This window comes from Stenotrophomonas bentonitica, from assembly GCF_002887735.1.
In the GTDB taxonomy this organism is placed as follows: Bacteria; Pseudomonadota; Gammaproteobacteria; order Xanthomonadales; family Xanthomonadaceae; genus Stenotrophomonas; species Stenotrophomonas bentonitica_A.
Map to the genome: position 1 here is coordinate 229578 of NZ_PKQP01000004.1, position 112267 is coordinate 341844.

The 112267-nt window shown below is 67.4% G+C and carries 105 protein-coding genes, 1 tRNA gene and 1 riboswitch (1 of these 107 running past the window's edge); of the genes, 74 read left to right on the plus strand and 32 right to left on the minus strand.

Translation table 11 applies throughout. The annotated features are described in order from the left end of the window. A protein-coding gene (locus C0R07_RS10105; protein WP_102788810.1) for a uroporphyrinogen-III C-methyltransferase crosses the window boundary here: on the minus strand, window positions 1–271 show its 5' end (the start). It extends 707 nt beyond the left edge of the window; the window shows 271 of its 978 coding nt (coding positions 1–271); the start codon lies at window positions 269–271; its stop codon lies beyond the left edge, outside the window. 109 nt (window positions 272–380) lie between these two features. Next, on the minus strand, window positions 381–1157 hold the full coding sequence (locus C0R07_RS10110) for a uroporphyrinogen-III synthase (RefSeq protein WP_102788811.1): 777 nt from the start codon (window positions 1155–1157) through the stop codon (window positions 381–383). 43 nt (window positions 1158–1200) lie between these two features. On the opposite strand from C0R07_RS10110, the gene C0R07_RS10115 reads away from it, so the two are divergent. From C0R07_RS10115 to C0R07_RS10135, 5 genes are all read left to right on the plus strand, one after another. Then, window positions 1201–1671 (plus strand): YiiD C-terminal domain-containing protein, encoded by a 471-nt coding sequence (locus tag C0R07_RS10115; RefSeq protein ID WP_026070058.1) that lies wholly within the window; start codon window positions 1201–1203, stop codon window positions 1669–1671. Window positions 1672–1701: 30 nt separating this feature from the next. Next, a complete protein-coding gene (locus C0R07_RS10120; RefSeq protein WP_019184893.1) occupies window positions 1702–2136 on the plus strand; it encodes a hypothetical protein in 435 nt (144 codons plus the stop codon). 78 nt (window positions 2137–2214) lie between these two features. Beyond that, entirely contained in the window at window positions 2215–2652 is a 438-nt protein-coding gene (locus tag C0R07_RS10125; RefSeq protein WP_019184892.1) for a rhodanese-like domain-containing protein, read from the plus strand. Window positions 2653–2757: 105 nt separating this feature from the next. Further along, window positions 2758–3273, plus strand: coding sequence for a protein-export chaperone SecB (secB, locus tag C0R07_RS10130; protein WP_019184891.1), 516 nt, complete (start codon window positions 2758–2760; stop codon window positions 3271–3273). Window positions 3274–3293: 20 nt separating this feature from the next. Next, the gene (locus tag C0R07_RS10135; protein WP_019184890.1) at window positions 3294–4319 is read left to right on the plus strand and encodes an NAD(P)H-dependent glycerol-3-phosphate dehydrogenase; all 1026 of its coding nucleotides are present in this window, start codon (window positions 3294–3296) and stop codon (window positions 4317–4319) included. Between the two features lie 311 nt (window positions 4320–4630). On the opposite strand, the gene C0R07_RS10140 is transcribed toward C0R07_RS10135, so the two are convergent. Together C0R07_RS10140 and C0R07_RS10145 are read right to left on the minus strand one after the other, a co-directional pair. Continuing rightward, window positions 4631–5203 carry an Ax21 family protein gene (locus C0R07_RS10140; protein ID WP_019184889.1) on the minus strand — a complete coding sequence of 191 codons (573 nt, stop codon included), beginning with the start codon at window positions 5201–5203 and terminating at the stop codon, window positions 4631–4633. A gap of 288 nt (window positions 5204–5491) precedes the next feature. Next, the gene (locus C0R07_RS10145; protein WP_019184888.1) at window positions 5492–6130 is read right to left on the minus strand and encodes a response regulator transcription factor; all 639 of its coding nucleotides are present in this window, start codon (window positions 6128–6130) and stop codon (window positions 5492–5494) included. Between the two features lie 74 nt (window positions 6131–6204). Here C0R07_RS10145 and C0R07_RS10150 point away from each other — a divergent pair, with 74 nt between their 5' ends. Next, window positions 6205–9777: an ATP-binding protein gene (locus C0R07_RS10150; protein WP_102788812.1), complete on the plus strand. Its 3573-nt coding sequence runs from the start codon at window positions 6205–6207 to the stop codon at window positions 9775–9777. Between the two features lie 14 nt (window positions 9778–9791). On the opposite strand, the gene C0R07_RS10155 is transcribed toward C0R07_RS10150, so the two are convergent. Next, window positions 9792–10181, minus strand: coding sequence for a c-type cytochrome (locus tag C0R07_RS10155; protein WP_070474236.1), 390 nt, complete (start codon window positions 10179–10181; stop codon window positions 9792–9794). Window positions 10182–10279: 98 nt separating this feature from the next. Continuing rightward, the gene (locus C0R07_RS10160) at window positions 10280–11956 is read right to left on the minus strand and encodes an electron transfer flavoprotein-ubiquinone oxidoreductase (RefSeq protein ID WP_070474241.1); all 1677 of its coding nucleotides are present in this window, start codon (window positions 11954–11956) and stop codon (window positions 10280–10282) included. A gap of 273 nt (window positions 11957–12229) precedes the next feature. Between C0R07_RS10160 and C0R07_RS10165 the strand changes: the two genes are divergently transcribed. Then, entirely contained in the window at window positions 12230–13393 is a 1164-nt protein-coding gene (locus C0R07_RS10165) for an acyl-CoA dehydrogenase family protein (protein ID WP_070474244.1), read from the plus strand. 104 nt (window positions 13394–13497) lie between these two features. On the opposite strand, the gene trmL is transcribed toward C0R07_RS10165, so the two are convergent. Further along, complete coding sequence (gene trmL / locus C0R07_RS10170; protein ID WP_019184882.1) at window positions 13498–13977, minus strand: tRNA (uridine(34)/cytosine(34)/5-carboxymethylaminomethyluridine(34)-2'-O)-methyltransferase TrmL; 480 nt, start codon at window positions 13975–13977, stop codon at window positions 13498–13500. Between the two features lie 43 nt (window positions 13978–14020). Continuing rightward, window positions 14021–14500, minus strand: a complete 480-nt coding sequence (locus C0R07_RS10175; RefSeq protein WP_102788813.1) for a hypothetical protein — start codon at window positions 14498–14500, stop codon at window positions 14021–14023. 394 nt (window positions 14501–14894) lie between these two features. Here C0R07_RS10175 and C0R07_RS10180 point away from each other — a divergent pair, with 394 nt between their 5' ends. The 4 genes from C0R07_RS10180 to C0R07_RS10195 all read left to right on the plus strand — a co-directional run bounded on the left by C0R07_RS10180 (window position 14895) and on the right by C0R07_RS10195 (window position 20349). Beyond that, window positions 14895–17777 (plus strand): M16 family metallopeptidase, encoded by a 2883-nt coding sequence (locus C0R07_RS10180; RefSeq protein WP_102788814.1) that lies wholly within the window; start codon window positions 14895–14897, stop codon window positions 17775–17777. Between the two features lie 127 nt (window positions 17778–17904). Next, complete coding sequence (locus tag C0R07_RS10185; RefSeq protein WP_046272272.1) at window positions 17905–18222, plus strand: DUF4156 domain-containing protein; 318 nt, start codon at window positions 17905–17907, stop codon at window positions 18220–18222. A gap of 112 nt (window positions 18223–18334) precedes the next feature. Next, complete coding sequence (locus C0R07_RS10190; protein WP_019184878.1) at window positions 18335–19351, plus strand: 3-oxoacyl-ACP synthase III; 1017 nt, start codon at window positions 18335–18337, stop codon at window positions 19349–19351. Window positions 19352–19458: 107 nt separating this feature from the next. Then, window positions 19459–20349: an alpha/beta fold hydrolase gene (locus tag C0R07_RS10195; RefSeq protein WP_070474251.1), complete on the plus strand. Its 891-nt coding sequence runs from the start codon at window positions 19459–19461 to the stop codon at window positions 20347–20349. A gap of 129 nt (window positions 20350–20478) precedes the next feature. Here the strand turns inward: C0R07_RS10195 and C0R07_RS10200 are convergent, their stop codons facing one another. Continuing rightward, entirely contained in the window at window positions 20479–20904 is a 426-nt protein-coding gene (locus C0R07_RS10200; protein ID WP_019184876.1) for a YkgJ family cysteine cluster protein, read from the minus strand. A gap of 103 nt (window positions 20905–21007) precedes the next feature. Between C0R07_RS10200 and oleC the strand changes: the two genes are divergently transcribed. From oleC to C0R07_RS10215, 3 genes are all read left to right on the plus strand, one after another. Then, window positions 21008–22663: an olefin beta-lactone synthetase gene (oleC, locus tag C0R07_RS10205; RefSeq protein ID WP_102788815.1), complete on the plus strand. Its 1656-nt coding sequence runs from the start codon at window positions 21008–21010 to the stop codon at window positions 22661–22663. Continuing rightward, window positions 22660–23670 carry a 2-alkyl-3-oxoalkanoate reductase gene (gene oleD, locus C0R07_RS10210; RefSeq protein WP_102788816.1) on the plus strand — a complete coding sequence of 337 codons (1011 nt, stop codon included), beginning with the start codon at window positions 22660–22662 and terminating at the stop codon, window positions 23668–23670. The genes oleC and oleD overlap by 4 nt, the downstream gene beginning before the upstream one ends. 63 nt (window positions 23671–23733) lie before the next feature. Next, window positions 23734–23889 carry a DUF1328 domain-containing protein gene (locus tag C0R07_RS10215; protein ID WP_019184873.1) on the plus strand — a complete coding sequence of 52 codons (156 nt, stop codon included), beginning with the start codon at window positions 23734–23736 and terminating at the stop codon, window positions 23887–23889. Window positions 23890–23970: 81 nt separating this feature from the next. Here the strand turns inward: C0R07_RS10215 and ddlA are convergent, their stop codons facing one another. Continuing rightward, on the minus strand, window positions 23971–25077 hold the full coding sequence (gene ddlA, locus C0R07_RS10220; protein WP_102788817.1) for a D-alanine--D-alanine ligase: 1107 nt from the start codon (window positions 25075–25077) through the stop codon (window positions 23971–23973). A 162-nt stretch (window positions 25078–25239) separates the two neighbouring features. Between ddlA and C0R07_RS10225 the strand changes: the two genes are divergently transcribed. From C0R07_RS10225 to C0R07_RS10235, 3 genes are read left to right on the plus strand one after another with little or no spacing between them, the layout of a single operon-like run. Next, entirely contained in the window at window positions 25240–25881 is a 642-nt protein-coding gene (locus C0R07_RS10225; RefSeq protein ID WP_019184871.1) for a ubiquinone biosynthesis accessory factor UbiJ, read from the plus strand. Beyond that, window positions 25878–27536, plus strand: a complete 1659-nt coding sequence (gene ubiB / locus C0R07_RS10230) for a ubiquinone biosynthesis regulatory protein kinase UbiB (RefSeq protein ID WP_102788818.1) — start codon at window positions 25878–25880, stop codon at window positions 27534–27536. The genes C0R07_RS10225 and ubiB overlap by 4 nt, the downstream gene beginning before the upstream one ends. Beyond that, window positions 27533–28279 (plus strand): pseudouridine synthase, encoded by a 747-nt coding sequence (locus tag C0R07_RS10235; protein ID WP_046272360.1) that lies wholly within the window; start codon window positions 27533–27535, stop codon window positions 28277–28279. Before ubiB ends, C0R07_RS10235 begins: the two co-directional genes overlap by 4 nt. Before the next feature lie 24 nt (window positions 28280–28303). Here the strand turns inward: C0R07_RS10235 and C0R07_RS10240 are convergent, their stop codons facing one another. Further along, complete coding sequence (locus C0R07_RS10240; protein ID WP_102788819.1) at window positions 28304–28840, minus strand: DUF2059 domain-containing protein; 537 nt, start codon at window positions 28838–28840, stop codon at window positions 28304–28306. A gap of 138 nt (window positions 28841–28978) precedes the next feature. Here C0R07_RS10240 and arfB point away from each other — a divergent pair, with 138 nt between their 5' ends. From arfB to dcp, 3 genes are all read left to right on the plus strand, one after another. Next, entirely contained in the window at window positions 28979–29410 is a 432-nt protein-coding gene (arfB, locus tag C0R07_RS10245) for an alternative ribosome rescue aminoacyl-tRNA hydrolase ArfB (protein ID WP_019184867.1), read from the plus strand. 46 nt (window positions 29411–29456) lie between these two features. Further along, window positions 29457–30017, plus strand: coding sequence for a lysophospholipid acyltransferase family protein (locus tag C0R07_RS10250; RefSeq protein ID WP_235318846.1), 561 nt, complete (start codon window positions 29457–29459; stop codon window positions 30015–30017). Between the two features lie 146 nt (window positions 30018–30163). Then, window positions 30164–32320, plus strand: a complete 2157-nt coding sequence (gene dcp, locus C0R07_RS10255) for a peptidyl-dipeptidase Dcp (RefSeq protein WP_019184865.1) — start codon at window positions 30164–30166, stop codon at window positions 32318–32320. A 255-nt stretch (window positions 32321–32575) separates the two neighbouring features. On the opposite strand, the gene C0R07_RS10260 is transcribed toward dcp, so the two are convergent. Continuing rightward, window positions 32576–33025: a 3-dehydroquinate dehydratase gene (locus C0R07_RS10260; protein WP_102788820.1), complete on the minus strand. Its 450-nt coding sequence runs from the start codon at window positions 33023–33025 to the stop codon at window positions 32576–32578. Window positions 33026–33028: 3 nt separating this feature from the next. Further along, window positions 33029–33439, minus strand: coding sequence for a hypothetical protein (locus tag C0R07_RS10265; RefSeq protein WP_046272279.1), 411 nt, complete (start codon window positions 33437–33439; stop codon window positions 33029–33031). A gap of 178 nt (window positions 33440–33617) precedes the next feature. On the opposite strand from C0R07_RS10265, the gene lepB reads away from it, so the two are divergent. Continuing rightward, window positions 33618–34247: a signal peptidase I gene (gene lepB, locus C0R07_RS10270; RefSeq protein ID WP_070474267.1), complete on the plus strand. Its 630-nt coding sequence runs from the start codon at window positions 33618–33620 to the stop codon at window positions 34245–34247. 132 nt (window positions 34248–34379) lie between these two features. Next, window positions 34380–35657: an MFS transporter gene (locus C0R07_RS10275; RefSeq protein WP_046272283.1), complete on the plus strand. Its 1278-nt coding sequence runs from the start codon at window positions 34380–34382 to the stop codon at window positions 35655–35657. Here the strand turns inward: C0R07_RS10275 and C0R07_RS10280 are convergent. Next, window positions 35647–36549, minus strand: coding sequence for a LysR substrate-binding domain-containing protein (locus tag C0R07_RS10280; protein WP_102788821.1), 903 nt, complete (start codon window positions 36547–36549; stop codon window positions 35647–35649). The two genes, C0R07_RS10275 and C0R07_RS10280, sit on opposite strands and share 11 nt — an antisense overlap. Window positions 36550–37128: 579 nt before the next feature. Here C0R07_RS10280 and C0R07_RS19710 point away from each other — a divergent pair. Both C0R07_RS19710 and C0R07_RS10285 read left to right on the plus strand, forming a co-directional pair. Further along, a complete protein-coding gene (locus C0R07_RS19710) occupies window positions 37129–37545 on the plus strand; it encodes a hypothetical protein (RefSeq protein ID WP_146027595.1) in 417 nt (138 codons plus the stop codon). Window positions 37546–37550: 5 nt separating this feature from the next. Beyond that, entirely contained in the window at window positions 37551–37832 is a 282-nt protein-coding gene (locus C0R07_RS10285; protein WP_167390352.1) for a hypothetical protein, read from the plus strand. A 555-nt stretch (window positions 37833–38387) separates the two neighbouring features. On the opposite strand, the gene C0R07_RS10290 is transcribed toward C0R07_RS10285, so the two are convergent. Then, entirely contained in the window at window positions 38388–39353 is a 966-nt protein-coding gene (locus tag C0R07_RS10290; protein ID WP_102788823.1) for a LysR family transcriptional regulator, read from the minus strand. Window positions 39354–39461: 108 nt separating this feature from the next. Between C0R07_RS10290 and aceB the strand changes: the two genes are divergently transcribed. From aceB to C0R07_RS10310, 4 genes are all read left to right on the plus strand, one after another. Continuing rightward, window positions 39462–41108, plus strand: a complete 1647-nt coding sequence (gene aceB / locus C0R07_RS10295; protein WP_102788824.1) for a malate synthase A — start codon at window positions 39462–39464, stop codon at window positions 41106–41108. Window positions 41109–41191: 83 nt separating this feature from the next. Beyond that, window positions 41192–42484 carry an isocitrate lyase gene (gene aceA, locus C0R07_RS10300; protein ID WP_102788825.1) on the plus strand — a complete coding sequence of 431 codons (1293 nt, stop codon included), beginning with the start codon at window positions 41192–41194 and terminating at the stop codon, window positions 42482–42484. 222 nt (window positions 42485–42706) lie between these two features. Further along, window positions 42707–43753 (plus strand): GGDEF domain-containing protein, encoded by a 1047-nt coding sequence (locus C0R07_RS10305; protein WP_102788826.1) that lies wholly within the window; start codon window positions 42707–42709, stop codon window positions 43751–43753. 13 nt (window positions 43754–43766) lie between these two features. Then, window positions 43767–46256 (plus strand): putative peptide modification system cyclase, encoded by a 2490-nt coding sequence (locus tag C0R07_RS10310; RefSeq protein WP_102788827.1) that lies wholly within the window; start codon window positions 43767–43769, stop codon window positions 46254–46256. 10 nt (window positions 46257–46266) lie between these two features. Here C0R07_RS10310 and C0R07_RS10315 read toward each other — a convergent pair whose 3' ends face one another. Then, entirely contained in the window at window positions 46267–46575 is a 309-nt protein-coding gene (locus C0R07_RS10315) for an NHLP-related RiPP peptide (protein WP_167390353.1), read from the minus strand. A 112-nt stretch (window positions 46576–46687) separates the two neighbouring features. Between C0R07_RS10315 and C0R07_RS10320 the strand changes: the two genes are divergently transcribed. Beyond that, window positions 46688–47956, plus strand: coding sequence for a putative peptide maturation dehydrogenase (locus C0R07_RS10320; protein WP_341987012.1), 1269 nt, complete (start codon window positions 46688–46690; stop codon window positions 47954–47956). 1 nt (window position 47957) lies between these two features. Here the strand turns inward: C0R07_RS10320 and C0R07_RS10325 are convergent, their stop codons facing one another. Genes C0R07_RS10325 through C0R07_RS10335 form a run of 3 tightly spaced genes read right to left on the minus strand, consistent with a single transcriptional unit; the run spans window position 47958 to window position 52786 of the window. Continuing rightward, complete coding sequence (locus tag C0R07_RS10325) at window positions 47958–49946, minus strand: acetyl/propionyl/methylcrotonyl-CoA carboxylase subunit alpha (protein WP_102788894.1); 1989 nt, start codon at window positions 49944–49946, stop codon at window positions 47958–47960. A 55-nt stretch (window positions 49947–50001) separates the two neighbouring features. Further along, window positions 50002–51612, minus strand: a complete 1611-nt coding sequence (locus C0R07_RS10330; protein ID WP_070426393.1) for a carboxyl transferase domain-containing protein — start codon at window positions 51610–51612, stop codon at window positions 50002–50004. A gap of 10 nt (window positions 51613–51622) precedes the next feature. Beyond that, a complete protein-coding gene (locus tag C0R07_RS10335) occupies window positions 51623–52786 on the minus strand; it encodes an isovaleryl-CoA dehydrogenase (RefSeq protein ID WP_102788830.1) in 1164 nt (387 codons plus the stop codon). A 146-nt stretch (window positions 52787–52932) separates the two neighbouring features. On the opposite strand from C0R07_RS10335, the gene C0R07_RS10340 reads away from it, so the two are divergent. The 3 genes from C0R07_RS10340 to C0R07_RS10350 all read left to right on the plus strand — a co-directional run bounded on the left by C0R07_RS10340 (window position 52933) and on the right by C0R07_RS10350 (window position 55711). After that, on the plus strand, window positions 52933–53538 hold the full coding sequence (locus C0R07_RS10340; RefSeq protein WP_046272289.1) for a TetR/AcrR family transcriptional regulator: 606 nt from the start codon (window positions 52933–52935) through the stop codon (window positions 53536–53538). 114 nt (window positions 53539–53652) lie between these two features. Then, complete coding sequence (locus C0R07_RS10345) at window positions 53653–54171, plus strand: c-type cytochrome (RefSeq protein WP_046272290.1); 519 nt, start codon at window positions 53653–53655, stop codon at window positions 54169–54171. A 94-nt stretch (window positions 54172–54265) separates the two neighbouring features. Further along, window positions 54266–55711 carry an ExeM/NucH family extracellular endonuclease gene (locus C0R07_RS10350; protein WP_102788831.1) on the plus strand — a complete coding sequence of 482 codons (1446 nt, stop codon included), beginning with the start codon at window positions 54266–54268 and terminating at the stop codon, window positions 55709–55711. A gap of 15 nt (window positions 55712–55726) precedes the next feature. Here C0R07_RS10350 and C0R07_RS20295 read toward each other — a convergent pair whose 3' ends face one another. Beyond that, entirely contained in the window at window positions 55727–56101 is a 375-nt protein-coding gene (locus C0R07_RS20295; protein WP_428991900.1) for a DUF3011 domain-containing protein, read from the minus strand. A gap of 147 nt (window positions 56102–56248) precedes the next feature. Beyond that, the gene (locus C0R07_RS10360) at window positions 56249–57115 is read right to left on the minus strand and encodes an EamA family transporter (RefSeq protein ID WP_102788833.1); all 867 of its coding nucleotides are present in this window, start codon (window positions 57113–57115) and stop codon (window positions 56249–56251) included. Between the two features lie 56 nt (window positions 57116–57171). On the opposite strand from C0R07_RS10360, the gene C0R07_RS10365 reads away from it, so the two are divergent. Beyond that, complete coding sequence (locus C0R07_RS10365; protein WP_070474322.1) at window positions 57172–57858, plus strand: alpha/beta hydrolase; 687 nt, start codon at window positions 57172–57174, stop codon at window positions 57856–57858. Beyond that, window positions 57855–58955 (plus strand): cell division protein ZapE, encoded by a 1101-nt coding sequence (zapE, locus tag C0R07_RS10370; protein ID WP_102788834.1) that lies wholly within the window; start codon window positions 57855–57857, stop codon window positions 58953–58955. Before C0R07_RS10365 ends, zapE begins: the two co-directional genes overlap by 4 nt. Before the next feature lie 57 nt (window positions 58956–59012). Here the strand turns inward: zapE and C0R07_RS10375 are convergent, their stop codons facing one another. After that, the gene (locus C0R07_RS10375; RefSeq protein ID WP_254427814.1) at window positions 59013–59834 is read right to left on the minus strand and encodes a DUF2884 family protein; all 822 of its coding nucleotides are present in this window, start codon (window positions 59832–59834) and stop codon (window positions 59013–59015) included. 578 nt (window positions 59835–60412) lie between these two features. Between C0R07_RS10375 and C0R07_RS10380 the strand changes: the two genes are divergently transcribed. The 5 genes from C0R07_RS10380 (at window position 60413) to C0R07_RS10400 (ending at window position 66586) form a co-directional block, all read left to right on the plus strand. Beyond that, the gene (locus C0R07_RS10380; RefSeq protein ID WP_102788835.1) at window positions 60413–62797 is read left to right on the plus strand and encodes a ribonucleoside-diphosphate reductase subunit alpha; all 2385 of its coding nucleotides are present in this window, start codon (window positions 60413–60415) and stop codon (window positions 62795–62797) included. Window positions 62798–62944: 147 nt separating this feature from the next. Continuing rightward, window positions 62945–63964 (plus strand): ribonucleotide-diphosphate reductase subunit beta, encoded by a 1020-nt coding sequence (locus C0R07_RS10385; RefSeq protein WP_019184840.1) that lies wholly within the window; start codon window positions 62945–62947, stop codon window positions 63962–63964. Between the two features lie 128 nt (window positions 63965–64092). Beyond that, the gene (locus tag C0R07_RS10390; protein WP_019184839.1) at window positions 64093–64506 is read left to right on the plus strand and encodes an acyl-CoA thioesterase; all 414 of its coding nucleotides are present in this window, start codon (window positions 64093–64095) and stop codon (window positions 64504–64506) included. A gap of 54 nt (window positions 64507–64560) precedes the next feature. Beyond that, entirely contained in the window at window positions 64561–65379 is an 819-nt protein-coding gene (locus tag C0R07_RS10395; protein WP_102788836.1) for an NAD-dependent protein deacetylase, read from the plus strand. A gap of 58 nt (window positions 65380–65437) precedes the next feature. Next, window positions 65438–66586 (plus strand): NADH:flavin oxidoreductase/NADH oxidase, encoded by a 1149-nt coding sequence (locus C0R07_RS10400; protein WP_102788837.1) that lies wholly within the window; start codon window positions 65438–65440, stop codon window positions 66584–66586. A gap of 51 nt (window positions 66587–66637) precedes the next feature. Here the strand turns inward: C0R07_RS10400 and C0R07_RS10405 are convergent, their stop codons facing one another. Further along, entirely contained in the window at window positions 66638–67570 is a 933-nt protein-coding gene (locus C0R07_RS10405; protein WP_167390355.1) for a LysR substrate-binding domain-containing protein, read from the minus strand. A 224-nt stretch (window positions 67571–67794) separates the two neighbouring features. Here C0R07_RS10405 and aceE point away from each other — a divergent pair, with 224 nt between their 5' ends. Next, window positions 67795–70467 (plus strand): pyruvate dehydrogenase (acetyl-transferring), homodimeric type, encoded by a 2673-nt coding sequence (gene aceE, locus C0R07_RS10410; protein ID WP_019184835.1) that lies wholly within the window; start codon window positions 67795–67797, stop codon window positions 70465–70467. Window positions 70468–70542: 75 nt separating this feature from the next. After that, window positions 70543–71394, plus strand: coding sequence for a formyltetrahydrofolate deformylase (gene purU, locus C0R07_RS10415; protein ID WP_102788839.1), 852 nt, complete (start codon window positions 70543–70545; stop codon window positions 71392–71394). Window positions 71395–71452: 58 nt separating this feature from the next. Here the strand turns inward: purU and pncA are convergent, their stop codons facing one another. The 3 genes from pncA to metE all read right to left on the minus strand — a co-directional run bounded on the left by pncA (window position 71453) and on the right by metE (window position 75189). Next, window positions 71453–72079: a bifunctional nicotinamidase/pyrazinamidase gene (gene pncA, locus C0R07_RS10420; RefSeq protein WP_046272299.1), complete on the minus strand. Its 627-nt coding sequence runs from the start codon at window positions 72077–72079 to the stop codon at window positions 71453–71455. Window positions 72080–72131: 52 nt separating this feature from the next. Further along, window positions 72132–72821, minus strand: a complete 690-nt coding sequence (locus tag C0R07_RS10425; RefSeq protein WP_070426404.1) for an epoxyqueuosine reductase QueH — start codon at window positions 72819–72821, stop codon at window positions 72132–72134. 70 nt (window positions 72822–72891) lie between these two features. Continuing rightward, window positions 72892–75189 (minus strand): 5-methyltetrahydropteroyltriglutamate--homocysteine S-methyltransferase, encoded by a 2298-nt coding sequence (gene metE / locus C0R07_RS10430; RefSeq protein ID WP_102788840.1) that lies wholly within the window; start codon window positions 75187–75189, stop codon window positions 72892–72894. A gap of 214 nt (window positions 75190–75403) precedes the next feature. Beyond that, a riboswitch (cobalamin riboswitch) is annotated at window positions 75404–75637 on the minus strand. A 102-nt stretch (window positions 75638–75739) separates the two neighbouring features. Here metE and C0R07_RS10435 point away from each other — a divergent pair. The 12 genes from C0R07_RS10435 to C0R07_RS10490 all read left to right on the plus strand — a co-directional run bounded on the left by C0R07_RS10435 (window position 75740) and on the right by C0R07_RS10490 (window position 87315). Next, window positions 75740–76522 carry a hypothetical protein gene (locus C0R07_RS10435; protein WP_080341449.1) on the plus strand — a complete coding sequence of 261 codons (783 nt, stop codon included), beginning with the start codon at window positions 75740–75742 and terminating at the stop codon, window positions 76520–76522. Between the two features lie 70 nt (window positions 76523–76592). Further along, window positions 76593–77162, plus strand: a complete 570-nt coding sequence (locus tag C0R07_RS10440) for a sigma-70 family RNA polymerase sigma factor (RefSeq protein ID WP_102788841.1) — start codon at window positions 76593–76595, stop codon at window positions 77160–77162. Continuing rightward, window positions 77159–77944, plus strand: a complete 786-nt coding sequence (locus C0R07_RS10445) for an anti-sigma factor (protein WP_102788842.1) — start codon at window positions 77159–77161, stop codon at window positions 77942–77944. The genes C0R07_RS10440 and C0R07_RS10445 overlap by 4 nt, the downstream gene beginning before the upstream one ends. A 90-nt stretch (window positions 77945–78034) precedes the next feature. Beyond that, on the plus strand, window positions 78035–78994 hold the full coding sequence (locus tag C0R07_RS10450; protein WP_102788843.1) for an acyl-CoA desaturase: 960 nt from the start codon (window positions 78035–78037) through the stop codon (window positions 78992–78994). 1 nt (window position 78995) lies between these two features. Next, window positions 78996–80276 carry an NAD(P)/FAD-dependent oxidoreductase gene (locus C0R07_RS10455; protein ID WP_102788844.1) on the plus strand — a complete coding sequence of 427 codons (1281 nt, stop codon included), beginning with the start codon at window positions 78996–78998 and terminating at the stop codon, window positions 80274–80276. Beyond that, complete coding sequence (locus C0R07_RS10460; RefSeq protein ID WP_070474354.1) at window positions 80273–81040, plus strand: DUF1365 domain-containing protein; 768 nt, start codon at window positions 80273–80275, stop codon at window positions 81038–81040. The genes C0R07_RS10455 and C0R07_RS10460 overlap by 4 nt, the downstream gene beginning before the upstream one ends. After that, window positions 81037–82293 carry an SAM-dependent methyltransferase gene (locus C0R07_RS10465; RefSeq protein ID WP_070474357.1) on the plus strand — a complete coding sequence of 419 codons (1257 nt, stop codon included), beginning with the start codon at window positions 81037–81039 and terminating at the stop codon, window positions 82291–82293. Before C0R07_RS10460 ends, C0R07_RS10465 begins: the two co-directional genes overlap by 4 nt. 1 nt (window position 82294) lies before the next feature. Then, complete coding sequence (locus tag C0R07_RS10470) at window positions 82295–82852, plus strand: DUF2878 domain-containing protein (RefSeq protein ID WP_070474363.1); 558 nt, start codon at window positions 82295–82297, stop codon at window positions 82850–82852. Beyond that, a complete protein-coding gene (locus C0R07_RS10475; RefSeq protein WP_102788845.1) occupies window positions 82849–83646 on the plus strand; it encodes a DUF1295 domain-containing protein in 798 nt (265 codons plus the stop codon). The genes C0R07_RS10470 and C0R07_RS10475 overlap by 4 nt, the downstream gene beginning before the upstream one ends. After that, window positions 83643–84716, plus strand: a complete 1074-nt coding sequence (locus C0R07_RS10480; RefSeq protein WP_102788846.1) for a class I SAM-dependent methyltransferase — start codon at window positions 83643–83645, stop codon at window positions 84714–84716. Before C0R07_RS10475 ends, C0R07_RS10480 begins: the two co-directional genes overlap by 4 nt. Window positions 84717–84744: 28 nt before the next feature. After that, window positions 84745–85281 (plus strand): lipocalin family protein, encoded by a 537-nt coding sequence (locus C0R07_RS10485; protein ID WP_102788847.1) that lies wholly within the window; start codon window positions 84745–84747, stop codon window positions 85279–85281. Window positions 85282–85425: 144 nt separating this feature from the next. Further along, entirely contained in the window at window positions 85426–87315 is a 1890-nt protein-coding gene (locus C0R07_RS10490; protein WP_102788848.1) for a patatin-like phospholipase family protein, read from the plus strand. A 154-nt stretch (window positions 87316–87469) separates the two neighbouring features. Here the strand turns inward: C0R07_RS10490 and C0R07_RS10495 are convergent, their stop codons facing one another. Beyond that, on the minus strand, window positions 87470–88840 hold the full coding sequence (locus tag C0R07_RS10495; RefSeq protein ID WP_254427815.1) for a helix-turn-helix domain-containing protein: 1371 nt from the start codon (window positions 88838–88840) through the stop codon (window positions 87470–87472). 111 nt (window positions 88841–88951) lie between these two features. Here C0R07_RS10495 and C0R07_RS10500 point away from each other — a divergent pair, with 111 nt between their 5' ends. The 5 genes from C0R07_RS10500 to mmsB are packed head-to-tail and all read left to right on the plus strand — an operon-like array spanning window position 88952 to window position 94502. Beyond that, on the plus strand, window positions 88952–90457 hold the full coding sequence (locus C0R07_RS10500) for a CoA-acylating methylmalonate-semialdehyde dehydrogenase (protein WP_070474373.1): 1506 nt from the start codon (window positions 88952–88954) through the stop codon (window positions 90455–90457). 25 nt (window positions 90458–90482) lie between these two features. Next, a complete protein-coding gene (locus C0R07_RS10505) occupies window positions 90483–91649 on the plus strand; it encodes an acyl-CoA dehydrogenase family protein (RefSeq protein WP_102788850.1) in 1167 nt (388 codons plus the stop codon). Continuing rightward, a complete protein-coding gene (locus tag C0R07_RS10510; RefSeq protein WP_102788851.1) occupies window positions 91646–92443 on the plus strand; it encodes an enoyl-CoA hydratase in 798 nt (265 codons plus the stop codon). Before C0R07_RS10505 ends, C0R07_RS10510 begins: the two co-directional genes overlap by 4 nt. Further along, window positions 92440–93615 carry an enoyl-CoA hydratase/isomerase family protein gene (locus C0R07_RS10515; protein WP_102788852.1) on the plus strand — a complete coding sequence of 392 codons (1176 nt, stop codon included), beginning with the start codon at window positions 92440–92442 and terminating at the stop codon, window positions 93613–93615. The genes C0R07_RS10510 and C0R07_RS10515 overlap by 4 nt, the downstream gene beginning before the upstream one ends. Continuing rightward, window positions 93612–94502, plus strand: coding sequence for a 3-hydroxyisobutyrate dehydrogenase (gene mmsB / locus C0R07_RS10520; protein WP_046272315.1), 891 nt, complete (start codon window positions 93612–93614; stop codon window positions 94500–94502). Before C0R07_RS10515 ends, mmsB begins: the two co-directional genes overlap by 4 nt. A 186-nt stretch (window positions 94503–94688) precedes the next feature. Here mmsB and C0R07_RS10525 read toward each other — a convergent pair whose 3' ends face one another. Beyond that, entirely contained in the window at window positions 94689–95114 is a 426-nt protein-coding gene (locus tag C0R07_RS10525) for an organic hydroperoxide resistance protein (RefSeq protein WP_070474379.1), read from the minus strand. Window positions 95115–95225: 111 nt separating this feature from the next. On the opposite strand from C0R07_RS10525, the gene C0R07_RS10530 reads away from it, so the two are divergent. Next, window positions 95226–96062 carry an AraC family transcriptional regulator gene (locus C0R07_RS10530; RefSeq protein ID WP_102788853.1) on the plus strand — a complete coding sequence of 279 codons (837 nt, stop codon included), beginning with the start codon at window positions 95226–95228 and terminating at the stop codon, window positions 96060–96062. A 21-nt stretch (window positions 96063–96083) separates the two neighbouring features. On the opposite strand, the gene C0R07_RS10535 is transcribed toward C0R07_RS10530, so the two are convergent. Further along, window positions 96084–97040 (minus strand): cation diffusion facilitator family transporter, encoded by a 957-nt coding sequence (locus C0R07_RS10535; RefSeq protein WP_102788854.1) that lies wholly within the window; start codon window positions 97038–97040, stop codon window positions 96084–96086. Between the two features lie 169 nt (window positions 97041–97209). Between C0R07_RS10535 and dusA the strand changes: the two genes are divergently transcribed. From dusA to C0R07_RS10555, 4 genes are all read left to right on the plus strand, one after another. After that, window positions 97210–98226, plus strand: a complete 1017-nt coding sequence (gene dusA / locus C0R07_RS10540) for a tRNA dihydrouridine(20/20a) synthase DusA (protein WP_102788855.1) — start codon at window positions 97210–97212, stop codon at window positions 98224–98226. A gap of 212 nt (window positions 98227–98438) precedes the next feature. After that, window positions 98439–98807, plus strand: coding sequence for a hypothetical protein (locus C0R07_RS10545; RefSeq protein ID WP_046272358.1), 369 nt, complete (start codon window positions 98439–98441; stop codon window positions 98805–98807). A 77-nt stretch (window positions 98808–98884) separates the two neighbouring features. Next, entirely contained in the window at window positions 98885–99568 is a 684-nt protein-coding gene (locus C0R07_RS10550; RefSeq protein ID WP_019185514.1) for a response regulator transcription factor, read from the plus strand. Window positions 99569–99588: 20 nt separating this feature from the next. Next, on the plus strand, window positions 99589–101013 hold the full coding sequence (locus tag C0R07_RS10555; protein ID WP_019185515.1) for an ATP-binding protein: 1425 nt from the start codon (window positions 99589–99591) through the stop codon (window positions 101011–101013). A 116-nt stretch (window positions 101014–101129) separates the two neighbouring features. Here C0R07_RS10555 and C0R07_RS10560 read toward each other — a convergent pair whose 3' ends face one another. Both C0R07_RS10560 and C0R07_RS10565 read right to left on the minus strand, forming a co-directional pair. Beyond that, window positions 101130–101915 carry a zinc-dependent peptidase gene (locus C0R07_RS10560; RefSeq protein WP_019185516.1) on the minus strand — a complete coding sequence of 262 codons (786 nt, stop codon included), beginning with the start codon at window positions 101913–101915 and terminating at the stop codon, window positions 101130–101132. Next, on the minus strand, window positions 101882–102157 hold the full coding sequence (locus C0R07_RS10565) for a hypothetical protein (protein WP_102788896.1): 276 nt from the start codon (window positions 102155–102157) through the stop codon (window positions 101882–101884). Before C0R07_RS10565 ends, C0R07_RS10560 begins: the two co-directional genes overlap by 34 nt. Before the next feature lie 129 nt (window positions 102158–102286). On the opposite strand from C0R07_RS10565, the gene birA reads away from it, so the two are divergent. The 7 genes from birA (at window position 102287) to C0R07_RS10600 (ending at window position 106726) form a co-directional block, all read left to right on the plus strand. Then, window positions 102287–103252, plus strand: coding sequence for a bifunctional biotin--[acetyl-CoA-carboxylase] ligase/biotin operon repressor BirA (birA, locus tag C0R07_RS10570; protein WP_167390356.1), 966 nt, complete (start codon window positions 102287–102289; stop codon window positions 103250–103252). Continuing rightward, a complete protein-coding gene (locus C0R07_RS10575; protein ID WP_102788857.1) occupies window positions 103249–103986 on the plus strand; it encodes a type III pantothenate kinase in 738 nt (245 codons plus the stop codon). Before birA ends, C0R07_RS10575 begins: the two co-directional genes overlap by 4 nt. Before the next feature lie 9 nt (window positions 103987–103995). After that, the gene (locus tag C0R07_RS10580) at window positions 103996–104844 is read left to right on the plus strand and encodes an SPOR domain-containing protein (protein ID WP_102788858.1); all 849 of its coding nucleotides are present in this window, start codon (window positions 103996–103998) and stop codon (window positions 104842–104844) included. 40 nt (window positions 104845–104884) lie between these two features. Then, window positions 104885–104960, plus strand: a tRNA-Thr gene (locus C0R07_RS10585). 93 nt (window positions 104961–105053) lie between these two features. Continuing rightward, window positions 105054–105974 carry an arginase gene (rocF, locus tag C0R07_RS10590; protein ID WP_102788859.1) on the plus strand — a complete coding sequence of 307 codons (921 nt, stop codon included), beginning with the start codon at window positions 105054–105056 and terminating at the stop codon, window positions 105972–105974. Window positions 105975–106165: 191 nt separating this feature from the next. Next, the gene (locus tag C0R07_RS10595) at window positions 106166–106303 is read left to right on the plus strand and encodes an entericidin A/B family lipoprotein (protein ID WP_019185522.1); all 138 of its coding nucleotides are present in this window, start codon (window positions 106166–106168) and stop codon (window positions 106301–106303) included. A gap of 201 nt (window positions 106304–106504) precedes the next feature. After that, entirely contained in the window at window positions 106505–106726 is a 222-nt protein-coding gene (locus tag C0R07_RS10600; RefSeq protein ID WP_019185523.1) for a CsbD family protein, read from the plus strand. Window positions 106727–106816: 90 nt separating this feature from the next. On the opposite strand, the gene C0R07_RS10605 is transcribed toward C0R07_RS10600, so the two are convergent. Then, window positions 106817–107617, minus strand: coding sequence for a hypothetical protein (locus tag C0R07_RS10605; protein ID WP_102788860.1), 801 nt, complete (start codon window positions 107615–107617; stop codon window positions 106817–106819). 107 nt (window positions 107618–107724) lie between these two features. On the opposite strand from C0R07_RS10605, the gene C0R07_RS10610 reads away from it, so the two are divergent. The 4 genes from C0R07_RS10610 (at window position 107725) to C0R07_RS10625 (ending at window position 112210) form a co-directional block, all read left to right on the plus strand. Continuing rightward, window positions 107725–109014, plus strand: a complete 1290-nt coding sequence (locus C0R07_RS10610) for a tryptophan--tRNA ligase (RefSeq protein WP_102788861.1) — start codon at window positions 107725–107727, stop codon at window positions 109012–109014. Window positions 109015–109183: 169 nt separating this feature from the next. Beyond that, the gene (locus tag C0R07_RS10615) at window positions 109184–109513 is read left to right on the plus strand and encodes a hypothetical protein (RefSeq protein WP_019185526.1); all 330 of its coding nucleotides are present in this window, start codon (window positions 109184–109186) and stop codon (window positions 109511–109513) included. Window positions 109514–109553: 40 nt separating this feature from the next. Further along, window positions 109554–110486, plus strand: coding sequence for an MBL fold metallo-hydrolase (locus C0R07_RS10620; protein WP_102788862.1), 933 nt, complete (start codon window positions 109554–109556; stop codon window positions 110484–110486). Window positions 110487–110557: 71 nt separating this feature from the next. Further along, a complete protein-coding gene (locus C0R07_RS10625) occupies window positions 110558–112210 on the plus strand; it encodes a M28 family metallopeptidase (RefSeq protein ID WP_102788863.1) in 1653 nt (550 codons plus the stop codon). Window positions 112211–112267: the final 57 nt, after the last annotated feature.

The following is a 112267-nucleotide window of genomic DNA, read 5'->3' on the forward strand; positions in this document are numbered from 1 at the left end:
GCATTTCATCGCGCAGCACGCGGTTGGTGGCGGCGGCGTCCTGCACGCGCTGGGAGGTCGAACGCTGGTCGCGGCGCAGTGCTTCCACGCTGTCCAGCAGGCCCTGCACCTGCAGCTGGTCGTTCTCTTCCCGCAGTCGTTCCTGCGCCTGTCGCGATTGCCACTGCGTCCAGCCCCAGGCGCCGCCGGCGGCCAACACGACAAGCGCCGTGATCGGCACGATCCAGCGCAGGGGGCGGCTCGGAGAGGGGGGCGAAACAGGGTCATTCATACGGGCATCCTTGTCGCGCGCGCCGGGCAATCCGCTTGGCTGGCGAGCGACGTGGCACACAGCATCGCCCGCCGCCCAAGGCCCCTGCAAGACCGCCCCGGCTCCCTGTTCAGGAAGATGCGGGCGGGATGAGCGCGGCGTGTGCAGCCGCAACCAGCTGTGCCGGCATCGGCCCGGCGGCGACCCGCACCTGCCCGAAGCCTGCGGCGCGCGCCTGTGCGGCCAGCCGCTCGCTGGCGGCCACCACGGTGGCCGCGCGCAGCGGTGCCTGCAGATCGTCGGGCAACTGCGCCAGCAACAGCGCCAGGGCCTCGCCGCTGCTCAGCGCCAGCACCCAGGGCATGGCCGCACGGCGCAGGCGCTGCAGGGTGCGCGGGGCTAGCGGCAGCGGCTGGCGCGCATAGACGTTGGCGCGCAGCAGTTGGGCACCACGTTGCTCAAGGGTCTGGGCGATCACCCCGCGGCCGCCGGGGGCGGTGACCAGGCCCGCGCGCAGGCCGCGCAGGTCAGCCAATGCCGGCAACGCAAGCAGGCCCTCGCTGTCCATCCGTGCCGGTGCGGCGATGTCCTGCGCGCCCTGGCGGTGCAGCGCCGCCGCCGTGCCGGCGCCCACGGCAAGCCACTGCCCCGGGTGGGGTGCGGCCAGATCCACCAGGCGCGCGGCGGCCTCCACCGCGGCGGGACTGCTGAAGACCACCCGCTCGGCCGCCAGCGCGGCGGTGAGGTCGGCGTGGGCGGCAGTATCGCGCTGGGCCTGCAGCGCCCACGGCGACAGCGCGATGAGGTGGGCACCCGCCGCCTTCGCCGCACGCCGCAGCGGCGCATGCTGGCCACGCGGGCGCAGCGAGATCAGGGTCCAGGGCGCGACTTTCGTTTCGGTGTTCATTGCGGGCATTATGCGAGCCCTTCGATGTGACGTGATCAACCAGATGTCCGCAACCGATTCCCTGCCGGCGCAGTTGTCCGCGCTGCAGCATGTCCTGGATGCCATGCCGCCGGTGGCGGCCATGCAGATCCGTGTCCACGACTATCGCGACGGCGTCCTGCACATCCATGCCCCGCTGGCGGCCAACGTCAATGACAAGGGCAACGCCTTCGGTGGCAGCCTGGCCTCGGCCCTGACCCTGTCCGGCTGGGCCCTGGTGACGCTGCGGCTGCGCCTGGCCGGGTTCGATGCCGATGTCTACGTGGCCGACAGCCACATCCGCTACCTGGCGCCGGTCTACGGCGATCTGCATGCGCAGGCCCAGGCCGATGCGGAAACCGACTGGGACAGCTTCCTGGCCACCTTCGCCCAGCGTGGCAAGGCCCGCATCAGCCTCACCGCCCGGCAGCCGGGCGAGGGCGACAAGGCCGCCGCTGAACTGAGCGGCCGTTTCGTGGCCTTCGCCAGGCGGTAGGATGGGCGCCTTGCCTATTGGGGAATTCGCATGCGTCGTACGCTTCAGATCCTGCTGCTGGCATTGCTCGCGCTGACCAGCGTGAGTGCCCTGGCCGCCGAGCAGAAAACCACCCGGAAGCAGCGCAAGGATCTGGAGGAAACCCAGATCAAGTACGACGCCACGATGCGCTGGGGCACCGTTGAAGACGCGTTGCCGTACCTGGACCCGGAATACACCCGGGTCCACCCGCTGACCGACCTGGAACTGCGCCGCTTCGAGCAGGTGAAGATCTCCAGCTATCGCGCCAGCGACAACGTGCCCATGCCCGATGGCCGGGTGGGGCGCACCGCCGAGGTGCGGGTGATCAACAACAACACCCAGGCCGAGCGCACGGTGCGGGTGCGGGAGATCTGGCGCTGGGACGCCGAAGACAAGCGCTGGCTCCAGGCCAACGGGCTGCCCGACCTCTGGCAGGACCGCTGACGCCCGCCCACACGGGGCTGGACGCCGATTCGCCCGCATGTGCGACAATCGGCGCCCGCTTATCGACCCGTGATCTTAGTGAATTACGAAGAGTTGCTGGCCTTTGCCGGCCGAAACCCGATGTTGTCGATGGCCTTGGTCGGCCTGACCGTGGCCATCATCGTGACCGAAGTCCGCCGTCTGTTCCGTGGCTTCAAATCGCTCAAGCCGGCGGAACTGACCCAGCTGATGAACGCCGGTGGCGCCATCGTGGTCGATCTGTCCTCGAGCAGCGATTTCGAGAAGGGCCATATCGCCGGCAGCCGCAATGTGCAGCCGAGCCAGTTCGGTCCGGAGCACAAACTGGTCGCCAAGGCCCAGCAGAGCCCGGTCGTGCTGGTCTGCCGCAGCGGCAACGCCTCCGAGACGGCCGCCAAGGCCCTGAAGAAGGCGGGTTTCACCCAGGTCAACGTGCTCGATGGCGGCATCCCGGCGTGGCAGCAGGCCGAGCTGCCGCTGGTCAAGGGCCGCAACTGATCCCCGTCGGATTGCAGCGCACGCCTTGTACGCGGCGCACAGCGCCCCCATCGCAGGGCATGTAACAATCCGTTTTTACAGCATTCATTTTTGGAGCAACAGGAAATGTCCGAAGAGAACACCAACGGCGCCGTCGCGCCGGTCGACGCCGCCACCGGTCCCTCGTTCACCGTCGAGAAGATCTACGTCAAGGACGTTTCGTTCGAATCGCCGAACGCTCCGGCCGTCTTCAACGACGCCGTGCAGCCGGAACTGCAGCTCAACCTGAACCAGCGCGTGCAGCGCCTGGGCGAGAGCGCCTTCGAAGTCGTGCTGGCCGTGACCCTGACCTGCAAGGCCGGCGAGAAGACCGCCTATGTGGCCGAAGTGCAGCAGGCCGGCGTGTTCGGCCTGGTGGGCCTGGACCCGCAGTCGATCGACGTGTTGCTCGGCACCCAGTGCCCGAACATCCTGTTCCCGTACGTGCGTTCGCTGGTGAGCGAGCTGATCCAGGCCGGTGGCTTCCCGCCGTTCTTCCTGCAGCCGATCAACTTCGAAGGCCTCTACGCCGAAACCCTGCGCCAGCGCCAGGAACAGGGCGAGACCTCGCTCGCCGATTCCGAGCCGGCCGGCAACGCCTGATCGGCGCTGCAGTCGTACGGATGAGCAAGCACGCAGACAAAATCGCGGTTCTCGGCGCCGGCTCCTGGGGCACTGCCCTGGCCAGCCTGCTCGCGCGGCACGGTCACCCGACCGTGCTGTGGGGGCGCGATGCGGCGATGGTCGAGGCCATCGACCAGCGCCACGAGAACACCCGTTATCTGCCGGGTATTCCGCTGCCCGAGTCGCTGCGCGCGACCACCGACCTGGCCGCTGCCGTCAAGGACGCCGCCTGGATCCTGGTGGTGGTGCCGTCGCACGCCTTCGGTGAAACCGTGCGTGCACTGGCGCCGCTGCGCCCGGCTGATGCCGGCGTGGCGTGGGCGACCAAGGGCTTCGAACCCGGCTCCGGTCGGTTCCTGCACGAAGTGGCGCGTGAGGTCCTCGGGCCGGACGTGCCGCTGGCGGTGGTGACCGGCCCGTCGTTCGCCAAGGAAGTCACCCAGGGTCTGCCGACCGCGATCACCGTCCACGGTGACGCGCCGGACTTCGCCCAGCAGGTGGCCGATGCCATGCACGGCCCGGCGTTCCGCGCCTACACCGGCGATGACATGGTCGGTGCCGAGCTCGGCGGCGCGATGAAGAACGTGCTGGCCGTGGCCACCGGCGTTGCCGATGGCATGCAGCTGGGCCTCAACGCCCGTGCCGGCCTGATCACCCGTGGCCTCAACGAAATGCTGCGGCTCGCCGCGGCGATCGGTGCCAAGCCGGAAACCCTGATGGGGCTGGCCGGCTTGGGCGATCTGGTGCTGACCTGCACCGGCGACCTCTCGCGCAACCGTCGGCTGGGCCTGGCCCTGGGCCGTGGGCAGACGCTGCAGGATGCGGTGCGCGAGATCGGCCAGGTGGTGGAATCGGTGCAGACCGCCGATGAAGTGATGCGCCAGGCGCGGCGTCATGGCATCGACCTGCCCATCTCCGACCGGGTGCGCGCCGTGCTGCACGGTGAGCAGACCCCCGAAGAAGGATTGCGTGCGTTGTTGGCACGCGAGCAGAAGCCGGAGTATCCGGACACGCTGTTCAAGTGAGGCACCCAAAACCCCGGCAGATGCCGGGGTTTTTTTGGGGTCTTCGTCCATTCTTTTGAGGCGCGACGGCGGATGGGTCGGGCGCTGGGCCACGCCAGAACGAAACAACCCGGCACGTGGCCGGGTTGTTTCGTGGCGTACCGACGAGGGTGTGGCCATGCCAACCGCAAAAAAACCGCGACGGCCGTGCAGGTAGAGCCGACCGTTGGTCGCCTGCTGTAAAAGTGAAGCCCGGCGTGAGCCGGGCTTCATGGCGCAGGGGAGAGAGACCGCGCCATCCAACAACGTACCGCGGTATTGCGTATCGCGTATTACCAGGTGAAGCGCGGACCGACGAACCATTCCTTGTCGCCGCCCTTGGCCAGCTTCACTTCGCCGGCCAGGCCCCAGTTCTGGTTGAGCTTGGCCTGGGCGCCGACGCGGCCGTAGAACTCGCCGTCCGGATTGATGCCGTGCTTCTTGCTGTAATCCTCGTAACCGGCCATCACGTAGCCTTCGAAGTTCGGGGTGAACGCGCTGCGCACGCCGACTTCGGTGGAGTAGCCGTTGAAGTCCGGGCCGTGCTTCGGGTCGAACTTCTGGTAAGCAACGCGGGCGACCAGATCGGTGGTCGGGGCGATGCCGTAGTTGTAGCCCACACCGACGCGCCACTGGTCGACGTCGTTGCTGCCGCGCTTGGTTTCCTGCGCGTTGTAGTCACCGAAGACATGGAAGTTCGGCGCCACGGCGACCGAGCCCTTCACCGCCCAACCATCGGCGTCGCCGCCCTTGGCATCGGTGTTCACGTAGCCGCCTTCGACGTAGTTGTACGACAGGCCGTCGGTTGCCGACGCAGCGAACGGCAGTGCAGCGAGCAGACCCAGAGCAAGCAGGGAAGTCTTCATTTTCGGGAACACCTTTTTATTTTTTGGTTTTGTCCGCCAGCAGAGGAAGGGGGAATCGCTGCTGGCGACAGGTGTGAATTATCCGTTAGTCACCCGAATTAGCCCTGAATATCAAACTGAGCAGTACATAAATGAAGCGGCGATATTGGGAACTCTTCGTTCGCTATCTGCTACGCACGCGCACTCCGTCTCATGCGTAAAGCGCGCACACGACAGGACACCATCGCGATGACGTGCATCGCATGGGTATCGAAGAAAAAAGAGCGCGCGTCCGCAGGCGGACCGGGATCAGCGTTCGCCGTCGCGCAGGTAGTCGAACAGCTCGGCGTCGCCTTTCAGCCCGAGCTTCAACATCGCATCGCCTTTCTGGCGGCTGATGGTGCTGACGCTCTTGTGCAGATGGAGGGCGATCTCCTTGACCGTCATGCCGCTGCCAAGCAGCCGCAGCACTTCCACTTCGCGTGGCGACAAAGGACGGGCTCCGCCTTCCTCGACACTCTCCGTGCCGATTGCGTCAATGCGTTCCTTCAGCGACAGGCTGACGTAGGGCACGCCGCGCTGCACGGTCTGGATCGCCAGCGGCAGCTCATCCATCGAGGAGGTCTTGTCGACCAGGCCAAGCACGCCGGTCGCGACCACCATGCGCAGGATCGCCAGGTTGTTGGACACGCTGAGCATCAGCACCGGCAGCTCGGGAAAACGCCGGCGTATCATGGCGATCATCGCGAAGCCATCGGCCTGCGCGCCGCCGGGCATGGAGTAATCGGTGACCAGAACATCGCACTCGTGGTCGCCCAGTACGGTCATCAGCTCGGCCACGGTACTGGCCTCGGCCACCACCTGGCCAACGCCGCTGGACTCGATCACGGCCTTCGTGCCGATCCGTACGACCGGATGGTCATCGGCGATGATAATGCGCAGGGTCATGGACTAGTATTGCCTGTGAGGCAGCCGTCGGGCCGTGCCGGGATGGGGATGTCATTCTACGGAGATCAGGCAGCATGCGTACCCACGTCATTCGCTGGCTGGTTCTGTTCGTGCTCGCGATGGCGACGGGCATGCAGGTATCCGCGGCTGCGTCGCCTCCCTTGCCCCCCCACCAGAGCGAGTGGCTTGGCAGGCACCCTACCATCATCCTGGGCATGTACGACAGCGGTTGGCCGCCGTTCGAGTCCATGCAGAACGGCAAGCCGGTCGGCCTCGGCTACGACTACCTCAGCCTGCTGACCCGGCAGCTGGGGGTGCAGGTGCAGGTGCGGATGTATCGCGACTGGACCGAGGTTTTGGAGGCGGCATGCCGGGGTGAAGTCGATGTGGTGATGAACATCACGCTCACCGCCGATCGCACGCGCTGCATGGTCTACACCCGCCCCTACGCCCGGGCGCCACTGGCGCTGGTGGGTCGCCCCGGCGAAACCCGCGCATCGTCTGATCCTGACCTGCGCGGCCTGCGCGTGGTCACCGAGCGTGAGTTCGTCACCAGCGACGAAGTACGCTCGCGCTTTCCCGGCGCCCGGCGCGTGACCGCGGCCAGCACCACCGCCGCATTGGCCATGGTCGGCAGCGGCGAGGCCGACGTCTACATCGGCAACGCGTATGTGGCCACGACCCTGATCGCCGAGCGACGGCTGACCGATGTCAGCCTGCTGCGCCCCAGCGACCTGCCACCGGAGCGGTTGCACTTCGGTGTGCCCAACGCCAAGCAGCCCTTGGCTGAAGCGCTGGACATGGGCCTGGCCGCGCTCGCCGAGACCGAGCGCGAGCGCCTGGAACGGCGCTGGCTCCCGACCCCGCGATGGTCGGTGCAGTCGCAGGTGATCCTGGGCAATGCGGAGAGGCGTGTCCTGGCCACCCCCCTGCGCCTGGCCTTCGCGCCGAACGCGGCACCGCTGGCCTTCATCGACAGTGCCGACCGGCCCAGCGGTGTCTCGGCCGAGTACCTGCGCCTGCTGCGCACGGTAGGGGCGCAGCTCACGCGGGTGCCGGCGCACGACTGGTTCGATGTGCGCGAGCAGCTGCGCCGCGGCGAGGTCGACGCGATCATGGGCATCCCCAACGATTCGAACTACCTGGGCGACGGCTGGGTGTTCAGCCAGCCCTTCATCACCGTTCCCAACGTCGTGGTGACGGCCAGTGGCAGTGCGTCGGTGCTGGGCGTGCCCGATCTGGATGGCCGCAGCATCCTGCTGTCCGATCCGGAACGGTTGCGCGGGTATGTCCTGCAGCAGGCCCCCAATGCGCGCATCGTGCCCGCGCGCAGCGCCGAACTGGCGCTGGCACGGCTGGCCAAGGGAGACGCCGATGCCTACATCGGCAACCTGGCCGTCATCGATCGCATCGTGCGTGATCACTATCCCGCGCAGCTGCACGTGGCAGCGCCGGCGGGATTCAGCGATCGCCTGTCGTTGGCGGTCAAACGCCAGTACGCGCCGCTGGCCACCACGTTCGACCGCCTGCTGTTGAACATGAGCGCGCGCGAGCACGAAGCGATCCGCAGCGACTGGTTGTCGGCCGAGTACCGCAGCGATCTGGACTGGCGCAGGATCGCGCGCTGGGCGGTGCCGCTGGCCCTGGTGCTGCTGACCGCACTGCTCGTCCATGGGTGGGGGCACTGGCGCCTGCGCAGTGAGGTAGCGATGCGCCGCCGTGCCGAGCAGCGCTTGGCCGACGTCACCGACAACCTGCCGGCGATCGTCTACCAGGGCCGTCGCGAACGGGATGGCCGGCTGTCGCTGCCGTATATCGCCGGTGACACCGAAGCGCTGTTCGGGCTCACCGCGGCCGAGGCGATGGCCGATGAAAGCGCGCTGATGGCGCGCATCGACGAGCGTGATCGCGCCAGTGTGCGCCAGGCCATGGAAAGCGCCGCGCGTGACTTCGCCCCGTTGGACATGGAATTCCGTACCCGCCCAAGTGGCATGCTGCGCTGGGTGCGTTCGCGCGCGCTGCCCTATGACGCCGAGGACGGGGTGCTGCTGTGGAGCGGCTACTGGATCGATGTGACCGAGGCGCGCGCACAGGCCGACGCGCTGGCGCTGGCCAAGGCGGCCGCAGAGCGCGCCACCGCCGCCAAATCCGAATTCCTGGCCACGATGAGCCACGAGATCCGCACACCGATGTCCGGCGTGCTGGGCATGGTGGAGGTGCTCTCGCACACCTCGCTGGATGGCGAGCAGCGCCGCATCATCAGCGTGATCGAGGACTCGGCGCAGATGCTGCGGCAGATCCTTGATGACCTGCTGGACTACTCCAAGATCGAGGCCGGCGCGCTGTCCCTGCAACCGCATCCGGTCGCGCTGCGCGCATTGCTTGGCAACGTGCAGCAGCTGCTTGCCCCGCAGGCGGTGGCCAAGGGGCTGGAGCTGCAGATCCAGATCGACGACGCGCTCGCGGCCATGCACCTGGTCGATGGCATGCGCCTGCGGCAGATCGCATTCAACCTGCTCAGCAATGCCATCAAGTTCACGCGCGCCGGCGAGGTCGGCATCGCGCTGGAGGTGCTCGACGGTGATGCCGACGGCGCGCAGCAGCTGCGCCTGACCGTTCGCGATACAGGCATCGGCATCTCGCCCGAGCAACGCGAACGGCTGTTCGCGCCGTTTGTACAGGCCGACGCGGCGACCAGCCGCCAGTACGGTGGCACGGGGCTGGGGCTGAGCATCTGCCAGCGCCTGGTGGCGATGATGCACGGCACGCTGACGCTGCACAGCGTCCCCGGCGAGGGCACGCGCGTGGAGGTGCTGCTGACCGTACCGGTGGTGCCGGTGGACGAACAGCCCAGTGCCGCCGAAGAACACACGCAGGCGGTGCCGTTGCCGGCCGCATTGCAGCAGCGGCGCATCCTGATCGTGGAGGACCATCCCACCAACCAGGCGCTGATGGGGTGGCGCATGCAACAGCTGGGCTTGCCACACGTGCTGGCCGAGAACGGGGAACAGGCACTGGCGCTGCTGGCGCGCACCCGATTCGACCTGGTGCTGACCGACTGCCGGATGCCGGTCATGGACGGCTATGCCATGACCCGCCGCATCCGCGAGCAGGAGCGTGACCGCGGCGGTGCCCGGCTGCCGGTGATCGCGCTGACCGCCAGCGCGATGGAGGACGATCTGCAGCGCTGCCGCGAGGCCGGCATGGACGATCTGCTGGCCAAGCCGGTCGCACTGGGCGCCTTGCGCCAGGCACTGCTGCAGTGGCTGCCGGACGGGGATGGCCCCTTGTCCGGCGCGGAGCAGGCACCGGGTGCGGATGACGTGCCGCCGGACCGGGCCGCGCTGGTGCGCCGGTTTGGTTCGGAGCACGTGGCCGGCGTGCTGATCGAGAGCCTGTGCACGGCCTCGGCCGAGGATCTGGTGAAGCTGCAGGCAGCCCTGGATGCGCAGGCCGGGCCCGCACTGGTGAATGTGCTGCACCGGCTGGCGGGGGGGCTGGCAACGCTGGGGGCCGACGCGCTGGCGCTGCAGGCGCGCAGCCTGATGGAACGCGTCGACGACGAAGGCGTGGCGGCGCACGCCGAGGCGGTCAGCGCATTCGATGCGGCGTTGCGCGCTTATCTGGTGCAGCTGCAGGCGTCCTGACCGGCGCCTGCCGGTCATCGCTGCTGCTGCAGATACTCGATCACCTGCCGCCGGCGCTCCGGGTCAGCAGTGGAGTTGACCATGCGCGTGCCCGGCACCGCCTGCGTGGGCGAGCGCAGGAACGCATCGAGGGTCTGTTCGTTCCAGGTCAGCCCTGCATCGCGCATCGCGTTGGAATACGGATAGCCGGCGACACTGCCGGCACGCCGGCCGATCACGCCATGCAGGTTCGGGCCGAACCGATGCACGCCACCCGGGCTGACGGTGTGGCAACCGGCACAGATCGCAAAGGCGCGCTGCAGGTCCTGCTGATGGGCCTGCTCCGGCGTCTGCGGGGTGCGCGAACACGCCGCCAGCAGCAGGCAGGCCAGTAACGGCAACGTCGATCGGAAAGCAGGGGCCATGGCGCCACGGTCACGTCCAACAGGACGCTCAGGATAGCCAGCGCGGCGGTGCCTGCCGCGCCTGATGGCCTGCGACCGGTGGTCGCAGGCCATGCCGATCACATCCCCGAGTAGTTCGGGCCGCCGCCGCCCTGGGGGGTCACCCACACGATGTTCTGGGTAGGGTCCTTGATGTCGCAGGTCTTGCAGTGCACGCAGTTCTGCGCGTTGATCTGCAGCTGTTCGTGCCCATCGCTGCCGACGAACTCGTACACGCCGGCCGGGCAGTAGCGCGCTTCGGGACCGGCGTACTCGGCCAGGTTGATCCGCACCGGCACGCTGGCGTCCTTGAGGGTCAGGTGGCTGGGCTGGTCTTCGGCGTGGTTGGTGCTGCTCAGGAACACCGAGCTGAGCCGGTCGAAGGTGAGCACGCCATCCGGCTTGGGATAGTTGATCTTCGCATGCTTGGAGGCCGGCTCCAGGCAGGCATGGTCCGGGGTGCTGTGGCGCAGCGTCCACGGCGGATTGCGGATGCCCAGCTTGGGCAGCAGCCACTGCTCGATGCCGGTCATCAACGTGGCCACGGTCTGGCCCTTCTTGAACCACTGCTTGAAGTTCTTGGCCTGCTGCAGTTCGGCATGCAGCCAGCTGGTCTCGAACGCCTGTGGATAGGCGCTCAATTCATCGTGCTGGCGATCGGCCACCAGCGCATCGAAGGCGGCATCGGCGGCGAGCATGCCGGTCTTGATCGCGGCATGGCTGCCCTTGATCCGGCTGACGTTGAGATAGCCGGCCTCGCAGCCGACCAGCGCGCCACCGGGGAACACCGTCCTGGGCAGCGACATCAGCCCACCGGCGGTGATCGCGCGCGCGCCGTAGCCGATGCGCTTGCCCCCTTCCAGGTGCTTGCGGATGTCCGGGTGTGTCTTGAAGCGCTGGAACTCTTCGAACGGGCTCAGCCACGGGTTCTTGTAATCCAAGCCGACCACATAACCGATCGAGACCTTGCCGCCCTCGGCGTGATACAGGAACGCGCCGCCGTAGGTGTCGTTGTCCAGCGGCCAGCCGGCGGCGTGCACCACCAGGCCCGGCTCATGCTTGGCCGGATCGATCTGCCACAGCTCCTTGATGCCGATGCCATAGGCCTGCGGATCCTTGCCGGCATCAAGCTGGAAGCGTGCGATCAACTGGCGGCCGAGATGCCCGCGCGAGCCTTCGGCGAAGATCGTGTACTTGGCGTGCAGCGCCATGCCGCGCTCGAACGCGGGGCCGGGCTGACCGTTCTTTTCGATGCCCATGTCGCCGGTGGCCACGCCGATCACCGCACCGTCCTCGCTGTACAGCACCTCCGCCGCGGGGAAGCCGGGGAAGATCGCCACTTCCAGCGCCTCGGCCTGCTGCGCCAGCCAGCGGGTGACCTCGCCGAGGCTGACGATGTAGTTGCCTTCGTTGTGGAAGCACTCCGGCAGCAGCGCGTTGGGCGTGCTGCGCGAGCCGGTTTCATTGAGGAACAGGAATTCGTCGCGGGTGACCTTCTGCTTCAGCGGTGCGCCGCGCTCGGCCCAGTCCGGGAACAGTTCGGTCAACGCGCGTGGGTCCATCACCGCGCCGGACAGGATGTGCGCGCCGGGTTCGGAGCCCTTCTCCAGGATGCAGACCGACAGCTCGCGGCCAGCCTCGATGGCGCGCTGGCGCAGCCGGATCGCCGTGGCCAGGCCAGCAGGGCCGCCACCGACGATCACCACATCGAATTCCATCACTTCACGCGGGGGCAGGACGTTGATTTCTTCGCTCATGGGGCTGCGTAACTCTTGGGTAGTGCCGCGGGTTGAACGGCGGCGGTTGCCTGGGAATCGCGCGTGTCACACCACGGCGAAACGGTGGATCAGTGCGCCAGAGTACCGGCACGGCGCATTTAAGCCTAGATCGCCGACGATGACAGCGGTGTCGCCGCGTGTTCGATACCAGGATGCTGCGGCGCAGCAACCGCGCTGCCCCGCCGTCCCTTGGCCGCTTCGCGCACAACGACCACAATGGGAGCCTGTTCCACCGCCACCTGCCGGGATGCCATGTCACTGAATCCGTTCGATCTGTTCGATATCCGTTCGCTGCTGAGCGAAGAGGAGCGCGCGGTGCAGGCGACGGTGGCGCGCTTCACCGATACGCGGGTGCTGCCGATCATCGGCGATGCCTTCGACGACGGGCGTTTCCCGGACGAATTGATTCCCGAGATTGCCGCGCTGGGCCTGCTCGGCTCCAGCCTGCCCGAGCAGTACGGCGGCGGCGGGCTCAATGCGGTGAGCTACGGCTTGATCTGCCAGGAGCTGGAGCGCGGCGATTCGGGCCTGCGCAGCTTCGTTTCGGTGCAGAGCTCGCTGTGCATGTACCCCATCCATGCTTACGGCAGCGAAGAACAGCGGCTGCGCTGGTTGCCGGACATGGCCACCGGCAAGGTGATCGGCTGCTTCGGGCTGACCGAGGCGCATGGCGGCTCCGATCCGGCGGCGATGAAGACCCGCGCGGTGCGCGATGGCGGTGACTGGCTGATCAACGGCAGCAAGATGTGGATCACCAGCGGACCGGTGGCCGACATCGCGATCGTGTGGGCGCATACCGACGATGGCATCCAGGGCTTCGTGCTGGAAAAGTGCATGGCCGGGTTCACCACGCAGGAGATCAAGCACAAGATGAGCCTGCGCGCCTCGCTGACCGGTGCGCTGTTCTTCGACAACGTGCGCGTGCCCGACCGCAACCGCCTGCCGAACGTGCAGGGGCTGAAGGGGCCGCTGGGCTGCTTGAACCAGGCGCGCTACGGGATCAGCTGGGGTCCGATCGGCGCTGCGGTGGCCTGCCTGGATGAAGCCCTGGGCTACACCAAGCAACGGGTGCTGTTCGGCCGGCCGGTGGCGGCCACGCAGAGTGCGCAGATCAAGCTGGCCGACATGGCGCGGCGGATCACCACCGCGCAGCTGCTGGCCCTGCAGCTGGGGCGCCTGAAGGATGCCGGCCACCTGCAGCCGCAGCAGGTCAGCCTGGCCAAGTGGAACAACTGCCGCATGGCCATCGACATCGCGCGCGAATGTCGCGACCTGCTCGGCGGCGCGGGCATCACCACCGAGCACGTGGCGATCCGGCATGCACTCAATCTGGAATCGGTGATCACCTACGAGGGCACCGAGACCGTGCACCAGCTGGTGATCGGCCGCGAGCTGACCGGGATCAATGCGTTCTGAGGTCACCTGACCAACGGTCAGGTGCTACACAATGGTCAGGTGCTACACCAACGGTCAGGTGCCTGTGTCACCGGTAGGTGCCGACCGTTGGTCGGCACGGCATCTTATTCCCCGCCGGCAAACCCGTTCTGGCGCCATGCCTCGTACATCACCACGGCGACCGTGTTGGACAGATTGAGGCTGCGGTTGTCCGGCTGCATCGGCAGGCGCAGGCGGCGGCCGTGGGGCAGGCTGTCGAGCAGGTCCTGGGGCAGGCCGCGGGTTTCCGGGCCGAACAGGAAGGCATCGCCGTCTTCGAACTGCTGGGTGTCGTAACGCACGCTGCCGCGGGTACTCAGCGCGAACAGGCGCTTGGGCGCAATGACCTGCAGGGCGGTTTCCAGATCAGGATGGACCTGCAGCCGAGCGTATTCGTGATAGTCCAGGCCGGCGCGCTTGAGCTGCTTGTCGCTCAGGTCGAAACCGAGCGGCTCGATCAGGTGCAGCCGCGCGCCGGTATTGGCGCAGAGGCGGATCACATTGCCGGTATTCGGCGGGATTTCGGGTTGGAACAGGACGACATGGAACGTGGGCGTGGCAGTCATCGGCGAAGTGTACGCCGTGGCTGCGGAAGACCGCAGCAGCGGCTTACTGGCGGATCAGGGTCGTGGCGGCGGCAGCGGCGGTTTCCAGGGCCAGGGCCTGCAGGTCGGCAGCCGACGGACGCACCTGCAGGGTCGGCAGGTTGATGATCACTTCGTTGGCCACGGCAGTGGCGGCAGCGGTGAAGGTGGCGACGTAGCCGCGGTCGTTGGTCTGTTCGGCAGCCAGGGCCTGGCGCTGTTCGGCGGTCGGACGCACTTCCACTGCGGCCAGGGTGGTGACGCGGCGGTTGGCGGCCAGTTCGGCGCGGTACTCGGCGATCAGGCCAGCGGTCGGACGGACTTCCACGACCGCCAGGGTCGGGATGTCGCTGGTGCGCTCAACCTCGGCCTGGGCGATCTGGTCGGCCGAGGGGCGGACCTGCACGGTGTCCAGGGTGACGATGGCGGGGGCGGCCTGCACCGACGAAGCAAACGCGGAACCGGCGGCAAAGGCGATGGCGATGGCGAGAGTCTTGGTGTTCATGGCGAGGTCCTGTTTAGTGTTGGTGATCAGTGGTGTGGTAGTAATGTAGTACACCGATTCGGGGCTTGCAAGAACAATTTCATTATTCTTGTTGTTGTTCAGCATCCAGTCAGTTTCGGTTTGATCCTTGTTTCCCTTGCGATGTACCAAGCAGGTCGCGTGCCAACTTTTACGCATTGATTTCAAAGGGTTTTTGCGAAGTAGCGGTGTCCGATGTCCGGACACGTGTCCGCCGCAGGGCCGCGGACTGTCCGCCCGGCCGCGTGCGGCCACGCTCGGATGTGCGGTTCGTGGCGGATCCGCCGCCATCGGCAGGTCAATGACTGTTGGCCGATGCCTTTTGCCCGGGCGGCGCGCTAGCATCCGGCTTCACTTTCATGACCAAGGAACCGGAATGACCGTCCAACTTCGACCGCGTGCCGCGCTGCTGGCTGTAGCGCTTTCCGCCGCCCTGGGCTCGTTCGCGCCGGCACCGGTCCTGGCCAAGCCGGCCACGGCGGCCAAGGTCGACATTCCGTTCGAACAGTTCACCCTGCCCAATGGCCTGCGCGTGGTGGTGCACACCGACCGCAAGGCGCCGATCGTGGCGGTGAATATCTGGTACCACGTGGGCAGCAAGGACGAACCCGCCGGCCGCACCGGCTTCGCGCACCTGTTCGAACACCTGATGTTCCAGGGCAGCGAGAACCACGACGGCGAATACTTCGAGCCCTTCAAGCAGGTTGGGGTGACCGGCCAGAACGGCACCACCAATACCGACCGCACCAATTACTTCGAGAACGTGCCGACCACCGCGCTGGACATGGCGCTGTGGATGGAGTCCGACCGCATGGGGCATCTGCTCGGGGCGATCGACCAGGCGGCGCTGGACGAGCAGCGCGGCGTGGTCCAGAACGAGAAGCGCCAGGGCGAGAACCAGCCCTATGGCCAGGTCTGGGAAAAGCTGACCCGCGCGATGTACCCGGCAGGGCACCCGTATCACCACAGCGTGATCGGCTCGATGAACGATCTCAACGCCGCCTCGCTGGACGACGTGAAGACCTGGTTCCGCACCTGGTACGGCCCGAACAATGCGGTGCTGGTGCTGGCCGGTGATATCGACGTGGCCACCGCGAAGGAAAAGGTCGCCAAGTACTTCGGCGACATCCCGGCCGGCCCGAGCATGGCCCAGCCCAAGGTCGACGTGGCCAAGCGCGAGAAGAGCACGCGCGAAGTGATGACCGACAAGGTGCCGCAGGCGCGCATCTACCGCGCCTGGAACGTCGCCCAGGTCGGCACCACCGATATCGACCAGCTGCAGCTGTTCGCGCAGGTCCTTGGCGGTGCCAAGTCCTCGCGCCTGGACCAGCGCCTGCTGCACCAGGACAAGCTGGTCGACAACATCAGCGCCGGTGCCTACAGCTCGCAGCTGGGCTCGAACTTCGTGATCATGGCCAGCGTCAAGCAGGGTGTGGATCCGGCCAAGGTCGAGGCGATCATTGATGAAGAAGTGAAGCGCCTGGCCAAGGACGGTCCGACCGCCGATGAGCTGAGCCGTGGCAAGACCGCGTTCCGCGCCGGCTTCATCCGCGGCATCGAGCGCATCGGGGGCTTCGGCGGCAAGGCCGACGCGCTGGCCGAGTGCACCGTGTACGAAGGTGACCCGGGCTGCTTCCGCACGTCGCTGGCCACCATCGATGGGGCCACGGCCGCGCAGGTGCGCGATGTCGGCGCCAAGTGGCTGGGTATCGGGGATCACACCATCGTGGTCGAGCCGGGCGCGCGCGTTGCCCTGGCCGAACTGCCGTCGGAAACGCCCAAGCCGTTCACCGTGCCCGCCGTGGATCCGCGCTTCACCACGCTGCCCAAGCAGGTCGACCGCAGCACCGGCGTGCCGCAGACCAAGACCTTCCCGGACCTGAAATTCCCCGAACTGCGCCGCGCCACGCTCAAGAACGGCACCCAGGTGATCCTGGCCGAGCGCCATGACATCCCGGTCGTGCAGTTCAGCTATGAATTCCCGGGTGGCTTCACCGCCGACCAGGGCCGCAAGTCCGGCACGGCCAACTTCACCATGGGCCTGCTCACCGAAGGGGCCGGCAAGCTCGGTGCGCTGCCGTTCGCCGATGCGGCCGATGCACTGGGCGCCAAGCTCGATGCCTCGGCCTCGCTGGACAGCACCAGCGTGTACCTGTCCGCATTGAAGGAAAACCTGGCCCCGTCGCTGGCCCTGTATGCGGACATGCTGCGCCAGCCGCGCTTCGACCAGACCGAGATCGACCGGGTCAAGGCGACCTGGATCGCCGGCATCCAGCAGGAGAAGGTCAACCCCAGCGCGGTGGCGATGCGGGTGATGCCGACCCTGCTGTACGGCGCGGGCCATCCGTATGCGATCCCGTTCACCGGCAGCGGCAATGAAGTGGACATCCAGTCCATGACCCGCGAAGACCTGGTCGACTTCCACCGTGACTGGCTGCGCCCGGAGCAGGGCACGCTGATCGTGGTGGGTGACACCACGCTGAAGGAAATCGTGCCGCTGCTGGAGCGCCAGCTCGGCAACTGGAGGGCCGAAGGTCCGGCGCCGGAGGTCAAGGCGCCGGTGGATGTCGCACGTCCGGCGCATGCCCGCGTGTACCTGATCGACCAGCCGGGCGCGGTGCAGGCCAACCTGTTCGCCAGCCAGGTGGTGCCCTCGTCCAGGGACCCGGGTTCGACCCGCTTCGATATCGCCAACGGCGTGCTCGGCGGCGACTTCACCTCGCGCCTGAACATGAACCTGCGTGAGCAGAAGCACTGGTCCTACGGGGCCGGCAGCAGCGCCAGCAACACCCTGGGCCAGCGCCCATGGGGCGCCCGCGCGCCGGTGCAGATCGACAAGACCGCCGAGGCGATGCAGGAGATGCAGAAGGAAATCGCCGAGTTCGCCAGCGGCGCCAAGCCGGCCACCCCGGCCGAAGTGGCGCGTATCCGCAACATCCAGAACCTGAGCCTGCCCGGCGCCTATGAGACCGCCAGCGCGGTGATGGGCACCATCAGCGGCATCGTGCGCTACCAGCGCCCCGACGATTACGTGGTCCAGCGCAAGGCCGAGATCGAAGCGATGACCCCGGCCCAGGTGCAGCAGGCCGCGGCCACGCTGGACCCGAACGCGCTGACCTGGGTGGTGGTGGGTGACCTCAAGCAGACCGAGGCACCGGTGCGTGCGCTCAAGCTTGGCCAGGTGCAGGTCATCGATGCCGAAGGCAAGGTGGTCGACGCCCCGGCCACTCCGGCTGCCCCGGCACCAAAGAGCCGGTGACGCCCAACGCTGGCCGGCCACCGCGCCCGCCAGCCGCTCAGGTGCCGGGGACCCACCCGGCACCTGATCACCCCCGATTCAGTTGTTTCCCGCACACTCCCTTACGTATTCCAGCCAGGCCTTGCCCATGCGCATTCTGCTTCTGTCCGCCCTGATCCTCAGCGTTTCCGCCTGCACCTGGGTGCCGATCGAATCCTCCGGCAAGACGGTCCGCGTGCTGCCGGCCGGTGCGGTTCCCAGCGGCTGCCAGAGCAAGGGCGAAGTGGTGGTGACCGTGAAGAGCAAGGTCGGCTTCTACAACCGCAACCCGCTGCGCGTGCAGGAAGAGCTGGAAACCCTGGCCCGCAACGAGGCCCCCAGCGCCGGTGCCAACGCCGTGCAGGCCTCGGGCCTGCCGGCCGATGGCAGCCAGCGATTCCTGGCTTTCCAGTGCCCGCCACGCTGAACCCTTCACCCCGTGCCCGGACCATACGCCCGGGCGTGAATTCGTAAAGGTGCGGTGAAAGCCGTGCCGGCTTACAATAGCGCCCCCTTCGCCTGAGCCTTGGCGCTAACTGATGCTCTTCAAGAATGTCTCGATCGCCGGCCTGGCGCACATCGACGCGCCGCACACGCTGACGTCCAAGGAAATCAACGAACGGCTGAAGCCGACGCTGGATCGCCTTGGCATCCGTACCGACGTGCTCGGCGATATCGCGGGCATCCACGCCCGCCGCCTGTGGGATGCCGACATGCTGGCCTCCGACGCCGCCACGCTGGCCGCCCGCAAAGCCCTGGAAGACGCCGGGATCGGCGCCGACAAGATCGGCCTGCTGGTCAACACCTCGGTCAGCCGCGATTACCTGGAGCCGTCCACGGCCAGCATCGTCTCGGGCAACCTGGGGGTCGGCGACGAATGCATGACCTTCGACGTCGCCAATGCCTGCCTGGCCTTCATCAACGGCATGGACATCGCCGCCCGCATGCTCGAACGCGGCGAGATCGACTACGCGCTGATCGTCGACGGTGAAACCGCCAACCTGGTGTACGAGAAGACCCTCGAGCGCATGGCCCTGCCGGGCGTGACCGCCGATGACTTCCGCAACGAGATGGCCGCCCTGACCCTGGGCTGCGGTGCCGCGGCGATGGTCATGGCGCGCACCGAGCTGGTGCCCGATGCCCCGCGTTACCGCGGTGGCGTGACCCGCTCGGCGACCGAGTGGAACCAGCTGTGCCGCGGCAACCTGGACCGCATGGTCACCGACACCCGCATGCTGCTGATCGAAGGCATCAAGCTGGCGCAGAAGACCTTCGTCGCCGCCCGTGAAGCACTGGGCTGGGCCGTGGAGGAACTGGACCAGTTCGTGATCCACCAGGTCAGCCAGCCGCATACCGCTGCCTTCATCAAGAACTTCGGGATCGACCCGAAGAAGGTGATGACGATCTTCGGCGAGCACGGCAACATCGGCCCGGCCTCGGTGCCGATCGTGCTGAGCAAGCTCAAGCAGCTGGGCAAGCTGAAGAAGGGCGATCGCATCGCGCTGCTCGGCATCGGCTCGGGCCTGAACTGCTCGATGGCCGAAGTGGTCTGGTAACCCATTGGCCGCAGCCTGCTGCGGCGTTGCTTCCGGGGCCGTGTCTGCTGCGCCGGAATTGAACATCAAGGGCCGGTTCTGCCGGCCCTTTTCACAGGTGCGATTGAATGCCCCAGCTGCCCGGTTACCCCGCCCATCCGCACCGCTTCCAAGTGCGCCCCGGCTTGTCGATGAGCTATCTCGACCAAGGCCCGCGCGATGGCGAGGTGGTGGTGATGGTCCACGGCAACCCGTCGTGGAGCTATTACTGGCGCACCCTGGTGGCCGGCCTCTCGGACAAGTACCGCTGCATCGTGCCGGACCATATCGGCATGGGCCTGTCGGACAAGCCCGATGATGCGCACTACGACTACACCCTGCAGTCGCGCGTGGATGATCTGGACGCGCTGCTCGCGCACCTGGGCATCACCGGCCCGGTGACCCTGGCCGTGCACGACTGGGGCGGCATGATCGGCTTCGGCTGGGCGCTGTCGCACCACGCGCAGGTCAAGCGCCTGGTGGTGCTCAACACCGCCGCCTTCCCGATGCCGGCCGCGAAGAAGATGCCGTGGCAGATCGCGCTGGGTCGCCACTGGAAGATTGGCGAGTGGCTCATCCGTACCTTCAACGCCTTCTCCTCCGGTGCTTCGTGGCTGGGCGTGGAACGGAAGATGCCGGCGGACGTACGCCACGCGTACGTGTCGCCGTACAACAGCTACGCCAACCGCATCAGCACCATCCGCTTCATGCAGGACATCCCGCTGTCACCGGCCGACAAGGCCTGGTCGCTGCTGGAGCGTTCCGGCCAGACCCTGCCCAGCTACGCCGACCGCCCGGCGTTCATCGGCTGGGGCCTGCGCGACTTCGTGTTCGACCATCACTTCCTGAAGGGCTTCGAGGCCGCGCTGCCGCAGGCGCAGGTGCACGCCTTCGAGGATGCCGGGCATTACGTGCTGGAGGACAAGCACGAGGTGCTGGTGCCGAAGATCCGCGCGTTTCTGGACGCGAATCCGATCTGATCGGCGTGACGACCCACGGTCGTCACCTACCATCAACCGGTAGGCACCCTCACCGGTAGAGCCGACCGTTGGTCGGCTGCTTTCCGGTCGGCTGCTTCCGCCCTCGCGCCATAACCCCGCCCCCCCCAACTACGCCGCGATCGGCGCCTGCGGCGCCGGCGAATTGCCGTTGTCATCGGGATGATCATCATCATTGCCCGCCTCGTCCCGCCAGCGCCAGTCGGCCAGGGTCAGCGCCGGCATGCCGTGCGCGATGCGCGCCTTGTCGCACTGCGGGCTGGCCTTGCCGTACTCCCACGAGGCGTCCACCTCACGGCACACGCTGGGGCGGTTGGGGTGGATGCTGCAGCGCGAATACACCCCGATCTCCGCATCCAGCGCCACGCAGTAGACCGGCTTGGACAGGGTGCCGCGCATGCACAGCCGGTGCGGGTCCAGCACCTGGGTGAGCTCGTGCGGGACGCCCCCCGGGGTGACCTCGTCCGATTCCATCCAGTGGAAGGCCACACGGTACTGGGTGCAGCAGGCGCCGCAGGTGAGGCAGGGATGGGGCATGGGGCACCGGCCTTGGGCGGCAGCGAAGCAGGAGGGAAGGGCGCGAATTTTCCACGCCAACGGCCGGCGCGCAAGAATTTTCTGCAGCGGCGACAATGAACGGATGAACAGCGCCATCAATATCGCCGCGCGCCTGCCCGAGCTGGCCCGTGAACGCCCCGACCAGATCGCCATCCGCTGCCCCGGCACGCCCGGGCCCGGCGGCATGGCGCGCTACGACGTCACCCTGGATTACCGCACCCTCAACGCCCGCAGCGATGCGATGGCGGCCGGGCTGGCCGCGCACGGCATCGGCCGCGGCGTGCGCGCGGTGGTGATGGTGCGGCCCTCGCCGGAATTCTTCCTGCTGATGTTCGCGCTGTTCAAGAACGGCGCGGTCCCGGTGCTGGTCGACCCGGGCATCGACAAGCGCGCGCTGAAGCAATGCCTGGACGAGGCCCAGCCGGAGGCCTTCATCGGCATCGGCCTGGCCCACGTGGCGCGCCTGGCGCTGCGCTGGTGCCGCTCTGCACGCCTGCTGGTGACCGTTGGCCGCCGCTGGGGCTGGGGTGGCACCACCCTGGCCCGGCTGGAAGCCCAGGGCGCCACGGTGGCGCCTGCGCTGGCCCCGACCGATGGCGAGGACGTCGCCGCGATCCTGTTCACCAGCGGCTCCACCGGCGTGCCCAAGGGCGTGGTCTACCGCCACCGTCATTTCGTGGGCCAGGTCGAGCTGCTGCGCGCCGCCTTCGGGATGGAGCCGGGTGGGGTCGACCTGCCGACCTTCCCGCCGTTCGCGCTGTTTGATCCGGCGCTGGGGCTGACCTCGGTAATCCCGGACATGGATCCGACCCGGCCGGCCCAGGCCGATCCGCGCAAGCTGCATGACGCGATCAACCGCTTTGGTGTCACCCAGCTGTTCGGCTCGCCGGCGCTGATGCGGGTACTGGCCGATCACGGCCAGCCGCTGCCCGGCGTGCGCCGGGTGACCTCGGCCGGGGCACCGGTGCCGCCGGACGTGGTCGCGCGGATCCGCCGCCTGCTGCCCGACGACGCCCAGTTCTGGACCCCCTACGGCGCTACCGAGTGCCTGCCGGTGGCGGTGATCGAAGGTCGCGAGCTGGAGAACACCCGCCAGGCCACCGAGGCCGGCGCCGGTACCTGCGTCGGCCGCGTGGTCGCGCCGAACCAGGTGCGCATCATCGCCATCGATGACGCGCCGCTGCCGGGCTGGTCGCAGGCCCGCGAGCTGGCCGCCGGCGAGGTCGGCGAGATCACCGTGGCCGGTCCCACCGCCACCGACAGCTACTTCAATCGCCCGCAGGCGACCGCGCAGGCGAAGATCACCGAGACCCTGACCGATGGCAGCACGCGGGTCGTGCACCGGATGGGCGATGTCGGCTATTTCGATGCGCAGGGGCGGCTGTGGTTCTGCGGGCGCAAGACCCAGCGCGTGGAAACCGCGCAGGGGCCGCTGTATACCGAGCAGGTCGAGCCGGTGTTCAACGCGCTCGATGGCCTCGCCCGCACCGCGCTGGTCGGCGTGGGTGCACCGGGCCGGCAGGTGCCGGTGCTGTGCTACGAGCTGCTGCCCGGTACCGTCGATTCCCCCGCGCTGGTCGAGCGGCTGCGCCGCGAGGCCGCCGCGCACGCGCATACCGCGCGCATCGAGCGCTTCCTGCTCCACCCGGGCTTCCCGGTCGACATCCGCCACAACGCCAAGATCGGCCGCGAGAAGCTCGCGGTCTGGGCCACCGCGCAACTGGAGCAGCACGCATGAAGATCCTCGTTACCGGTGGCGGCGGCTTCCTTGGCCAGGCCCTGTGCAAGGGGTTGATCGAGCGCGGCCACCAAGTGCTGGCGTTCAACCGCGGCCATTACCCTGCGCTGCAGGCGATGGGCGTGGGCCAGATCCGCGGCGACCTGGCCGATGCGCAGGCGGTGATGCACGCGGTGGCCGGGGTCGATGCGGTCTTCCACAATGGCGCCAAGGCCGGTGCCTGGGGCAGCTATGACAGTTACCACCAGGCCAACGTGGTCGGCACCGACAACGTCATCGCGGCCTGCCGCGCGCACGGCGTGGGCAAGCTGGTCTACACCTCCACGCCCAGCGTCACCCATCGCGCCACCCATCCGGTCGAGGGCCTGGGCGCCGATGAGGTGCCGTATGGCAAGAACTTCCAGGCGCCGTATGCGGCCACCAAGGCCATCGCCGAGCAACGCGTGCTGGCCGCCAACGATGCGCAGCTGGCTACCGTCGCGTTGCGGCCCCGGCTGATCTGGGGCCCGGGCGACCAGCAGCTGGTGCCGCGCCTGGCCGAGCGCGCCCGCGCCGGCCGCCTGCGCTTCGTGGGCGATGGGCAGAACAAGGTCGATACCACCTACATCGACAACGCCGCACTGGCCCACTTCCTCGCCCTGGAGCACCTGGCCCCGGGCGCGGCCTGCGCCGGCAAGGCGTACTTCATCTCCAACGGCGAGCCGCTGCCGATGCGCGAGCTGCTCAACAAGCTGCTGGCCGCCGTGGACGCCCCGCCGGTGACCCGGTCGATCAGCTTCAGGACCGCCTACCGGATCGGTGCGGTCTGCGAGCGGCTGTGGCCGCTGCTGCGCCTGCGCGGCGAGCCGCCGATGACCCGCTTCCTGGCCGAACAGCTGTGCACGCCGCACTGGTACAGCATGGAACCGGCGCGCCGGGACTTCGGCTATGTGCCCCGGGTCAGCATCGAAGAAGGGCTGCTGCGGCTGGCTTCTTCATCGAACGCACAGGAATCCATCACTCCCTGAACACCGCGGGTTGGTGAACATGGACCCACGCCAACTCCGGCACGCATCAACGCGAGGGTCGACATGCTGCATTACGCCGTCATCTTTTTTGTCATCGCCATCATCGCGGCGGTACTTGGTTTCTCGGGCATTGCCGGCGCTGCCAGCAACGTCGCCTGGATCCTGTTCGTCGTCTTCCTGATCCTGGCGGTGGTGTCGATGTTCCGCAAGCGGACCTAGTGTCCGGCGCGTCCCACGCCACCTCTCTCCGGCGTGGGACGCGCTGCGGAAACCACGACGGCCTGACATCGGCGACGATGATCAGGCCGTCGTTGCGATGGAGCTGCGCAGATCGCGCTCGTCGGCATGCCGGGCCATCGCCAGTTCCATCAGCCGCGTAATCAAGGCGGTGTAATCCAGCCCGCTGGCGGCCCACAACTTCGGGTACATGCTGATGCGGGTGAAGCCGGGCAGCGTGTTGATCTCATTGATCACCACCTCCCCAGCCGGGGTCAGGAACACATCCACCCTGGCCAGCCCCGCACAGTCCAGCGCCTGGTAGGCCCGCACCGCGATCTCCCGGATACGGGACTGCTCGGCATCGGTGATGGCCGCCGGCACCACGACGTCCGCACCGCTTTCGCTGATGTACTTGGTGTCGTAGGAATAGAAATCATCGTGCACGACCACCTCGCCGCAGACACTGGCCTCGGGGTGTTCATTGCCCAGCACGGCGCACTCGATCTCGCGGCCGGTGATCGCTGATTCCACCAGCGCCTTGTGATCGAACGACAGCGCCAGCGCGAGTGCGGTGTGGAACTCCGCCTCGCTGCGGACCTTGCTCACGCCCACCGAGGAGCCCTGGTTGGCCGGCTTCACGAACAGCGGCGTGCCCAGTTCGGCAACCAGCGCGGTGTAATCGGCCCGCGCCGCAGTGACCCGGTTGAAGCAGGCGAACGGTGCCACCACCAGACCGGCATCGCGCAGCAGGCGCTTGGCCACGTCCTTGTCCATCGCCACCGCCGAGCCCAGCACGCCGGAGCCGACGAAGGGCAGGTTGGCCATGCGCAGCAGGCCCTGCAGCGAGCCATCCTCGCCCAGCGTGCCGTGCACGATCGGGAACACCACGTCGATCTGCTCCAGCGCGATGGCCGGATCGGTCGGGACCAGCTGCTGCCGCTCCAGGCCGGGCCGCACCGCCACCGCATTGCCCGAGCGGTGCAGCGCGATCCGTGCGGGGTCGCTGGCGTTGAGCAGGAAGTCGCGCGGGTCGCTCACATGCCACTGGCCCTGCTTGTCGATCCCGATCAGGCTGACCTCGAAACGGCCCTTGTCCAGCGCATCGAGAATGTTCTTCGCCGATTGCAGCGAAACCTCGTGCTCGGCCGACCGGCCGCCGAAGATGATGCCTACCCGGGTCTTGCCCATGCCTGTTGCCGCTCCTGTCGCTGTGTTGGGGAGCCATAGCATGAACCGAGTCGGCGCCCGCGAAAACGCGTGTCCGGTGTCGATGTGGTGGGCACCTGGCGCGTGGCCAGGCGTGATGCCAGCGGACGCCCGCCGTTCAAGGGCGCGCGGTAGAATGCGGTGATGGCCCGTTCCCTGCTCTCTTCCCTCAAGCCGCTGGCTGGCAATGCGCTGCAGCTCACGCTCAACCGCGCACTGGCGCTGGACCCGGACACCCGCAGCGCGCTGGCCGCGCTGGATGGCCGCCACATCGCCCTGACCCTGGAATCGCCCGCGCTGGCGATGCGGATCGGGGTGGACGGTGAGCGGCTCACGGTCGGCCCGGTCGATCCGCAGCAGGAGCCGGACCTGGCCGTGCGCAGCACGCTGGGCGGGGTGCTGGCCCAGCTGCCGTTCCTGGCCAACGCCCGCCGTGGCGGTGATGCGCCGGCCGGGCGGGTCAAGGTCTCCGGTGATGCCGAACTGGCCCGCCGCCTGCAGCAGCTGGCGACCCGTTTCGATCCGGACTGGCAGCAGCCGTTCGTGCGCGTGTTCGGCGAGGTGATGGGCGTGCAGATCGCCAACACCCTGCGCTCGGCACTGCAGCACGCGCGCCGCGGCGCGTCCGACCTGGCGCACAGCGCCGCTGAATTTGTCACCGAGGAGTCGCGCGACGTGGTACCCCGAGCAGAACTGGATGCCTTCCACGACGATGTGGACGTGATGCGCGACGACGTTGAACGCATGGCCGTGCGCGTCCAGCGCCTGCGGCAGGTGGGCGCATGAAGGCGATCTTCCGGGCCAGCCGCATCGGCCGCATCATCCTGCGCTACCGCCTCGACGATCTGCTCCAGGGCACCCCGGCCGAACGCTGGCTGCGCCTGGCAAAACCGTTCGTGCCACGCGCCTCGGCCGACATCGCCGCACAGTCGCGCGGCGCGCGCCTGCGCCTGGCACTGCAGGACCTCGGCCCGATCTTCGTCAAGTTCGGCCAGATCCTCTCCACCCGCCGCGACCTGATCCCGGCCGATGTCGCCAACGAGCTCACCCTGCTGCAGGACCGGGTCAAGCCGTTCGATGGCGCCACCGCGCAGGCGATCGTCGAACGTGCGCTCGGCCGCCCGGTCAGCGAAGCGTTCGCCAGCTTCGATCTGCAGCCGCTGGCCTCGGCCTCGATCGCGCAGGTGCACGCGGCCACGCTGGCCGATGGACGCCAGGTGGTGGTCAAGGTGCTGCGCCCGGACATCGAAAAGCAGATCGACGCGGACATCGCCCTGCTGAAGTCGGCCGCCGCACTGATCGAACGCGCGCACCCGCGCGCCGACAAGATCCGCCCGCGCGAAGTGGTCGCCGAAGTTGAAAACACCCTGGCCGCCGAGCTGGATCTGCAGCGCGAAGGCGCCAATGCCAGCGTGCTGCGTCGCAACTGGATCGACTCGGACGATCTGTACGTACCGGAAGTGATCTGGAGCCATACCGCCGAGCGCGCGCTGACCCTGGAGCGCGTGTGGGGCATTCCGTCGGATGACATCGTCGCGCTGGACAAGGCCGGCATCGACCGCAAGGCGCTGGCCGCCAAGGGCGTGCGGGTGTTCTACACCCAGGTGTTCCGCGACAACTTCTTCCACGCCGACGCGCACGCCGGCAACATCTGGGTCGACACCGATCCGGCGCGCCGGGACAACCCGCGCTTCATCGCGCTGGATTTCGGCATCATGGGCCAGCTCTCCGAAGAAGATCAGTACTACCTGGCCGAGAACTTCATGGCCATCTTCAACAAGGATTACCGGCGCATGGCCGCGCTGCATGTCGAAGCCGGCTGGATGCCCAACAACGTGCGCATCGATGAGCTGGAAGCGGCCGCGCGCTCGGTGTGCGAACCCTATTTCACCCGCCCGCTGTCGCAGATCTCGCTGGCCGAGCTGCTGATCAAGCTGTTCCGGGTGGCCCAGCGTTACGAGCTCACGTTGCAGCCGCAGCTGATCCTGCTGCAGAAGACCCTGCTCAACATCGAAGGCGTCGGCCGTCAGCTCGATCCGGAACTGGATATCTGGGCGGTCGCACGGCCGGTGCTCGAACGCATCCTGCGCGAGCGTTACAGCCCGCGCCGCGTGCTCAAGGAAGTGCGCAAGCGCCTGCCTGAAATCATGACGCATACCCCGGACATGCCGCGTCTGATCCATGCCTGGCTGCGCCAGCAGGTGGAAGGCGACCACGAATTGTCGATGCGCTCGCGCGATCTGGCCGCGCTGAACGTCAGCGTGCAGAAGCTGCAGAAGCGCGCGGTGGCCGCAATCGCCGGCGTCGGCCTGATGATCGTCGCTGCGGTGCTGTATGGCCTGCAGCCGGGCGGCTGGTACTTCGGCGATGCCCCGGTGTGGAGCTGGGTGACCGGCGCGGCGGGCGTGTTCTCGCTGGCCAGTGCCTGGTGGCGCCGATGAGCGCGATCGAGCTGCAGGCCGAGGCCATCGCCGAGGTGCCGGCGGCGCTTCCGCCCCTGCAGCTGCTGCACTTGGACGACCAGCTCGCCGTGGTCAACAAGCCCGCCGGGCTGATGGTCCATGACAGCAAGCTTGCCCGGGGCGAAGACGACTTCCTCGCCGACCGCCTGCGCGAACAGCTCGGCAAGCCGATCTTCCTCGTCCACCGCCTGGACCGCGCCACCAGCGGCTGCCTGCTGCTCGCCTTTGATCGCGAAAGCGCCAGCGTGCTCGGCAAATCGCTGATGGGTGGGGACGTCACCAAGGATTATCTGGCGATCTGCCGTGGCTGGCCGGCCGACGAGGCCTTCACCGTCGATCACGACCTCGATGGTGGCCCGGGCAAACCGGTCAAGAAGCAGGCGATCACGCACTTCCAGCGCGTCGCCGTGGGCGAGATCGCCATTCCGATGGGCGGGTTCGAGACCTCACGTTACGCCCTGCTGCGCTGCCAGCCGCAGACCGGCCGGTTCCGTCAGATCCGCCGCCACCTCAAGCACCTCTCGCATCACCTGATCGGCGACACCAGCCACGGCGATGGCCGGCACAACCGCAGCTTCCGCATGCAGGGCATCCACCGCATGCTGCTGCACGCCGAGCGCCTGCGCTTCCCGCATCCGGACGGCACGCCGATGGACATCAGCGCGCCGGTGGACGGGGAGTTCCGCAAGGCGATGGATCTGTTTGGTTGGGACGTGCGATAGCCGACCAACGGTCGGCTCTACCGGTTATTTTTTTGCTGGCGCCGGTTCATTGACGATCGCTTCCAGGTCCTTCTGCAGATCCACGAACAGCGGCTGCATCTTGGCCTGGATCGCCACCATCACGTTCTGCATCAGCGCCGGCGTCTTGTCCAACAGGCTCTGCCCGGCCGAGCTCTCATAGAACTCGGCCATCGCCAGCACGTCTTCCTTGCTGAAGGTCTGCTTGTACAGATCCACGTACATCGGCCGCAGTTCCTTCCACGACAACGCCTGGCGCACCGTCTGGCTGGTCCGCTGCTCGATCCGCTGCAGCTGGGCCTGCTGTGTCGCATCCAGCTGACGCTGCTGGGCCACCTGCTGGAACTGCTGGCGCTGCATCGCCTCGATCTGCGGCAGCATCGTATCGAGCATGCTCTGCGCGCGCGAGGCGGCCAGCAGGCGGTTGATGTCGGCATCCGACGGCGGCGCGGCCAGGGCCGGCGCGATCGCGGCCAGGCCCATCGCCAGGGCCAGAGTGAGGCGGGTCAGGCCGCGGCGGGCCAGCGGGCGGATCAGTGACATGGCGGAGCATCCTGCGTTGCGTGGATTCCGGAGAATACCTGCGATGGCGTCATCAGGCCGTAATTGAGGACGTTATCGGCGACATCCACGCACGTTGCAGTCACCCGGCCGGCGGGTCCTCCCCTTACAATGCCGCCCATGGGCAACGGGCCAGTCACCATCAGCGCGCACCTGACGATTCCGGAGACGGAACTCGTCGAGCGCTTCGTGCGCGCCAGCGGTGCCGGTGGCCAGAACGTCAACAAGGTCTCCACCGCCGTCGAACTGCGCTTCGACGTGGCCGGCTCGCCTTCGTTGCCCGAGCCGTTGCGCGCGCGCCTGCTGGCCCGCCGCGACCGGCGCATGACCGGCGAAGGCGTGCTGGTCATCGATGCACAGCGTTTCCGTACCCAGGACCGTAACCGCGAGGACGCGCGCGATCGACTGGCCGCCTTCATCCAGGCGGGGCTGAGCGTGCCCAAGGCGCGCGTGGCCACCAAGCCGACCTACGGGTCGAAACTGCGTCGTCTGGACGCCAAAAAGGGGCGCGCGCAGATCAAGCGCGGGCGCACCACACGCAATTGGGAGTGATTGCTTGAACAACCGAAGTCCGCTGTTGCCGGTGGTTCCGCCGAACATGCCGCAGGTCAAACCGAACCGCTTCCTCCGCTGGCTGGCCCGCTGCACGCTGCGCCTGGGCGGCTGGAAAGTGACCGGCACCCTGCCGGACGTACCCAAGCTGGTCTTCATCATCGCCCCGCATTCGTCCAACTGGGACGGCTTCTGGGGCATGGCAGCGAAGATCGCACTGGGCATGCAGGTCAAGGTGCTGGGCAAGGCCTCGCTGTTCTGGTGGCCGCTGGGCCCGCTGCTGCGCAAGCTCGGCGTCATCCCGCTGGACCGCAGCTCACCGCAGGGCACCGTGGAGCAGGCGGTCAGCCTGATCCGTGGGTCGGATCGCCTGTGGTACGCGATCACCCCGGAGGGCACGCGCAAGGCGGTGCAGCACTGGAAGGCCGGCTTCCTCAAGATCGCGCGCATGGCCGATGTGCCGGTGCTGGCCGCGTACTTCCACTACCCGGAAAAGACCATCGGCATCGGCCCGCTGTTCCATCCCACCGGCAACGACGTGGCCGACATGGCGGCGATCCGCGAGTACTACCGCCCCTGGCAGGGCAAGACCCGCGGCACCGTCTGAGCGCCGCCGGGCGGGCCGGACGGGGCAGCCCCCACGGCCCGCACAGCCACGCGCCACGACCGGCACATGCCGCCTGCGGGCTTTGGGAGTAGGGTGACCGGCTGTGGGATTTTCCGTCCCGCGCCCTCATCCAAGGAGCCCGTTTCATGTCGCGTACCGTAGTTTTGGCCGCTGCCATCAGCCTGGCGCTGGCGGCCTGTTCCGGCAAGGAGTCCACCCCCGTGACCGATACCCAGCCCGCCCCGACCCAGCAGCCGGCCGATGCGTCCGCCAACCCGCTGTTGAGCGCCAGCACGCTGCCGTTCCAGGCGCCGCCGTTCGACAGGATCAAGGACAGTGACTACCTGCCGGCCTTCAACGAAGGCATGAAGCAGCACCTGGCCGAAGTCCGCAAGATCGCCGACAACCCCGAGCCGGCCACCTTCGACAACACCATCGAAGCGCTGGAGCGCAGCGGCGAGACCCTGACCCGCGTGTCGCGCATCTTCTTCGGCCTGGTCCAGGCCGACACCAACGATGCACGCCAGAAGGTGCAGGAAGAAGTCGCCCCGAAGCTGGCCGAGCACCAGGACGAGATCAACCTCGACCCGAAGCTGTTCGCCCGCATCAAGACCATCTACGACCAGCGCGATGCGCTGGGCCTGGACCCGGTGCAGAAGCGCCTGGTCGAACGTGACTACCAGGAGTTCGTGCGCGCCGGCGCGCAGTTGAACGATGCCGACAAGGCCTCGCTGCGCAAGCTCAACGTGGAAGAAACCACGCTGGCCACGCAGTTCCACACCCGCCTGGTGGCTGCGACCGCCGCCGGTGCCGTGGTCGTCGATGACAAGGCCAAGCTGGCCGGCCTGGACGAGGATGCGATCAACACCGCCGCCGCCGATGCCAAGGCCCGCAACCTCGATGGCAAGTACCTGCTGCCGCTGCAGAACACCACCCAGCAGCCGGTGCTCGGCTCGCTGAGCGACCGCGAGCAGCGTGCTGCCGTGCTGAAGGCCTCGGAAACCCGCGCCGAGAAGGGCGACGCCAACGACACGCGCGAAACCATCCAGCGCCTGGCCCAGCTGCGTGCGCAGAAGGCCAAGCTGCTCGGCTTCGAGAACTATGCCGCCTACAGCCTGGCCGACCAGATGGCCAAGACCCCGGCCGCCGCGCTCAAGCTGCTGACCGACACCGTGCCGGCCGCCACCGCCAAGGCGCGTGGCGAGATCAGCGAAATGCAGAAGGTGATCGATGCGCAGAAGGGCGGTTTCAAGCTCGCTGCCTCCGATTGGGACTTCTACGCCGAGCAGGTGCGCAAGGCGCAGTACGACCTGGACGAATCGCAGATCAAGCCGTACTTCGAGATGGACAACGTGCTGCAGAACGGCGTCTTCTACGCCGCCACGCAGCTGTACGGCATCACCTTCAAGCCGCGTACCGACATCCCCACCTACCACCCGGACATGAAGGTCTACGAAGTGTTCGACAAGGACGGCACCTCGCTGGCCCTGTTCTACACCGACTACTTCAAGCGTGACAGCAAGTCCGGCGGCGCCTGGATGGATGTGTTCGTCGAACAGGACGGCCTGACCGGTGCCAAGCCGGTGGTCTACAACGTGTGCAACTTCACCAAGCCCGCCGCCGGCCAGCCCGCGCTGCTGAGCTTCGATGACGTGACCACGATGTTCCATGAGTTCGGCCATGCGCTGCACGGCATGTTCTCGAAGGTGAAGTACCCGTCCATCGCCGGTACCAGCACCTCGCGCGATTTCGTCGAGTTCCCCTCGCAGTTCAACGAGCATTGGGCGCTGGACCCGAAGGTCTTCGCCAACTACGCCAAGAACTACAAGACCGGCGAGCCGATGCCGCAGGCGCTGGTCGACAAGATCCTCAAGGCCCGCACCTTCAACCAGGGCTATGCGACCACCGAGTACCTCTCGGCCGCCCTGCTCGACCTGGCCTGGCACACCCAGCCGGCCGACGCCAAGCTGCAGGACGTCGCGCCGTTTGAAGCGGCCGCGCTGAAGAAGTTCAAGGTCGACCTGCCGCAGGTGCCGCCGCGCTACCGCACCAGCTACTTCGATCACATCTGGGGTGGCGGGTATTCGTCCGGTTACTACGCCTACTTCTGGGCCGAAGTGCTCGACCACGACGCCTTCGAGTGGTTCAAGGAGAACGGCGGCCTGACCCCGGAGAACGGCCAGGTGTTCCGCGACAAGATCCTCTCGCGCGGCAACAGCGTGGAGCTGGCGGATCTGTACCGCGAGTTCCGCGGCAAGGATCCGTCGGTGGAGCCGCTGCTGGTCAATCGTGGCCTGAAGTAATCGCGGCATCCCGGTAGGTACCGACCGTTGGTCGGTACGCTTGCCACCGGTACACGCTGAAACGAAAACGGCAGGGGAAACCCTGCCGTTTTTTTTGGGTTGCTGCTCCGCTGAGCCGGGTCGCTGGGGCGGGCACTGGGCCCCTATACCCTTTCCGGCGAATGTCCTCCGGCGTCGGCCTGCGGCCGCCCCCTCCCCCTTTATTTCGCCTCCAAGGGCATAGGGGCCCAGCGCCCGCCCCACCGACCCCGCGCCTCACGTCCCCACGTGCACGCCTTCGGCGATCTCACTGCACCCCAGGTGATCGAGCGCGATCTCCAGCGCGTGCATGTAACTCTGCGCGCAGTAGCCGCGCGCCACGCCGATGCGCTGGCCCACATCCGCTGGCAAGCACGCTTCCGGTGCGCGCGCATCGTCGTCGTGCACTTCCACGTAGGCGTTGTGCAGATGCGGCAGCAGGCGCTGCAGGCGCGCGCTGTTCACGCACGCACCCGGATCGAGCAGGGTGACTTCGCCACGGCTGTGATCGGCCACGCGCAGGGCGTCCAGCAACTCCTGCTCCGAGCCGCACGCGCGGATCGCCACCGTGGTGCCCGCATCGATCGCACGGTGCACCAGGGATTTCAGGACCAGCGCCGGCAGCGGCTGCGCGGCACGGATCAGCTGCCCGGCCGCCTCCGGCCCGCGGATGATGAAGATCGACATGGCTCAGCCCTCCACGGCCTGCAGGCGATGGGCGGCGATCGCCAGCGACAGGCGACACGCATCCTGGCGGCCGCTGCTGCAGACCACCCGCGCGGCCGGGGCGTGCTGCGGATGCAGGTGCTCGTCCAGCGCGTCGTCGTCGTTGCTGGCCATCTCGATGTACGGCGCTGGCAGGTCCTCCAGCGCGGTGCGCAGCGCCTGGCCATAACGAGCCCACTGCGGTGCATCGACCGCTGCGGTGGCGATCAGGACCAGCGCCGGGCGGCTGCGCTGGGCACGCTGCAGACAGCGCACCAGGGCCGGCAGGGAGTCGCAGTCGCGGCAGGCCAGGCGGTGCCCGGCGACCCGCGCAGGCAGCGGCGACGCGTCCGGCACGGCGTTCGACGGTGTGTGCCGGATCAGCAGGATGGTCATGGAGCGTCTCTTCGAAGCGCCCTTCGGCGCGGTGTCGCCACGATGCGGCCGCGCCCCGTAAAACCGCGATGCCGACCGGGCGGCCCCTGCGTAAACAGTGCGTAGCTTTTTCAGCGCGGGGCAGGGAACTTGCCCGCCGTCCATTCGGTCACAGCCACACACTTCCTGGAGCGCCCGTATGGACACCCCCGCCGCCGCTGCCCCCAACGACCACCGCCTGCTGCGCTGGCTCAAGAAAGAAGCGCTGCCGCTGCTGGTCATGCTCGGCCTGCTCGCCGCGGCGCGCGACACCCTGGCCAACCACTACCAGGTGCCCAGCGGCTCGATGCAGCACACGCTGATGCCGGGCGACCGGGTGGTGGTGGACATGCGCGCCTACGGCGTGCGCCTGCCGTTCACCTCGGTGGAGCTGCTGCACACCGGCCAGCCGCAGCGCGGTGACGTGGCGGTGTTTAATTCCCCGCAGGACGGCACCCGGCTGATCAAGCGCATTGCGGCGGTCGGCGGGGATCGGGTCGAGCTGCACGACGGTCACCTGAGCATCAACGGCCGTCCGCTGGCCCAGGCCGGGGTGGGTGAGATCGAGGACTTCGGCCAGCATCTGGCGCAGCTGGATCTGGGCCAGGGCGGTGGCCCGGACATCACCGGCCTGACCGTACCCGCCGGGCAGGTGCTGATGCTCGGCGACCACCGCGGCAACAGTGCCGACGGCCGCTTCTTCGGCCTGGTCCAGGCCAGCGCGCTGTACGGCAAGGCCTCGCATGTTTACTACCGGCGCGGCGAAGGCCTGACCTGGCAGACGCTGTAATCCGGGCCGCGAACTGAATCGATATCTGCAACGTCTCGATTCAGACCTATCAGGTTATGGATCGACCTGTCCGCGCTGCCTATCCTGAGCGCTGACTCCTCGCTCCGGCCCACGCACGCGGGCCTTACCGGCATGAATGGCGACACCGCAGCGGTCCCCGACCGCAGCCCCCCGGCCACCACCAGCGCAGCGGCGGCCGGCGATCAGATCCAGCAGGGCACCCCGGCCTTCCGGCGCACGGCGGCCGCGCTGTTCCTGGCCGGCTTCTCCACCTTCGGGCTGCTCTACACAGTGCAGCCGCTGCTGCCCGAATTCAGTCGCCACTTCGGCGTCTCCGCAGCCAACAGCGCGCTGACCCTGTCGCTGAGCACCGGTCTGCTGGCGGTCTCGATGCTGATCGCGGGATTGATCTCCGACCGCATCGGCCGCCGCAGCGTGATGGTCGCGGCGTTGCTGGCGTCGAGCGTATTGTCTGTCGCCACCGCGATGGTGGATGACTGGACTACGCTGCTGGTGCTGCGCACGCTGCTCGGCATCGCGCTCAGTGGCGTACCGGCGGTGGGCATGACTTACCTCGCCGAGGAAATGGACAGCCGCGCGCTGGGCCTGGCGATGGGCCTGTACATCGGCGGCAATGCGATCGGCGGCATGAGTGGTCGTCTCATCGCGGGCATCGTCGCCGACCATTGGGGCTGGCGCTGGGGCATTGGCGTGGTCTCGCTGATCGCGCTGCTCAGTACCGTGCTGCTGTGGATCCAGCTGCCGCCCTCGCGCCACTTCCAGAGCCGCCGTGGCGGCCTGCGCGAACTGCCGGCGCGCTGGCGCAGCCTGTTCGGCGATCCCGGTCTGCCGTGGCTGTTCGCGACCGCCTTCGTGCTGATGGGCGTGTTCGTCACCCTCTACAACTACCTCGGCTTCCACCTGCTGGCGCCGCCGTATGGCCTCAGCCAGACCGTGGTCGGTTTGATCTTCAGCGTGTATCTGGTCGGCACCTTCAGCTCGGCGTGGATGGGGCAGCAGGCCAACCGCCATGGCCGCAGCCGCGTGCTGGCGATCTGCTACGGATTGATCGCGCTGGGCATCGTGCTGCTGGCGATGCCGTGGCTGGGCTGCATGGCGGCCGGCATCGCGCTGGTGACGTTCGGCTTCTTCGGCGGCCACTCGGTGGCCAGCAGCTGGGTTGGCAGCCGCGCCGGTGCGATGCGCGCCGAAGCGTCCGCCCTGTATTTGTTCGCCTACTACCTGGGCTCCAGCGTGGCCGGCGTGCTCGGCGGCGTGTTCTACACCCGCTGGGACTGGCTGGGCGTGTGCGGCTTCGTCGGCGTACTGACCGTGGCCGGTGGCGTGATCGCCTGGCGCCTGGGCCAGCGCGTGCAACCGGGTACCGCTACGCTCGCGCTCAGCCGCTGACACCCTGCAGCAGCCGGGTGAAGTGACCGATCAAGGGCGACGCCGCACCGCGTCGGCAGGCGACGTGCACTTCGGAACTGGCCGCGCGATCACTGAGTGCGACGAAGCGCGCGCCGTCCACTTGGATATGGCAGCACGAGGCAGGCAGTACCGTTACCCCCAGCCCCGAGGCCGCCAGGCTGATCAGCGTCGAGGCTTCCCCTGCCTCCTGCACGATGCGTGGGGTGAACCCCGCGCTGCGGCACAGCGCGATGACATGATCGTGGATGCCCGCACCCACCTCGCGCAGGAAACCGACAAACGGCTCATGCGCGAACAGCCGCAGCGCCACCGCCGCATCGGCCGGCAACTCACGCACCAGCGGATGCTGATCGTGCACCACCAGCGCAAGTGGATCACTGAAGAGCTTGCGAGACATCAGCGGCGCGGGCAGGGCACGTTTGCGGATCAACCCGACATCCAGCTCGCCGGCCATCAGCGCATCGATCTGCTGCAGGGTGTTCATCTCGCGCAGTTTCAACTGCACCTGCGGGAATTGCTGACGGTAGGCGAAGATCGCGCGCGGAATCTGCGTGGACAGCGGCGTGGCCCGGGTCAGCCCGATGCGCAGCTCACCGGTTTCCCCGCGCTGCGCGCGCTGGGTCAGATCGATCGCGGTCTCCACCCGCGCCAGCACCTCACGCGCCTGCTCCTGCAGCACGCGACCGGCGTCGGTCAGTTCCACCCGGCGGTTCGCGCGCAGGAACAACCGCGCGCCGAGCAGTGTTTCCAGCTGGCGGATCTGCTGGCTGAGCGGCGGCTGCGACATCCCCAGCCGCTCGGCCGCGCGGCCGAAGTGCAGCGTCTCTGCGACGGCCAGGAAGTAGCGTAGGTGGCGGAGTTCGATGGACATGGGGGGATTATGGCGTTCGGTTTGCCAATTGTCTGATTGCCTGGCCGACGATGGATGGCGGTCTCGTCGTATGAGGCGTCTCGGGAAACATGATGTTGTCGGCCGTATGCATAACCGGGAGCGTGACGTACCAGGGGCATTGCACGAGACTATTTGCAGGTTGCTAGAAGGATGCTGAGTAATAGTGGAGGATCGTCAAACCCTGTCAGTCGACGAAATAAACTCAGGTCTTGGGTGCTTGACCATGTGGTAGAGAATTGGTGCGCTGCCCTGGAGTGCTTAAAACCAGATTGGTGCATATAGTAGAATCTGGTGGAGAAATGACGCTGTCAGTCACTATCGTCAGTAACGACATGTATCATTTCTACCTCCCGAAGCCGTTGCTGGATCGAGTGAGTTCGCTTGGCTTGGGTTTGGAATTCAGCCTGTATGCTGGAGATAAAGCCGTGGATCAGCCTCCATAGGCTGTTCGGATGCGCATGATGTCTTCGAATGCACTGCGCGCGCAGCCTTGGCCCCGTATGTGGAAGGAGGAGCCTGGTTCCCTGGAAATCCGGTATGCCGGTTTAGGGGCGATCCATGAGCGCATGGTTTTTCACTGCGTTGATTTACCTGGTTGGCTTCGTTGGCCTTGCTTCGATCGGCATACTTCCACTCCGGGCTTGGAAAGCTTTGAGAAGCGCGTTTGAGGGCAGCCTAGCTCCAACCGCAAGAACGACATCGCTTGTTTTCATTGCGCTGATGGCTGCAGTAGCCCTCTGGGCTGACATGCAGATCACGATCCGAATTTTCAAGTGTCTTACTGAAAGCTACTGTGGTCCAGGTGTTGCAAGTGGCTGGACCTATCTGGCGACGCTTGGCGCGGTGTGCATTGCTAGCGCCGGAACGGCCGGATTCTCGGAGGATCCTGGCGTATTGATGCACTCGGAGGCAGCCAGCTTCTTAGTTGACTGCGGGAGGCAGGGCTGGAAAGGTGGTGATGGTAAATTCATTTGAGAAGGGTGGGTGATATGACGCCAAAAGCCTTGGGGCGGGTTACGATGCTCGCCAAAGTGCTGTCTGTAGTCTTGGTGGTTCACTTCCAGAGCAAGGCTTCAAGTGTTTACAAGCAGCTCAGACAGTGCGTTTCGGAGTCGGCTGATTTGAAGATGGCTGAAATGTGTCAGAACTATCCAGAGTCAATTGATTTCTACTTGAATATGATGCTTGGTTCATTTATTGCAACCCTGCTTTTTTATTACTTGATTGACAGGGTTGAAGCGAAATATGTTCTCCGTAAATGATTTTACAAGCGATGAAGGAGTGATTTGATCTAGATGGAATAGGTTCTGCCGTCTTTGGCTGGGGCGGGGTCCACACGTTGGAATAGAGATGGCGAATGCGTCTGCTCAGGACGTCCCAAATCGTCGGGGTCATCCGGCTGCGGCAGTCATCGGGCTGTCGCAGAAATAGGCTGATCAATGTGTTCGCTGGGTAATTCAGAACGTGATATTTGAAGGCCGGTCCCGGTAGAGCGCTCGGCCTCGCGTTAGAGGGTCCACGCCGCCTGGGGAATCCACTTTGTCCCGATGCACATGCCATCGTCCTGTAGGCGTGGATGGCATGCCTGATTCCTGGGATGACGCTTGTCGTCTTAAAGGAATAAAAATTGCGCACTGGCATCGAAATGTTAGGTGTGCCCTGTCCCAGAGGTCCAAGGCGCTAAGAAGTCATGGGATTGCCGTGCTGAGGCGTGAGCGAACTGCACGTGATAGCCATTGAGCGCTCAATGAGCGAGTTATGGCACTGGTTCAGGAATTAGGGGCCTTTGCACTCTGGTTGGGACATCCACAATCGCCTCACCGCTCCGAATGCCCACTCTCGTCATAGCTGCGCGGACTGAACAGGTCCGGCTGGATCAGCTCGATGAACGCCCGCGCCTGCGGTGACAGAAACCGCCCGCGGCGCACGATCACGCCATAACTCCGCTCCGGGAACCACGCACCCATCGAGCGTGTCACCAGCTTCTCGCGGTCGGCATCGTGCAGGCAGAGCGCCGGCACGATCGAGATGCCCATGCCCATCGCGACGTACTGCTTGATCACTTCCCAGCCACCCACCTCCAGCGCCACGGTGTAGGGCAGCCGATGCCGCTGGAACACCTGGTCCACCAGCCGGTACGTGATCTGGCGCTTGGGCGGCAGCACCAGCGGGTACTGCGAGATCGCCTCCAGGCTCAGTTCGCCGTGCGCCAGCGGATGATCGGGCGGGGCGATCAGCACCTGCTCGAAGCGGTAGGCCGGGGCGTAGCTGAGGTCGGCCGGCACGTCGGTCATCGAGCCCACCGCCAGGTCCGCCGCATCGCTGCGCAGCAGATCGGTGCCGTCGGCGCTGATCGCGTTGTGCAGGGTCAGGCGGACATCCGGGTGGCGCTGGCGGAAGCGCTCCACGATGCGCGGCAGCAGGTACAGGATGGTCGAGCTGTTGGCCGCGATGTTGAGCTCGCCGGCATCCAGCCCCTTCACCTTGTCGCGGAAGCTGGCCTCGAGCCCGTCCAGGTTTTCCACCAGCGGCAGCGCCATCTCATACAGCAGCTGCCCTTCGCGGCTGGGCACCAGGCGGCGGCCGCTGCGCTCGAACAGGCTGACGCCCAACTCGCGCTCCAGCGCCTGCAGCTGCTGGCTGATGGCCGGCTGGCTGACGAACAGCGCCTCAGCTGCCCGTGAGACTGAGCCGAGGCGGACCGTCTGGCAGAACGCCCGCAGCGGCTTGAGCCGGTCGGATTTGTAGGAAAACCGGGGGCTTGGCGTGCGCGGCGTGGTCATGGCGTCATGAGTATAAGCACACCTTATGTAAGCCATTGCAATAACTGCTTTGTCAAATATCGGCGCGGCGGCGCACGGTGGAGCTCAACCGCACCGCAGGAGCCCGCCATGTCCGCCGTCGCTTACGCCACCGCCCAGCCCACCCCCGCCGATGCACCGGCCACCCCCGGCATCGCCCTCACCACCCAGCTGGCCGGCCAGTCCGCGCTGCTGCCGGCGGGGGTACTGGCGCTGCTGGTGTCGCTGCACCGGGCGGTGGAGCCGGAGCGTCAGCGCCGGCTGCAGGCACGGGTGGCCCGCCAAGCGTTCTTCGATGGCGGCGGCCTGCCGGACTTCCGTGCCGATACCGCCGAGATCCGCGCCAGCGACTGGCACGTCGCCCCGCTGCCGGAGGCGCTGCAGGACCGCCGGGTGGAGATCACCGGCCCGACCGACCCGAAGATGGTCATCAACGCGCTGAACTCCGGCGCCAAGGTCTTCATGGCAGACTTCGAGGATTCCACCGCCCCGGCCTGGCGCAACCTGCTGGCCGGCCAGCAGGCGCTGATCGGCGCGGTGCGGGGCGATCTGACCCACACCGGACCGTCCGTCGATGGGAAGCCGGGCAAGCAGTACACGCTGCGTCCGTTCAACGAGCAGGCCGTGCTGATCGTGCGTCCGCGTGGCTGGCACCTGGATGAGAAGCACGTGCGCATCGATGGCCAGCCGATCGCCGGTGGCCTGTTCGATGCGGCGGTGTTCGCCTTCCACAATGCCCGCACCCTGATGTGCAAGCAGCGTGGGCCGTACTTCTACCTGCCCAAGCTGCAGAGCATGGAAGAGGCGGCGCTGTGGGAGACCGCCCTGTCGCACATCGAGGGCATGCTCGGCCTGCCGCACGGCCAGATCAAGGTCACGGTGCTGATCGAAACGCTGCCGGCAGTGTTCGAGATGGACGAGATCCTGCACGCGCTGCGCGATCGCATCGTCGGCCTGAACTGTGGCCGCTGGGATTACATCTTTTCCTACATCAAGACCTTCCGCCGGCACGCCGACAAGGTGCTGCCCGAGCGCGGCCAGGTGACGATGACCCAGCCGTTCCTGAAGGCCTATTCGGAGCTGCTGATCCGCACCTGCCATCGCCGTGGCGCGCATGCGATGGGTGGCATGGCCGCGCAGATTCCGATCAACCATGACGCGGCCGCCAACGAGCAGGCGATGGCGCGGGTGCGGGCGGACAAGCTGCGCGAAGTCACCGCCGGCCATGACGGCACCTGGGTCGCGCACCCCGCGCTGATCCCGGTCGCGCAGGCGATCTTCGACGAACACATGCCCGGACCGAACCAGCACCGCGTGCTGCGCAACGATGTGCAGGTGGGCCGCGATGATCTGATCGCCGCGCCCACCGGCACCATCACCCGCGCCGGTTTCGAGGGCAACGTCGAGGTCTGTGTGCGCTACCTGGCCGCCTGGCTGGACGGCAACGGCTGCGTGCCGATCCACCACCTGATGGAAGACGCGGCCACCGCCGAGATCAGCCGCAGCCAGCTGTGGCAGTGGCTGCATACCGCCGGCCAGCACCTGGACGACGGCACCGCCATCGACCTGGCCCTGCTCGACGCCACCGTGGCCCAGCTGCCGGCGCGGCTGGGCGATACCGCCGCGCTGCCCGGCAGCGCCCGCATCCCCGAGTCCATCGCGCTGCTGGCCGCGCTCAGCCGCCGCGAGGAGCTCACCGACTTCCTGACCCTGCCGGCCTACGACCGCCTCGACTGAACCCTGCCGGCCTACGACCGCCTCGACTGACCACCCGCCATCCACCTGCTGTTACCGCATCCGTTCCCTTTTGGAGATTCGACATGAGCACCCTGCAGACCGCCGAACAGATCCAGCACTCTTGGAACACCGACCCGCGCTGGGCCGGGATCACCCGCAACTACACCGCCGCCGACGTGGTGCGCCTGCGCGGCACCGTGCACGTGGAGCACTCGCTGGCACGGCTGGGCGCGGAGAAGCTGTGGACGTACCTGCAGGAGAAGGACTTCGTCAACGCGTTGGGTGCGCTGACCGGAAACCAGGCCATGCAGCAGGTCAAGGCCGGCTTGAACGCGATCTACCTGTCCGGCTGGCAGGTCGCTGCCGACGCCAACCTGGCCGGGCAAATGTACCCGGACCAGTCGCTCTACCCGGCCGATTCGGTGCCGGCGGTGGTCAAGCGCATCAACAACACCCTGCTGCGCGCCGATCAGCTGCACCATGCCGAGGGCAAGGATGACATCGACTTCCTGCAGCCGATCGTGGCCGATGCCGAAGCCGGTTTCGGCGGCGTGCTCAATGCCTTTGAGCTGATGAAGGCGATGATCGAGGCCGGCGCGGCCGGCGTTCACTTCGAGGACCAGCTGGCCTCGGTGAAGAAGTGCGGGCACATGGGTGGCAAGGTGCTGGTGCCGACCCGCGAGGCCATCGAAAAGCTCAACGCCGCGCGCCTGGCCGCCGACGTGATGGGCGTGCCGACCCTGCTGGTGGCGCGTACCGACGCGGAGGCCGCCGACCTGCTGACCAGTGATGTGGATGGCAACGACCAGCCGTTCACCACCGGCGAGCGCACCGTGGAAGGCTTCTACAAGACCCGCAACGGCCTGGACCAGGCCATCAGCCGCGGCCTGGCTTACGCCCCCTACGCCGACCTGATCTGGTGCGAGACCGGCAAGCCGGACCTGGAGTTCGCCCGCAAGTTCGCCGAAGCGATCCACGCCAAGTTCCCGGGCAAGCTGCTGGCCTATAACTGCTCGCCCAGCTTCAACTGGAAGAAGAACCTGGACGACGCCACCATCGCGACCTTCCAGAAGGAGATCGCCAAATATGGCTACAAGTTCCAGTTCATCACCCTGGCCGGCTTCCACGCCCTGAACTACTCGATGTTCAACCTGGCCCACGGCTACGCCCGCCGCCAGATGAGCGCCTTCGTGGAGCTGCAGGAAGCCGAGTTCGCCGCCGCCGACCGCGGCTTCACGGCGGTCAAGCACCAGCGCGAGGTCGGCACCGGCTACTTCGACGCGGTGACCCAGGCGATCCAGCAGGGCCAGTCCTCGACCACCGCCCTGAGCGGGTCCACCGAGGAAGAGCAGTTCAACGCCGAACGGGCGGCCTGATCCAGGAAGGGCGGCCAAGGAAGGCCCACAGGGCGGCCGGTCGGGGATCGGCCGCCCTGCGTCGTCTCGGGACCCGCCTCTTCACATCGTCACACGCGGTAGAACACGCGTGTTTTCACGATCTTGGGGGGTAAAAGTCGGAAATGGGATAGGGCGCACAGTTTTGAGGAGTGCTATCCTCCATCGCTCACCAGGGGGACGCTGAAAAGCGGGTGTTCGGAAATGACCGGCAAGGGTGCGGCGGCGATCATGTGCGAACAGGAACCAGACATCGACCGCAAGGCGATGGCTGAGATCGTGCACGCCATCCTGAGCAACGGCGAGTCCGCATTGTTCTCCGAATTCGGCCGGCAACGCAAGCTGCCCTCAGGCACCCATCTGTTCCATCGCGGCCACGCCGGCAACACGATGTACGTGATCGTCAGCGGCTGCATCGAACTGGACTTCGGCGAAGACCTCGTCGTGAAGTCACTCGGTCCCAATGAATTCTTCGGCGAGCTGGGCCTGCTGATCGGCGACCACCAGCGCACGGCCGGCGCGCGTGCGGTCCAGGACAGCATCGTGCTGGAACTGGACCACGACGATTTCCAGCGTCTGGTCGACCGCGACCCTGGTCTGCTGGCCTACTTCCTGCGCCGCACGATCATGCGGGTGGTGAGCAACGAGCAGGTGTTGATCCGCCAGCTGCGCCGCCGCAACCACGATCTCGAAACCGCGCTGGACAACCTCTACGTCACCACTCACCAGCTCACCCACACGCGCGAGCTGGTGCGCACCGACGAGCTGACCGGCCTGCACAACCGGCGTGGCCTCGCGCTCTACCTGCAGGACTGCCGTGCGCAGGAAAACAGCGCGCCGCAGGGCCTGCTGCTGATCGACTGCGACCAGTTCAAGCAGGTCAACGATGTGCACGGCCACCAGGCCGGCGACCGCGTGCTGCAGAGCGTGGCCAACATCCTGCGCTCGGTGGCCACCGAGCCGGACGTGGCCTGCCGGCTGGGCGGCGACGAATTCTGCCTGCTGCTGCGCAGCGCCGACCAGGACAGCCTGCAGCACGCCGCCGAGTTCATTCTCAGCGCGGTGCATGGCCTGATCGACCGTGCGCATGGCGTGCCGCATGTGTGCCCGGTCAGCATCGGGGTCTGTCTGATCGACCCGCAGACCGACTGGAGCGAGTGGTACGCCCGCGCCGACAATGCGCTGTACCAGGCCAAACGGCTGGGCGGCAACCGATTGCACTGGTCGCGATCAGCGACCGCCACACCCTGATCGGGAGATCGGCATGAACGGCGACAACGGAACGTCGACCCAGGCCCCGCAGATGCGGGCGCTGCTGTTCACCGATCTGTGCGACTCGCTGATCCTGGTGGAGCGGATTGGCGATGCGGCCGCGGCCGAGCTGTTCCAGGCGCATGACCGGCTGGTGCTGGTGTTGCAGCAACAGTGGAATGGTCGCCTGATCGATCGTTCCGATGGCCTGCTGCTGTTGTTCGAGCGCGCCATCGATGGTCTCGGCTTTGCGCTGGATTACCAGCGCGGCCTGCAGGAGATCGGCAAGCAACGCAACATCGTGCTGCGCGCACGCGCGGGCCTGCACGTCGGCGAAGTGCTGACCTGGGAAAACAGCCCCGAGGCGATCAAGGTTGGGGCCAAATCGCTGGAGGTCGAGGGCCTGGCCAAGCCGATGGCCGCGCGCCTGATGGCCCTTGCCCGGCCCGGGCAGATCCTGCTCTCGGCCGTGGCCGAATCGCTGACCCATCGCGCGGTGGGCGAGCTGGGGGAGCGTGGCGAGCGACTGGTGTGGAAATCGCACGGCGGCTGGCGGTTCAAGGGCATGCCCGGTCGCCAGGACATCCATGAAGTGGGCGAACCGGAGTTTGCGCCGCTGCGTGCCCCACGCGGCAGCCCCAAGGCCCGCCGTGCCGTGCCGCTGTGGCGCCGGCCGATGACACTGCTGGCCGAGGTGGCGCTGGTGGCAGGCATGGTCTTCGGCACCTGGGCCTTTCTACGCCCGACGCCGGCCATTGCCTTCGGCGAACGGGATTGGGTGGTACTGGGCAACCTCCATAACCTGACCGGCAATGCACTGCTGGACGACAGTCTTCAACAGGCGTTCCGCATTTCTCTGGAGCAGTCGCGTTACGTCAATGTGCTCAGCGACATGAAGGTGCAGGAAACGCTGGAGCGGATGCGTCGCGAAGGTGGAGCGCTGGACCGCGACGCGGCGATCGAGGTCGCGCTGCGTGAGGGTGCCAGAGCCGTGATCGTACCCACCGTGGCCGAAGTGCATGGGCGGCTGCGTGTTTCACTGGAACTGATCGATCCCAACACCGGCAATACGGCGTGGTCCGACCATGCCGATGGCCGCGGCATGGAATCCCTGCTGGGATCCACCGATGACGTCGTGGCTCAGATGCGCGTGGAGCTCGGCGAGGCCATGCATGACATCTCGCGGGACTCGATGCCGCTGCCCAAGGTGGCGACGGCCAGCCTGGATGCGCTGCATGCCTACGCGATGGGCGTCAAAGCATACGGCGATGGACGCTATGACGACGCGCAGCGGTTTTTCGGGCAGGCGGTGCGTTTCGATCCGGACTTCGCGTTCGCCTACCTGGCACAGCTGCGCATCCAGTGGGGCCGGGGCAATCCCGAAGGGGCCCGGCAATCGCTGGCCGCGGCAAAACGCGCTGCCGGTCGCTTGTCAGGGCGGGATCGGCTGTACATGGACGCCTGGGATGCCGATCTCAACGGCGCCGGAACACTCGCCACGGCCGAAAAGTGGAAGCTCTTGGGCGATCTCTATCCCGATTACCACGGCGCCCATGCCAACTACGCCTGGTCCATGCTGAGCGTGGGGCGGTATAGCGAGTCCGAGCAGGCTGCACGCAAGGCCGCTGTCGCACAGAACCCGTTGCAGGCCATGGCGTTGCAGGCGCTCGGTCGCGCCGAGCTGGCGCAGAATCACGCCGATGCGGCACTGCGCAGCTATCGTCAATCCGCACGGATCGGTCAATGGTCAGTGAACCGCCACATGGTCGCCGCGCTCGCCGCTCATGGCGACCTGGTGGGCGCCCAGCGCATGCTTGCCGCCGCTCGGGAGGATGATCTTGCCATGCACCTGGAGGGCACCGCCGTCGCGTTGGACGCGGGCGAGCCGGCGGCGGCACTGCGGGCCAATGCAGCTGCGCTGCGCCACTGTGGTGACAATGCGCGGATCTGCGGAATGTTCCAGGCGCAGTCGCTTTCGCTGGCCAGCATTGCCGTGCGAAAGGCCGGCGCACACGAATATGAGCAGCTTATCGCCACCATGATCGCGCAGGCGGCCGATCCTGCGGCAGGCGAGCGGGGAGAGTGGCTGTACATGGCCGCTGCCTCGGCCTATCTCGCGCAACGCGCCGAGCTCTATGACGTGGCACGTCGCCAGTTGCCGCATCTGCAGCGACTTGCCAAGGCACTGGATGACCCGCGTGGAACGCAGATGGTGGCGGTGCTGGTGGCCAACCAGGATCGCGTGGATGGCCGGGCTGCGCAATCGGTGCAGCGCTTGCGCGCGCTCATCGACGGCAGCGAGTTGTTCCAGGTCCACGTCGCCCTGCAGGACAGCCTGGTGGCCGCCGGGGACCAGGTGGCTGCCGCCGCCGAGCAACGCTGGCTGGCGACACAACGCGGCAGGGCCTACGCGGAGAACGCCGGTTCCTATCTCCTGCAGGCGCTGAATGTCCATGACAGCCGGGCCGCACAACGACGTCTGGACGCGACGTCGTTGCAGTAACCGCCAGACCTCAGGGCTGCGGCTTGCGCTGCAGTTGTGAGTCGATGTCACCGCTGACGAAACAGTGCGGAAAGCTGAACGAGCTGGTGGCGGTCAGGTGGGCGAGCAGGCGCGTACGAGCGGCCAGGAATTCTTCCTTGCTGGCCAGCGGACCGCCTGATTCGCAGTCGCACGATGCCGCGCCCGCCTCGGCGCTGATGGTCGCCAGCGCGGCGGCGGGATCGGCCTGGAACAGGGTACGGAACGTATCGTCGCTGCTGAGCAGATCCAGCAGCTGTACGGCATCGTTGGAGGAAAGCGGCGGAGAAGTGCTGGTCATGTGGGATGTCTCGGAGATAGCGGAGGGAAGGAGGGGGCGTACGCGCAGGCCGGGGTGTGACGTTACAGCCGCGATCGATAGCGGCCGGCGCGTGAAGCGCTTGAGTCGCCCGATGATCATCGGCCTTCATCTTTGGCGATCCCGGCCGACACACTGGAACACGCGATGCTTCCCTTTCTGGCTGCCCATGCACGATACCCTCCACCTGCGCCGATGCCGCACCCTCTACCTCGAGCCCCGACAGCAGACCTCCTTCGATCTGCGCGCGCTGGTATCCGGTGGTACGGGCATGACCCTGCGCAGTGTCTGGACGGCGCTGGCACCGCACCTGCCGGCGCCGGTCGAGCTCAATGAGTCACAGGTGCTGCTGCTGGGACGTCTCGACCCGGAGCGATGGGAGCCACGGCCCGCCGGGGAAGATGACAGCGATCTGCGCTACCTGCTGGCGCATGGGCTGGTCCAGGCACAGGGCGCAGATCGCGACGCGTTGGCTGAACGTGAAGCGCAGCTGCGGCAGGTGCCGTGGTGGGGACCTGCCGCGATGCTCCATTGGCAGGGCCGCTGGCAGGGCCAGGACAGCGTGAAAGCCCTGGAATCGGCGGGACTGCACACCGCGGCGGGGCTGCGTGCACACCTTGGGCCGCCACCGCCCGCGTTGGCTCCCCACGCAGGAGAACCTCGCCACCTGCCACGCCAGCCCGAGGAGGCGTTCGACCGCAGCCTGCGCGAGCGCAGCACCTGCCGCAACTTCGATACGGCGCAGCCACTGCCGCTGGCCGAGCTGTCACGACTGCTGCAGCGCACCCTGGCTGAAACTGGACGGCAGGTGGTCGAAGAAGACGCGGTGTTTCTCAAAAAGAACGTACCGTCCGCCGGGGGCCTGCATCCCACCGAAGCGTATCTGCTGGTGCAGCATGTCGAGGGTCTCCAGGCGGGTCTGTATCACTACGATCCTGCCTCGCACGGCGTGTCCGCCCTGCCTTCCGATGCGCGGTCCATGGCAGAGCTGGCGGCGTTGTTCACCGCAGGCCAACACTGGTTTGCCGATGCGCCGGTGCTGATCGTGCTGGCACCCCGGTTCGCCCGCACCTACTGGAAGTACCGCCACCATCCCAAGGCCTACCGCGCGGTGATCCTGGATGTTGGTCACATCTCGCAGCTGCTGCTGACCTGCGCGACCGAACAGGGCCTGGGGGCCTTTGTTACGGCCGCGATCAACGAACAGGATATCGAGCAGGTGCTCGGCATGGACCCCATGCAGCTCAGTCCGCTCGCCGTGTGTGGCGTAGGCTGGCGGGCACAGCAGATGTCGACCTCGGAGTTCGACCCCGGCGGTCAGGTGTGGACGCCGGTACTCACTGCCGAGCCGCCATCCGGGTGACTCACCCCGCCTCGAAATCCACCAGCACCGCCCCATCGCCCACCTGATCCCCGGCCTTGACCCGGTAACCCTGCACGGTGCCATCGGCCGGTGCCTGCAGCGTGTGCTCCATCTTCATCGCCTCCAGCACCAGCAACGGCGCGCCGCGTTTGACCGCCGTGCCCGGTGCCACCAGTGTGGCAACGATACGGCCCGGCATCGGCGCGACCAGGCTGCCGGCATCGGCGACGGACTGGTCCGCTTCGCTGACCGGATCATGCAGGGTGAAGCGCTGCACGCCCTCGCTGCCGAACAGGTACAGCTCGTTGCCGTCGCGGATGACGGTGGCGCGGTGCAGCTGCTCGCCGATCTGTACGCGAAGTGCATCACCGTCCAAACCACCGCTGCCCGCGAGCGCGTTGCCGTCCATGTGGACGGTCCACTGTTCGCCCGCGCCCGCGCCCTCCACGGTGACGCTGCGCTGCGCGCCCCGGTGCTCCAGCGTCAGCGCGCGTGCAGCGGCCGCGCCGAGGCGCCAGCCGTCCTGGGCCTGCCACGGCGAGTGCGGGTCACGCGCATCACGGCGGGCGGCTTCGCTGGTGGCCACGCCGGCAATCGCGGCCAGCGCCAACAGCGCCGGATCACTGTCGCCGTCGTTGAGAGCCAGGGCGGCCTGCTCGCGCTCGATCAGCGCGGTGTCCAGCTTGGCCTGGGTGAACGAATCGGTCATCACCAGCCGGCGCAGGAAGGCGGCATTGGTGGTCACGCCGACCACTTCGCACTCGGCCAGGGCCTGCTGCATGCGGCGCAGCGCGGCGTCGCGGTCGACATCCCAGACGATCAGCTTGGCGATCATCGGGTCGTAGAACGGGGTGATCGCATCGCCCTGCTCGACACCGGCGTCCACGCGCACGTGCGCGGTGTTGGCCGGCAGGCGCAGGTGGCGCAGGGTGCCGGTGGAGGGCAGGAAACCGCGGTCGGCATCTTCGGCGTACAGGCGGGCTTCCAGTGCATGCCCGCGGATCTGCAGCTGATCCTGCTGCAGCGGCAGTGGCTCACCGCTGGCCACGCGCATCTGCCATTCCACCAGGTCGGTGCCGGTGATGCACTCGGTGACCGGGTGCTCCACCTGCAGGCGGGTGTTCATTTCCATGAAGTAGAAATCGCCATCGGGGCCGGCGATGAACTCCACCGTGCCCGCGCCGACGTAGTTGACCGCGCGCGCGGCATCGACGGCGGCCTTGCCCATCGCCGCGCGGCGCTCGGGCGTCATGCCGGGGGCAGGCGCTTCTTCGAGCACCTTCTGATGGCGGCGCTGCACCGAGCAGTCGCGCTCGAACAGGTACACCACGTTGCCGTGGCTGTCGCCGAATACCTGGATCTCGATGTGGCGCGGGCGCTCGACATACTTCTCGACCAGCACATGTGCGTTGCCGAAGGCGGACTGCGCTTCACGCTGGCAGCTGGCCAACGCCTCGGTGAAGGTGGCGCTGTCATCCACGCGGCGCATGCCCTTGCCACCGCCGCCGGCGCTGGCCTTGATCAACACTGGGTAGCCGATGCTGTCGGCCTGCTTGCGCAGGAACTCGGGGATCTGCTCGTCGCCGTGGTAGCCCGGGGTCAGCGGCACGCCGGCCTGCTGCATCAGCGCCTTGGCCGCGCTCTTGTCGCCCATCGCGCGGATCGCCGCCGCAGAGGGGCCGATGAACACGATGCCCGCCTCGGCGCAGGCCTGCGCGAAGCCGGCGTTCTCCGAGAGGAAGCCGTAGCCAGGATGGATCGCCTGCGCGCCGGTGCGGCGGGCGGCGGCCAGGATGGCGTCGCCGCGCAGGTAGCTCTCGCGCGCCGGCGCCGGGCCGATCGCGATGGCCTCGTCGGCCAGGCGCACGTGGCGCGCGTTGCGGTCGGCGTCGGAGTACACCGCCACGGTGGCGATGCCCAGGCGCTGGCAGGTAGCGATGACGCGGCAGGCGATTTCGCCACGGTTGGCGATCAGGATCTTGGTGAACATGGTGGTCTCGTTGCGCGGGCCAGGGGCGGCGGTGCCAGGCGGCACCGCCCGTGCATTACATGCGGAACACGCCGAAGTCGGTCTTCTTCGCCGGGGCGTTGAGGCTGGCCGACAGCGCCAGGCCCAGCACACGACGGGTGTCGGCCGGATCGATCACGCCGTCATCCCAGAGCCGGGCGCTGGCGTAGTAGGGGTGGCCCTGCGATTCGAACTGCGCGCGGATCGGCGACTTGAAGCCGTCCTCTTCCTCGGCCGACCACTGCCCGCCCTTGGCTTCGATGCCATCGCGCTTGACCGTGGCCAGCACGCTGGCGGCCTGCTCGCCGCCCATCACGCCGATGCGTGCGTTCGGCCACATCCACAGGAAGTTGGGCGAGTAGGCGCGGCCGCACATGCCGTAGTTGCCGGCGCCGAACGAGCCGCCGATCACCACGGTGAACTTGGGCACCTTGGCGCAGGCCACGGCCATCACCAGCTTGGCCCCGTCCTTGGCGATGCCGCCGTGCTCGTACTTGCGGCCGACCATGAAGCCGGTGATGTTCTGCAGGAACACCAGCGGAATGCCGCGCTGCGTGCACAGTTCGATGAAGTGCGCGCCCTTCAGCGCGGACTCGGAGAACAGGATGCCGTTGTTGGCGATGATGCCCACCGGGTAGCCGTGCAGATGCGCGAAGCCGGTGACCAGCGTGTTGCCGTAGCGCGGCTTGAACTCATCGAAGCGTGAATCGTCGACCAGGCGCAGGATCACTTCGCGCACGTCATAGGGCTTGCGCGTGTCGGCCGGAATCACGCCGTACAGCTCGTGGGCCGGATGCCGCGGTTCCACCGGGGCCTGCACCGCCAGCGCCGGCTCGGGCTTGCGCCAGTTGAGCTGGGCGATGATCGCGCGGACCCGGGCCAGCGCCTGCAGGTCGTTGTCGGCCATGTGGTCGGCCACGCCGGAGATGCGCGTGTGCACATCGGCACCGCCCAGTTCTTCTGCGGTGACCACTTCACCGGTGGCCGCTTTCACCAGCGGCGGGCCGCCGAGGAAGATGGTGCCCTGTTCGCGCACGATCACCGTTTCATCGCTCATCGCCGGCACGTAGGCGCCACCGGCGGTGCAGCTGCCCATCACGCAGGCGATCTGCGGGATGCCCTGCGCGGACAGGTTGGCCTGGTTGTAGAAGATGCGACCGAAATGGTCGCGGTCCGGGAACACCTCGTCCTGCAGCGGCAGGAACGCACCGCCGGAATCCACCAGGTAGATGCAGGGCAGGCGGTTCTGCTCGGCCACTTCCTGCGCGCGCAGATGCTTCTTGACCGTCATCGGGTAGTAGGTGCCACCCTTGACCGTGGCATCGTTGGCCACGATCACGCACTCCACGCCCGAGACCCGGCCGATACCGGCGACGACACCCGCGCTGGGAATCGGATCGCCATACATGCCATGCGCGGCCAGCGGGGCGATTTCCAGGAACGCGCTGCCCGGGTCGAGCAGGGCATCGATGCGGTCGCGCACCAGCAGCTTGCCGCGTGCGGTGTGCTTGGCGCGCGCTGCTTCGCTGCCGCCCAGCGCGGTCTGCGCCAGGGTGGCGCGCAGGTCGTCGACCACCGCCTGCAGCGCGGCGCGGTTGGCCTCGAAGGTGTCGCTGCCCGGTTGCAGCTGGGTGCTCAATACGGTCATGGCAGGGCCCTTACTTGGTGCGCTGGAACAGTTCGCGGCCGATCAGCATGCGGCGGATCTCCGAGGTGCCGGCGCCGATTTCATACAGCTTGGCATCGCGCCACAACCGTCCGGTCGGGTACTCGTTGATGTAGCCGTTGCCGCCCAGGATCTGGATCGCCTGGCCGGTCAGCCAGGTGGCCTTCTCAGCCGAATACAGGATCGCGCCGGCTGCATCCTGGCGCGTGGTGCGGCCCTGGTCGCAGGCGCGTGCCACCGCGTACACATAGGCGCGGCAGGCGTTGAGGCCCACGTACATGTCGGCCAGCTTGGCCTGGATCAGCTGGAAGGTGCCGATCGCCTCGCCGAACTGCTTGCGCTCGTGCACGTACGGCATCACCACGTCCATGGCCGCAGCCATCAGGCCGAGGGGGCCACCGGAGAGCACCACGCGCTCATAGTCCAGACCGGACATCAGCACCTTGACGCCACCACCGACCACGCCAAGCACGTTGGCTTCGGGTACTTCGCAATCCTGGAAGACCAGCTCGCAGGTGTTGGAGCCGCGCATGCCGAGCTTGTCCAGTTTCTGCGCCGTGGAGAAGCCCTTCATGCCCTTCTCGATCAGGAATGCGGTGATGCCCTTGGCGCCGCCATCCGGATCGGTCTTGGCATAGACCACCAGCACATCGGCATCCGGGCCGTTGGTGATCCACATCTTGTTGCCGTTGAGTACGTAGTGATCACCGCGCTTGTCCGCACGCAGCTTCATCGAGACCACGTCCGAGCCGGCGCCCGGTTCGCTCATCGCCAGCGCGCCGACCAGCTCGCCGCTGCACAGGCCGGGCAGGTAGCGCTTTTTCTGCTCTTCGTTGCCGTTCTTGCGCAGCTGGTTCACGCACAGGTTCGAGTGCGCGCCGTAGGACAGCGCGATCGCACCGGAGGCACGCGAGATCTCTTCCATCGCCACCACATGCGCGAGGTAGCCCATGCCGCTGCCGCCGTATTCCTCTTCCACCGTCAGGCCGAGCAGGCCCTGCTCGCCGAGCTTGCGCCACAGCGCATTGGGGAACAGATTCTCTTCGTCGGCCTGGGCCGCCAGCGGCGCGATTTCAGCGGAGGCAAAATGGGCCACGCTCTGGCGCAGCAGGTCGATCTCTTCACCGAGATCGAAGTTCATGGTCGGGACGTGCATGGGCGACTCCGCAACAACAAGGGATGGGACGCGCCGGGAGGGATGGACGGGCTGACAGGGCCGTCCCGCGGGCGATGTACCCCCAGCGTAGCCGGGTTCGACAAAGAAGTGAACACAAATTCAAAAATTGAACATAGAATCAACAAATGGCCTATAAACGCTCCGCCCTGATGGAAGAACGCCTTGCCGGCGCCCGCGAACGCATCCTGCTGGCAACCCGTGCGCTGGTGGCGGCCGGTGGCTACCGCAACGCCCCGGTGACAGCGGTGGCGGCCGAAGCCGGCGTGTCCACCGGGCTGATCTACCGGCACTTCCCCTCCAAGGCCGAGCTGTTCGTGGAGGTGCTGACCGCCGCGGTGGACCACGAACTGCGCATCTTCGAGGCGATCGCGGCCGAGCCGCTGCCCGCGCCGGAGCGCCTGCGCCGGGCGATCACCGCCTTCGTGCGGCGCGCGCTGGCCGGCCCTGGGCTGGCCTATGCCTTCATCGCCGAGCCGGTGGATCCGGAAGTGGAAGCCGAGCGCATCCGTTGCCGCCGTCTGTTCGGCGATGTGTTCCGGCGCATCGTCGCCGATGGCGTCGAGGCAGGCACTTTCCCGCCGCAGGACACGCATGTCGCGGCGGCCTGCATCGTCGGCGCGTTCACCGAGGCACTGGTCGGCCCGACCGCGCTCAGCCGCGACGCGCACGGCGACGAAGATGCGCTGGTCGAGTCGATCTGTGTTTTCTGCCTGCGAGCCGCGGGCGCCTGAGTCGCACCGATGCTGCATTGCGACACCCGGCGGTCGCTTGCGCAGCGCCGCCGACGCTGGTCATACTCGGCCGACAAGCCGTGGTCCAACGACTACCAGCCAGGGGTATAGAGAGTGCGGAATTACGACCTCGAGTTCCTGAAACGCTTCTCCATGGTCATCGCGCTGCTGATGGCCATCACACTCGGCCTCATCATCTTCGCGGCCTACCTGCATACCAGCATCCCCCCTGAAGTCTCGCCGATGGCGGCCAAACGCACGGAACAGCGCATCGCGCCGGCCGGTGCGGTGTACGCCGGCAGTACCGGTGCCGCCGCCCAGGCGGCTGCCCAGGCCGCCGCGCTGGTCAAAGCCGCCTCGCAGGTCGCCTACGGTGGCACCACCGACGGCAAGGTGATCTACGACAACCTCTGCACCGCCTGCCATACCAATGGCGTCGGCAAGGCGCCGACGTTGGATCACGGGCATTGGGATGCGCGCATCGCCCAGGGCAAGGACACGCTCTACAAGCATGCGGTGGAGGGCTATACCGGCCCGGACGGTGGCATCATGCCGCCCAAGGGCGGTAATCCGGCGCTGACCGAGGAGCAGATCCATGCCACGGTTGATTGGATGCTGGCCAACCTGAAATAACGGCTTTGCCGGATCAGGTCACCGACGCCGCCGAAGGGCGGCGTTTCACTTTATATGGTTAGCCTTGTCGCACTTCCCTGGAGTCCTGCTTCCGATGCGCCGTACCCCCCTCGTGTTCGCTCTCGCGCTGGCGTTGTCCGGCGCGGTCCATGCCGCCCAGCCGCAGCCCGCTACCTCGCCGCAGGTGCGCCCGGCGCCGACCCCGTCGGCCACGGTCACCCTGACCGCGCCGCCCACCGACTGGCGCACGCTGGATGGCCAGCAGGTCCGCATCGCCGCGCCGCTGACCCTGGCCGGCAGCGATGGCCTGTCGCGCTTCGGTGAGCTGACCGTGGCCTTCGGCGGCCGCCTCTGGCAGCCGAGCGAAGTGGCCGCGCCCGGCACCGCGGGGCACGCGCAGGTGGTGGCCGACAACCTGCATCGCCGGCTGGTGCTCGACGATGGCAGCGACGCCCGCGACCCCGGCCTGGTGGCCTACCTGCCGGCGGCGGCGAACCTGCGCACCGGCATGGTCCTGCGCAATGTGGAAGGCGTCGTCCGTATCGATCCCAAGGGCAACACGCGTCTGCAGGTGACCCGCCCGCTGAGCCTGCCGGCGCTCGAGCGCCCGGCAGTCCCGGTGGTGGCTGGCGCCCTGCACGTGGCCGCGTTCAATCTGGAGAACTTCTTCAATGGCGACGGCCAGGGCGGTGGTTACCCGACCCTGCGTGGTGCGCGCACCCTGGCCGAACACCAGGCGCAGAAAGCCAAGCTGGTCGCCACCATCAACGCCCTGGGTGCCGATGTCGCCGCGCTGATGGAACTGGAGAACGATGGCTACGGCCCGCAGTCGGCGATTGCCCAGCTCGTCGATGCGCTCAATGCGGACCGGGGCCAGGGTGCCGACTGGCGTTTCATCAACGCGAAGCAGGGCCCCGGTGACAACCCGATCCGGGTCGGCATCATCTACCGCGCCACGCGCGTGACCCCGGTCGGCGCCCCCGCCGTGCTGGAGAAGGAGCCCTTCGGCGAACGCAGCCGCGTGCCGCTGGCGCAGGCCTTCCGTGCGGGCAAGGGCGCACCGTTCGTGGTCGTGGCCAATCATTTCAAATCCAAGGGTTGCTCGGAAGCGACCGGCGCCGATGCCGATCAGAAGGACGGCCAGGCCTGCTGGAATGCCACCCGGATCGCCTCGGCCACGCTGCTGGACCAGTGGCTGGCGACCGACCCGACCGGTGCCGGCACCCGCGATGCGGTGCTGCTGGGCGACTTCAACGCCTACGCCATGGAAGATCCGATCCGCACCCTACACGCCGCCGGCTGGCGCGATGCGTTCGCCGTGGCGAAGGTCGAACGGCCTTACAGCTACGTCTACAACGGCATGACCGGCCGGTTGGACCATGCGCTGTTGAGCCCGGGCATGGCCAAGCGCCTGCGCGCGGCGGCCGAGTGGCACATCAATGCCGATGAAGCCGACGATGTCGGCTACCGCGACCGCAACGAAGCGGGCCCGTGGCGCAGCTCGGACCATGATCCGCTGCTGCTGGGGTTTGATCGCTGATCCTGCATCGTCACTTCATCGCCAGTAGTAGCGTTCGATCCGGAAGGTGGCGCGGCACCCGTTGTCGACCCAAAGGTCGCTGTGGTCCTGGCCCCAGTCGCGGCCGAACTCGCACGGCGAGCGCGAATCCCGACTGATCAGGTGCACCGTGTCTTTTGCCGAAATCTGTACGTTGCAGCGTTGGAAACGGTGGTCACTACTGTGGCAGCTCACCACCTCTGAATCCGGTCGGTCGCCCCCAACGGGATACGCGGGGGGATAGGTCGGGTAATTGGATGGTGGCGGGTAGGCCGGTGCGGTGAAATCAGGGAATCCCCCCAGGCTCGCACAGCCGCCCAAGGCCAGGCATGCCAGTGATGTCAGGAGTCGCGCAGAGGATGGTCGTGTCACAGGAGGCTTCCTGGCCAGTGGAGACCCGCGAGTCTATGTAGTGGGGTCCACGATCTGGCAGGTGCGAATGTGATCTCCGTCGGCGTATCAATCGAAACATCGCGTCGCGACTGCGCGGTTTGTTGCGTCAATGAGGCTGGTCGCTGCCTACCACGTGCCCCACGCGATCAACCCGATCGCCACCACGGCCAGCGCCAGCCCGACCCGGTTCCACACGCTGGTGCGCTCGCCGAAGCCGAGCATGCCCACCAGCGCACCCAGCACCACCACGCCGATGTTCATGCCGGCAAACACCACCGCCGGGCTGTCCGGCAGGTGCTGGTGGGCGCGCACGTAGAACAGGATGTTGCCGAAGTTGAGCAGCCCGAGCAGGGCCCCGCCGACCCCGTTGCGCCACTGCAGGCGGGCGATGCCGCGCAGGTGACGCCATAGCTGCAACGCCAGCATCAGCACGAAGGCCAGGCTGAAACTGGCCAGCAGCGCGGCCATCGAGGGCGTGCCCGACAACGCCACCTTCTTGAGCAGGATGTCGACCAGGGCATAGCCCACCCACACCGCCAGCAGCCACGGCCAGGCCCGCCCGCCAGTGGGCTCGGCCGCACCGGCGCGCGGGCGCACGCTGATCCCCAGGATCGCCAGCAGCCCCAACCCCAGGCCGGCCAGCTTCCAGCCGTTGGCGGTCTCCCCGAACACCAGGAACGCGGCCAGCAGCGAAAGCAGCAGCGACAACCGCTGGGCCACGTCGCTGCGCACGATCCCGGCGCGGGTCACCGCGCGGGCCATCATCAGGAAGATCGCCGGCAGCACCACGGCCAGGCAGAGCAGGGCCGCCCACGGTGCATGCGGGGCCTGCAGCGAGGCCAGCGAGGGCTGAAGCAGCACCGCGCTGAGCACGCTGGCGACCAGGTAATTCCAGGTCACCACCTGCGGCATGTCCAAGCGCTGACGCGGCGCCAGCTTCAGCAGGACCGAGACCAGCACGCTGCAGAAAACACTGAAAACCAGATAGTGCATGTACGAACCCGGCGGGGGCGGCGGTGAAGCACGCGGAGGGACGGTATTATGACGCCATGCACAATCCCCCATTTCCCCAAGAAAGCGGTGCGCTGACGCTGGACGGACCGGTCGGTCCGCTGGATGTCGTGGTTGATCTGCCCGAGGCCGGTGTCGCGGTGCAGCCGGTGGTGGCGATCGTCTGCCATCCGCTGTCCACCGAGGGCGGCAGCATGCACAACAAGGTGGTGACCATGGCCGCGCGCTCGCTGCGCGACCTGGGCATCGCCACCGTGCGCTTCAACTTCCGCAGCGTCGGCGACTCGGCCGGCACGTTCGACAATGGCGTGGGCGAGCAGGACGACCTCAAGGCCGTCGCCGCCTGGGTGCGTGCGCAGCGGCCGGGCCAGGACCTGTGGCTGGCCGGTTTCAGCTTCGGCGCCTACGTCTCGCTGCGCGCGGCGGGCGACCTGCAGCCGACCACCCTGATCTCGATCGCGCCGCCCGCCGGGCGCTGGGATTTCGAGGGCATGCAGCCGCCGGCCCAGTGGCTGGTGATCCAGGGTGAGGAAGACGAGATCGTCGATCCGCAGGCGGTCTATGACTGGCTGGACGGCCTGGACGCACCGCATGAACTGGTGCGCATGCCCGATACCAGCCACTTCTTCCACCGCAAGATCGTCGACCTGCGCGGCGCGCTCATCCATGGCGTCAAGCAGTGGCTGCCGGTTCCCGCGCCCGACGCGGCCCCCGACGCGGCATGAGCGACACCGTGATGACCCCGTCGCAGCGCTACGCCGATGGCGTGGCCCGGGGCGAATGGCAGAACGACCCGGCCCAGCACGCCGCCCTGGCCGAGCTGGATCGCATCCATCTGGCGCTGGTCGACAGCGCCCAGGACGGCTGGCTGGACCGCCTCTCCGCATTCTGGAAGAAGCCCGAGCCGGTCAAGGGCCTGTACTTCTGGGGCGGGGTGGGGCGCGGCAAGACCTTCCTGGTCGACCTGTTCTATGACGGCCTGCCGATCGAGCAGAAGTACCGCACCCACTTCCATCGCTTCATGCGCGGCATCCACGAGCGCCTGCGCGAGCACCAGGGGCAAAGCGATCCGCTGGCGAAGATCGCCCAGGAATGGCGCAGCAAACTGCGCGTGCTGGTGCTGGACGAGTTCTTCGTCACCGATATCGGCGATGCGATGCTGCTGGCGCGCCTGCTCGAGCGCATGTTCGCCGAGGGCGTGACCCTGGTGACCACCTCCAACACCGCAGTGGAGAACCTGTACCTCAACGGCCTGCAGCGCGACAGCTTCCTGCCCGCGATCGGGCTGCTGCAGACCTACTGCGTGGAACTGTACGCCGAAGGCACCGAGGACTACCGCATGCGCGCGCTGACCCGCTCGCCGGTGTACCAGTCCCCGATCGATGCCGGCAGCGATGCCTGGCTGGCCGGCCGCTGGGCCGAGCTCAGCGGTGGGCAACCGGCCAAGGCGGGCAACATCGAGATCGAAGCGCGCAAGATTCCGGTGCGCGGCCGCGGCAAGAGCATCGTCTGGTTCGATTTCAAGGCGCTGTGCGAAGGCCCGCGCGGCCCGTCGGACTACATCGAGATCGCGCACGAGTTCAACACCGTGCTGCTGGGCGACATCCCGCATTTCGACAAGCTGAATGAAGATGCTGCGCGCCGCTTCGTCAACCTGATCGACGAGCTCTACGACCGCCACGTCAACCTGGTCTGCACCGCCACCGATTCACCGGTCGGGCTGTATTCGGGCGTCCGGTTGCAGGGCGCGTTCGAACGTACCGCCTCGCGCCTGATTGAAATGCAGAGCGCCGAGTACCTGGGCACCCCGCACCGCGCGTAGCTCCACGCCGGGCCTGGATAGGCCGTGATGTAGATCCACGCCCTGCGTGGATGCTTTCTACAACGGGGGCAGCACCAGCGCGTCCCCGCGCGGCTGTTCGTGCGCGATCGGCGCGGTCGCGTCCTTCTCGCGGTCCATCACCATCATCGCCAGCGGCTTGCCCTGGTAGCGCACCTCCAGCGACTGCTGGATCGCATCCAGCGCCAGCACCTGGGTGCACAACGACCGGGCCTGTACCTCCAGCGCCTGCCCTCGGACGTCCATGCGACGCTCCAGGTCGGCCTCCATCTTCTCGGCGCGCGCCTCGATCCGATCCGAGCCGCCGGTCAGCATCGTCCACATCACCCCGCGGGCAAGCGAGGCAGACATCGACTCGGCCGCCTGCTCGATGCGCGCCTCGAACTGCTCGCCGAACAGATCCTGCTCCCAGATCCCGCGGCCCAGCGTACGGCCAACGTAATCGTGGGCATCCCTGCGCAGCCCCTCCACCTCGCGCGCCTTCCGGCGGCTGCCGGTCATGATCTCCACCGTGGCCCCCAGCGCATCGAAGGCGATGTCCGTGACCTCCCCGGCCACCCCGGCCACGGCAGGCACCAGCTGGCGGGTGCCCCATTCGAGCTGGCGCAGGCGCTGGGCGTCGGCGTCGCTGACCGGAATCGGCTGGCGGTCGATGTTCAGTTCGCCATCGTGGAAGAAGATCTCCGCCGGCACCTGGTCGCGGTTGCGCAGCCAGATCCCGCCGCTGTCCACCAGCACGTTGTAGGGCGTGCTTACCCCGCACTGGCGCGAGGACAGCTCCGGCCCCTTGCTCTCGCCGGCAGCGGTGGTGCCAGCCAAGGTCAGGCCCAACATCAGACAGCCGGTCAGGGGCAGGCGCATGGTCGCGTTCATATAAAGGAGACAACCGGAGCGTGGCACCCCGGGGCGACCCCGGCGCGGGTCGGAAGTCACCCTGACCGGCGGCCATTCGTTAGGGTCGCGTGAGGCCCGCTGTTCCGTTTTTCGCGCCCCTGCGTCGCATCCCCGATCGGCGTTTCGGCCTTGACTGCGCACTCGCTTTCGACAGGTCCAGACCGTTCGTCGGACGCCTTCCCGGCCCGGTCCTTGCGCCGCAAGGGATTAGGGAAATTCACTACATTTGGCGTTGACGACACCTGGTACCCCCACTATCTTGTGGCCGTCGGTACCGCCGACCACAAGTCGACGGGCGTATCGCCTTCACGCCGATGGCCTGAAGACCTACTGACAACCGCACGAAGTACAGCGTGTGGTGCCGGTCGCAGGATTCTCCGGGGGGAGAGGACCGGTGACGCAGGGGAACCGCCCGCAGGCTTGCCTGCCCGGGTCGCGGCTCCTGCGACGCCGATAGTCCACCCTGAGCATCTCTGCATCGGTTCCGGCGCCTGCCAGGCAGACCCACGCTGTACCACCCCAAATCACGCCAAGAGGAAAACGCCGTGAGCACCGAAACCAGCGCAGCTATCGATAAGGAAAGCGAATTCCTGCTGACCTCGCCGCCCACGGCGACCGCCATGAGCGTGACCAAGCGCAATGGCACGACCGAACTGGTGGACCTGAACAAGATCGTGCGCGCCGTACAGCGCTGCTGCGAAGGTCTGCATGCGGTGGATCCGATGCGCGTTGCGACCCGCACCATCTCCGGCCTGTACAACGGCGCGACCACCCAGGAGCTGGACGAGCTGTCCATCCGCACCTCGGCGCTGCTGATCGGTGAAGAACCCGAATACGGCCGCCTCGCCGCGCGCCTGCTGGCCAACTTCATCGCCAAGGAAGTGTCCGGCCAGGAAATCCATGCGTTCTCGCAGTCGGTTGGCCGCGGCCACGAAGTGGGCCTGATCAACGCGCGCCTGCTGGAGTTCGTGCAGGTCAACGCGCGCAAGCTCAACGACGCGATCGATCCGTCGCTGGACCTGCATTTCGATTACTTCGGCCTGCGTACCCTGTACGACCGTTACCTGCTGCGCCATCCGCACACCCGCAAGGTGATCGAGACTCCGCAGCAGTTCTTCCTGCGCATCGCCAGCGCGCTGAGCGAAGACGTGCCGGAAACCCTGGCGCTGTACAAGCGCATGGGCAACCTGGATTACCTGCCGTCCAGCCCGACGCTGTTCAATTCCGGCACCACGCATGAGCAGCTGTCCTCGTGCTTCCTGCTGGATTCGCCGCAGGATTCGCTGGAGTCGATCTACGCCAAGTACGGCGACATCGCCCAGCTCTCCAAGTTCAGCGGCGGCATCGGCGTCAGCTACAGTCGCGTGCGTTCGCGCGGTTCGCTGATCAAGTCCACCAACGGCCATTCCAACGGCATCGTGCCGTGGCTGAAGACCATGGATTCCTCGGTCGCCGCGGTGAACCAGGGCGGCAAGCGCAAGGGCGCGGCCTGCGTGTACCTGGAAACCTGGCACGCCGACGTCGAGGATTTCCTCGAGCTGCGTGACAACACCGGTGACGAATCGCGCCGTGCGCACAACCTGAACCTGGCCAACTGGGTGCCGGACCTGTTCATGCAGCGCGTCGAGGCCGACCAGGAATGGTCGCTGTTCGATCCGAGCGTGGTGCCCGAGTTCACCGATCTGTTCGGTGAAGCCTTCGAGCAGGCCTACCTGCAGGCCGAAGCCCAGGGCAAGGCCCAGCGCACGATCTCCGCACGCAAGCTGTACTCGCGGATGATGCGTACCCTGGCCGAGACCGGCAACGGCTGGATGACCTTCAAGGACAAGTGCAACCGCGCCAGCAACCAGACCCTGCGTCCGGGCAACGTGATCCACCTGTCCAACCTGTGCACCGAAATCCTGGAAATCACCTCGGCCGAAGAGACCGCGGTGTGCAACCTGGGCTCGATCAACCTGGGCAACCATTTCGATGCCCACGGCGAGTTCGATTTCGACAAGCTGGCCGACACCGTGCGCCTGGCCGTGCGTCAGCTCGACCGCGTGATCGACCTGAACTTCTACCCGATCGAAACCGCCCGCCGCGGCAACCTGCGCTGGCGTCCGGTCGGCCTGGGCTGCATGGGCCTGCAGGACGTGTTCTTCCGCAAGCGCCTGGCCTTCGACAGTGCCGAAGCCCGTACGCTGTCGAAGAAAATCGCCGAGACGATCTACTTCCACGCGCTGGAAACCTCGTGCGAGCTGGCCCAGGAACGCGGCAAGCACCCGTCCTTCGCCGACACCCGTGCGGCCAGCGGCGAGCTGCAGTTCGATGCCTGGAACGTGGTGCCCGAAGACACCGCGCGTTGGGATGCCCTGCGTGAGCGCATCAAGGAACACGGCCTGCGCAACTCGCTGCTGATCGCGATCGCCCCGACCGCGACCATCGCCTCGATCGCCGGTTGCTACGAGTGCGTCGAGCCGCAGGTGTCCAACCTGTTCAAGCGCGAAACGCTGTCCGGCGACTTCCTGCAGGTCAACCGTTACCTGGTGAACGAGCTCAAGAAGCTCGGCCACTGGACCCCGGAAATGCGCGACGCGATCAAGCTGGCCGAAGGCTCGATCCAGGGCATCACCCAGATCCCGGAAACCCTGCGCCACATCTACCGCACCGCGTGGGAACTGCCGATGCGTTCGCTGATCGACATGGCCGCCGACCGCGGCGCGTTCATCGACCAGTCCGCCTCGCTCAACCTGTTCATGGAAAGCCCGAGCATCGGCGCGATGTCCTCCATGTACATGTACGCCTGGAAGCAGGGCATCAAGACCACCTACTACCTGCGTTCGCGTCCGGCGACCAAGATCGCCAAGACGACCGTCAGCAGCTACACCCCGGTCGAAGCCGTCGCCTGCTCGCTGGAAAATCCGGAAAGCTGCGAGGCGTGCCAGTAAACAAGGCGTGCCGGCCCACCGGGCCGGCAACGCCGGGTGCACCGACCAACGTCGGCGCCTATCCGGGAACACCGGTTCCGCCGGAAAAATCACACATCCGGTAGCGACCGACCGTTGGTCGGTCGTTGCCAAGAAGGACGAAACACCATGGCCGACAAGCCTCGCCAAATGCTGCTCGATCCCGGTTTCGAACTGACGTTGCGCCCGATGCGCTACCCGCAGTTCTATGACATGTATCGCAACGCCATCAAGAACACCTGGACGGTCGAGGAAATCAACTTCCAGATCGACATCAGCGACCTGCACGGCAAGATGTCGCCGGGCGAGCGCCACCTGATCCACCGCCTGGTCGCGTTCTTCGCCACCGGCGACTCGATCGTGTCCAACAACCTGGTGCTGAACCTGTATCAGCACCTGAATGCGCCGGAAGCGCGCATGTACCTGTCGCGCCAGCTGTACGAAGAAGCGCTGCACGTGCAGTTCTACCTGACCCTGCTCGACAACTACCTGCCCGATCCGGACGAGCGCGCCAAGGCGTTCGACGCGGTGGAGAACATCGACTCGATCAAGAAGAAGGCGGACTTCTGCTTCAAGTGGATCGACTCGATCCAGAACCTGAAGCGCATCGAGACCCGTGACGAGCGTCGCCAGTTCCTGCTCAACCAGATCTGCTTTGCGGCGTGCATCGAGGGCCTGTTCTTCTTCGCAGCTTTCGCCTACGTGTACTACTTCCGTTCGCGTGGCCTGCTCAACGGTCTGGCCTCGGGCACCAACTGGGTGTTCCGCGACGAGAGCGCGCACATGGAGTTCGCCTTCGAGTGCGTGGACGTGATCCGCGAGGAAGAGCCGGACCTGTTCGACGATGCGATGAAGCAGCAGGTGTATGACATGCTGGCCGAGGCGATCGAGTGCGAAGTGCAGTTCGCCGAGGACGTGCTGTCGGGCGGCGTGGCAGGCATTTCGACGCGTGACATGCGCCAGTATCTGCAGCATTGCGCGGACAATCATTTCCATCGCCTGGGCATGGAGAAGAAGTACAACGTGCGCAATCCGCTGAGCTTCATGGAGCTGCAGGACGTGCAGGAGTTGACCAACTTCTTCGAGCGCCGTTCGTCGGCCTACCAGGTGGGCGTGAAGGGCGAAGTGTCGTTCGACATGTCGTTCTGATCTGACGCTCGCGTCGTGATTCCGAAGAGCCCCGGACCTGTTCCGGGGCTTTTTCGTCTGCGCTCTACGCGACCCATCCACCCCCCTGTCGTATCATCCGCGCCACCCCACCATTCCCGGCCCCCGCCATGACCCCGATCCCCGAAACCATCCCGCCCATCGAAGTCCGCATGGCCGAGATCGTGTTCCCCAACCACACCAACCACCTGGGCACCCTGTTCGGTGGCCAGGCACTGGCCTGGATGGACAAGGCGGCGTTCCTGGCCGCGGCCCGCTACTCGCGCCGCACCGTGGTCACCGCGCGCTCGGACCAGGTCGATTTCAAGCTGCCGATCCGCATTGGCCAGATGGTGGAAACCGTCGGCCGCATCGTCGAAGTCGGCCGCAGCTCGATGAAGGTGGAAGTGGAACTGATCGCCGAAGATCTCCACACCGGTGAGCGCAAGCTGTGCACGCGCGGGCACTTCGTGATGATCGCGCTGGATGCCGACGGCCACCCGACCAGCGTCCCGTCGCTGCCGGGTGACATCCCGGGCCCGTAAGCGGCTCCCGATCTCCGGATTGCCTCACCCCCCCTGCGCCCCCATCTGCTGTCCATGAGCACACCTCTCGCCGAGTTCATCGACCGCGCCCAGCGCCTGTTCGTGCTGACCGGCGCGGGCTGCAGCACCGATTCGGGCATCCCGGATTACCGCGATGCCGATGGCCAGTGGAAGCGGACGCCGCCGGTCACCTATCAGGCATTCATGGGTGAGCTGGCCACGCGCCAGCGCTATTGGGCGCGCAGCCTGCTGGGCTGGCCACGGTTCGGTTGGGCCCAGCCGAACCGCACGCACGCCGCGCTCGCCGCGCTGGAAGCGCGTGGCCAGGTCGAGCTGCTGCTCACCCAGAACGTCGACCGGCTGCATCAGCGGGCCGGTAGCGAAGCGGTGATCGATCTGCATGGTCGGCTGGACCAGGTGCGCTGCATGGGCTGTGAAGCGCGTACGCCGCGCGAGGCGTTCCAGCAGCGGCTGTTGGCGCTCAACCCGGGCTGGGAGCACCTGGAGGCCGCACAGGCGCCAGACGGCGATGCTGATCTGAACATCGATTTCTCGTCCTTCCAGGTGCCGGCCTGCCCGGCCTGCGGCGGCGTGCTCAAGCCGGATGTCGTGTTCTTTGGTGAAAGCGTGCCGCGTGAGCGCGTGGCCACCGTTCACGACCATCTGCAGCGCGCCGATGCGGTGCTGGTGGTCGGCTCCTCGCTGATGGTCTATTCCGGCTTCCGCTTCGTGCAGGCCGCGGCCCAGGCCGGGTTGCCGATCGCCGCGCTCAACCGCGGGCTTACCCGCGCCGATGCGCTGCTGAGCCTGAAGGTCGACCAGTCCTGCGCCGACGCGCTGGCCTTCCTGCTGCCGGGGACCGCCACCGCCTGAGCCGCTGCGAAACACTGATCCACTGGCACGGTTGCCTCCGCCGCCGCACAGGAGTGCAATGGCGCCCGGTTCCATTTCCTCTTCCCGAGTTCCCCCCTTGAGCCAGCTCTTTTCCTCCATTTCCTTCGGCCCGCTGTCCCTGCCCAACCGCATCGTGATCGCGCCGATGTGCCAGTACTCCTGCACCGACGGCCTCGCCAATGACTGGCACCGCATCCACCTCGGGCAGCTGTCGCAGTCCGGCGCCGGCCTGCTGATCCTGGAAGCCACCGCCGTGCTGCCGGAAGGCCGCATCAGCTGGGCCGATCTGGGCCTGTGGGATGACGCTACCGAAGCCGCGCTGGCCTCGGTCGTGGCCTCGGTCAGGCAGTGGTCGCCGATGCCGCTGGGCGTGCAGTTGGGCCATGCCGGCCGCAAGGCCTCGGTCAACAAGCCGTGGGAAGGCGGCGGCGCGATGGACCCGTCCGATCCGCGCGCGTGGCCCACGGTCGCGCCGTCCGCGCTGCCGTTCGCCAAGACCGATCCGACCCCGACCGAACTGGATCTGGCCGGCATCGATGCCATCGTGGACGCCTTCGCGGCGGCGGCACGTCGCGCCGAACGGGTGGGCATGGACCTGATCGAACTGCATGCCGCGCACGGTTACCTGCTGCACCAGTTCCTGTCGCCGCTGAGCAATCGCCGCGAGGACGAATACGGCGGCTCGCTGGAGAACCGCATGCGCCTGCTGGTGCGTGTGTTCGATGCGGTGCGCGAAGCGGTGTCCGATCGCATTGCCGTCGGTGTGCGCATCTCCGCCAGCGACTGGGTGGCCGGCGGCTGGGACATCGAGCAGAGCACGACCCTGGCGCACGTGCTGGACGCGCGCGGGTGCCAGTTCCTGCACGTCTCCAGTGGCGGCAATGGCCCGCGCCAGCAGATTCCGCTGTCGCCGGGCTACCAGGTACCGTTCGCGCAGGCGATCAAGGCGCACAAGCTGCGCATGCCGGTCATCGCGGTGGGCCTGATCACCGAGCCCTCGCAGGCCGAATCGATCCTGCGCCATGGCCACGCCGATGCGATCGCGCTGGCCCGCGGCATCCTCTACGACCCGCGCTGGCCGTGGCATGCCGCCGCCGCACTCGGCGATTCGGTGGCACCGGCACCGCAGTACCTGCGCTGCGAACCGCGCGAAGCCCGCGGTGTGTTCATCGCCCCGGAACGCTGACCCGCGAAAGGTCGTGCCGGCCGCTGGCCGGCATCCCGGGTGGCCCTGCGCTCAGCCGGCGTCCACCCGCCATGCGGGCGGCAGCCCCTCGATGATGTGCTGCATCAGCGCCCGCACCTTCGGCGTCAGATCGCGGCGATCGCTGACGCACAGGAACAACCGCATCGGCTCCGGTGAGGCCTGCGTGCTCTCCGCATCGCCCGGCTCGAACAGCGCCTGCAGCTCACCGCGCGCGAGATAGGGCGCGGCGACGAACGCGGCCAGCCGGGTGATGCCGCCGCCGGCCACTGCCATCGCGGCCAGCGCATCGATGTCGTCGCTGACCAGCGCCGGGGCGACCTCGGCATCGAAACGCATGCCGTCGCGCACGAAGCCCCACGGCAGGTAGCGCCCGTCCAGCGGGTAGCGCAGCAGCAGACAGCGGTGCTCGCGCAATGCCTCCGGCGTCAGGGGAATGCCAGCCCGCGCGAGATAGGACGGGGCCGCGCAGAACACGAACGGCACCTGCGCGATCGGCCGCGCCACCAGGCCTTCCTCCAACTGCGGCTCGATCCGGATGCTGACGTCCACGTCTTCGTGGGCGTGGTCCACACTGCGGTCGGTGAGCAGCAGTTCGATCGCCAGGCGCCGGAAACGCGCCTGAAGCGAGGGCAGCAGCGGCGCCAGCGCGTGCCGGCCGAAGGCGGTGCTGCTGGCCATCCGCAGGCGCCCTTCGGGCGTGGCGTCCAGATCGGTCACGGCAGCCTGGGCGCGCTGCAGGTCGCGTTCGATATGGCGCACCTGGGCCAGGTACAGCGCGCCGCGCTCGGTCAGGGCCAGGGTGCGGGTGGTGCGGTTGAGCAGGCGCACGCCCAGATGCGCCTCCAGCCGGGCGATGTTCTGCCCAACCGCGGCCGGACTGACCCCCAGCGTCCGCGCGGCCGCGGCCAGGCTGCCGGCATCGGCGGTCCGGATGAAACTGCGGATTGACTGGAGAATGTTCATGCTGGCCGCCATTCTCGCGCTCCATTGGAAAGAATTTCTTTATAAAGCGCCAAGCCCATCCGGTCTACCCGCCCCGCTGGGGCCTGCTTATCGTGCCTGTCCCGCAACCGCCAGGTTGCCTGCTCGCCCGGCTCCGCAGCCTGGGCGACGCCGCTTCCGCGTTGTGCCGCCCCCGCTGCCGTCGCGTCCTGCGCACGGCCTGGCAGCCTTCCCCGGAGATGGACATGAACCCAGCGCTCGCCCCCCTCGATACCGACCCGCAGGAAACCCAGGAATGGCGTGAGTCGCTGGAGGCGGTCATCCACGCCGCCGGCCGCCCGCGCGCGCATTACCTGATGGACCAGCTGACCGAGCTGGACACGGCCCGCCATGGCGACCTGCATGGCCGTGTGTGGACGGCGTACACCAACACCATTCCCGTGGAACGCCAGCCGGCCTACCCGGGCGACCTCGGCATCGAGCGCCGGCTCAACGCGATGATCCGCTGGAACGCGATGGTGATGGTGCTGCGCGCCGGCAAGCACTCCAACGTGGGCGGCCACATCGCCACGTATCAGTCCGCAGCGGTGCTGTACGACGTCGGCTTCGATCACTTCTTCCGCGGCCGCACCGACACCTTCGACGGCGACATGATCTACATCCAGGGCCACTCGGCGCCGGGCATCTACGGCCGTGCGTTCGTCGAAGGCCGCATCGCACCGGAACGGATGGACAACTTCCGCCGCGAATCCGACCGCGATGGCCTGTCCTCGTATCCGCACCCGCGCCTGATGCCGGACTTCTGGCAGTTCCCCACGGTCTCGATGGGGCTGGGGCCGCTCACCGCCGCCTACCAGGCGCGCTACATGCGCTACCTGGAATACCGCGGCCTGAAGGAACATCAGGGCCGCAAGGTCTGGGCCTTCCTGGGTGATGGCGAAATGGACCAGCCCGAATCGCTGGCGGCGATCTCGGTGGCCGGCCGCGAGCGCCTGGACAACCTGGTGTTCGTGGTGAACTGCAACCTGCAGCGCCTGGACGGTCCGGTGCGCGGCAATGCCAAGGTCATCCAGGAACTGGAAGGCACCTTCCGTGCCGCCGGCTGGAACGTCATCAAGGTGATCTGGGGCGGTGGCTGGGACGCGCTGCTGGCCAAGGACAGCACCGGCCTGCTGCGCCAGCGCATGATGGAATGCGTGGATGGCGACTACCAGACCTTCAAGTCGCAGAACGGTGCCTATGTGCGCGAGCATTTCTTCGGCAAGTATCCCGAACTGCTGGCGCTGGTCGCGGACCTGAGCGATGACGAGATCTGGGCGCTCGCGCGCGGCGGTCACGACCCGCAGAAGGTCTACGCCGCCTACGCGCAGGCCGTCGCCGGCAACGGCCGGCCAAGCGTGATCCTGGCCAAGACGGTCAAGGGCTTCGGCATGGGCGAGGCCGGTGAAGGCCAGAACATCAACCACCAGCTCAAGAAGATGAGCGCCGATGCGGTGCGTGCGTTCCGTGATCGGTTTGATCTGCCGGTCAGTGACGACCAGCTGGAGGAGATGCCCTACCTGCGCCCGGCGCCGGGCAGCGCCGAAGCGCGTTACTTCGCGCAGCGCCGCCAAGCCCAGGGCGGCCAGCTGCCGGCGCGCCTGACCCACGTCGATCCGTTGCCGGTGCCGGCGCTGTCGGCCTTCGCCACCCAGCTGCAGGGCAGTGGCGAACGCGGCCAGTCCACCACGATGGGCTTCGTGCGCATCCTCACCACGCTGCTCAAGGACCCCGAACTGGGCAAGCTGATCATCCCCATCGTGCCCGATGAATCACGCACGTTCGGCATGGAAGGCCTGTTCCGCCAGATCGGCATCCACTCCTACCTCGGCCAGTTGTACACCCCGCAGGACGCCGGCCAGCTGAGCTATTACAAGGAAGCCAAGGACGGCCAGATCCTGCAGGAAGGCATCAACGAATCCGGTGCGATCTGCTCATGGATCGCCGCCGGCACGGCCTACAGCAACCACGGCCTGGCCACGATTCCGTTCTACATCTTCTATTCGATGTTCGGCCTGCAGCGCGTGGGCGACCTGGCCTGGGCGGCTGCCGATGCGCGCACCCGCGGCTTCCTGCTCGGTGCCACCTCCGGGCGTACCACGCTGATGGGCGAGGGGCTTCAGCACGACGACGGCCACAGCCATGTGCTGTCCTCGGTGATCCCCAGCTGCGTCTCCTTCGATCCCACCTACAACTTCGAACTGGCGGTGATCATCCAGGACGGCCTGCGCCGGATGTACGTGGACCAGGAAGACATCTACTACTACATCACCGTGCTCAACGAGGCCTATCCGCACCCGGCACTGCCCGAAGGCAGTGAAGCGGGCATCCTCAAGGGCCTGTACCTGCTGCACCCCGCCGCCGCCGACAGCGACCCCGCGCTGCGCGTGCAGCTGATGGGCAGCGGCGCGATCCTGCGCGAAGTGGAAGCCGCGGCGTCGCTGCTGCAGCAGGACTTCGGCATCGCCAGCGACGTGTGGAGCGCCACCAGCCTCACCGAGCTGCGCCGCGATGGCCTGGCGGTCGAGCGCTGGAACCTGCTGCATCCGGTGCAGGAACCGCGGGTGCCGTACGTACAACAGTGCCTGGCCGCGCACCCCGGCCCGGTGATCGTGGCCACCGACTACATGAAGATCGTCGGCGACCAGATCCGTCCCTTCATCGACGGCCGCCGCTTCACCGCCCTGGGCACTGATGGCTTCGGCCGCTCGGACACGCGCGAGTCACTGCGTACGTTCTTTGAAGTCGACCGCCACTTCATCGTGCTTGCCGCGCTCAAGTCGCTGGCCGATGAGGGCCGGATCGAACGTGCCCAGCTGCAGGTGGCGATCGACCGGTACGGGATCGATGTGGAAAAGGTGGACCCGACGGCGGTGTAACTGCTGGCACGGGCCCCCTTGGTTGCATCTGAGAGCATCGACCGCAGCCCGGCGGTGCTCGCTTACACTGGCCGGATGCGCCCCGATTCCATCCTCACCCTGTCATGCCCGGACCGTACCGGGATCGTCTACCGTGTGTCCGGCCTGCTGTTCGAGCTGGGCTGCAACATCCTCGATGCCCAGCAGTTCGGCGACGACGAGAGCGGCCGGTTCTTCCTGCGCGTGCACTTCGATCGGGCCGCCGATCAGTCACTGGGCGACGTGGAAGCCCGCATGGCCACGCTGGCCACCGAGTTCGGCATGGACTGGCAGCTGCATGATGCCCGCCGCCGGGCACGGCTGCTGGTGCTGGTGAGCAGGCAGGGGCATTGCCTCAATGACCTGCTGTTCCGTGCGCACAGCCGGCAGCTGCAGGTGGACATCGCGGCGGTGGCCTCCAATCACGAGGACTTCGCCGCGCTGGCCGGCTCGTACGGCGTGCCCTTCCATCACCTGCCGGTCAACGCGGACAACCGCGCCGTGCAGGAGCAGCAGATCATCGACCTGGTCGAACGCGAGCAGATCGACCTGGTGGTACTGGCGCGCTACATGCAGATTCTGTCGCCGCGCCTGTGCGAGGCGCTGGCCGGGCGGGCGATCAACATCCACCACAGCTTCCTGCCCAGCTTCAAGGGCGCGCAGCCGTATCACCAGGCGCACGCGCGCGGGGTCAAGATCATCGGCGCGACCGCGCACTATGTGACCCCGGATCTGGACGAAGGCCCGATCATCGAACAGGACGTGGCGCGCGTGGATCACGCGATGACGCCACGCGATCTGGTGCGGCTGGGCAGCGATACCGAATCGCAGGTGCTGGCCCGCGCGGTACGCCGGCATGTGGAGCATCGGATCCTGCGCAACGGGCATCGCACCGTCGTCTTCCGCTGACGGGTAGGTACCGACCGTTGGTCGGTACGCCGTTCCGGCCGGCGCCCGGGTTCGCCCGTCAGATCACCGCGATCTTTGCCTTCGCCAACGCCTCGCGCACCATCCCATCGTTGGCGTCGGTCACCGGCCGGGTCAGGTCCCAATGGAATTTGACCCGGAAGCCGGACTTCACCGCATCCTGCGCGCTCCACAGCACGCAGTAATCGCGTGCCAGGCCGCACACATGCACCTCGCGGATGCCGCGCTCATGCAGCCAGCCGGCCAGGCCGGTGGCCGGGCGGGTCCCGTCGGGACCGTGGTTCTCACGGAAGGCACTGTACGAGTCCACCGCGCGGCGGGTGCCCTTGCGCAGGATCAAGTCAGCCACCGTCCAGTCCACGCCCGGGTGCAGCGCGGCACCGGCGCTACCCTGCACGCAGTGGTCCGGCCACAGGGTCTGCGGCTGCGCGTGCAGCAGGATCGCCTCGAACGGGAGGTGGCCCGGGTGCTGGCTGGCGAAGGAGGCGTGGTCGGCCGGGTGCCAGTCCTGGGTCGCCACCACGGTGCCGTAACGGCGTTCGGCCAGCAGCGCCGCAATGTCCGGCACGATCGCATCGCCGTCCACGCAGGCCAGCGCACCACCGGGCATGAAATCCGGCTGCAGGTCGATCACGACCAGGGCGACATCGGCGGGGTAACGGCTCATGGCGGCTTCACGACGGAGGGGGCGCCCAGTCTAGCCGACGCCCCCGCAGCGGTCAGTCGGCGTCGCCCTGCCGGGAGGTGCCATCGCCGTAGTACAGCACGCCCAGCTTGATCCGCTCGCGCCCGGTCTCGCGGCGGTGGCGGTTGGCGTCGCGCAGCGAGTACACGCAGCCGCAGTACTCCTGCTGGTAGAACTGCTCGCGCTTGCTGATCTCCACCATCCGCGCGGCACCGCCGCCCTTGCGCCAGTTGTAATCCCAGTACTGGATACCCGGATAGTGCGCGGCGGCGCGGTGGCCGCAGTCGTTGATCTGGTTCATGTCCTTCCAGCGCGAGATGCCCAGCGAGCTGCTGATCACCGCAAAGCCGTTCTCATGCGCGTACAGCGCGGTGCGCACGAAGCGCATGTCGAAGCACATCGTGCAGCGGATGCCGCGCTCGGGCTCGTTCTCCATGCCGCGCGCACGCGAGAACCAGTTGTCGGTGTCGTAGTCGGCGTCGACGAACGGCACGCCATGTTTCTCGGCGAAGCGGATGTTCTCCTGTTTGCGCAGTTCGTATTCCTTCGCCGGGTGGATGTTGGGGTTGTAGAAGAAGATCGTGTAATCGATGCCGGACGCGGTGATCGCTTCCATCACCTCGCCCGAGCATGGTGCGCAGCACGAATGCAGCAGCAGTCTGGTGTGCCCGTCGGGCAGGGACAGGGTGGGTCGGTCGATCGGTGTCAGGTCATGCAGGTTCATGCGTTTCTCGTCGACCCCACCGCCGGCAACGGCGGCGATGGGGTCCTTGGGGCGGTCTACAAAGAGGCGATCACGCGGCGTTGGCGTCTACCGTTTCCTCGCGCAGTTCACGCGCGGCGGCCACCAGCGCTTCCAGCGCCGCGCGGGTTTCCGGCCAGCCACGGGTCTTCAGGCCGCAATCCGGGTTGACCCAGATCTGCTCCGGGCGCAGCACTTCGGCGGCCTTGCGCAGCAGGGCCAGCATCTCGGCCTTGTCCGGTACGCGCGGGGAATGGATGTCATACACGCCCGGGCCGATCTCGTTGGGATACTGGAAGCGCACGAAGGCATCCAGCAGTTCCATGCGCGAGCGCGAGGTCTCGATCGAGATCACGTCCGCATCCATGGCGGCCACCGAGTGGATGATGTCGTTGAACTCGGAATAGCACATATGCGTGTGGATCTGGGTCGCATCGCGCACGCCGCTGGCGCTGATCCGGAACGCTTCCACCGCCCAGTCCAGATAGTCGCGCCATTGCGCACGGCGCAGCGGCAGGCCCTCACGGATGGCCGGCTCGTCGATCTGGATCACGCCGATGCCGGCCGCTTCCAGATCCGTCACTTCATCGCGCAGGGCGAGTGCGATCTGGCGGCAGGTGTCCGCCCGGGACTGGTCATCGCGCACGAACGACCACTGCAGCACCGTCACCGGCCCGGTCAGCATGCCCTTCATCGGCCGCTGCGTGAGCGACTGCGCGTACTGCGACCAGCGCACGGTCATCGGCTGCGGACGGGTCACATCGCCGAAGATCACCGGCGGCTTCACGCAGCGCGAGCCGTAGCTCTGCACCCAGCCATTCTTGGTGAAGGCAAAGCCATCGAGCTGCTCGCCGAAGTACTCGACCATGTCGTTGCGCTCGAACTCGCCATGCACCAGCACGTCCAGCCCGATCTGTTCCTGCACGCGCACGCAGTGCTCGGTCTGGGTGGCCAGGAACGCATCGTAATCCGCATCGGAGAGCTTGCCGGACTTGTTGCGGGCGCGGGCCTCACGCACCTCCAGCGTCTGCGGGAACGACCCGATCGTGGTGGTCGGGAAGCGCGGCAGCTTCAGCGCGGCGGCCTGGGCCAGGTGGCGTTGCGGGTAGCGGCTGTGGCGCTGTGCATCGGCCGGGGTCAGCGAGGAAAGACGCGCGGCGACGGCCGGGTTGTGCACGCGCGGCGAACGACGGCGCGATTCGATGCACGCACGCGAATGCGCGAGCGGTGCCTCGGCACGCGCCGGTGCATCGATCGCGTCGGCCAGCACGCGCAGCTCGCCGAGCTTCTGCCTGGAGAACGCCAGCCAGCTGCGCAGTTCGTCATCGAGCTTCTTTTCGTGGTCCAGATCGACCGGCGTATGCAGCAGCGAACACGATGGCGCCAGCCACAGCGCATCGCTGCCCACGTGACCGTGGGCGTAGCGCGCCAGCACCAGCGCGTTGTCCAGATGGGTGCGCCAGATGTTGCGGCCGTTGACCAGGCCGGCCGAGAGCACGCGGCCGGCCGGCAGCGCCTTGATCACCGCGTCGAGCTGTTCCGGCGCGCGCACCAGGTCCACATGCAGGCCATCGACCGGCAACGACGCGGCGAGCGCGAGGTTGTCCTCCAGCGCACCAAAGTAGGTTGCCACCAGCACCTTGGGGCGCGCGGCCTGGGCCAGCACCGCGTAGGCATGTTCGAACGCGGTGCGCGTGGCCTCGTCCAGGTCCTGCACCAGCAGTGGCTCATCCAGCTGCACCCACGCCGCGCCGGCCGCCTTGAGTTCGCCCAGCAGCTGCACGTACACCGGCAGCAGCGCATCGAGCAGATCCAGCGCGTTGCTGCCATCGGTGGTCTTGGACAACCGCAGGAAGGTGACCGGCCCGATCAGCACCGGCCGGGTCTCGATCCCCAGCGCCTTGGCCTGGCGGTATTCGGCCAGCGGCTTGTCGCCGCGCACCGTGAAGGCCTGGCCGGCCTGCAGTTCCGGCACCAGGTAGTGGTAGTTGGTGTCGAACCACTTGGTCATTTCCAGCGCATGCAGGTCGATGCCATCGCGCTGCAGGCCACGCGCCATCGCGAAGTAGCCGCTCAGCGGCTCGGCATCGGCGAGCGCGCGATAACGGGCCGGGATCGCATCGAACAGGAAGGCGGCATCGAGCACCTGGTCATACAGGCTGAAATCGTTGCTCGGTGGCACATCCACGCCGGCCTCGCGCTGCAGCTGCCAGTGGCGCTCGCGCAGCTCGGCCGCGGTGTGCTGCAGCGACGCGGCGCTGCTCTCGCCGGACCAGAATGCTTCGAGCGCGCGCTTGAGTTCGCGCTTGGCGCCGATGCGCGGGAAACCCAGGTTGGTAACAGTGGTCATTGGAACGTGTCCTCATTGCGTAGGGGCATTGAGGAACGAAGGAACCGCGCGCCGTCCGGGGCCTTGCAGCCCGTTCCGCCCCGCCAGCGACCTTCGCCCCCGCGGGCGAACCGGATGCCGTGAAGCGGACGCACGGGGGCAGCGCCATGCAGGAGGCAGGGCGGCAGGCCCCGGCAACCTCCCCGCGGACGTTCCAGGTCGAATCAGGGGACGGTCGTGTCCCCCGGCCGGGGCCGGTATTCGGGCTGATGGACACGGGCGCGGGCGCCCACCTACTCCCTGCCGCTTCCCAGGCCCAAGGGCCCAGTGCTGTTGGCAGGTGTCGTTTCCATTCACCGCTGCGGGGCAGCTCCGGAATGGGCGCGCAAGGCGCCTTCACCGGATTCCCGTTTAAATCCATCCCTTCATCTGCATGAAGCGATAAATACCTTCGGCGAGCACAAGGTAGGCCGAAGCGGAGCGATGGTCAAGTCGTCTGCGCGATCCGCCCACTGCATCCAAACCACCGCCGCCTGCGTATCTCCCTGCAAGCCCGCCCGTTTGGACCTCCATGCGCCAGCCCTTGCCCTGCCTGATCCTGCTGCTGTCGGTGATCGCCGCCCCCGTAAGTGCCGCCGATCAGACCGTGCAGCGCCAGGAAGGCCGCGCGTACGCCACTGCCGATGGCCGCCTGCTGTATCGCGAGACCCATTGGCTGCAGGGGCCGGCGAGCGCACAGTCGCGCCTGGTGCTGTACCGCTGCAGTGACGGCCGCCCCTTCGCGCGCAAGTGGATGACCCCGCAGGGCAGCCCGCAGACGCCGGATTTCACCCTGGACGATGGTCGCGACGGATATCAGGAAGGCGTGCGCGGCCGTGCCGCCGACCGCCAGGTATCGGTCCGCGCCAGCGCCCAGGCACCCACCTTCAGCCGCGCCATCACCCTTCCTTCGGGGGCGGTGGTGGATGCCGGTTTCGATGCGGCGGTGCGCAGCCATTGGGCCGCGCTGCAGGCCGGGCAGAGCGTGGCCTTCCAGTTCCTGCTGCCCAGTCGGCAGCGCCTGGTGCCGTTGAAACTCCAGCGCACCGGCGCGGTGAGCTGGCAGGGCGAGCCGGCCGAGCAGCTGCAGATGAAGCTCGATGCCTGGTTCGGCTTCGCGGTGCCGGCGGTCACCCTGGTCTACGCCACCGCGGACCAGCGCCTGCTGCAGTTCACCGGCACCGGCAACGTCCGTGACGAGAAGGGCAGGTACCCGCAGGTGCGGGTCGAGTTTCCGGCGGCACCGGTTGCCACGCCTGCGGCCGAGTTGTCCGCCGCGCGGACGCAGCCGCTGGTGAAGACATGCGGTGCCTGACCGCCCCCTTGCAGACGGCGCCGGGAGCAACGAGGATGCCGATACGCCCGTTATCGACATTGAGCCTGCAATGCCGGAGCTGGACGCCGCCGCTACCGCTGCATCACATCGTCTGGACGAGCTGCTCGTCCGGGTCGCCGGCGGTGATCGCCAGGCGTTCGAATCGGTCTATCAGCTGGCCTCCGGCCGCCTGTTCGCGATCTGCCTGCAGGTGCTGCGCGACCGCGGGGATGCCGAAGAGGTCCTGCAGGAGGTCTTCACCGCGGTCTGGAACAAGGCGGCGCAGTTCGACCGCGCCAAGGCGGCGGCCATGACCTGGCTGTCGATGCTGGCCCGCAACCGCTCGATCGACCGTCTCCGCGCCGCGCCGCCGCGCGCGCTGGATGATCTGTCGGTGGCCGAGGAACTCCCCGATGTCGCGCCGCAGCCGGCCCAGGTGGCCGAACAGGCGTCGGATCACGAGCGCCTGCAGGACTGCCTGGATACGCTGGAGCCGCGCCGTCGCTCGCTGATCCGGCTGGCCTTCCTCGATGGCGCCAGCTATGAGGAACTCGCGCGCCGCATTGGTTCGCCGCTGGGCTCGGTGAAGAGCTGGATCCGCCGGGGCCTGGGCCAACTGCGGGTGTGCCTGGAACGATGAACGCCCGCGACCTCCATGATCTGCATGACGACGGCGAACCGCCGAGCGCCGACATCCTCGCCGGTGAGTACGTGCTGGGGGTGCTCGATGCCGCGCAGCGTGCCGAGGTTGAACGCCGCATCGCCAGCGATCCCGGCTTCGCGCGATTGGTCGCCCAGTGGGAGAACCGCCTTGCGCCCCTGCTCGCATCGCTCGGCAGTGAACCGGTGCCTGCGCATCTGTGGCCACGCATCCGCACCTCGCTGGGCTGGCCTGCCGCAACGGTCGGCTCCCCGCGTCTCTGGCAGCGCACCGGGTTCTGGCAGGGCATGACCGCGTTGGCTGCCGCGCTTGCACTGGTGGCAGTGTTCAGCCGCCGTGACCTGGCGCCGACCGCACCGGTGTCCACGCCGGTCGCGGTCACACCCACCACGCCGCCGACGCCGGCCGAGCCGGAGCAGGCCACCAGGCCGGTCACGCCGCTGCTGCACGACGATGGCACCCCGGGCTGGCTGGCCTCGGTCGACAAAACCCAGGGCAAGGTGCTGATGGTGCCAGTCCCGGCCGCGGCCGATGCCGCCGGACGCGCGCCGGAGCTGTGGCTGATCCCGGCCGGAGGCGCACCGCGCTCGCTCGGTCTGGTCTCCATCGATCGCGCGCACACGGTTGCCGTTCCGGACGCGCTGCGTGATGCGCTTGTGAACGGCTCGGTGCTGGCGATCACGCTCGAGCCGGCCACCGGTGCGCCGCAGGGCATTCCGACCGGCCCGATCATCGCCAAGGGCGACATCGCGAACCTGTAACCGGGCACGTCCGGAATTATTTTCCGGATCCGTGCATCCAAACGCCGCCGGCTCCCGTATCTCCTGATAACGCCTCAGGAGAAGCGATTCATGTCGGTCAGCCCCACCCCCGACGCAGGACGCACCGCACAGCGACGCCGCTGGGCCACGCTGTGGCGTTGGTTCGATACCAGCGCCGATGCTGCCGCCGCGGTGGACCAGCCGCAGCGCGTGGACTGGGTGCGGGCGATCCCCTTCGCGGCGATGCACCTGGCCTGTCTGGCGGTGATCTGGGTAGGTGTCTCCTGGGTCGCGGTGGGCGTGGCGCTGGCCCTCTACGCGGTCCGGATGTTCGCGATCACCGCGTTCTACCATCGCTACTTCTCGCACCGCACGTTCTGCACGTCGCGCACCGTACAGTTCATCTTCGCGCTGATCGGCGCCTCCAGCGTGCAGCGTGGGCCGCTGTGGTGGGCCGCGCATCATCGCAACCATCACCGTCACACCGACACCGCCGCTGATCCGCACTCGCCCTCGGTGCATGGGTTCTGGTGGAGCCACATGGGCTGGTTCCTCACCGTGGAAGGCTTCCGCACCGACTGGTCGCGCATTCCGGACCTGGCCAAGTACCCCGAGCTGCGCTGGCTGGACCGCTTCGACACGCTGGTGCCGATCGCACTGGCCGCTGCCCTGTTCGGCCTGGGCGCCCTGCTCGAGCGCATCGCGCCGTCCTGGGGCACCAGCGGCGGGCAGATGCTGGTGTGGGGCTTCTTCATTTCCACCGTGGTGCTGTTCCATGCCACGGTGACGATCAACTCGCTGGCGCACCGCTTCGGCCGCCAGCGCTTCAACACCGGTGATGACAGCCGCAACAACCTGTGGCTCGCCCTGCTGACGTTCGGCGAAGGCTGGCACAACAACCACCACTTCTTCCCGGGTACCGCGCGCCAGGGCTTCTACTGGTGGGAAGTGGATGTCACCTGGTATGGCCTGCGGGCGATGGCCGCGCTGGGCCTGGTACGCGATCTCAAACCCGTGCCGGCCTGGGTGCTGGCCAAGGCGGAGCACTGACATGCGTATCGCCGTGATCGGATCGGGCATCGCCGGCCTCTCCAGTGCGTGGTGGCTGAGCCAGCAGCACGAAGTAACGCTGTTCGAGGCCAACGACTACCTGGGGGGGCACACCCACACGCATGAGGTGGAGGTCGACGGCCGCACGCACGCGGTGGACACCGGCTTCATCGTGTTCAACCCCGCGCACTATCCGCTGCTCACCGGGCTCTTCGAGGAACTGGGCGTCGCCTCGCAGCCGACCACCATGAGTTTCTCGGTGCACAGCGAGCGCACTGGGCTGGAGTACAACGCCACCTCGCTGGATACGCTGTTCTGCCAGCGCCGCAATCTGGTTTCGCCGCGCTTCTGGGGGATGCTGCGCGATCTGCGCCGGTTCTACCGCGAAGCACCGGCGCTGCTCGAGCGTGACGATGACGGCCCCTCGCTGGGCGAATTCCTGGCCAAGGGCCGCTACGGCCGCACCTTCATCGACGAACACCTGCTGCCGATGGCCTCGGCACTGTGGTCCTCGCCCACGGCGAGTCTGGCCGCCTTCCCGGCGCGCTACCTGGTGCAGTTCATGGCCAACCACCAGATGCTGCAGATGACCGGGCGCGCGCCGTGGCGGGTAGTGCAGGGCGGCTCGGCACGGTACATCGATGCGCTGCGCAGCCGCTGGCAGGTCCGCGAGCGGCTGGAGTGTCCCGTGTTCGGGGTGGAGCGCCACGAGCATGGCGTGCGCGTGCACAGCGCTGCCGGGCTGGAAGGCTTCGACCAGCTGGTACTGGCCTGCCACAGCGACCAGGCCCTGGCCTTGCTGTCCGATGCCGATCTCACCGAGCGCGCGGTACTGGGTGCGATCCGCTACCAGCCCAACGAGGTGGTGCTGCATACCGATGCAAGTCTGCTGCCGCGTGACCGCAAGGCCTGGGCCGCCTGGAACGCGCATGTGCCGCGCGACCCGCTGGCGCCGTGCACGGTCAGCTACTGCATGAACCTGCTGCAGGGCATCGATACCCCCACGCCCTTGGTGGTTACCCTCAACCGCAGCGAGGCGGTCGATCCGGCCACCGTGCTGCGCCGCCTGCAGTATGCCCATCCCGTGCACGACCACGCGATGGTGCGGGCGCAGCAGCGCTGGACGGAAATCCAGGGCCATCGCCGGACCTGGTTCGCCGGTGCGTACTGGGGCTGGGGCTTCCACGAGGATGGCATCCGCAGTGCCCGCCGCGTGGTCGATGCATTGCAGGCGCTGGATGCCGAGTCCTACTGGCCGCTGGCCGAGGCACTGCCGGCATGACCGCCAGTGCGATCTATCGCGGCTGGATGCGCCATCGGCGGCACGCGCCGCACGCGCACGCGTTCGGCTACCCGATCGCGCAGCTGCTGCTGGACCTGGACGAACTGCCGCGCCTGTTCGAGCGGCGCTGGCTGTGGTCGGTGGGTCGCCGCAACGTGGTCGAGTTCCGCCGCAGCGACTATCTCGGTGCGCCCGATCAGCCGCTGGTCGATGCCGTACGTGCACGCATCACCGAGGCACTGGGCCACGCGCCCGCCGGGCCGATCCGCCTGCTGACGCATCCGCGGTATGCCGGCCACGTGTTCAATCCGGTGAGCTTCTATTACTGCTATGCCGCCGACGGCACGACGCTGGACAGCATCGTGGCGGAGATCACCAACACGCCCTGGAAGGAGCGCCACGCCTACGTGCTGCCGGTGGCGCAGGCCGATGCCCAGGGCCGCGCGCTGTGCTGGTCGTTCGACAAGCAGTTCCACGTGTCGCCCTTCATGCAGATGGACTGCGAGTACCGCTGGCGCTTCACCGCGCCCGGCGAGGACCTGCACGTGCACATGCAGGTCTGGCGCGAAGGGACGTGCCAGTTCGATGCCGATCTGGTGATGCAGCGCCATCCGCTCACCGGGCGCGGCCTGGCCGGCGTGCTGCTGCGCTACCCGCTGATGACCCTCAAGGTGGTGGCCGCGATCCACTGGCAGGCGCTTCGCCTGTGGCTCAAGCGCAACCCCGTCCATGACCACCCTTCTCTTGCCGGAAAATCCCCATGAACGACATGACCCGTGCGGTGGCCCTGCCGCAGCCGTCCGCCCTTGAAGGGTTCCTGCGTGGGCGCCTGTTGGCTCAGCTCGCCCCGCTGCGTGGCGGCCATCTGCGCCTGCGCGATGCGCTCGGTGATGTGGTGATCGGTGATCCACAGGCCACGCCACAGGTGACGGTGTGGGTGGATGACCCGGCCTTCTATCGCGCAGTGGCTGCGCAGGGCAGTGTGGGCGCAGGCGAGGCGTACATCCGTGGCGACTGGCGCTGCGATGATCTGGTCGCGCTGGTGCGGCTGCTGGTGCGCAACCGGGATCTGCTCGATGGCATGGAGGGCGGGCCGGCGCGTGTCGGTGGCTGGTTGCTGAAGGGCTGGAACCGGCTGCGCCGCAATACGCGCGAAGGCAGCCGCCGCAACATCGCGGCGCACTACGATCTGGGCAATCCGTTTTTCTCGCTGTTCCTGTCTCCGGACCTGATGTACTCCTCGGCGCTGTATGCGAGCCCGGACGACACGCTGGAGGCGGCCTCCGAGCGCAAACTCGCGCGCATCTGCGAGCAGCTGCAGCTCACCGCCACCGATCGCGTGGTCGAGATCGGCACCGGCTGGGGCGGCTTCGCGCTGTACGCGGCGCGGCACATCGGTTGCCACGTCACCACCACCACCATCTCGGTCGAGCAGTACACGCTGGCCCGGCAGCGGGTGGAGGCGGCCGGGCTGCAGGACAAGGTGACCCTGCTGCTCAAGGACTACCGCGATATGGAGGGCCAGTACGACAAGCTGGTCTCCATCGAGATGATCGAGGCGATCGGCGCGCAGTACCTGGACACCTACTTCGCCACGCTCACCCGGTTGCTCAAGGACGATGGCCTGGCGCTGCTGCAGGCCATCACCATCGAAGACCAGCGCTACGAGCAGGCCCGGCGCAGCGTCGACTACATCAAGCGCTTCGTGTTTCCCGGCAGTTTCATTCCGTCGATCAACGCGATCGTCGCCGCCAAGACCCGCAGCAGCGACCTGCAGTTGATCGGCCAGCATGATTTCGGCCCGTCCTATGCGCTGACCCTGCGTGCCTGGCGCCAGCGCTTCCTGGCCCAGTTGCCCGCGGTACGCGCACAGGGCTTCGATGCATCCTTCATCCGCCTGTGGGAGTTCTATCTGGCCTACTGCGAGGGGGGCTTCCTGGAGCGCTCCATCGGCGTCTCGCACCTGCTGATGGCGCGTCCGGGCTACCGGCCCGCGCTGATTGCCGGGGAAGGCTGAAGTGACACGATTCTGGGCCAACGTGATCGGCAACCAGCTGGTGTGGCTGTGCGCCGTGATCGGTGCCGGCCACGGGCTGCGCTGGCCGGCGCTGGTGGCGGCTGCTGCCTACGTGGGCAGCCAGCTGGCGTTGTCGGCGCAGCCGTCGGTGGAGCTCAGGCTCATGCTGGTGGCGATCGGGTGCGGCCTGCTCGTGGATGGGCTGGCGGGTGCGTCCGGGTGGGTGACCTACGCGGCTGCCAATGAGCGCGCGTGGATCGCACCGGTCTGGATTCTGGCCCTGTGGGCCGCCTTCGCGATGACGCTGACGGTGTCGTTCGCGGTGCTGCAGCGGCATCTCATTGCCGCCGCGCTGGTCGGCCTGCTGCTGGCGCCGCTGGCGTATCTGTCCGCTGCGCGCGGTTGGTCCTCGGTGGTGTTCGCCACACCGCAGTGGCACGGCGTGCTGCTGCTCGGCCTCGGCTGGGCGGTCGCGCTGCCGCTGCTGGCCGCCTGCGCCCGCCATTGGCAGGGCCGCACGGCCCCCTTGAACACACTCACTCCTGGAGAGACACGATGAAGATGCTGTGGGTGGTGTGGCTATATGCCGCCGTGATCATGACCTGGGGCTGGTGGTGGCAACGCCGGCATCAGAACATCGGCGTGGTCGATGTGCTCTGGGCCAAGGGCGTCGGCGCGTCGGCCCTGTTGCTGGCCCTGCTCGGCGATGGTGCGGCGATGCCACGGATCGCACTGGCGGTACTGGGTGGCCTGTGGGGATCACGCCTGGCGCTGCACCTGTGGCACCGGGTGCGCAGCGAACCCGAGGATGGACGCTACCAGCACCTGCGCAGGCACTGGAACGGCCACCAGGGAAAGATCTTCGGCTTCTTCCAGTTCCAGGCCCTGCTGATCGTGCTGTTCGCGCTGCCGTTCGTGGCCGTGTCGGTCAATCCGCAACCGCAGGGCTGGGGCTGGCTGATCGCGGCAATGGCGATGTGGCTGCTGAGCGTGAGCGGTGAATCCATCGCCGACCGCCAGCTGGCGCGCTTCCGCGCGAATCCCGCGAACAAGGGCAAGACCTGTCGTGACGGTCTGTGGCGCTACTCGCGGCACCCCAACTATTTCTTCGAGTGGCTGCACTGGTTCACTTACGTGCTGCTGGCCGTGCAGTCGCCGCTGTGGTGGCTGGCGTGGTCGGGCCCGTTGGTGATGTACGTGTTCCTGCGCTGGGTCAGCGGCATTCCCTTCACCGAGGCGCAGGCGCTGCGCTCGCGCGGTGAGGATTACCGCGAGTACCAGCGCACCACGCCGATGCTGTTCCCGTGGTTCCCCTCCCGTTCGTCGCATGCCCGCAAGGAGTCTTCACCGTGAATGTCGCCAGTGACCAACTGCCCCTGCCGGACTACGCACCGGGCCTGACCGGCCTGGCCGAACGTGGGCTCGTGCCCGATGCGCTGTTGCGGCTGGGCATCCGCCGCCAGTGCGAGCAACGCCTGCGCGAAGAGCTTGCCGGTGGCCAGCAGGTCCAGTCGCAGCGCTTTGCCGCGAGTATTGCCGGGCTGGCCAGCAGCGCGGTGGCGCTGCACGTGGATGCGGCCAATCGCCAGCACTACGAAGTGCCGGCCGCGTTCTTCCATCGCTGCCTGGGCAAGCGCCTGAAGTACAGCAGCTGCTATTACGCCACGGGCAGCGAAACGCTGGACGAGGCCGAAGAGGCGATGCTCGCGTTGTACGGTGAGCGCGCGCAGCTGGCCGATGGACAGCACATCCTGGAGCTGGGCTGCGGCTGGGGGTCGCTGACGCTGTGGATGGCCGAGCACTACCCGAACGCGCAGATCACCGCTGTCTCCAACTCCAACAGCCAGCGCGAGTACATCCTGGGCCAGTGCCGCGCGCGTGGCCTGATCAACGTCACCGTGCTGACCCGTGACGTGAACCATCTGATGCTGGATGCGGAGACCTTCGACCGCTGTGTCTCCATCGAGATGTTCGAGCACATGCGCAACTACCCGCAGCTGCTGCAGCGCATCCACCGCTGGCTGCGCCCCGAGGGCAAGCTGTTCGTGCATATCTTCGTGCACCGCACGCTGATGTACCCGTTCGAAACCGAGGGCGACGACAACTGGATGGGCCGCCATTTCTTCACCGGTGGCCTGATGCCGGCGGCCGATACGCTGCTGTTCTTCCAGCAGCACCTGCAGCTGCAGCAGCGCTGGCTGCTCGACGGCACCCATTACGAGCGCACCGCCAATCACTGGCTGGCCAACCAGGACCGCGAGAAAGAGGCGGTGATGGCCGTGCTGCGCCAGACCTACGGCGATGCTTCGGCCGCACTGTGGCACCAGCGCTGGCGCATGTTCTGGATGGCCTGCGCGGAACTGTTCGGCTATCAGCAGGGCCAGCAGTGGCAGGTGGCCCATTACCTGTTCAACCGTCCGTGATCACCCCACGTTCCTGGAGGAAGCCGTCATGTCGATCCGCGCTCTCATTCCCCTGCTGGCTGTCGGCATGATGCTCGGCGGCTGCAGTGGCAACACCCGTCCGATCCCGCCGGTGGCGCACGTGGACGTGCCGCGCTTCATGGGCGACTGGTATGTGATCGCCCATATCCCCAGCCGGCCCGAGCGCGAGGCGTTCGACGCAGTGGAATCCTACGCACTGCGTCCGGATGGCCGCATCCAGACCACCTTCCGCTATCGCAAGGGCAGCTTCCAAGCGCCGGTCAAGACGATGCACCCGGTCGGGACGGTCAAGGACGGCACGGGCGGCGCGGTCTGGGGCATGCAGTTCATCTGGCCGATCCAGGCCGAGTACGTGATCGTCTACCTGGACGCGGAGTACCAACAGACCATCGTCGGCCGCAGCAAGCGCGACTACATGTGGCTGATGGCCCGCACCCCGACCATCTCCGACGCGGACTACCAGGCGGCGATGACCCGGGTCGCCGCGCTGGGCTATGACCTCTCCAAGGTGCGGCGCGTGCCGCAGTCCGGCAAGGCCGAATAGGCCGTTCCGTGCCGCGCTTCTCAGGCCCTGAGAAGCGCACGGGCGATACTGTCGCCATCGACCTCTTTGGCCCCTGCATCGTTGCGGGGGCAGGCGGGGAGGGTGTGCGGATCGGCCGCGCACGGGCGGACAGAGGACGGCAACGTGGCGGACAAGTACTGCGATCTGGTCATGAAGGGCGGCATCACCAGCGGCATCGTGTATCCCAACGCGGTGCTGTCGCTGGCCCGCGAGTACCGCTTCAAGAGCATCGGCGGCACCTCGGCCGGCGCCATTGCCGCTGCCGTGGCCGCTGCAGCGGCGCTGGGTGACCGGCGACGCCAGGCCGGTGAGCCGGTGGCCGCGGCGGTAGGCTTTCCGGGGCTGGCCGGGGTATCGGCGCAGTTGTCCCGGCAGGGCTTCATCCACAGCCTGTTCCAGCCGGCGTATGGCGCGCGTACCGCGTACCGCCTGCTGGTGATGCTGACCGGCAAGGCTGGCCTGCTGCGCAAGATTGCCTGCCTGCTCGCCGCGGTATTCGCGATCGCACCGCTGGAACTGCTGGTCTCACTGGCGGGCCTGCTCGGCATCGGTTACCTCGCCGGGGGCATCGACGGCATCTGGGCGACGCTGCTGCCGTCGTTGCTGTGCGCCTACGGCGCTGGCGTGCTGGCCTCGGCACTGCGCGTGGCGCGCGTGGCACGGCGTAACCTGCTTGGCCTGTGCAATGGCAGCACCCAGCCGAACGCTTCCGGACCGGCGCTGACGGATTGGCTGCACACCCAGCTGCAGGCATTGGCCGGCAAGCCGGACGAGCAGCCATTGACCTTCGGCGACCTGCATGCCGCACCACGTTATCCCGGCGAGCCCAGTGGCGCGCACGCGATCACGCTGCAGATGATCACCACCTGCGTCTCCCACACCGAACCGCGCACGCTGCCGTTCAATGCGGCGCACTTCTGGTTCCTGCGCGAGGAGTTCGCGCAGTTGTTCCCGGCCAGCGTGGTCGACTGGCTGGTCGCGCGCGCCGGCACTCCCGAACACGTCGAGGGGCGCGACTACTACCGCCTGGTCGATGGCGAGGACCTGCCGGTGCTGGTGGCCACGCGCATGAGCCTGAGCTTCCCACTACTCATCAGCGCAGTGCCACTGCACGAGCCGGCCCGGCGCGAGCGTCGCTGCGAGCCGGTCGCCGATGCCGAGCCCCGACGCGACAACGCCAACGTCGCCGACAGCATGGAAGGGCTCACCAGTGGTGGCCAGAGCTGTGGTCCGGTGATCGCCGCGTTCCGTGTGTGCTGGTTCTCCGATGGCGGCATCAGCAGCAACTTCCCGATCCACCTGTTCGACGCCGCGTTGCCGCGCTGGCCGACCTTCGGCATCAATCTGGTCTACGCGCAGCCTGCCGACGCCGTGAGCGTGGTAGCTGAGGGCGACGCGCATGCGCGCGCGGAGCAGGCCGTGTTCCTGCCCACCGAGAACCGCCATGGCTGGCAACGCACCTACCACGCCATCGCGCAGCCGATGGCCGCGGCGGAGATGTCCGGTTTCCTGTTTTCGATCGTCTCGACCATGCAGAACTGGCGCGATGTGCTGCAGGCCCGCGCGCCGGGCTACCGTGACCGCATCGTGCATGTGGCGCTGGAGGGCGACGAGGGCGGCATGAACCTGGACATGCCACAGGCCGTGCTCAGCCGCATCGCCGACAAGGGCAGCATCGCCGGCGAGCGCTTCTGCGATTTCTCCTTCGCCAACCATTACTGGATCCGCTGGCGCAATCTGGCCTCGGCCTACCAGCGCTACACGCTGGATGTGGCGCGCACCGATGACCCTGCACAACGCGTGGCGGCATACGAAGCGGCGTATCAAAGTGTGGCCACCGGCATGCCGGTGCCGCCGTCCTACCGATTGAGTTCGGAAGACAAACGGCGCGAATCGCAGCAGCTGTGGCGGCACATGGTCGAGCAGGGCCAGACCTGGGAAGACCTCGGGCCGGACCTCACCGACGGCGCACCGCGCCCGCTGCCGCAGATGAAGGTCACGCCAATCTACTGAGTCGGCGATGGACCGCATCCCGATCCGACCTGCCCGCCGTTGGTCGGCTTCCAGCTAAACGTCACATGACCGGTAGAGCCGACCGTCGGTCGGCTGCTCTTCGCAACGGTGCCAACACTCGCGGCATCGGACGCACGTCGACCAACGGTCGACGCTACCCGCGTCCCGGCAGCTGCGGGAACGCGCGCTGCATGCAATCCTCGCGCGGGCACACCCGGCAGCCCGGGCCGATCGAGACCGAGTTGCCCGGGCTCTGGATATCCAGCCCACGTGTGTAGATCAGCCGTTCGGCATGCTGCAGGTCGCAGCCCAGCGCCACCGCGAAGGTCTTGCGCGGTTGCCCGTGCCCGATAGGCCCACTGCTGACCTGCCGCGCCAGCCAGAAGTGGCGGCGTCCGTCGGGCATGCGTGCGGTCTGGGTCAGCACCCGCCCCGGTTGGTTGAAGGCTTCGTACACGATCCACAGCGGGCACGAGCCGCCCACCTGTGAGAAGTGGAAATCGGTGGCCGAATGCCGTTTGGAGACATTGCCGGCGCGGTCCACACGGATGAAGAAGAACGGCAGGCCGGGCGCGCTGCGTCGCGCCAGCGTGCTCAAGCGATGGCAGACCGCCTCGAAGCCCACGCCGAAGCGATGGGCGAGCGCATCGATGTCGTATGCGCTGTGCTCGGCGGCGCGCAGGAACTGCGCATACGGCATCACCAGCGCACCGGCGAAGTAGTTGGACATGCCGATCCGCGCCTGCGCGATCTGCTCCGCTTCGCCGAAGCCCGCGCGCGCGATCACCGCATCGATCTGCGCCGCATAGCCCAGCAACGCCAGCTCGGCGGCCATCTGGAATGCCTGCTGGCCCGGCTCCAGATAGTCGGGCAGCCACAAGGTGCGGCTGCCGCCGTCGTAGACGCGCTTCTCGCGCCCGGCCTGCAGCGGCCCCACTTCCACCAGCACGCCATGGCGGTCGGCCAGCAGCTGGCGCAGGCGCGGCGCCACGTGCCCGGCTACCAGCCCCCATTCGCCGAACAGCTGCTCGGCCAGGTCATCCAGCTCGGGGATGTGGTTGTGCATGCGGTTGAAGAAATCGCGGACCTGATCGCCCGCAGGCAACGCCTGCCCGGCGTGCACATCACCCAGCTGGAACTCCAGCGCGGCGGCATGCTCGCGCAGCATCAGGTGGCGGCGGTGCAGGTCGAGCAGGGCGCGGCTGATCTGCGGCAGGTTGCCGGCCATGGCGCGCAGCTCGGTGCTGCTGACATCGGCCAGGCCCAGATCGCGCAGGGTCTCGCCCAGCGATTCCTGCAGCGCGCCGGGGTCATCGACCTCGAACAGTTCACTGACGTCACCCAGCACCTCGCGCAGCTTGCCCTGCACCGCCGGGGTCAACGGCCGCTTGTTGCGCTCGATCTGGTTCAGGTAGCTGGCCGACAGCCCCAGGGCCTTGGCCAGCGCCAACTGGCTGTAGCCGCGCTGCTCGCGCAGTTTGAGCAGGCGCAGGCCGAGCTGGCGTTGGACAGGCTGGCTATTCACAGAATTCACAAGAATCGTAGCGGGCATTGGCCAGATTAAGCGCATACAGCCCGGAAATCGAGGGTGGCACTGTGAATAATGCCAACAACTTTCGACCCGCCGGGATTGTCCATGACTGTTGCAGCGCCCCGTATCCGCATGTTGATCGATGGCCAGTTCATCGAATCGGCCAGCTCGCATTGGCAGAACGTGGTCAATCCGGCCACCCAGGACGTCCTGGCCCAGGTCCCGTTTGCCACCCCCGGCGAAGTCGACGCCGCCGTCGCCTCGGCCAAGGAAGCGTTCAAGACCTGGCGCAAGACCCCGATCGGCACCCGTGCGCGCATCTTCCTGAAGTACCAGCAGCTGATCCGCGAGAACATGAGCGAGCTGGCCCACATCCTCAGCGCCGAGCAGGGCAAGACCGTGCCGGATGCCGAAGGCGATGTGTTCCGCGGCCTGGAAGTGGTCGAGCACGCGGCCGCCATCGGCAACCTGCAGCTGGGCGAGCTGGCCAACAACGTGGCCAACGGCGTAGACACGTACACCCTTCTGCAGCCGCTCGGCGTCTGCGCGGGCATCACCCCGTTCAACTTCCCGGCGATGATTCCGCTGTGGATGTTCCCGATGGCGATCGCCACCGGCAATACCTTCATCCTCAAGCCGTCCGAACAGGACCCGATGGTCACCATGCGCCTGGTCGAACTGGCGCTGGAAGCGGGTATCCCCAAGGGCGTGCTGAACGTCGTGCACGGTGGCGAAGACGTGGTCAACGCGATCTGCGATCACCCGGACATTAAGGCGGTTTCGTTCGTCGGTTCCACCCGCGTCGGCACCCACGTGTACAACCGTGCCTCGCTGGCCGGCAAGCGCGTGCAGTGCATGATGGGCGCCAAGAACCACGCCGTGGTGCTGCCGGACGCCAACAAGGAACAGAGCCTCAATGCGATGGTCGGTGCCGCCTTCGGTGCGGCCGGCCAGCGCTGCATGGCCGCCTCCACCCTGGTGCTGGTCGGCGAAGCACGCGAGTGGGTGCCGGACCTGGTGGCCAAGGCCAAGACGCTGAAGGTCAGCGGCGGCAGTGTCGCCGGTACCGATGTCGGTCCGGTGATCTCCTGCGCCGCGCGTGAGCGTGTCGAAGGCCTGATCGCCTCGGGCGTGGAGCAGGGCGCCAAGCTGGTGCTCGATGGCCGCAACCCGCAGGTCGATGGCTTCGAGAAGGGCAACTTCGTTGGTCCGACCATCTTCGCCGGCGTGACGCCGGGGATGCGCGTGTACGACGAGGAAATCTTCGGGCCGGTGCTGGTGATCCTGGAAGCGGACACCCTGGAAGATGCCATCGCACTGATCAACGCCAACCCCAACGGCAACGGCACCGCGCTGTTCACCCAGTCCGGCGCGGCCGCCCGCAAGTTCCAGGAAGACATCGACGTCGGCCAGGTCGGCATCAACGTGCCGATCCCGGTGCCGGTGCCGCTGTTCTCGTTCACCGGCTCGCGTGCCTCCAAGCTCGGCGACCTGGGCCCGTACGGCAAGCAGGTGGTGATGTTCTACACCCAGACCAAGACCATCACCTCGCGCTGGTTCGATGACGAGACGCTGGGTCATGGCGTCAACACCACCATCAGCCTGAAGTAAGCAACCGCAACAACGGAGTTCGACCATGAGCCACTCGATGACGACGGAACTCGACGAAGCGCAGCAGGCCTATAGAGAGGCAGCGCGTGACTTCGCCCAGGCCGAACTGGCGCCGCACGCCGCGCGATGGGATGCGGAGGGCATCTTTCCGCGCGAGGCGATCGCCAAGGCAGGGGAACTCGGGTTCTGTGGTTTGTACATGGATCCCGAGGTCGGTGGCAGCGGCTTGAGCCGTCTGGACGCCGCCGTCGTCATCGAGGAGCTCGCCAATGTGGATCCGTCCACGGCGGCCTATGTCAGCATCCACAACATGGCCTCGTGGATGGTGGCCAAGTGGGGCCAGGAGAGCCTGCGTGCCGCGTGGGGTGCAGACCTCTCGTCCGGCACCAAGCTGGCATCGTATTGCCTGACCGAACCGGGTGCCGGTTCGGATGCGGCCTCGCTGAAGACCAGCGCGGTGCGTGACGGCGACGACTACGTACTCAACGGCTCCAAGGCCTTCATCTCCGGCGCCGGTGCCACCGAACTGCTGGTGGTGATGGCGCGCACCGGCGGCGCCGGTGCAGGTGGCATCAGCGCGATCGCGGTGCCGGCCGACCTGCCGGGCATCAGCTACGGCCGCAAGGAAGAGAAGATGGGCTGGAACAGCCAGCCGACCCGTGGCATCACCTTCGAGAACGTGCGCGTGCCGGTCAGCCATATGCTCGGCGAGGAAGGCAGTGGCTTCAAGCTGGCCATGAAGGGCCTGGACGGCGGCCGCATCAACATCGCCGCGTGCTCGCTGGGTGCGGCCCAAGGCGCCGTGGATGCCGCCCGCCGCTATATGGGCGAGCGCCGCCAGTTCGGCAAGGCGCTGTCGGAGTTCCAGGCGCTGCAGTTCAAGCTGGCCGACATGGCCACCCAGCTGGTCGCCGCACGGCAGATGGTGCACACCGCCGCGCGCAAGCTCGACGCCGGCGCCAGCGATGCCAACGTGTGGTGCGCGATGGCCAAGCGCTTCGCCACCGATGCCGGCTTCAACATCTGCAACGATGCGCTGCAGATCCACGGCGGCTACGGCTACATCCGTGAATACCCGATCGAACGGCTGCTGCGCGATTCGCGCGTGCACCAGATCCTGGAGGGCACCAACGAGATCATGCGTGTGATCGTGGCCCGCCACCTGCTCAACACTGAAGAGGAACTGCGATGATGGAGTGGCGCCAGCATGATCACGTCGGCCTGAAGGTCGAGGCCGATGGCCACGTCGCGGTCATCACCCTCGACAACCCGCCCGCGCATACCTGGACCGTGCACAGCCTCTCGGCGCTGCGCGATCTGGTCGGCGCGCTCAATGCGGACCGCGATATCTACGCGCTGGTGATCACCGGCGATGGCGAGAAGTTTTTCTCCGCCGGTGCCGACCTCAAGCAGTTCGCCTCCGGCGACAAGGCCGCCGCACGTGAAGCGGCACGTCGCTTCGGCGAAGCCTTTGAAGCGCTGTCCGGTTTCCGTGGTGTCTCCATCGCGGCGATCAACGGCTACGCGATGGGCGGCGGTCTGGAATGCGCGCTGGCCTGCGACCTGCGCATCATCGAAGAACACGCCCAGGTGGCGCTGCCGGAGGCCACCGTCGGCCTGCTGCCGTGCGCCGGCGGCACCCAGAACCTGCCGCGCCTGGTGGGCGAAGGCTGGGCCAAGCGCATGATCCTGCTGGGCGAGCGCATCGATGCGGACACCGCACTGCGTATCGGCCTGGTGGAAGAAAAGGTGGGCAAGGGCGAGGCCAAGGCACTGGCCCTGGCGTGGGCGCACAAGGCGGGCAAGCAGAGCCCGACCAGCATCGCCGCCTGCAAGACGCTGGTGCAGGCCACCCGCACCGGCACCCACGCCTCGGCGCTGGTGGCCGAGCGCGAGGCCTTCGTTGATCTGTTCGACAGCGCCGACCAGGCCGAAGGCGTGAACGCCTTCCTGGAAAAGCGTGCCGCGCAGTGGAAGAACGCATGAGCACCGCCGTCGTCAACGACGAGGCGCCGGTGCTGTTCGAAGAGCGCGCCGCCGCCAACGGCACGCGCATCGGCATCGCCACGCTCAATGCCCCGCGCACGCTCAACGGGTTCTCGCTGCCGATGGCGCATCTGCTGCGCGAGCGGCTGGATGCCTGGGCCGTTGATGACGGCATCGCGCTGGTGGTGCTGCAGGGCGCCGGCGAAAAGGCCTTCTGCGCCGGCGGCGATCTGCACAGCCTGTACCGCAGCATGGTCGACTACCGCGAGGGCGGGAAGACCGACATCCGCGACAACGCCTACGCAGCGGAATTCTTCGACGTCGAGTACCGCGTCGACTACGCGATCCACACCTATCCCAAGCCGATCCTGTGCTGGGGCCATGGCATCGTCATGGGCGGTGGCATCGGCCTGATGTCCGGCGCCAGCCACCGCGTGGTCAGCGAGCGCTCCAGGCTGGCGTTCCCGGAGATCACCGTGGGCCTGTTCCCGGACGTGGGCGGCAGCTGGCTGCTGCCGCGCGTACCCGGCCACGGCGGCCTGTTCCTGGCCCTGACCGGTGCACCGCTCAACGCCGGCGATGCGATCTACGCCGGGCTGGCGGATATCCACATCGCCGAGGCGCAGCGCGAGACCGTGTTCAATGCGCTGGCGGACGTGCACTGGAGCCGCGAGGCCAAGCGCAACCACGAACAACTGACCGCACTGCTGCAGCAACACGCCAGCGATGCGGCCACCGGTCCGCTGCTGCGCAATGCCACCACCGTGGACGCGCTGTGCGCCGGTGACGACGTTGGTGCGATCGTCGAGGCGATTCTTGCGCTGGAAACGGACGATGCCTGGCTGAGCACTGCGAAAGCCACACTTGCCGCCGGTGCGCCCGGCTCGGCGCGGCTCGCGTTCGAGCTGCAGCACCTGGCCGAGGGCGCTTCGCTGGCCGAGGTATACCGCATCGAATACATCGCAGCACTGCATGCGGCCGGCCACGGCGACTTCGCCGAAGGCATCCGCGCGTTGCTGATCGACAAGGACCGCACCCCGCAGTGGCAGCCGCGCACGCTGGCCGAAGCCACGGCCGAGTGGGCCCGCACCTTCTTCGTTTCGCCGTGGTCGGATGCCGCGCATCCGCTGGCCGACCTCGGTGCCACCGTCCCTGAAAGGAGCCGCGCATGAGCCGTATTGCATTCATCGGGTTGGGCAACATGGGTGGCCCGATGGCCGCCAACCTGGCCAAGGCCGGTCACGCGGTGCGGGTGTTCGACCTGGTGCCCGCCGCCGTGCAGGCCGCCGTCGATGCCGGCGCCACCGCCGCCAGCTCGGCACTGGATACGCTGACCGGGGCCGAGATCGTCATCTCGATGCTGCCGGCCAGCCGCCACGTTGAAGGCGTCTACCTGGGTGACGACGGCCTGCTGGCCGACATCCCCGGCGGCGCGCTGGTCATCGACTGCAGCACCATCGCGCCGGCCACCGCCCGCAAGGTCGCCGAAGCCGCTGCCGCGCGCGGCCTGCAGATGCTGGACGCACCGGTCTCCGGCGGCACTGCCGGTGCCCAGGCCGGCACCCTGACCTTCATCGTCGGTGGCGAAGCCGAGGCACTGGAGCGCGCGCGCCCGCTGCTGCAGGCGATGGGCAAGAACATCTTCCATGTCGGCGCCAGCGGTGCCGGCCAGGTCGCCAAGCTGTGCAACAACATGGCGCTGGGCGTGATCATGGCGGTGACCGGTGAGTCGATCGCGCTGGGCGTCGCGCACGGGCTAGACCCGAAGGTGCTCTCGCAGATGATGGCGGTCAGTACGGGCCGCAGCTGGGCGACCGAAGTGTGCAACCCGTGGCCCGGCGTGCTCGAAAACGCCCCGGCCTCGCGCGGCTACAGCGGCGGCTTCGGCAGCGACCTGATGCTCAAGGACATGGGCCTGGCAGTGGAAGCGGCGATGAGTGTCGGCGCCTCGATCCCGCTGGGCGAGCTGGCCCGCAACCTGTATTCGATGAATCACCAGGCCGGTCGCGGCAAGCTGGATTTCTCCAGCGTGGTGCAGCTGATCACGCACGACAAATAGTGGGTAGTGCCGGCCGCTGGCCGGCAACGTCACTATCGACACCGGCGACATCCGGCTTCACCGGTAGGCAACGACCGTTGGTCTTTGCAACAGAACAAGATGCATCCCATGGGTACGCCCACGGGATCCACCGCGGTGGGATGGGCGGTTGCCAGACGATCAAGTCAGGCAGCCGCCCATTTTTTTTCAGACCACCGTCAGCGTCACGTCGATGTTGCCGCGGGTCGCGTTGGAGTACGGGCACACGATGTGGGCCTTCTGCACCAGTTCTTCGACCTGCTCGCGCGGCAGGCCCGGAACCGAAATCTCCAGCGCCACTTCGATGCCGAAGCCGGTCGGGATCTGGCCGATGCCGACCTTGCCGGTGATCTGCGTTTCAGCCGGCAGAGCGACCTTGGCCTGACCGGCCACATACTTCAGCGCGCCCAGGAAGCAGGCCGAGTAACCGGCGGCGAACAGCTGCTCCGGGTTGGTGCCCGGGCCGCCCGCACCGCCCAGCTCGCGCGGGGTGGAGAGCTGGATGTCCAGCACGTTGTCGGAAGAGACGGCGCGGCCGTCGCGGCCGCCGTTGGCAGTGGCCTGGGCGGTGTACAGAACGTTGGCAATGGGCATGGGAATCTCCTGCGGAGTGAAAGGGGTGGGCCAGATGGCAGGTGTACTTTGCGCGCCTGAGTCGTACTTATGGCAACATTTCGTCCAGAAAACTTGATCTGGAGTCCGCCAATGGTCGATCGACTGCAATCCCTGCTGGACCGCTTCGCGGTGTCGGCCGAGGTGTTCCACGCCGGCGCGCTATGCGGCATCAACGATCTGCCGGGCGATGGCGAGCGTGGCCAACTGAATCTGATCCGCGAGGGCGATGTGCGCGTCGAGCATCCGGACGGCAGCGTGCTGCAGATCACCACGCCCAGCGTACTGCTGTACCCGCGCCCGCTCGCGCACCGCTTCGTCACCGATGCCACGCGGGGCGCGGATTTCGCGTGCGCCAACCTGCAGTTCGAAGGGGGCGCCAACAACCCGGTCGCCGCTGCGCTGCCGCCGATCGTGTGCCTGCCGCTGGAGGGCTTGTACGGCGGCCAGCCGGTGCTGTCACTGCTGTTCGAAGAAGCCTTCGCGCAGCGCTGCGGCCGCCAGGCGCTGCTGGATCGTCTGTTTGAAGTGGTGCTGATCCAGATCCTGCGCGCGCTGATGGAGAGTGGCCAGATCCGCGTCGGCCTGCTCGCCGGCATGGCCCATCCGCGTCTGCGCCACGCGCTGGTGGCGATGCATGAAGCGCCCGCCGACGAGTGGACGCTGGAGTCGCTCGCGCAGCGCGCCGGCATGTCACGCAGCGCCTTCGCCGACAGCTTCCGCGACACCATCGGCAGTACGCCCGGTCATTACCTGCAGGGCTGGCGCACCCGCCTGGTGCAGCAGGCGCTGCGCCGCGGCCAGCCGCTCAAGCGCATCGCCATCGATGTGGGCTACGGCAGCGAAGCGGCGTTGTCGCGCGCGTTCAAGGCGCAGACCGGGCAGTCGCCGCGGCAGTGGAAACAGGGCAGTGTGGCCACCGAACGATAACGCGATGCACGCCGACGTCGCTCAGATCGCCCACTCCCGATCCGTCGTGAACATGATCGTCAGCCAGCGGTCCGGCGACTCCTCACCCAGCGCTTCGCCGATCTCATCGCGCAGGCGATCCCATTCGATCAGCGCCCGCGGTGGATCATCGGCGCGCACCACGAAGAACAGCTCGATCTGCTCACCGCGCCCGACCTTGGCCACGTAGCTGCGGTATTCCAGGAAACCGTGCCTGGCCACGATATCGCGCGCCACCTCGTCCACGTGGGTCTGCAGATCCAGCGGGGTGATCAGCAGGATGTCCGACAACGCCTGGCGCACCGTGCCCATCGGCGCCACGACCACAAACAGGCAGACCACCAGCAGGATCGCCGGATCGATGTACGGCACCAGCCACGCCCACTGCGTGCCACCCAGCACATAGCCGCCGACGAAGGCGACCAGATACGCCGCCGACATGCTCGCCGCGACCACCCAGTTCTTGGCATCGAGTGCGATGAAGTCCGAGCCGATCGACCGGTTCGCCCGGCGTACGAACAGTGCCAGCCCGGTTTCGGCCACGATCGAGATCACCGCGAACAGGATCGCCGGCCCGAGCGCGATCTCGCGCCCGCCGGACATCAGGGCGTCCACCGCGTTGACCGCCGCGTACAGCGCCGCGCCGATCATCAACGTCCCGCTGACCCCGAGCACGATCGGTTCCAGATGCCAGAAGCCCATGGTGAAGCGCTGGTTCAAGCGCGACTGCAGGGTATCGACGTGGGTCGACAGGCTGATCAGGCGCACCACCAGCAGCGACAGCCAGGTCATCACCACGTCGATCAGGCCGTAGATGCCGTCGAAGATGATCAGCGAGGAGTTGGCCAACAGGCCGAACGCCACGGCCGCGGCGGCCATCGCCAGGGAGGCGGCGATCGACAGGCGCAGGACGCCTTGCTCGGTGGTGGGGTCGAAGCTGGGCAGACGGAGCGCGGGCATGGATGCTTGGGAGGGACGTGCAGGGCTGCATTGTCTACCGCCGTCGTTGCAGGCGGGTACTCCGCGCGCGATCCGGCCGCCGGCTGCACCCTCGGGCAGCGTTCATGGGAAGGGGGTAAACTATTGATTGCGCTGGCATTGCCAGTGAATTCAGACAGCCCCGCGCCCCATGACCCAGCCGATCACCGACGCCGCCGCGCGTTACGCCGCCTCCCTGCGCCTGTCCGTCGCCCCGATGATGGACTGGACGGACCGCCACTGCCGGTACTTCCATCGGTTGCTGGCACCGGGCGCACGGCTGTACACCGAGATGGTGCACGCCAACGCCGTGATCCATGGCGACCGCGAGCGCCTGCTCGGCTTCGACGGCAGCGAGCATCCGCTGGCCCTGCAACTGGGCGGCAGCGATCCGGCCCTGCTGGCCCAGGCTGCGTGTATCGCGCAGGAATGGGGCTACGACGAGGTCAACCTCAACTGCGGCTGCCCGTCCGACCGCGTGCAGGCCGGCCGCTTCGGTGCCTGCCTGATGCGCGAACCGGCGCTGGTCGCCGAGTGCGTGGGCGCGATGGTTGCCGCGGTGGACATTCCGGTCACGGTGAAATGCCGCTTGGGCGTGGATGACGACAACGACTACGAAAACTTCTTCAACTTCGTCGATCAGTCGGCCAACGCCGGCAGCGCGATGTTCGTGGTACATGCCCGCAACGCGTGGCTGAAGGGCCTGTCGCCCAAGGAAAACCGCGAAGTGCCGCCGCTGCGGTACGACTGGGCGCACCGCCTCAAGACCGACCGCCCGCAGCTGCAGATCGTCCTCAACGGCGGCTTGGCCACGATCGAGGCGGCGCAGGCCCAGCTGCCGGCCCTGGACGGGGTGATGCTGGGCCGTGCGGCCTACCACGATCCCTACGTGCTGCATCAGCTCGAGGCCGCCCAGACCGGCGCCGCGCTGCAACCTCGCGAAGCCCTGCTGCGCGCGATGCAGCCCTACATCGAGGCCCGGCTGGCCAGCGGGCTGGCCCTCAAGCACATCACCCGCCACCTGCTGGGCCTGTTCCATGGGCAGCCAGGTGGGCGCGCTTTCCGCCAGATCCTGAGCGAGGGCTCGCACCGGGTCGGGGCCGACTGGAGCCTGATCGAGCAGGCACTGGCAGTGACCCGGGCGCAGGCCGAACGCGTCGCCGCGTGAGCCGCGTCACCTTGTCGGCTTGACAAGCATCCCGCTTTGACCGCCAATGTTCACTTATATGAACGGCACGGGGAGGCGGCAGGAAAAGTTCAGATCGGATTCACTGGCTAAAACCAAGAATTCGCTAAAGATTCGTAAAGCGCCGGCCCAGGCTGGCGGTTGCCGATTCACAACTTTTGAACGTTTAGCCGCGCTCCGCTAGGATCAGACCGATGTTCTCCGTGACCCGCCACCGCCGCATTGCCGCCTTCGCCCTGTTGGCGACGGGCGCCGCTGCCTCCAGCAGTGCGTGGGCACAGATGCCACCGCCCGAAGCGGCCCGTGCCGAAATGATGCGCACGGCCGAACGTGGTGGCCCGCAGGAGCGCTCGCTGTCCGACGCGGTGCGTCGGGTGCAACGTACTACCGGTGGACACATCCTCGGTGCCGAGCGCGTGCCCTTCGATGGGCGCGATATCAACCGGGTGAAGTACATGGATGATCGCGGTCGCGTCCGCTATATGGACGATCCGGCGACATCGCGTTCACAGCCCCGCACGCCGCGCTCGGATATGTCATCACTACGCGGCGATAACCCCTGAACAGGGATAGTTGTCCGCAGTCATCTGCATTACCCACTGGCCCCATGGGGCCATACCCAGGACACTAGGGAGAGTTCATGCGTATCCTTCTGGTCGAAGACGAAGCCCCGCTGCGGGAAACACTGGCAGCCCGGCTCAAGCGCGAAGGCTTTGCCGTCGATGCTGCGCAGGACGGAGAGGAAGGTCTGTACATGGGCCGCGAAGTACCGTTCGACGTCGGCATCATCGATCTGGGCCTGCCCAAGATGTCGGGCATGGAACTGATCAAGGCGCTGCGCGACGAGGGCAAGAAGTTCCCCGTGCTCATCCTGACCGCGCGCTCAAGCTGGCAGGACAAGGTCGAGGGCCTCAAGCAGGGCGCCGACGATTACCTGGTCAAGCCGTTCCACGTGGAAGAGCTGCTGGCCCGCGTCAATGCGCTGCTGCGCCGCGCCGCCGGCTGGAGCAAGCCGACGCTGGAATGCGGCCCGGTCGCGCTGGATCTTGCCGCGCAGACGGTCAGCGTCAACGGCAGCAATGTGGACCTCACCAGCTACGAGTACAAAGTGCTCGAGTATCTGATGATGCATGCCGGTGAACTGGTCTCCAAGGCCGACCTCACCGAACACATCTACCAGCAGGATTTCGACCGCGACTCGAACGTGCTGGAGGTCTTCATCGGCCGCCTGCGCAAGAAGCTCGATGCCGACGGCGAACTCAAGCCGATCGAAACCGTGCGTGGCCGCGGTTACCGCTTCGCCATTCCGCGCAACGAAGGCTGAGCTGCGGCTGGCGATAGATGATGTCCGGCCGTCTGTGGTTCTTTAAACGCTGGCGGCCGCGCTCACTGCAGGCGCGCCAGCTGCTGGCCGCCTCGGTGGGCCTGGTGGCCTTCCTGGCCCTGGCCGGCTACGCGCTGGACGCCGCCTTCGCCGATACCGCGAAGGCCAACCTGCGCGAGCGCCTCAAGAACTACGCCACCGCCTACGCGGCCGGCATCGACTTCACCCGCGACCGCTCGCTGTACATCCGCGAGCAGCCGCCGGATCCGCGCTTTGATGTTCCCGGCAGCGGCCTCTATCTGCAGGTCGTGATGCCCGACGGCAAGGGCAACTCCATGTCCGCCGAAGGCCCGATGCTTCCTACCGTGGGCGGCGGCATGCTGGCCCCGCGCCAGGAAGTCTTCGAAGGCCCGTTGCCGATGATCCAGATCGACGGCAGCGAGGGCTCGGCCTACCGCTATGGCATGGGCCTGGTCTGGGATGCCGACGCCGACCCGGCCACCGAATTCCCGTACACGATCTACGTGCTCGAAGACTCGCGCGCGCTCGGCGCGCAGCTGCGCGTGTTCCGCGGGCGGGTGTGGTTCTACCTGGGTGGCATCGGTCTGATCCTGCTGTTGCTGCAGACCGTGATTCTGCAATGGAGCCTGCGCCCGATGCGGCGCGTGATCAACGAACTGACCAAGGTCCAGCGCGGTGAAACCGAGCGCATGAGCGAACGGCATCCGCGCGAGCTGGAGCCGCTGACCGACAGCATCAACGCCTTCATCGAGAGCGAGCGCGAAAACCTCGAGCGCCAGCGCAACACCCTGGCCGATCTCGCGCACAGCCTGAAGACACCGCTCGCGGTGTTGCGCACGCAGCTCGACAGTGGCGCACGCGATGAGGATCTGCGCGAAGAATTCGACGTGCAGCTGCGGCGCATGAACAACCTGGTGTCCTACCAGCTGGCGCGCGCGGCGTCGTCCGGCCACAAGCTGTTCTCCGCGCCGTTGCCGATCGAGTCCAACGCCGAAGAGATCGTGCGTGGCCTGGAGAAGGTGTATGCCTCGAAGGGCGTGCTGTGCGAATTCGACATCGATCCGGCCGCGCGTTTCCATGGCGAGCCTGGTGACCTGCAGGAGCTGCTCGGCAACCTGCTGGAGAACGCCTTCAAGTGGGCCAAGCGTCGCGTGCTGCTGACCGCGCATCCGTTGCCGGCGCCCGGTGCGCGTCGCGCAGGCCTGGTGCTTTCGGTGGACGATGATGGCCCGGGCATCGCACCGGAAGACATCGCCAAGGTGCTGCAGCGTGGCGTGCGTGGCGATGAGCGCGTGCAGGGCCACGGCATCGGCCTGTCGATCGTGCAGGACCTGATCAAGGATTACCGTGGCGAACTGCAGGTGACGCGTTCGCCGGAACTGGGTGGCGCGCGCTTTGAAGTGAAGCTGCCGCCGGGGCCGTAAAGGCTGTACCGACCAGCGGTCAGTACCTACCCGTGGTCTGCAGGGTGCATCATCGATCTGGATCGCCCGGCATTTCCAAGGCGCTGGTGGCCCACGACCGTTGGTCGTGGCGCGCCTCACCGCATCAGCGGTGACGGTCCATAGAACCGCTGCAGATGCCCGGCCACCGCCGGCATCTCACGCGCCAGCAGCGCCGGTGCGGAGAAGTGGTACTCGCTGACCACCGCGAAGAATTCTTCCGGCGCCTCGGACGCGTAGGGGTCGATCAACGTCTGCCGACCGCTGTCCACCTCGGCGCAGAACGTGTCGTAGGCCTGCTGGAAATCCGCTGCCCATTGCGTTTGCCACGCCCGCGGCAACGGCGGCGTGCCGTCGATCGCCCCGTCCAGCGCATCGATCTTGTGCGCCATCTCATGCACCGCCACGCAGAACCCGGCTTCGGGATCGGCGATGTCGGCCTGGATGTCGGCCCAGGAGAGAATCAGCGGACCGCTGTCCCAGGATTCGCCGATCAGTGCGTCGTCCCATTCGTGCAGCACGCCGGCGGCATCCACATGGCTGCGGTGCACGCGGAACGCGTCGGGATAGACGATCAGCTGCGACCAGCCACGCAGGCCGATTTCGCCCAGTTCCAGCAACGGCAGGCAGCACAGCGCGGCCAACAGCACGCCGTCGGCCTCATCGAGCTGCAGTTCGGCGGCCGGGCTGATCGTCTTCTCGTGGAGGAAGCGGGCGGCGAGGGCGCGCAGGCGCTCGCGGCGGGCTGGGTCCAGCTGCTGCAGCCACGCGGCGCGGCGGCACGTGCGGTCCCAGAGGGTGGGGTCGATCTCGCGTGGCGTGCGGCGCAGCCAGCCCAACAGTCGTTCGATCAGCGGAACATACCCGGCAGGAAGCTGTGCCATTTCGGCGCACGCAGGCGCGGCAGTACGTCGTCATCGCCACCGCCGCCGGTGCTGGTACCGCTGCTGGCGCTGGGCTTGACGGTCGCCGGGGCGGCGGCCGCCGAGGCCGACGCGGGCGCACTGCGCTCGTTCTCGCTGCCCGAATAGACACACGCGCCGCGGCCCGCCGTGGTGAGCGCATCGGAAGCGTGCGCGGCCAGCGGGGCCATCAGGAGGAGCAGGCAATGGGCGAGCGGGCGCATCGTCAACATCCACAGGGCGGGTCAAGTTCTCGATTCTAGCCCGATTCGCCCAAGGGATTGGAAGGCCTCCGGTGGGCGCTGGCGGCGGCTTTCCCGCATACTTTTCCCGTTTACCCGATGGAAGCTGCCGTGGACGACCGCCAACTGCTGGCCAAACTGGGCGCCGGGCGCCTGTCCGGCGACGCGCTGGCGCGCGAACTGGGCCAGACCCGCGCCGCGATTTGGAAGCGGATTCAAGGACTTAGAGCCGCCGGGGTCGATATCGACGGCCGCGCCGGTGACGGCTACCAGCTGCAGCAGCCGCTGGACCTGCTGGACGCCGGTGCCATCCAGACTGCGCTGCCGGGCCCGGTGTCCGCCGAACTGGCCTCGCTGGAGATCGCCTGGTCAGTGGCGTCAACAAACAGTGAATTGTTGCGCTGCAGCGCGCCGGAGCGCGGGGTGGTGGTGCTCCTGGCCGAGCGCCAGACCCGTGGCCGCGGGCGGCGGGGGCGGGTGTGGGCCTCGCCGTTGGCGGCGCATGTCTACCTCTCAGTATTACGCGGCTTTGCCGGTGGCCTGTCGCGGCTGGGCGGGCTCAGCCTGGTCGCCGGTGTCGCGGTGGCCGAAGCACTGCGCGAGGCGGGCTTCGGCGGTGTCGCGCTGAAGTGGCCGAATGACCTGGTCGTCGACGGCCACAAACTCGGTGGCCTGCTGATCGAAGGCGGCGGTGAATTCGCCGGCCCTGCGCGGGCCGTGATCGGGCTTGGCGTCAACGTACGCATGCCGGCCACCTTCGCGGCGGAGATCACCCAGCCCTGGACCGATCTGGACACGCTGTGTGGCGAACAGACCTCGCGCAATGCCGTGGTCGCGCGCATCCTGGCCGCGCTGCTGCCAGCACTGGACGCGTTCGAGCAGCAGGGCCTGGCGCCGTTCCTGGCCCGCTATGCCGCGCTGGACAGCCTGGCCGGGCGCGAGGTGCAGGTGGAAGAAGGCGGCGTCCTGTTTGCCGGCACGGCACTGGGCCTGGCCGACGACGGAGCACTGCGCGTGCGTATCGACGGAAGCGAACGGGTTTTCCATGCGGGCGAAGTCAGCGTGAGGGCGCAATGAGCGACTGGTTGTTTGACCTGGGCAATTCGCGCTTCAAGTTCGCGCCGCTGCAGGGCGTGCGCGCCGGTGACGTGCAGGCATGGCCGCATGGCGCCGAAGCAATGCCTGCGCTGGCACTGGAGGCGCTGCCCTCGGGCGATACCGCGTATGTCGCCAGCGTCGCAGCGCCGTCGCTGACGGCCGCCATGCTGGATGTGCTGCAGGCCCGCTTCCGCCACGTCCGTGTCGCGCGTACCGAGGCCGAATACGCCGGTGTGCGGATCGCCTACGCCGACCCCAACCGCTTCGGCGTGGACCGTTACCTGGCACTGCTGGCCGTGGCGGCGCGTGGCCAGGCCGTGCTGATCGCCGGAGTGGGCACCGCGCTCACCATCGATCTGATCGACGCCGATGGCCAGCATCACGGCGGGCGCATTGCCGCCTCGCCGACCACCATGCGCGAAGCGCTGCATGCGCGCGCCGTGCAGTTGCCGGCCGCAGGCGGTGACTACAGTGAGTTCGCCAACGACACCGCCGATGCGCTGGCCTCCGGCTGTGATGGTGCGGCGGTGGCCTTGATTGAACGCAGCCGCATGCAAGGCGGTGAACGCCTCGGCGCGCTGCCGCATCTGCTGGTGCACGGGGGCGGTGCACCGGCGCTGCTGCCGCTGCTCGGCGATGCCGAGTTCCAGCCCTCGCTGGTGCTTGATGGGCTGGCCCGCTGGGCCGTGCACCAACCGCCGTCGGCAGGCTAGGATCAGCCGATGCTTACCCGTGCCCTGATCGTCGTCCTGGTCATCCTCAACCTCGGTGTCGCGCTGTGGTGGCTGCTGCGCGGTGAACCGGTCAGCGCGCCGCCAGCTTCGCCGGTCGGTGTGGCCCAGCTGGAAGTGCTGCCGGCCACGCAGGCGCCGCCGGCTGCCGCAACGCCGCTGGACGCCGCCCCGGCGCTGCAGGACGTCACGCCCGCTTCCGCGCCGGTGGCCCAGCCGTCGGTGCCCACGGCCGCGCCGACCATCGCCGAGCCAGCCGCCGCCGTGGCTGACACGCCTGCACCGGCGCCCGCCACCAGCGTGCCTGCACCGGCCCCGGTGGCGGCAGCTCCGGTACCGGCATCCACACCCGCTCCGATCACCGCAAGCCCCACGCCCGCCCAATGCGTGAGCCTGGGGCCGTTCGCAGACCGTGCTGCCGCCCAGGCCGCCCAGTCACGCGCCGGGGGAGCCCTGCGTGGGGCCAGGCTGCGCGAGGTCGCCGATGCCGGCGCCACCCGTTACCGCGTGCTGCTGCCGCCCGCTGCCAGTCGTGAAGAAGCGCAGGCCACGGTCAAACGCATCGTCGCGGCCGGGGTGAGTGATTACTACATCATTGCCCAGGGCGAAGAGGCCAATGCCATCGCGCTGGGCCAGTACCGCAACCGGGAAGGTGCGGACCGCCGCCTGGCGGCCCTGAGCGCGGCCGGCTTCAAGGCGACCATGGTCGCCAGCGGGGGCGATGGCAGCGCACAGTGGTGGCTGGATGCGACCCTGGCCGATGGCACCGGCGCCGCCGCGGTCCGCCAGCGCACCGGTGCCGCCCAGCAACGCTCGCTGGAATGCGCGCGCTTGCGCTAGAATCCCGGCTCCGCGACGGTCCTCCCGCCGCGATGCCCATGCCGGCATAGCTCAGTTGGTAGAGCAACCGCCTTGTAAGCGGTAGGTCCCCAGTTCGAATCCGGGTGCCGGCACCATTGATGCACAGTCGATGACGACTGCTGCAGCGCCGCGAGTCGTATCACGCCGCGCTGGCTATGCTGGTCCTCTTTGCAATGGAGGCAACAGCGATGGCGATGTATTCCCCGGTGTCCCTGATTGGCGTGCCCACCGATATCGGTGCCGGCCACCGTGGCGCAGGACTGGGACCGGACGCCCTGCGCATCGCGGGCCTGGGTGACGCGCTCACCGCGCGCGGCGTGGAGGTGCGCGACCTCGGCAACCTGGACGGCCCGCGCAACCCGTGGACGGCACCGGCGCAGGGCTACCGCCATCTGGACGAGGTGGTGGCCTGGAACCGCGCGCTGATGGAGGCGACCTACACCGAACTGCAGGCCGGCCGCATGCCGATCATGCTCGGTGGCGACCACTGCCTGGGGATCGGTTCGATCACCGCGGTCGCGCGCTGGTGCCGCGAGCAGGGCAAGGACCTGCGCGTGCTGTGGCTGGATGCGCATTCGGATTTCAACACCAGCGAGGTCACGCCCTCGGGCAACGTGCACGGCATGCCGGTGGCCTGCCTGTGCGGGCTGGGCCCGGACGCGCTGACCCGCCTCGGTGGTGATGCCCCGGCGATCCGCCCGCAGCAGGTGCACCAGATCGGCATCCGCTCGGTGGACCAGGAAGAGAAGCGGCTGATCAAGCAGCACCAGGTGGATGTCTACGACATGCGCTACATCGACGAAGCCGGCATGAAGCGCACCATGGAGGCGGCGCTGGCCGGCATCGATGCCAACACGCACCTGCACGTCAGCTTCGACGTGGACTTCCTGGACCCCAGCATCGCGCCGGGCGTGGGCACGACGGTGCCGGGCGGGGTCAACTACCGCGAAGCGCAGCTGGTGATGGAGATGATCGCCGACACCGGGCGCATGGGCTCGCTGGACATCGTCGAGCTGAATCCGCTGCTGGACAACCGCAACGCCACCGCCGAACTGGCCGTCGATCTGGTCGAAAGCCTGTTCGGAAAATCGACGCTGATGCGCGATTGAGCAAGGCTGGCTGAACCGTATTTGCGTGCATTCACATCCGCTGCACGCCTCTCCCGCCAGATTGCACTTCACGCGGCGCCGTGTGGTTGAACCCACGGCACTGCAGGTCGGGAAGGGGAGCTGCGCTGGCGTGCTCTTCTGACAGGCGGGACCGGATTTCGGTATTGAATTTGAACAACCAGGAGAACCCCATGAAGCGTGTTATCGCACTGATGCTGTTGTCGATGTTCTCGGTGGCCATGCTGTCCGGCTGCAACACCGTTGCCGGTGCCGGCAAGGACGTGCAGAAGGCCGGTGAAACGGTCGAAGGCGCTGCCAAGGGCAACTGATCCAACCGATCAGTCGTCAACGGAAAAGGCCGGGATTTCCCGGCCTTTTTCATGTCCGCCAAATGGCGGCGCAACGCGTGCGGTGGTGAATCATTCAAGCTCGTGAGCGTGCGTTTCATCGCTGCTTGACCGCGCGGCAACGCGACCACGCGCATTCTGGACCCACGGCGAGATGGCCGTTGCAATCAAGGATGCGAACCCATGAACAAAGACATCATTTCCGGCAAGTGGACGCAGCTCAAGGGCAAGGCGCAGGCCAAGTGGGGCGACCTGACCGACGACGATTTCAAGGTGGCCGAAGGCAATGCCGAGTACCTGGCAGGGCGCTTGCAGGAGCGCTATGGCTGGGCCCGCGACCGTGCTGAAACCGAAGTCCGCGACTTCGAAGCGGCCATGCGCAAGGATTATCCGGATTACCACTGAGTGGTGATCCATGACGACGGCGCCGCCGTCGGGGGTTGAAACCGGAACGGGCCGCGAAAGCGGCCCGTTTTCTGTGGGGCACCTTCGCGATCAGCGGCGGCGCTGCGGCGGGGGATCGGGCACGTATTGGCCCGGGAAGGCCTGGGGCTCGTCGCGCACCGGGGCGCTTGACCTTGGAATGATCCCGCGTGCCACCAGATTGCGCTCGCTGTCGTAACGCACCTGCACCTGCTGCGTCGGAAAGGCCGTGTCGCGTTCGAACGCGGTGTTGCGCACCCGCGACGGCTCGCGCTGGCCGTGGCCGGTGCCCAGTTGCGGTGCCGGGGCGGTGGAACCGGTCACCCGCACACGCTCCGTCGTCGAGGAGCGTGCCCGTGGGCGTGCCCTGGCATCGGCGGAGTCGGCCACGGCGGGGGCGGCTTCCCATGACACCCGCCCCGCCTCGCGGAACACGGCCACGCCGATCACGCCAATGTTGGCCGGGCGTCCGGTGCGGCCGGCGTAGCTGCGGTCCGGATCGGTGAACACGAACTGGGCGACCTCGTCGGCGGATTTGCGCCAGCCATGGATGTCGGTGGTCTGCCACGGGTTGAGCACGTAGCCGGTCTGGTGGGGCGCGGCCACCTCGCCGCTGATGGCATTCAGGCCATCGACCGAGAGCACCACCAGCACGCGCTCGGCGCTGCCGTTGCGCAGGCGCACGCTGTAACGGTGGCCCTGCTGGCCCGCGATCCAGCGCTGGCCGTCCTGGCGGTACTGGGTCAGGGCCTGGCCGCTGTCGCGGTCGATCACCGTCAGGTGGACCGGCCCGGTGTCGTAACGAAGTGGCAGCGCCGGCTTGAACCCGCACAGGGCCAGCACGGCAAGCAGGGGCAGGATCAAACGTTTCATGGCAGGGCTCCGCAGGGCAGGTGCACGATCAAACGCACGGGCCGGGCCAACGGGGTCGAGCGCGGGCAGGTAAACTGGGGCGGTTCATCTGTCCGCATTGATTCCCCATGACTACCCGCGTCCTTACCGGCATCACCCCCTCCGGCACGCCCCACCTGGGCAACTACGTCGGCGCCATCCGTCCGGCGATCACCGCCAGCCAGGCCTCGGAAATCGAGAGCTTCTTCTTCCTGGCCGACCTGCACAGCCTGATCAAGGCGCAGGAGCCCGAGCGCACCCAGCGCTCCACGCTGGAGATCGCGGCAAGCTGGCTGGCGTGCGGGCTGGATCCGGACAAGGTGTGGTTCTACCGGCAGAGCGACATCCCGGAAACCACCGAGCTGATGTGGTTCCTGACCGTGATCGCCAGCAAGGGCATCCTCAACCGCGCGCATGCCTACAAGGCCGCCGTGGACAAGAACCGCGAAGAGCAGCTCGACGACGATGCCGGGGTCAGCGCGGGGCTGTTCATGTACCCGGTACTGATGGCCGCCGACATCCTGATCTTCAAGGCCAACCGCGTGCCGGTCGGCCGCGACCAGATCCAGCACATCGAGATGGCGCGCGATTTCGCGCAGCGCTTCAACCACGTCTACGGCCAGGAGTTCTTCCCGCTGCCGGAGGTGGTGATCGATGAGCAGGTCGCTACGCTGGCGGGCCTGGACGGCCGCAAGATGAGCAAGAGTTACCACAACACCATTCCGCTGTTCGCCCCGCGCGCGGAGTTGAAGAAGCTGGTGTTCTCGATCCTCACCGATTCGCGCGCGCCGGGTGAGCCCAAGAGCACCGAAGGCTCGGCGTTGTTCCAGATGTACCAGGCCTTCGCCACCCCGGAGCAGACCGCTGCGTTCGCGCAGGCCTTCGCCGAGGGCATCAGCTGGGGCGATGCCAAGCAGCAGCTGTTCGAGCGGATCGACAGCGAGATCACCCCGCTGCGCGAACGCTATGACGCCCTGATGGCCGAGCCGGAGAAGATCGAGGCGCTGCTGCGCCGTCGTGGCCAGCAGCTGCGCGAGCAGTTCGCCGTGCCGCTGCTGAAGGAGCTGCGCCATGCGGTTGGCCTGCGCGATCTGTCCACCGCCGGTGATGTACCCAGTGAGGAAAGCGGCGCTGCGCGCGCGGCACCGCCGCTGTTCAAGCAGTACCGCGAAAAGGACGGCCGCTTCTACTTCAAGCTGCAGGCCGGTGACGGCACGCTGCTGATCCAGAGCGAGGGCTTTGATTCGCCGCGCGACGCCGGCCAGCTGATCGGCGTGCTCAAGCAGACCGAGCATAGTGACGGGCTGCAGAGCGAATTGTTCAAGGTCGAGGCGGAGGTGGATGTCGTGCTTGCCGCACTGCAGGCACTGCGCGAGTAACGCCGCCTGCTGGCCAACACCCAGCCACCCGCAGCACCACGTAGTGCCGGCCGCTGGCCGGCAACCAGGCGACCGCGCCATCACACAGGCGTCGGCCGTTGGCCGGTGCCACCGCTATGGCATGATGCCCCTGCACGCCGCGGGGCGTGATCCTGCACGGGAGACTGCGATGGCCTGGTTGTCGTTGTTGTTGTTCCTGCCCTGGTTCGTGCTGCTGGGCACGCTGTACTGGCTGTTCCCCCGCCAGCCGCGTGGCACCGCGCGCCGCGTGTTCGACGGCGCCGCGCTGGTGCTGGCCTTCGTGCTGAGCATCCTGGCGATGCTGTGGGGCCACCATATCGGCGTGGTCCAGAACGATGCCGGTCCAATCTGGCGGCAGGTACTGGCCGTGCTCTATGCCTACGGTGCCTTCCTGGCGGTGATGGTGGCCGCGGTGCTGCTGCGCGGGCCATTGCTGAGCGCGACTGCGACCAAAGCCGCATCGAAGCCGCTGCACTGATCGACGTAAGATGGGGGCGTTTCGTGCCAGGGATGCGTTGATGCACTCCGACCCCAGCATTCATACGATCGACACCGCGTTCCAGCGGGATGATTTCGATGCCGCCTACCTGATCGTCGAGAACGGCCGGGCAGCGTTCATCGATTGCGGCACCGGCCTGGCCGTGCCGGCGATGCTCGCCGCGTTGAGGCGCGCCGGCTGCACGCCCGAGCAGGTCGACTGGCTGATCCTGACCCATGTGCATCTCGACCACGCCGGCGGTGCCGGCCTGCTGATGCAGCAGCTGCCCAACGCCACCCTGGTGGTGCATCCGCGTGGTGCGCCGCATATGGTCGACCCGACCCGCCTGATCGCCGGGGCCACCGAGGTCTACGGTGAAGCGGAGATCGCGCGCAGCTATGGGCCGATCCTGGCCGTTGCCGCTGACCGGGTGGTGATCGCCGAAGATGGCCACACCGTGGATCTGGCCGGGCGCACGCTGCTGTGCGTGGATACGCCGGGGCACGCCCGCCATCACCTGTGTGTGTGGGATGCGCGCAGCCGCAGCTGGTTCACCGGCGACACCTTCGGGCTGTCCTACCGCGAGCTGGACAGCGCGCAGGGCGCCTTCATCGTGCCCACCTCCTCACCGGTGCAGTTCGATCCGGAGCCGCTGAAGCAGTCGATCGCAAAGATGCTGGCCTACGATCCGCAGGCCATGTACCTGACCCATTACGGGCGCGTGGCACCCCCGCGGAAACTGGCTGACGATCTCGTCGAACAGATCGATGCCATGGTCGAGATCGGTCGCCAATGCGATGGTCGGCCGGATCGGCATCGCTGCCTGGTCGCGGCGTTGACCGCGCTGTACCTGGAACGCGCGCAGGCGCATGGCTGCCCGCTGGATGATGAAGCGGTGGCCCGGGTGCTGGCGATGGATATCGAACTCAACGCCCAGGGCCTGGCGTGCTGGCTGGATCGCGGCCGCCGCTAGTGCACGGTCACGGGGGTGTCACGTTACACTCCGGTGTCCTGTTTTCCGTCCTGGTGTCTGCCGTGAATCCGATGCGCATGCTGCTGCTGTCGTCCTGCCTGTTCGTGGGCGGCCTGGCCCACGCCGCCAATGACCTGCCCGGCGGCGGCATCGATCCGGAGGCACTGTCGCGACATGTGCGGATCCTGGCCTCGGACGAGTTCGAGGGCCGCGCCCCGGCCACGCCCGGTGAAGAGCGCACCGTCCAGTACCTGATCGAAGAGTTCAAGAAGTACGGCCTGCAGCCCGGCGGCGTGGATGGCGGCTGGGTGCAGCCGGTGCCGATGGTGCGTGCGCAGGTCGATGGCCCGGTGCGTGCGCAGCTGCGCCAGAAGGGCAAGCAGCGCGCCCTGGTCAATAGCGAGGACGTGACCCTGCAGAGCCTGCGGCCGCAGGATGCGGTGGCGATCAAGAACGCCCCGCTGGTGTTCGTCGGCTACGGCATCGATGCCCCCGAGCGCCACTGGAACGATTACAAGGACGTCGACCTGCACGGCAAGATCGCCGTGGTGCTGATCAACGACGCCGATTTCGAGGCCGACCAGCCGGGCGCATTCGATGGCAAGGCCGTGACCTACTACGGCCGCTGGACCTACAAGTTCGAAGAAGCCGCGCGCCGCGGTGCGCAGGGCGTGCTGATCGTGCACGAGACCGCACCCGCCGCGTATGGCTGGGCCACGGTGAGGAGCTCGGGCACCTCGCCGCTGTTTGATATCGAACGCACCCGCGAGCAGGCCCTGGCCCAGCACGTGCCGGTACGCGGCTGGATGCAGCGCAGCCTGGCCGAGCAGCTGTTCCGCGATGCGGGCCTGGATTTCGAGGCCGAGAAGCGCCGTGCCATGACCCCGGCCTTCAAGCCGGTGGCCTTGGGCGATGCGCAGCTCTCGGTGGACTTCAAGCTCAAGCGCGAGCAGGTGATCACGCGCAACGTGGTGGCCAAGCTGCCGGGCGGCGCGCATGCCGATGAAGCGGTGATCTTCTCCGCGCATTGGGATGCTTTCGGTATCGGCCAGCCCGATGCCAAGGGCGACCGCATCCGTCGCGGTGCGATCGACAACGCCACCGGCGTGGCCACCGTGCTGGAGCTGGGCCGCGTCTTCGCTGCCGGCCCGCAGCCGCAGCGCACGCTGTACTTCGTGGCGCTGACCGCCGAAGAGAAGGGCCTGCTCGGGGCCAGCTACTACGCCGCGCACCCGCTCGCCCCGCTGGACAAGACCGCCGCCGTGTTGAACATCGAGATGTTCAGCCCGGATGGCCCGACCCGCGACATCGCCTCGTGGGGCAAGGGCCGGGTCTCGCTGGAAGGGGATCTGGAGCGCGTGGCCAAGGCACGTGGCCGCACCTATTCGCCCGATCCGAATCTGGAAGCAGGCTTCTTCTACCGCGCCGACCACTTCGCCTTCGCTCGCCTTGGCGTGCCAGCGATCACCATCGGCCCGGGGCTGGACATGCGTGAGGGCGGGATCGAGAAGGGCCGTGAACTGCGCGATGCGTACTTCGCCGCCTGCTACCACCAGGCCTGCGATGCGTGGACCCCAAGCTGGGACCCGAGTGGTCATGCCGCCGACACCCTGCTGGTCTACGACCTGGGCGCGGAACTGGCCAACAGCCGTCGCTGGCCGCAGTGGGAAGAAGGGTCCGAATTCCGCGCCGAGCGCGAGAAGAGCGAATCGGCGCGCCGCTGAAGCGTACCGCAGGCGGCGCTCAGCGCCGCCGCAGCAGGCGCCACGCGCCCCCGCCAC

Excerpts from the sequence above, each read along its gene's own strand:
- C0R07_RS10110 (WP_102788811.1), bottom strand. The coding sequence starts at position 1,157 with ATGAACACCGAAACGAAAGTCGCGCCCTGGACCCTGATCTCGCTGCGC.
- C0R07_RS10115 (WP_026070058.1), top strand. The coding sequence starts at position 1,201 with ATGTCCGCAACCGATTCCCTGCCGGCGCAGTTGTCCGCGCTGCAGCAT.
- C0R07_RS10120 (WP_019184893.1), top strand. The coding sequence starts at position 1,702 with ATGCGTCGTACGCTTCAGATCCTGCTGCTGGCATTGCTCGCGCTGACC.
- secB (WP_019184891.1), top strand. The coding sequence starts at position 2,758 with ATGTCCGAAGAGAACACCAACGGCGCCGTCGCGCCGGTCGACGCCGCC.
- C0R07_RS10135 (WP_019184890.1), top strand. The coding sequence starts at position 3,294 with ATGAGCAAGCACGCAGACAAAATCGCGGTTCTCGGCGCCGGCTCCTGG.
- C0R07_RS10140 (WP_019184889.1), bottom strand. The coding sequence starts at position 5,203 with ATGAAGACTTCCCTGCTTGCTCTGGGTCTGCTCGCTGCACTGCCGTTC.
- C0R07_RS10145 (WP_019184888.1), bottom strand. The coding sequence starts at position 6,130 with ATGACCCTGCGCATTATCATCGCCGATGACCATCCGGTCGTACGGATC.
- C0R07_RS10150 (WP_102788812.1), top strand. The coding sequence starts at position 6,205 with ATGCGTACCCACGTCATTCGCTGGCTGGTTCTGTTCGTGCTCGCGATG.
- C0R07_RS10155 (WP_070474236.1), bottom strand. The coding sequence starts at position 10,181 with ATGGCCCCTGCTTTCCGATCGACGTTGCCGTTACTGGCCTGCCTGCTG.
- C0R07_RS10160 (WP_070474241.1), bottom strand. The coding sequence starts at position 11,956 with ATGAGCGAAGAAATCAACGTCCTGCCCCCGCGTGAAGTGATGGAATTC.
- C0R07_RS10165 (WP_070474244.1), top strand. The coding sequence starts at position 12,230 with ATGTCACTGAATCCGTTCGATCTGTTCGATATCCGTTCGCTGCTGAGC.
- trmL (WP_019184882.1), bottom strand. The coding sequence starts at position 13,977 with ATGACTGCCACGCCCACGTTCCATGTCGTCCTGTTCCAACCCGAAATC.
- C0R07_RS10175 (WP_102788813.1), bottom strand. The coding sequence starts at position 14,500 with ATGAACACCAAGACTCTCGCCATCGCCATCGCCTTTGCCGCCGGTTCC.
- C0R07_RS10180 (WP_102788814.1), top strand. The coding sequence starts at position 14,895 with ATGACCGTCCAACTTCGACCGCGTGCCGCGCTGCTGGCTGTAGCGCTT.
- C0R07_RS10185 (WP_046272272.1), top strand. The coding sequence starts at position 17,905 with ATGCGCATTCTGCTTCTGTCCGCCCTGATCCTCAGCGTTTCCGCCTGC.
- C0R07_RS10190 (WP_019184878.1), top strand. The coding sequence starts at position 18,335 with ATGCTCTTCAAGAATGTCTCGATCGCCGGCCTGGCGCACATCGACGCG.
- C0R07_RS10195 (WP_070474251.1), top strand. The coding sequence starts at position 19,459 with ATGCCCCAGCTGCCCGGTTACCCCGCCCATCCGCACCGCTTCCAAGTG.
- C0R07_RS10200 (WP_019184876.1), bottom strand. The coding sequence starts at position 20,904 with ATGCCCCATCCCTGCCTCACCTGCGGCGCCTGCTGCACCCAGTACCGT.
- oleC (WP_102788815.1), top strand. The coding sequence starts at position 21,008 with ATGAACAGCGCCATCAATATCGCCGCGCGCCTGCCCGAGCTGGCCCGT.
- oleD (WP_102788816.1), top strand. The coding sequence starts at position 22,660 with ATGAAGATCCTCGTTACCGGTGGCGGCGGCTTCCTTGGCCAGGCCCTG.
- C0R07_RS10215 (WP_019184873.1), top strand. The coding sequence starts at position 23,734 with ATGCTGCATTACGCCGTCATCTTTTTTGTCATCGCCATCATCGCGGCG.
- ddlA (WP_102788817.1), bottom strand. The coding sequence starts at position 25,077 with ATGGGCAAGACCCGGGTAGGCATCATCTTCGGCGGCCGGTCGGCCGAG.
- C0R07_RS10225 (WP_019184871.1), top strand. The coding sequence starts at position 25,240 with ATGGCCCGTTCCCTGCTCTCTTCCCTCAAGCCGCTGGCTGGCAATGCG.
- ubiB (WP_102788818.1), top strand. The coding sequence starts at position 25,878 with ATGAAGGCGATCTTCCGGGCCAGCCGCATCGGCCGCATCATCCTGCGC.
- C0R07_RS10235 (WP_046272360.1), top strand. The coding sequence starts at position 27,533 with ATGAGCGCGATCGAGCTGCAGGCCGAGGCCATCGCCGAGGTGCCGGCG.
- C0R07_RS10240 (WP_102788819.1), bottom strand. The coding sequence starts at position 28,840 with ATGTCACTGATCCGCCCGCTGGCCCGCCGCGGCCTGACCCGCCTCACT.
- arfB (WP_019184867.1), top strand. The coding sequence starts at position 28,979 with ATGGGCAACGGGCCAGTCACCATCAGCGCGCACCTGACGATTCCGGAG.
- C0R07_RS10250 (WP_235318846.1), top strand. The coding sequence starts at position 29,457 with ATGCCGCAGGTCAAACCGAACCGCTTCCTCCGCTGGCTGGCCCGCTGC.
- dcp (WP_019184865.1), top strand. The coding sequence starts at position 30,164 with ATGTCGCGTACCGTAGTTTTGGCCGCTGCCATCAGCCTGGCGCTGGCG.
- C0R07_RS10260 (WP_102788820.1), bottom strand. The coding sequence starts at position 33,025 with ATGTCGATCTTCATCATCCGCGGGCCGGAGGCGGCCGGGCAGCTGATC.
- C0R07_RS10265 (WP_046272279.1), bottom strand. The coding sequence starts at position 33,439 with ATGACCATCCTGCTGATCCGGCACACACCGTCGAACGCCGTGCCGGAC.
- lepB (WP_070474267.1), top strand. The coding sequence starts at position 33,618 with ATGGACACCCCCGCCGCCGCTGCCCCCAACGACCACCGCCTGCTGCGC.
- C0R07_RS10275 (WP_046272283.1), top strand. The coding sequence starts at position 34,380 with ATGAATGGCGACACCGCAGCGGTCCCCGACCGCAGCCCCCCGGCCACC.
- C0R07_RS10280 (WP_102788821.1), bottom strand. The coding sequence starts at position 36,549 with ATGTCCATCGAACTCCGCCACCTACGCTACTTCCTGGCCGTCGCAGAG.
- C0R07_RS19710 (WP_146027595.1), top strand. The coding sequence starts at position 37,129 with ATGAGCGCATGGTTTTTCACTGCGTTGATTTACCTGGTTGGCTTCGTT.
- C0R07_RS10290 (WP_102788823.1), bottom strand. The coding sequence starts at position 39,353 with ATGACCACGCCGCGCACGCCAAGCCCCCGGTTTTCCTACAAATCCGAC.
- aceB (WP_102788824.1), top strand. The coding sequence starts at position 39,462 with ATGTCCGCCGTCGCTTACGCCACCGCCCAGCCCACCCCCGCCGATGCA.
- aceA (WP_102788825.1), top strand. The coding sequence starts at position 41,192 with ATGAGCACCCTGCAGACCGCCGAACAGATCCAGCACTCTTGGAACACC.
- C0R07_RS10305 (WP_102788826.1), top strand. The coding sequence starts at position 42,707 with ATGACCGGCAAGGGTGCGGCGGCGATCATGTGCGAACAGGAACCAGAC.
- C0R07_RS10310 (WP_102788827.1), top strand. The coding sequence starts at position 43,767 with ATGAACGGCGACAACGGAACGTCGACCCAGGCCCCGCAGATGCGGGCG.
- C0R07_RS10315 (WP_167390353.1), bottom strand. The coding sequence starts at position 46,575 with ATGACCAGCACTTCTCCGCCGCTTTCCTCCAACGATGCCGTACAGCTG.
- C0R07_RS10320 (WP_341987012.1), top strand. The coding sequence starts at position 46,688 with ATGATCATCGGCCTTCATCTTTGGCGATCCCGGCCGACACACTGGAAC.
- C0R07_RS10325 (WP_102788894.1), bottom strand. The coding sequence starts at position 49,946 with ATGTTCACCAAGATCCTGATCGCCAACCGTGGCGAAATCGCCTGCCGC.
- C0R07_RS10330 (WP_070426393.1), bottom strand. The coding sequence starts at position 51,612 with ATGACCGTATTGAGCACCCAGCTGCAACCGGGCAGCGACACCTTCGAG.
- C0R07_RS10335 (WP_102788830.1), bottom strand. The coding sequence starts at position 52,786 with ATGCACGTCCCGACCATGAACTTCGATCTCGGTGAAGAGATCGACCTG.
- C0R07_RS10340 (WP_046272289.1), top strand. The coding sequence starts at position 52,933 with ATGGCCTATAAACGCTCCGCCCTGATGGAAGAACGCCTTGCCGGCGCC.
- C0R07_RS10350 (WP_102788831.1), top strand. The coding sequence starts at position 54,266 with ATGCGCCGTACCCCCCTCGTGTTCGCTCTCGCGCTGGCGTTGTCCGGC.
- C0R07_RS10360 (WP_102788833.1), bottom strand. The coding sequence starts at position 57,115 with ATGCACTATCTGGTTTTCAGTGTTTTCTGCAGCGTGCTGGTCTCGGTC.
- C0R07_RS10365 (WP_070474322.1), top strand. The coding sequence starts at position 57,172 with ATGCACAATCCCCCATTTCCCCAAGAAAGCGGTGCGCTGACGCTGGAC.
- zapE (WP_102788834.1), top strand. The coding sequence starts at position 57,855 with ATGAGCGACACCGTGATGACCCCGTCGCAGCGCTACGCCGATGGCGTG.
- C0R07_RS10375 (WP_254427814.1), bottom strand. The coding sequence starts at position 59,834 with ATGCGCCTGCCCCTGACCGGCTGTCTGATGTTGGGCCTGACCTTGGCT.
- C0R07_RS10385 (WP_019184840.1), top strand. The coding sequence starts at position 62,945 with ATGGCCGACAAGCCTCGCCAAATGCTGCTCGATCCCGGTTTCGAACTG.
- C0R07_RS10390 (WP_019184839.1), top strand. The coding sequence starts at position 64,093 with ATGACCCCGATCCCCGAAACCATCCCGCCCATCGAAGTCCGCATGGCC.
- C0R07_RS10395 (WP_102788836.1), top strand. The coding sequence starts at position 64,561 with ATGAGCACACCTCTCGCCGAGTTCATCGACCGCGCCCAGCGCCTGTTC.
- C0R07_RS10400 (WP_102788837.1), top strand. The coding sequence starts at position 65,438 with ATGGCGCCCGGTTCCATTTCCTCTTCCCGAGTTCCCCCCTTGAGCCAG.
- C0R07_RS10405 (WP_167390355.1), bottom strand. The coding sequence starts at position 67,570 with ATGAACATTCTCCAGTCAATCCGCAGTTTCATCCGGACCGCCGATGCC.
- aceE (WP_019184835.1), top strand. The coding sequence starts at position 67,795 with ATGAACCCAGCGCTCGCCCCCCTCGATACCGACCCGCAGGAAACCCAG.
- purU (WP_102788839.1), top strand. The coding sequence starts at position 70,543 with ATGCGCCCCGATTCCATCCTCACCCTGTCATGCCCGGACCGTACCGGG.
- pncA (WP_046272299.1), bottom strand. The coding sequence starts at position 72,079 with ATGAGCCGTTACCCCGCCGATGTCGCCCTGGTCGTGATCGACCTGCAG.
- C0R07_RS10425 (WP_070426404.1), bottom strand. The coding sequence starts at position 72,821 with ATGAACCTGCATGACCTGACACCGATCGACCGACCCACCCTGTCCCTG.
- metE (WP_102788840.1), bottom strand. The coding sequence starts at position 75,189 with ATGACCACTGTTACCAACCTGGGTTTCCCGCGCATCGGCGCCAAGCGC.
- C0R07_RS10435 (WP_080341449.1), top strand. The coding sequence starts at position 75,740 with ATGCGCCAGCCCTTGCCCTGCCTGATCCTGCTGCTGTCGGTGATCGCC.
- C0R07_RS10440 (WP_102788841.1), top strand. The coding sequence starts at position 76,593 with ATGCCGGAGCTGGACGCCGCCGCTACCGCTGCATCACATCGTCTGGAC.
- C0R07_RS10445 (WP_102788842.1), top strand. The coding sequence starts at position 77,159 with ATGAACGCCCGCGACCTCCATGATCTGCATGACGACGGCGAACCGCCG.
- C0R07_RS10450 (WP_102788843.1), top strand. The coding sequence starts at position 78,035 with ATGTCGGTCAGCCCCACCCCCGACGCAGGACGCACCGCACAGCGACGC.
- C0R07_RS10455 (WP_102788844.1), top strand. The coding sequence starts at position 78,996 with ATGCGTATCGCCGTGATCGGATCGGGCATCGCCGGCCTCTCCAGTGCG.
- C0R07_RS10460 (WP_070474354.1), top strand. The coding sequence starts at position 80,273 with ATGACCGCCAGTGCGATCTATCGCGGCTGGATGCGCCATCGGCGGCAC.
- C0R07_RS10465 (WP_070474357.1), top strand. The coding sequence starts at position 81,037 with ATGAACGACATGACCCGTGCGGTGGCCCTGCCGCAGCCGTCCGCCCTT.
- C0R07_RS10475 (WP_102788845.1), top strand. The coding sequence starts at position 82,849 with ATGAAGATGCTGTGGGTGGTGTGGCTATATGCCGCCGTGATCATGACC.
- C0R07_RS10485 (WP_102788847.1), top strand. The coding sequence starts at position 84,745 with ATGTCGATCCGCGCTCTCATTCCCCTGCTGGCTGTCGGCATGATGCTC.
- C0R07_RS10500 (WP_070474373.1), top strand. The coding sequence starts at position 88,952 with ATGACTGTTGCAGCGCCCCGTATCCGCATGTTGATCGATGGCCAGTTC.
- C0R07_RS10505 (WP_102788850.1), top strand. The coding sequence starts at position 90,483 with ATGAGCCACTCGATGACGACGGAACTCGACGAAGCGCAGCAGGCCTAT.
- C0R07_RS10510 (WP_102788851.1), top strand. The coding sequence starts at position 91,646 with ATGATGGAGTGGCGCCAGCATGATCACGTCGGCCTGAAGGTCGAGGCC.
- C0R07_RS10515 (WP_102788852.1), top strand. The coding sequence starts at position 92,440 with ATGAGCACCGCCGTCGTCAACGACGAGGCGCCGGTGCTGTTCGAAGAG.
- mmsB (WP_046272315.1), top strand. The coding sequence starts at position 93,612 with ATGAGCCGTATTGCATTCATCGGGTTGGGCAACATGGGTGGCCCGATG.
- C0R07_RS10525 (WP_070474379.1), bottom strand. The coding sequence starts at position 95,114 with ATGCCCATTGCCAACGTTCTGTACACCGCCCAGGCCACTGCCAACGGC.
- C0R07_RS10530 (WP_102788853.1), top strand. The coding sequence starts at position 95,226 with ATGGTCGATCGACTGCAATCCCTGCTGGACCGCTTCGCGGTGTCGGCC.
- C0R07_RS10535 (WP_102788854.1), bottom strand. The coding sequence starts at position 97,040 with ATGCCCGCGCTCCGTCTGCCCAGCTTCGACCCCACCACCGAGCAAGGC.
- dusA (WP_102788855.1), top strand. The coding sequence starts at position 97,210 with ATGACCCAGCCGATCACCGACGCCGCCGCGCGTTACGCCGCCTCCCTG.
- C0R07_RS10545 (WP_046272358.1), top strand. The coding sequence starts at position 98,439 with ATGTTCTCCGTGACCCGCCACCGCCGCATTGCCGCCTTCGCCCTGTTG.
- C0R07_RS10550 (WP_019185514.1), top strand. The coding sequence starts at position 98,885 with ATGCGTATCCTTCTGGTCGAAGACGAAGCCCCGCTGCGGGAAACACTG.
- C0R07_RS10555 (WP_019185515.1), top strand. The coding sequence starts at position 99,589 with ATGTCCGGCCGTCTGTGGTTCTTTAAACGCTGGCGGCCGCGCTCACTG.
- C0R07_RS10560 (WP_019185516.1), bottom strand. The coding sequence starts at position 101,915 with ATGGCACAGCTTCCTGCCGGGTATGTTCCGCTGATCGAACGACTGTTG.
- C0R07_RS10565 (WP_102788896.1), bottom strand. The coding sequence starts at position 102,157 with ATGCGCCCGCTCGCCCATTGCCTGCTCCTCCTGATGGCCCCGCTGGCC.
- C0R07_RS10575 (WP_102788857.1), top strand. The coding sequence starts at position 103,249 with ATGAGCGACTGGTTGTTTGACCTGGGCAATTCGCGCTTCAAGTTCGCG.
- C0R07_RS10580 (WP_102788858.1), top strand. The coding sequence starts at position 103,996 with ATGCTTACCCGTGCCCTGATCGTCGTCCTGGTCATCCTCAACCTCGGT.
- rocF (WP_102788859.1), top strand. The coding sequence starts at position 105,054 with ATGGCGATGTATTCCCCGGTGTCCCTGATTGGCGTGCCCACCGATATC.
- C0R07_RS10595 (WP_019185522.1), top strand. The coding sequence starts at position 106,166 with ATGAAGCGTGTTATCGCACTGATGCTGTTGTCGATGTTCTCGGTGGCC.
- C0R07_RS10600 (WP_019185523.1), top strand. The coding sequence starts at position 106,505 with ATGAACAAAGACATCATTTCCGGCAAGTGGACGCAGCTCAAGGGCAAG.
- C0R07_RS10605 (WP_102788860.1), bottom strand. The coding sequence starts at position 107,617 with ATGAAACGTTTGATCCTGCCCCTGCTTGCCGTGCTGGCCCTGTGCGGG.
- C0R07_RS10610 (WP_102788861.1), top strand. The coding sequence starts at position 107,725 with ATGACTACCCGCGTCCTTACCGGCATCACCCCCTCCGGCACGCCCCAC.
- C0R07_RS10615 (WP_019185526.1), top strand. The coding sequence starts at position 109,184 with ATGGCCTGGTTGTCGTTGTTGTTGTTCCTGCCCTGGTTCGTGCTGCTG.
- C0R07_RS10620 (WP_102788862.1), top strand. The coding sequence starts at position 109,554 with ATGCACTCCGACCCCAGCATTCATACGATCGACACCGCGTTCCAGCGG.
- C0R07_RS10625 (WP_102788863.1), top strand. The coding sequence starts at position 110,558 with ATGCGCATGCTGCTGCTGTCGTCCTGCCTGTTCGTGGGCGGCCTGGCC.